This is a genomic window from Streptococcus suis, from assembly GCF_029616525.1.
GTDB lineage: Bacteria > Bacillota > Bacilli > Lactobacillales > Streptococcaceae > Streptococcus > Streptococcus suis_AF.
On sequence record NZ_JANFME010000003.1, the window covers coordinates 57,672 to 154,299 of the forward strand.

Below are 96,628 nucleotides of genomic sequence, written 5' to 3' on the forward strand. Positions count from 1 at the left end.
GAATTTTTAGAGCCAGATATTACCTTTGAACAAATGTTGGCCAAAGGAAAAAATGCAATTTCAAACGGTCAGGGTAATGCCTTTGTTAAATTTCTTATGAAAGCAAGTTATCCCCTGATGTTGAAGAAAACACAACGGTGGAAAAGTAATCGTTGACCTTGGTAATTAGATGAAACTTAGTTATCTCTGAAAGACTCATAGTTTCTCAGAATTTACACCTAATAATCGGGTTGAGAGATTCCGGTTAACGATTTTATGCCCTTGGAAGTGATTGGTTTCAAGGGTATTTTTTGGTTAGTCAAAATAGTTTTCATCATAAATTTTGATGGAATAGTTAAATGTGGGACTGAAAAGTGAGCGAAATAATTTTGGTAATGAATCGCGAGTGAGTTCATTTACCAATTCAGGGCTTTAATAAAGTAACATAAATGTGGTATATACTTTTCGGAGCTTCAAAAAGATTCATTTGCATTAGATTGAAGTTCAATAATGTGATATACTAATCATGCTATGGAAATTACAGTAAAAGATTTTAAAGATAGATTTATTGCGGTTTATGGTGAAAATGTATGGAAAGATTTTTATCAGACACATAGGAAACCATATCAGGTTAAAGTAGGTTTTCAATCCATAGAGGAAATTGAGTGTCATTTGGAAACTTATTTGTCAAATATAACAAATGTAAAAAAATTCTATTCTGATAATAACAAACAATTTCTGCGTTTTATTTTAATTAGCATTGAAAGAGCATATAGACCAGAGAGTAGAAAATATAACTTTTCTGAGCTATATTACGGATTTGGTAATGAAAAAAAGTGGGAAATTGAACATATTTTTTCATTGAGTAAATTTGATGATGAATTTAGCAATAAACGTTTCAGGACTCATGTAAAAAATAGTCTTGGCAATCTTACTTTAATTTCCAGAGATTTAAACGGCGATGCAACATACAAAGAGGCTCTATTTAAAGAGAAAAAAGAAATTATTCGCGGCTTCGAAGAAAAAGATTTCTATATTAATCAGGTTTTTAGAAGCAATGCAATTAGTGAAAAAGATTACGAAAAGTTATTAATTTGTCGTAAAGAACAGCTACAGAATGATTTTATTAATATATTTAAGCAAAATGATATTTGGAATTTTAGCTTATTTTATAATGAAGTTTTGCAACCTTTTTATTAATTAAGAAATGAAAAGTATTTTTCATATTCTAAGTTTTATTATATTTATTTTAAAGGATTCAAACCTATGGCTTACAAACATCTATTATTCGATTTAGATCACACGCTTCTTGACTTTAATCGCGGAGAAGAAGTTGCTCTGACACAATTTTTAGAATCCATGCAAGTAGAGGACATTGCGGCTTTTAAAGAAGTCTATCGACCGCTCAATCAGGGTATGTGGAAGGATTTGGAAAAAGGGAACATTACAAAGAAAGAGCTAATAAACACCCGCTTTTCACGGACCTTTGCCCACTTTGGTCGGCAAGTTGATGGAAGGGAGATGGCCTTGCGCTACCAAGAATTTATTGGGCGGCAGGGACAAATTTTTACAGGTGCAGATAAGCTTTTGCAGGAATTGACACACCGAGGCTACCAGATTTATGCAGCGACCAACGGCGTGACCTATATACAGGAAAATCGCTTGTTTCACTCACCGATTCAATCGTATTTTAAAGAAGTATTTATTTCTGAGCAGATGGGGACGCAAAAGCCTGCGGCTGATTTTTATGAAAAAATAGCAGAGCAGATTTCAGGTTTTCAGTTTGACCAAGCCTTAATGATTGGAGACAGTTTGACAGCAGATATTCAAGGCGGCAATAATGCTGGCATGGATACTGTTTGGTACAATCCGACTCATATGATAAATAATAGTAAGGCAGTTCCAACCTATACAATTAGTAGCTATCAAGAATTATTGGACTTACTATAGAATGTTTTAAAATTCTATAAGATTTTTCGTATATTTGTAATAAAAAATACACTATAAGGAGAAAAAGTGAACAGATTACTGAGACGTATTCGTCCAACCAAGCCCCTAAAAGAACTCACTTGGATAGATTTGATTATTATCACAACGATTTTATGTGGTAATGCTATTTATACCTCAACCATGCAATGGATAGCATCATTTTCCGCAACAGAAACCGTTGAAACAGGAGTTCTATCGTTTAGTCCAGCCGATAATTGGTGGGCTCTAGCCAATCAAGGAAAATTATTCCTGTTTGCCCTGGTGTATTTATTGATTCGGAATTATGATTTCAAGCAGCTAAAAGTAAAATTAGAGTGGAGAGTTTTACTCTGGGGTCCACTGATTTTCATCGGTGCTGGTCTGATTAGCGATTTGGCATTTACAGCTTTTTCATATATTCCAGGTCTGTCTGGTGGGTATAATTTCCTAGGATACTTGCCTTACTATGACTGGAATATCATGACAGTGCTCAACCGTTTCCTAGCCGTTGACTACAGCACAGTTATCTATTCCTTGTTTAATGGCTTCTATGAAGAGTTCTTTTTCTTAGGCTTATTGTTGAGTACAGATAAGAAAAAGCGTTCGCTGGTCTTACTCTTTTCAACAATTGTCCGTATATCTTTCCATACCTATCAAGGAATGGTATCTGCTCTTGTTATTGGTGTAGCCTTCGGCCTTTTCTATTACTACATGTACACAAAGAAAAATGATAATTTATTGCCATATTTCTTAGGACATGCTCTTGCGGATATGGTTGGTACAAGTTTCTTCTCATTGTTTATTGCAGGGTAAACAATGAGAAGAACGGACATCAAGCTAATCGGATAAAATTTCTTTCTCCCTACAGCTGACAAACGGATGATGATACATAGTTTCTATCAACTCGGTATCATCACCCGTTTTATTGTGCTGATATATTTAATCTGTTCAGTCAAATTTCGATTGCTTTATCATATTTTTTATCCCATATTTTTTTGAATTAACGGTTTATTTATGTTGAAATGTATTTTTATACATCAAAAAGGAGTATAGATATGAAACAAATAAAGAATCGTTTTAAAAAAACATATGTTTTGGATTGGACTCATTTCGTTAGTATTGATGCTCGTTGATAATGTCCTATTTTGTTATTTTAATATTGAATGTAATCGTACCTTAAACCAAATCGAGCAGACGATTTGTATCATCCTTAGTATTCTTGTATTTTTAGGAGTGCTAAATAATAAACCGGATGTGAAGGTAGAAGACATCATAAAAAACGGTATGTCATCTAAAAATCAACAATAATGTTTGTTTAGAAACTACTGATGAGGTATCTAGTTGTACTTACAGTTCAGTATCTCTAGCTAAGACGGATTTTTCAAAATATAGTCAGCATCTCCTAAAAAACTATTTTGTATAGAAATCACTTTACTTTTAAATACGACTATTTAACATCATATATGTCCGCCAGTCGAAAGGCTGGTGTTTCTATTTATGGCATGTGTGTTATCGTGAATACCACTACTTGAAGGAAAAGAATCGAGAGAAATTCAATGAACACTAAAAATATCAATAGTAGTTAAAATCATAAGCCGTCATTAGACGGGGTCCTATGATTGTGCTACAATAGACATAATTATAAGAGAACGGGGTGATGATAATGAAACGTACTATTCTGTTATGCTTGCCGACAATACTGTTACTAGCAGCATGTCATCAAAATACAAATCAGGCCAATACTACAAAAAATTCGTCAACAGTTGTTGCGACTACTTCAAGTCAGTCTGCTTCAACAACTTCGGAGCAGTCAACAAGCAGCTCTATATCGGCGGAAACGAATCAAGAAGTAACAAGTACAGAGACTCAGGTAAATTTTAACGGTTCCTATTATAGTGTACAAGGAAAATATGGCGAAGTGATTATCGCAAATAAAAAGCATCCGCTTGCAGCTGATTATGCACCGGGCGAAAATCCTGAAGCCTTAGCAGCTTTTCAACGATTAATAGCAGATATGCAGGCGCTAGGATTTGGTATCTCCAATAACTATAGTGGATTTCGTTCCTATGAAACTCAGGCAAGTCTCTACCAGTCTTATGTAAATCAGGAAGGACAAGCAGCGGCAGATAGGTATTCTGCGAGAGCTGGATATAGTGAACATCAGACAGGATTAGCCTTTGATTTATTGGATACAAGTGGTAATTTATTAGAAGAACCTAATGCTTCTCAGTGGTTGGCTACGAATGCACATCTATATGGCTTTATTGTCCGCTATCTTCCAGGAAAAGAGTCTAACACAGGCTATATGGCAGAATCCTGGCATGTACGATATATTGGTCAAGAAGCGACAGATATTTACAATTCAGGCTTAACCTTGGAAGAATATTTTGGTGTACCAGGTGGAGACTACTAATTTTACATTTAGTCAGAAATAAGTCGAAAAATTTGTCCGTATAACTAACTCGTGATATAATAAACCATCATAATTTTGGAGGTCCATCATGCTTAAAGCAATGGAAGTATACTTAGTTACTAATGGTAATGGTTTGGAAGCCATCGAGTTTTATAAAAATGCTCTTGGGGCAACAGTGGAGCAAGTAAATCTATTTAAAGATTTCTTACCAGACTGCCCTGCTGAACTAGAAAATTACGTGATGAATGCACAGTTTCGTTTGAATGGTCAACGTTTTATGTTGTCAGACAACAACCCAGAAATGCCTTATACAGTAGGTGACAATATTACAGTTGCGCTTATCACAGACGATGCTGAGACAGCGCAGGAACTATACAGCAAGTTATCCGTAGATGCAACTGCTATCAATATGGAACTTCAAGCAGTTCCTTGGTCTCCTGCCTATGGTAATGTAACAGACAAGTTTGGTATCTCTTGGCAAATCAATGCTGAAGTAGAAGGCTACGGTCAGGAATATTACGCAGAAAACTAAAATAGATTGGACAACGTCCAATCTATTTTAGTTTTTGCCAATAAGCTTTGTAGATATAAAGTTGAAGAGCAGCAGATAGAACAAATAGTAAGGTCATCAAGGCTGAGCTTACATAAGCTGCACCAATAGTGCCAGCTAATATGATGCTGACAACTAGAATAATGGCTCCGAGAAACATTGTTCCTATGATTGATCCAGCAATTAACCATTGACCCGCTCCGCGACCAAATAACTGGTTACTATTTTGCCAGTTGAGCATGAGGAGTCGTTGGTCACGCCAGTAATAAATTTGACCAGTTAGCAGGGCTGAAATGATGATGCCGACTGTAAAGAAGACTGCTAGAATGAGTTTGACTTTCATGAAACCTAGAGCCAAAGCAAAGTAAAGTAGAGTTGGTAGCGCGAATTGTACCGCAGCCAATACCCAGAATTTTTGGATGATAAATTTTTTGAAACTTATAGGAAGTGTTCGAATGAAATGATAATTTTCCTTTTCCAATGACATGGCTACTCCGATGAAGGTTGTAGAACCAGCAAATAGACTGCCAAGCAAGAATCCAGCTAATAGAGCAATACCAAAGAAATCCCATTCAACTGAACTTAGACCACCATTTTCCGTGAAACGGCTAAAACTTGGAAAAAGCGCCACTCCCATGATGATTGGTTGTATCATGGTTTGGACCATGAGGTTGCTATCTTTAAGAGTAGATAGGTGGTGTTTCACTAAAGCCTGATTGAGATTGCTAGGAATCTTGGCAGACTTAGCATTATTGGTCCGTTTTGTCGAAGCATTTTCAATCGCCAAAACTTGATTAAAGTAGTTGGGAATGACAGTTTTAAACGCAAACACAATAAGTCCAAACATCAAAATTAGAGGAAATCCAAAATGAAGGAGTGTTTCTAGTGATATAGTATGGCTGACCAGGTAATGGAATCCAGCAAATATAGGTATGATAGGAAAATCAACAAAGCCACCAGATTCGAGTGAAACGGTCTGCTGAGATTGCAGGAACATGAGCGCAGCAAAAGCCAGCAAGGAAGAACCTGTCATCAGGATTGTAGAAATCAATGTTTTACGAGGGCTTTTTGTCAGAACTTCCCCAACAAAGTGCATGATAATCAGATTGACTAAATTAACTAAAATCCAGAGAATCAAAAAGGAAGGAATGGAAGCTAAGGCGAGGAGCGGACCGCCAATTTGCCAGTAAGTGATTAGAAGTAAAGACAGACACGGCATGAGGAAGGGTAGGACCATCCCTTGTGCAGAGAGGCTTTTAGCGAGGAAGACTTCTTGTGGCTTCAGGGGAAGTGCTAAATACAACTTTGTATCCTTACTATCGTAGAAAACGGAGAAGAAACCTGTAAAACCGTAGACAATGGCAATAATGGTAAAGAGAGCTAGTTGCAGAGAAAAGAAACCGATGGACTGACTATAATCTACTCCCATGAAAAAGACAGAATAGAGAAGTCCGAAACTCAAAACCATAAATACTTGTTGCAAGAGGACACTTTTATAGGCTGAAAAGGAGGCGTCTTTGCGCTTACTTTGTTTCTTCTTGACGGAAGCTAGAAGTTGAGGATTGGAATAAAGAATATTAATCTTTACTAGTTCCCAAATGATGGATTTACTCATATTTCCTCACCTGCCTTCACTTGTTGGCGTCCAGCTAATTCCAAATAGATGGTCTCCAAATCTTTATCTGGATACTGTGATTTGAGTTCATCAAGACTTCCTACGAAAATGAGTTGCCCTTTTCGGAGAATAGCAATGCGGTCACAGAGTTGTTCAGCCACTGAAAGGACGTGTGTAGAAAATAGAACGGTGTGACCAGATTGAGCATGTTCTTTCATCATTTGTTTTAGGTCGAAAGAAGCCTGAGGATCCAGTCCAGTTAGGGGTTCATCCAAAATCCAAATATCAGGGTTAGGGATCAATGCACCAATAATAATGGTTTTCTGACGCATACCGTGTGAAAAACTGTCAATAGGCTCATGTTGGCGCGCTGTCATATCAAATAGACTAGATAGTTTAGCGATACGGTCATCAACTGTATCCTTTTCTACACCATAGACCTTGCCCATAAAGTGCCAGTATTCAAAAGCTGTTAAGTGTAGGAAGATGTCTGGCGAATCTGGAACATAGGCTATCCGTTTTTTGACTTCATCGCGGTTCTCCTCTAGGTTTAAACCATCAACAGAGATAGTTCCATAACTGGCTTCGATTATCGAAGTCAATAGACTGATTGTCGTTGTTTTTCCTGCCCCATTGTGACCAATTAAACCGAAAATCTCGCCACTTTCAATTGTCAAATTTAGGTCATCAAGTGCGATTGTTTCGCCGTATGTTTTTGTGATATGGTCAAATTGTATCATAGTAACCTCCTTGTTATTCGTGAACTAAAAGTAGGGCTTGCTAGGTATTCCAAGCCTTATTCAAATGTTCTTCAAATAATATATACAATTAATTACATTTATTATACTGCTGAATTAGTACAAAAGCAATAGTTTCTATCAATATTTTTGTAGTATGGATGCGGATATATTGCAAGAAGTCGAGTGTAAAAAGGAATGCAATAAGCTCGATTATCAGAAAATTTGCTATAATAGACCTATGAACGATTTGATCAAGCATAAATTGGAGTTACTACCAGATAGCCCTGGCTGTTACCTCCATAAAAACAAGTACGGTAAGATTATCTATGTGGGCAAGGCCAAAAACCTGCGCAATCGGGTGCGGTCATATTTTCGTGGTGCTCATGATACCAAGACAGAGGCCTTGGTGTCAGAGATTGCGGACTTTGAATTCATCGTAACGGATTCTAATATTGAGGCACTCTTGTTGGAAATCAATCTGATTCAGGAAAACAAGCCTCGCTATAATATCATGCTCAAGGATGACAAGTCCTATCCCTTTATCAAGATTACCAAGGAACGTCACCCACGGCTACTCATTACACGGCAGATTAAGAAGGATGGCGGTCAGTATTTTGGTCCCTATCCAGATGTGGGTGCAGCCAACCAGACCCTCAAGCTATTGGAGCGTCTGTATCCTTTCCGCAAGTGTAAATTGCCTGAGAACAAGTATTGTCTTTATTATCATTTGGGGCAATGTTTGGCACACGGGGAAAACCTGCCCAGCCTGTCTGACTATGACAAGATGGCCAAGGAAGTTGCCCAGTTCTTGACAGGTCATGACGATAAGATTGTCAAGGAAGTGCAGGAAAAGATGAAGGCAGCTGCTTCTAATCTGGAATTTGAAAAGGCTGCGGAATATCGTGATGTCCTTCAATCCATTTCCACCCTACGGACTAAGCAACGAGTGATGGCACATGATTTGCAAAATCGAGATGTCTTTGGCTACTACGTGGATAAGGGATGGATGTGTGTGCAGGTTTTCTTTGTTCGGCAGGGAAAACTGATTGAGCGGAATGTCAATCTTTTTCCATACTATAATGATGCGGATGAAGATTTTTTGACCTACATCGGTCAGTTTTACAGGGACCAGCAACATTTGATTCCCTCTGAAGTGTTGATACCGCAGGATATTGACCAAGAAGCCGTAGAAGCTCTAGTAGATACCAAGGTCATCAAGCCCCAGCGTGGTGAGAAGAAGCAGCTCATCAATTTGGCGACCAAGAATGCGCGTGTCAGTCTGGAGCAGAAGTTTAATCTTTTGGAAAAAAATCTGGAGAAGACCTACGGTGCTGTGGAGAATATCGGTCAGTTGCTGGGGATTCCGACGCCTGTGCGGATTGAGGCTTTCGATAACTCCAACATCATGGGGACCAGTCCTGTATCGGCCATGGTGGTCTTTGAAAATGGGGTGCCTAATAAAAAGGAATACCGCAAGTACAAGATTAAGACGGTTGAGGGGCCAGATGATTATGCCTCTATGCGTGAAGTGCTGCAACGCCGTTATAGTCGGGTCTTGCGGGACGGTTTGACACCGCCTGATTTGATCATCATTGACGGTGGTCAGGGACAGGTCAATGTCGCAAAACAGGTCATCGAGCAGGAATTGGGTATGTCCATTCCCATTGCAGGTTTGCAGAAGAATGACAAGCACCAGACCCACGAGTTGCTTTTTGGAAATCCGCTGGAAGTGGTGGAATTGCCCCGTAATTCTCAGGAATTTTTCCTCCTGCATCGGATTCAAGATGAGGTTCACCGCTTTGCTATTGAGTTTCATCGTCAGGTTCGGTCAAAAAATTCCTTCTCATCTAAATTGGATGGCATAGAAGGCTTGGGACCAAAACGCAAACAGGCTTTGATGAAGCATTTCAAATCCATTAGCAATATCCAGTCGGCCAGTCTACAAGAAATTGCAGAAGCAGGTGTGCCGTATAAGGTGGCGGAGTTGGTCAAGGAGAAGTTGAAGTAAAACCAAACGGTGTAATAATATCCAAAAATCTAATAAAAATACATCAAAATACTTCATAATCTCAGTGATATATATTTATGATATACACATAAAGCGCTTGATAAGCTTTAATTTATTACCGATACAAATATGCTAGTAAAATAGAGAGTTAGGTAAAGGTTATGCAAAGATATATCACTCATGCAGTTGGAATATTGTTCATATTGTGTATGCTACTGCCGTTTTCATATACTACGGACAGTGAAAGTTATTCTGTTATCCTTGTGTCAGGTTGGCGGTATTTCAGCCAAAACTTGTTTTCCTTGTCCTCTATTCTAATCTTTTTAGCTTTCTTTTTCATTAATTATCAAGCTAATAAAAATATTCAGCTGATTATTTTTATCATGACTTTTATGGTTACATTGTATTTTTATTGCTTACCCATTCTGGCTCTAGGAGAAGAATTCTGGAGTCGTATAATCGAATTGCCTGTTGCTTATTACATTTGTGGTTTAGTTATGATTGTTGGAGTTGGATTAAAAGTAAAACGTTTGGTATCTGGTTAATTGCCTAATATTTCTGAAAAGCACGAGGACTGTCTTTCTAATCAAAAGCTGGAAAGCAGTCCTTTTAAGATAATCTGGTAAATCTTGTCTTATGGCAGGTAGAGATGAGATTTGAAAGCTCTACTAATTTATGGTAAAATGAATTATCAATGACTGATTAAGGAGAAAGCGATGGCGTTCGGCGAAGAAAAACACAAGAAAACAACATTTGAAAAAGTAACTTTAGTAATTGTTGTCGTGATGGTTGTCGTGACATTAGCTGGCTTGATTTTACCAGCCATTAATGCATTGATGAATTAAGAATCTGTATTCACTGTTCAGCACTTCTATACTAAGGCTAGTTTTTAAGCACTCATCGTTAGTTTTTTTCAAAATACAGTCAGTGTTTTGAAAAAACTACCTTGATTGGCTAAAAACGATTTCTTATATATGAGCACTTCGCTTGTGAATACAGGTCTAAAACGCTTTTAAGCGTTTTTTTCTAGGAAAGAATAGGGTAAATTATGAGTATGTTTTTAGATACTGCCAAGATTAAGGTCAAGGCAGGGAAAGGTGGCGACGGGATGGTCGCCTTCCGCCGTGAAAAGTATGTACCTAATGGCGGTCCTTGGGGCGGTGATGGTGGCCGTGGCGGAGACGTTGTTTTTGTTGTAGATGAAGGCCTGCGTACTCTCATGGACTTCCGTTACAACCGTCGTTTTAAAGCTGACGATGGCGAAAAAGGGATGACCAAGGGCATGCATGGTCGTGGTGCGGAAGACCTGATTGTTCGAGTACCACAGGGGACAACTGTTCGTGATGCGGATACTGGCAAGGTCATTACTGACTTGGTTGAAAATGGTCAAGAATTTGTCATTGCCCACGGTGGTCGTGGTGGTCGTGGAAATATTCGTTTTGCGACACCTAAGAATCCAGCGCCTGAGATTTCTGAAAATGGAGAACCAGGTGAGGAGCGCAATCTTGAATTAGAATTGAAAGTGTTGGCTGATGTAGGTCTTGTAGGTTTCCCATCAGTTGGTAAGTCAACGCTTCTCAGTGTTATTACAGCAGCTAAACCTAAAATTGGTGCCTACCATTTTACAACTATTGTGCCAAATTTGGGAATGGTTCGGACCAAATCTGGCGAGTCATTTGCTGTGGCAGACTTACCAGGTTTGATTGAGGGTGCTAGTCAAGGTGTTGGATTGGGAACGCAATTCCTTCGTCACATCGAGCGGACACGTGTTATCTTGCATGTTTTGGACATGTCAGCAAGTGAGGGTCGTGATCCTTATGAAGATTACGTAGCCATCAACAATGAATTGGAAACCTACAATCTTCGCCTCATGGAGCGTCCTCAGATTATCGTTGCCAACAAAATGGATATGCCAGAAGCGGCAGAAAATCTGGAAGAGTTCAAGAAGAAATTGGCAGCCAACTACGACGAGTTTGACGAACTGCCACAGATTTTCCCAATCTCAGGGATTGCTCACCAAGGTTTGGAAAATCTTTTGGAAGCCACAGCTGAGTTGCTAGAGAAAACGCCTGAATTCTTGCTTTATGACGAATCAGATTTCCAAGAAGAAGAGGCTTACTATGGCTTTAACCCAGATGAGCCAGAGTTTGACATCAGCCGTGCAGACGATGCAAGCTGGGTTCTATCTGGTGACAAACTAGAAAAACTCTTCACCATGACTAACTTTGATCGTGACGAATCTGTCATGAAATTTGCTCGCCAGTTGCGTGGCATGGGCGTCGATGAAGCCCTCCGTGCGCGCGGAGCCAAAGACGGCGACACAGTTCGCATCGGCAAGTTCGAATTCGAGTTTGTGGATTAAAACTGTCCGGGGGACAGTTTTAACCCGAGCCTAAAAATTCGAAAGCGAGGTAAGCAGTTTGATTGCAAGTTAACTTGCTAGTCAAACTACGCCAAGTCCTATGGGACCTTGGCTACCAACCTTACTAATTTCATTCAGCTAATGATCGTTTGTAAACAGTCTATAAAATAGTTGGAGGTTTATATGGGCGATAAACCAATATCCTTCAAGGATAAGGATGGAAATTTTGTCTCAGCAGCCGATGTATGGAATGCTGAGAAATTAGAAGAACTTTTTAATACACTTAATCCTAATCGGAAATTTCGTTTAGAAAGAGAACGATTGGCAAAAGAAAAAGAATAGATACCAAAATCTGCTTGTTAGCGTAAAACAGGCAGATTTTTTATATCTACTTTTAAATACGATATCTATTAATATTATGTTTAAAAATGCATTTAGACGCATAAATTGTGCAGATATTCACTGGAATATTAATAAATATACTATTTAAGGAAATTGGACAATATTGTTTTGCGTATTCAATTATTTAGAGTATAATACAATCGATGATTACTGAACTTTTCAAGGTTTTTTTGTAAAATCTGTAAAATTTTTGTAATTAATAAATAAAAAATTGGAGGAGTTTTTTTCAATGCGCAAGGCAAAGAAAAAGTCATTTGATTGGTATGGAACGAGACAACACTTCTCGATTCGTAAATACCATTTTGGAGCAGCCAGCGTCTTGCTCGGTATGTCACTTGCACTTGGTGCTGGAGCTCAAGTAGCACAGGCCGAAGAGACAGTTGCTTCATCAGAAACAACAACAACGACTGTGGCATCGACTACAGATTCGCCAGCAAGTTCTGAAGCTGTTGTCACAGAGGCAACAGTGGAATCAACAACAGAAACAGCTGTTTCAGCTTCAGAAACTGCAACAACTACAGAAACAGTAGCTTCAGCTGAAACTGCTACAAGTACAGAACGGACAGTTGCTATCAACTATATTGTTAATTATGTGCTTGAAGACGGTACATTAGTAAAATCAGATGTGAAGACAACATCTGTAACGACAACTGAAGCAACTGCTACATCAACTGTAGAAGTAACTACAGAATTGCCAACAGGTTACGAATTGGCAGCAGGTCAAGCAGCGACAGTTTCTCAAGTAGTTACTGAAAATGGTGAAAACATTGTCACTGTTAAAGTTGTAAAGAAAGCTGAAGAAAAAGCAGCAACAACGTCTGAGACAACTTCAAGCACAACTACAACAGCGACAGAAGAAACAACTACACCTGCAACTGCAACAGTTACTGAAACAGTGAAAACACCTGCTACTGTTGAAGAAGCAAAAGCAGTTCTTGAGCAAGTAACTTCAGAAGCTGAAGTATTGGCTAACGAAGCGGAACGACTTGTGGCGGCATCCGATAGTGATAATGTTGCCTTGAAAGCAGCTGCTACAGCGACTAAATTAACTGCAACAGAAGCGACTGCCGTATTGAATGATTCAGCAGCAACACTTGAATCTGTTAACGCTCAGATCGATTCTGTACGTGCAAACGTTGAAGCACTTGCCTTGGAATTGCGTAAGTACTTTGTCAATGGTGATATTGTAGCATTGTTGGATACGACAACATCTACTGATGGCACCACAACTATTGATGCTTCAAACGCAAATTCTATCTACTATGCACAAAATGGTGTGTGGTTCATCCCAGATTTGGTGAAAGCTGCAAACTCTGGTCTTCCGGTAGCAGACCAAGAAGCAACAATTACAGAAGGAAATAAAGATATTCCTGATGGTTATATTGCTGATGAAGATGCTAATCGCGATACTTTCTTGATTATTGAGCTTGATTCTTCAGAAGGTACAAGCAACTTTAATGATCGAATTGGTAAAGATTACTATATTACTTTCTCTGTTTCTACAGATGCTACAGAACGTGCCTCTAACGATGTTGTCTATGCAAAACTTGTTGAAAAAACAGATAGTGGAAGTACTGTAGTTAATACTATTGAACTTCAAAACGGCGTTCAGAACAACTTTAGTGAATTAGAAGCTTTCGCTGACACTGTTTACGGTTTCACCTACACTGTTCAAACTGTTAATGGTGGTACGACAAGAAATATTGCTATGGCCAATAGTAATGGTGACAACCGAAATGCGATTATTTACAGTAAATTGGAACCTAGCCGTGTAGGTATTCCATTTAATGCGACAACATTCCTTGTAACAGGATCAACCACTCAAACAACTTCTTACTTCGTTAAAGAGAATGCTGCGACTGGTCGTGTACGTGAATTGTTGGCAAAATACACTCAAGCAGATGGTTTGATTGGTGATGCCTTCCATATCGCTGGTGTGATTGACTTTGACAACTATGAGTTGATCGAATCAGAACTTCCTACAGTAACATCAGGTACCCTGGTTTCTGACTACGTGGTTGGTACACAATACGTTGTCCTTCGTGGTGCTTATAACGAAGCGCGTATGATCACAATCACGGATGTGGATGGCTCTATCCAAATCCAAGTCTACATGTTGGATCCAAACAATCCAGATTGGGAAACCTTCTATAAGAATAACATGAACAACGCAACTATCTCAGACTTCCCTGAGTACTTCAAGTTGATGTTCACGACAGAAGTTATTGCGCCTCAAGACTATAACTCAAAAGAAGGTTCTGCTACCCATAAATTCTATGAAGCGGATAAATTAGTTCTTGAAAGTACTGAAATCCAAGTTTTAGACGCTAATGGTGATGTTCTTGGTACTTTGAGCGATGACAAGACAACAATCACGACAACATCAGGATCAACTATTGCAGTTGCAAGCACAACTGATACAATGGTAACTGGTGCTGATGGTACAATCTACACTGTTAATTACAACAAAATCTACAAGACAGATGCAGATGGCAACTATGTAGATGCAGACGGTAATGTTCTTACGCCAATTCTTTGGGATTATTCTAAGCCTGTAAATGAGTATGTCCCAGGTATTTATCAAGATGGTAAAACAGGTGTTGATGGCATCACTATATCAACAGGTCCACTTTCTGCTACAGAATATCCAGAGGGTGTCTACTACTTTGGTTATAACTATCATACTTCAACAACTGAGACTCGTTTGACAGATAGTGAAACAGATTCTCGTTGGGATGTCGGTGGTCTTGAGATGACCTTGCGTAACAGTAATGCTAAGAATGAACAGCATGCTCGTTACTGGTACACTGAAAAAGGTGGTGTTGAAGTTTATTATGTCACTGATGATGGTACAGTATTGACAGACTTCACTGCTAACGACGGTACAACAGTTGCTGACAAAAATGTTGTTGTAGATCATGGCGATACAGACTCAGCATATGATACTACATCTGTTCGTTACACAAGTATTACAGCAGCAGACGGTACAGTTTACCTCTATAAAGAAATCGATACAACAGCTGCAAATCTTCACCCAGTAGTGAACGACACAACAGATACAGACTATCGTGCAAATGAGAAAATTGATGCTGAAACAGGTACAATTGCTACTGACACAGTTAAACAATTGACTTATGTCTACGAAAAAGCTGGTAATGTTATTGTTCATTATGTAGATGAAAATGGTAATCCAATCTCAGGTGTGACAGATGCAGGTACAACAACTGATAGTACAGTTACTGATACTGATTACTCTGTTGGAGGTACTGCTTACGATACTACTGACCTTAAACCAAACACAATCACAACTGCAGACGGTAAAGTCTATCAACTCGTTCCAGCAGCGACACAAGGTAATGAAACTGGTGAAGTAGTAGCCGGTGAAACACAAGAAATTACTTATGTTTACAAGTTGGTTGAAGGTGATGTTATTGTACATTACGTCGATACAGAGGGTAACACAATTGCATCTGACGTGACTGATACACCAACGTCTGACACAGGTACAGACTACGACACAACAGATAACAAACCAGAGAAAATCGTTAACGATGAAACTGGAGATGTCTACTACTACACAGAAGTTAAAGCTGGTGATAATGAAACTGGTAAAGTTGTAGAAGGTACAACTGAAGTTACTTACATCTACGAAAAAGCTGGTAGCGTTAATGTTAACTATGTAGATACAGATGGTAACCCACTAATTGCCCCAGTTGCGGATGTGACGGATGGTAAACCAGGTTCAGACTATGACACTCTTGTAGATAACAAACCTGAAACAATCGCTACAGCAGATGGCAAATTGTACCGCCTTGTTCCAGCAGGTACTTACAACGTTGGTACAGTTTCAGATGATAACAACTTGACAGCAGCTGGCAACGGTACTGCAACAGGTGTTGATTCAGTAACAGGTACAGTTGAAGCAGGTACAACAAAAGAAATCACTTACGTTTACGAAGAAGTGAAAGGTGACGTTGTAGTTGAGTACTACGATACAGATGGTAATGTCATCGCTACAACTGTAGTTGATACACCAACATCATCAACAGGTACACCATACAACACCTTGGATCAAAAACCAACAACAATCACAGCAGCAGACGGTACAGTTTACTACTACAAAGAAGTGAAATCAACTTCGGCAGCTGAAGATGGTACTGTTGTAGAAGGTACAACAACTGTTCAATATGTTTATGAAAAAGCTGGTTCAGTTAACGTTAACTATGTTGATACAGAAGGTAACCCAATTCAAGCACCAGTAGCTGACGAAACAAACGAGAAAGCTGGTACTGAGTACGCTACAGCTGATAACAAGCCAACAACTATCACAACAGCAGATGGTAAGACTTATCGTCTAGTTGAAGCAGGTACTTACAACGTTGGTACAGTTTCAGATGATAACAACTTGACTTCAGTTGGTAATGGTACTGCAACAGGCGTTGATTCAACAACAGGTACAGTTGAAGCGGGTACAACAAAAGAAATCACTTACGTTTACGAAGAAGTGAAAGGTAACGTTGTTGTTAACTACATCACAACTGACGGTACAGTGATCAAGCAACCAGTTGAAGATACACCATCTACATCAACAGGTACACCGTACGACACAACAGACAACAAACCAACTACTATCACAACAGAAGATGGTAAGACATACCGTATCGTGCCAACTCTTACAAAAGGTAACGAGACTGGTGACGTTGTAGAAGGTACAACATCAATCACTTATGTTTACGAAGAAGTGAAAGGTGACGTTGTAGTTGAGTACTACGATACAGAAGGTAACTTGATTTCAGGTCTATCTGACTCAGGTGAAGCTGTAGATACTAAAGAAGTTGATACCCCATCAACATCAACAGGTACAGCATACAACACTGACGAAGACCACAAACCAAACACCATCACAACAGCAGACGGTACAGTTTACTACTACAAAGAAGTGAAAGACACTTCAGCATCAACAACAGGTGAAGTTGTAGAAGGTACAACAACTGTTCAATACGTTTACGAAAAAGCTGGTTCAGTTAACGTTAACTATGTTGATACAGAAGGTAACGTGATTCAAGCACCAGTAGCTGACGAAACAAACGAAAAAGCTGGTACTGAGTACGCTACAGCTGACAACAAGCCTTCAACTATCACAACAGCTGCTGGTAAAGTCTACAAACTTGTTCCAGCAGGAACTTACAACGTAGGTACAGTTTCAGACGACAATAACTTGACAGCAGCTGGCAACGGTACTGCAACAGGTGTTGATTCAGTAACAGGTACAGTTGAAGCAGGTACAACGAAAGAAATCACTTACGTTTACGAAGAAGTGAAAGGTAATGTTGTTGTTAACTACATCACTGAAGATGGTACAGTGATCAAGACACCAGTTGAAGATACACCAACATCATCAACAGGTACACCATACGACACAACAGACAACAAGCCAACGACTATCACAACAGAAGATGGTAAGACTTATGTCCTCGTTCCATCTAAGACAATTGGTAGCGAAACTGGCGATGTTGTAGAAGGTACTACTGAAGTAACGTATGTTTACAAAGAAGTAACTGGTAACGTTGTCGTTGAGTACTACGATACTGAAGGTAACGTCATCAAGACATCTGTAGAAGATACACCAACGTCATCAACAGGTACTGACTACGATACAACAGATAACAAACCATCAACTATCACAACAGAAGATGGTACTGTATACTACTACAAAGAAGTGAAATCAACTTCAGCAGCTGAATCAGGTGATGTAGTAGAAGGTACAACAACTGTTCAATACGTCTACGAAAAAGCTGGTAATGTTATCGTTCACTATATCACAGAAGATGGTACAGTGATCAAGGCTACTGTAACAGACGAAGAAAACGCTGAGCCAGGCAAGTCATACACAACGACAGATAACAAACCAACAACCATCACAACAGAAGATGGTACAGTTTACGAATTGATCCCAACAGCAACTATCGGCAACGAAGACGGTTCTGTAGAAGCTGGCAAGACAATCGAAATCACTTACGTATACCGTAAAGTTGAAGCGCCTAAGTCAGTTGTGACAAACCACGTTGACGAAGAAGGTAATGTGATCTCACCACAAGAAGATGGAACAACGCCAAACAAAGGTACTTCAATCCCAGGTTATGAGTTCACAGGTAAGACAATTACAGATGAGAATGGTAACACTACCCATATTTACCGTAAGATTCCAACAAATCCTACAACCCCTGTAACTCCAGAGCCAGGTCGTCCAGTACCACCTACACCAGGTACTCCTGTTACTCCGGCTAAACCAGCAACTCCAGTTGCGGGTCAAGCTCAATTACCAAACACTGGTGAAGCTTCATCTTCAGCAACTGTACTTGGTGCAGCAATGCTTGTAGCAGCTCTTGCACTTGTTGGCAAACGTCGTCGTAACGAAGACTAATTATATTTCTTTACACGAATTCTTCCCCCGATAGAATAAGTGAAGAAATTTAGATAAATGCAGAAAGAATTACCTTTCTGAAAAAATGGTCCATTGGGCCATTTTTTTTGTTTGAATTTTGATATACTAGACATAGTATATTCAACGAAAGAATGAGAATTTGATATGAAATTAGTCTATACAGATATTCGGAATCCTCTGACGCAGTATTTAACGGATACCTCGGCAGAATTTGCTAAGGAAGGTAAGCGAGTTTTTTATATTGCTCCAAACTCCCTGTCCTTTGAAATGGAACGCAAGGTCTTGGAATACCTGCCTGAACAGGCAACATTTGAAATTATCGTGACCCGTTTTGGGCAATTGGCCCGCTATTTGATGATTGATAGGAAAGAATCAGCTCAACCGCTGGATGATGTTGGTCTGGCAATGATTTTCTTTCGTGTTCTATCGCAATTTGAAGATGGCGACTTGAAAGTCTATGGTCGTTTGCAGACAGATTTTGGGTTTATTAACCAGCTAGTTGCTTTATATAAAGAATTGCAACGGGCAAATATGTCTATTTTGGACTTGGAAGCCATGGAGTCACCAGATAAGCAGGCTGATTTGGTAAAAATTTTTCTGGCTGTAACAGACATCTTGTCCAACGAAGGCTTTGAGCATCAGTCTAAGTTAGCACAGCTGACTCGCTTGGTGGAAACTGGTCAGTTGGATGAGCAGTTGAAGAACATTGTGCTGGTGGTAGATGGATTTTCTCGTTTTTCGGCAGAAGAAGAAGCTTTAGTAAGGGCTTTAAATGAACGAGTGTCGGAAATCCTAATTGGTGTATATGCCAGCAAGAAAGCTGTGCAAGCCACCTATGCGGAAGGCAACGTCTATCAAGCCAACATTGACTTTTTACGACAGTTATCAGCGCAGTTCCAGACTAAGGCTACTTATATTGGTCAAGAGCCAGTCTTGGACAGTATCGGAAAATTTTCAAAGAATATGGAAGCCTATTATGACTACAGCGGGACCATGATAGACTTGACTCCAGCAGACCAAGAAAAAATCCAGCTATGGGAAGTTGTTAACCAAAAAGAAGAGGTGGAGCAGGTTGCGACTGCAATTCGTCAGCATGTGCATCAAGGAGCTCGCTATAAAGACATTTTGTTGCTCTTGGGTGATGTGGATAGCTACAAGTTGCAGATTGGCAAGATTTTTGACAAATATGACATTCCTTACTATTTTGGTAAGGCAGAGGAGATGAGTCATCATCCTCTGGTCCATTTTGTGGAGTCCTTGGAACGCTTACGTCGCTATCGTTTCCGAGCGGAAGACCTGCTCAATCTCCTCAAATCTGGTTTGTACGCCAGCATTTCCCAAAAGGAACTGGACCTATTTGAGTCTTACATCCTCTTTGCGGATATGAAGGGGCAGGCTGCTTTTTCGAGGGCTTTTTCGGTCAATGGCAGAGCGGACTATGACGCTGAAGTCATTAAGGAGAAAAGGCTTGTCTATGATTTGGCTGTCTTGGAACCTCTACGTGCTAAGATTATGGAACCTTTGAACAAGTTGTTTAAGGCTGGATCACAATCTGGAACTGCCTTGCTTGAGAAATTTATGGCATTTTTGGAGGTAATTGAGCTTCCTAAAAATATGGAAAAAATGTCTCGAAATTTGAGCGAGGTAGAGCAAGAAAAAGAAGAGCAGGTCTGGAAAAGTTTTACCCATATTCTTGAGAATTTTCATCAGATTTTCGGAAAAGAAAAATTGAAAATGGATGATTTTCTGGCTATTTTACAGGCTGGAATGCAGGCCAGCCACTATCGTACCGTTCCTGCAACGGTTGATGTGGTCAATGTAAAATCCTATGATTTGATCGAGCCGCACACTGCAAAGTATGTTTATGCTATCGGAATGGGCCAGTCCAATTTTCCAAAAGTTGCTAAGAATACCAGTCTATTGACAGAAGAAGAGATGGAAAAAGTCAATCTTGTTTCGGCTAGTTCTTCACGTTTTGATTTGGTCAGCCGAGAGAATATTAAGAAGAACCATGCTGCTATGATGTCTCTGCTTAATGCTGCGACGGAACAGTTAGTTATTTCCACACCTCAGATTTATAACGAAGGTGAAGATAGTCTCTCCCCTTATATCAAGATTCTCCAAAAAATGGGGCTGAAATCCGAAGAACGTGGTCGGATTAAAACACTTAGTCCGCAAGACATCGGTCACTACAAGAGTCTCTTATCCCGTTTGATTGAGTCGGAAAGACCATCTCTTGATAATGAAGAATGGGAAGGGCAGAGGGCCTTCTGGACAGTCTTGGTTCGCCATTTGAAGAAGAAATTGGAGTCGCAAGGCATTGAAATTCCGACCATTACTGGTGATATTGCTTCTAAACAGCTTGCAGCTGATACATTGGCTGCTTTATATCCAGAGGATAAGCCGCTCAATCTTTCTGCATCCAGCTTGACCAATTTTTACAACAACCAATATCTTTACTTTGTCCGTAATGTTCTTCGCTTGCGGGAACAGGAATCCATCCATCCGACGGCCTTTCAACACGGGCTCTTCTTGCATCGGATTTTTGAACGAGTGGTCATGGACCAATCTGAACTAGATTTTGATCAAAAAGTGGACAAGGCCATCCTGCGTACACGTGACGAGGCAGAATTTGCTATGTTTTATAACCAAGATGCGGATGCTCGTTATACGGAGGAGGTGCTGGATAAGATTGCTCGTTCCAGTGCGACTATTTTGCGGGATAATGATTTGGTTGAAATTGATGGCCAGGAAAAGAGTTTCCGTCAGGATAAGGCGCTGGTTTTTGACCTTCAAAATAGCAAGAGTGTGCATGTAAATGGTACCATTGACCGCTTGGATACCTTACAAATCAATCAGGCTGTTGGTGTTGTGGATTACAAGTCCAGCGACCAATCTTTTTCAGTTGGTGATTTTTACAATGGTCTTAAACCTCAGTTGGTAACCTACTTGGCAGCCTTACAAGAGCTGGATGAAACAAAGGATAAACCTGTTTTTGGGGCTATGTATTTGCATTTGCAGGATCCGATTATCAAATTAAAAGACACGAAGAATTTAGAACAGCTAGAAGGAGCTGCCAATACGAGCTTGGTTTACAAGGGGCTTTTCTTGAAGGAAGAAAGTCTGGGGCTCAATCATTTTTATCAGACTCGTAACCAACTCTACACGGAAAATGAGTTTGCGGTTTTATTGAACCACAACCAAGAACTCTACAAACAAGCTGCCAAGGACATTCTGGATGGTCGCTTTGCTATTAACCCTTATACAAAAGATGGGCGTTCGGTGGCAGGTGAGCAGCTGAAGGCAATCACTGGTTTTGAGGCGGATCGACATATGGGTATGGCACGGCGGTTGGTCAAAGAGGCCAAGCGTCAAGATTGGATGGAACGAATGAAAGGAGGTCAGGACTAATGGCTTTTGAACAATTTTTAAGCGCGGAAGAAATCAGGGCTGTGCAGCTGGCGGAAGCCAATTCTGATAAGCAACAAAAACGCACACCTGAGCAGATTGAAGCCATCTACACGCACGGTCAGAATGTTCTGGTCTCTGCATCGGCTGGGTCAGGCAAGACCTTCGTTATGGTTCAACGGATTTTGGATAAGTTGAAGCGTGGCGTCGGGATTGACCAACTCTTTATCTCGACCTTTACAGTCAAGGCGGCTGGTGAATTGAAGGAGCGGATTGAGAAAAATCTCAATGAAACCATTGCGGAGACGACCGATATGGAATTGCGTCGGCATTTGTCAGCCCAGTTGGCGGATTTGACCAAGGCAGATATCGGGACCATGGACTCCTTTACGCAGAAATTGGTGACAACCTACGGTTATAGCCTTGGCATTTCTCCACAGTTTCGGATTTTACAGGATGAGACAGAAAAAGCGAGTCTGAAAAAAGAGGTCTTCGATCAGCTCTTTGCAGATTATCTTGAAAAGGATGAAAATGGAGAATTTCGTAGATTGGTTCGCAATTTTTCGGGCAACCGCAAGGATAATAGTGGTTTTCGTCAGGTTGTCTATCAAGTGCATGATTTTAGCCAATCGACGAGCAGTCCAACTAAATGGCTGAAAGAGCAGGCTGTTCAAGCTGATTTGTACAGTCAAGAGCGTATAGAGCAGATCTTAGAGCAAGGCTTTAAGGAAAAAGTATTAGACAAGCTCTATCAAGCTGCAGATTTCTTCCACTACCATGTGGAATGGGGCAGAAATGACTTTGGTTCTGCCAAGTATTTTGCAAATGTGGAAGAAGTCTTGGACTTGCTGACCAGTTTAGATAGCCTGGACCAGAAGGACTTGATGGAGCGGGTTGAAAGAATCCTTCTCATCAATGACCAGTCCAGAGGTAAGGGTCTAACCAATGCCAATCGACCAAAAGATGAGCATTTGATAGCCTTTAAAGAAGAATACAATGCTGGCAAGAGCCAGATTATCTCAGGACTACGAGATTTGGGTCAAGAAGTTTATGAATTAACCCTGCTGAAAGATTATCAGGTTCAAGCTTTGCCACTGCTCGTATTATTACGTGACTTTGTCTTGGATTTTTCGCAGGCTTATCTGGATGTCAAAATCAAGGAAGCAGCTTTTGAATTTGGCGATATTGGGCATTTCGCTATTCGTATTTTAGAAGAAAATGCGGACATTCATCAGTTTTTCCAAGAAAAATACCACGAAGTCATGGTGGACGAGTACCAGGATAACAACCATAGCCAAGAGCGAATGCTGGACCTGCTGTCTAACGGTCACAACCGCTTTATGGTGGGCGATATTAAGCAGTCCATCTATCGATTCCGTCAGGCGGATCCGATGATTTTCCAAGAGAAATTTGAACAGTATCAGGCAAATCCTCAGGCTGGGAAATTGATTTTGCTCAAGGAAAATTTCCGTAGTCAGATTGAGGTCTTGGAGGCGACAAATGCTATTTTCACGCGCCTGATGGACCGTCAAGTAGGGGAAATCAAGTATGACGACACCCACAGTCTAGTGGCTGGTAGTCCTGGTCAAAAAATTGCTCAGCCCAAGCATGAGATGGAATACTTGATTTACGATCAGCAGGATAGCGCAAACTCTTCAACGGATGCTGAGGAAGAAACACCTCTGACTGCTGGTGAAATTGAGGTCGTTGCAAAAGAGATTATTCGTCTTCACAATGAAGAAGGAGCAGACTTCAAGGACATCACTCTCTTGGTACAAAAGCGGACGCACAATGACCTCATTATGTCCATTTTTGAAAAACACGGGATTCCTATTGTGGCAGATGGCGGAGCAGCCTCCTATCTGCAATCTTTAGAAGTCATGATTATGCTGGATACCTTGCGGGTTATCAATAATCCACTCAATGACTATGCCTTGGTTGCCCTTCTCAAATCGCCTATGTTCCGATTCGATGAAGATGAACTGGCACGGATTTCCTTGCAGGCTGGGACAGGTTTCTTTTACCAGAAAATGGAAATAGCCCAGCAAACAAATGGGCAACATCCTGAACTTATTTCAGGAGACTTGAAGAAGAAAATCAAGGATTTCTTGTCTATTTTGGAAAACTGGCGTGCCTATGCCAAGCTGCATTCTATCTATGACTTGATTTGGAAGATTTTCAATGAAAAATTCTACTATGACTATGTCGGTGCTCTTCCAAATGGCAGCAAGCGTCAGGCCAATCTATATGCACTAGGTCTGCGTGCCAACCAGTTTGAAAAAACAGGCTACAAGGGCTTGTCCCGCTTCATCGCCATGATTGACCGTGCCTTAGCAAATGAAAAGGATTTGGCAGATGTACAAGAGTTTCTACCGCAAAATGCTGTACAGCTTATGACCATCCATAAGTCAAAAGGTTTGGAGTTTAAATATGTCTTCCTCATGAACATCGATAAGCGATTCAACTTGGAAGACCATTACCAGTCAGTCATTATCAGCCGGAAAAATGGTCTAGGTATCCAATATTTAGCGGATATGAAAGATAAGGTAAATAGCCCATTGCCTCAGGTGCGAGTCTTAATGAACACCCTCCCTTATCAAAATAATCTCCAAGAGCTAAAAATTGCCAATCTTTCGGAACAAATGCGGTTGCTTTATGTTGCACTAACGCGTGCTGAGAAGAAGCTGTATCTGGTTGGAAAGGGCAATGCTGACAAGTTAGCTGAAAAATACGATGGCAAAAAGGCAGATGGCGTACTAGCCCAATCAACTCGTGAAAGCATGGCGACCTTCCAAGACTGGATTCTAGCCATTGATGAGGCCTTTTCAGGAGAAGACTTGCACTTCAAGAAAGTCTTTGTGACGGATGAGGATTTGACAGAGGAGAAGATTGGTAAACTTACATTGAAGAGTAAGCTAGAAGACGCCAGCCTTAAAGATATTCGTCAATCAGAAGACATCGCCCAGGCCTTGGACCAGTTGTCTTCTGTTCAAGAGTTGAACGAACGCTATAAGGCTGCTATAGAATTACCAAGTTTACGGACTCCAAGTCAAATCAAGAAACTCTATGAGCCTGTCTTGGAACAAGAAGGCATGGAAGTTATGGAAAAATACCAGCCAAAACGCACCTTCAACTTGCCAGATTTTTCCAAGAAACCAAAAATCACTGGAGCCCAAGTCGGTTCAGCAGTGCATGAACTCATGCAACGCTTGGATCTGTCTTGGTTGGTGACAGAAGATACGGTAAGAGAAGCTCTAGAAACTGTTCATGCTGAGCAAGCGGTTAAAGACAAAATCAATATTCAGATGATTTTGGATTTCTTTGATACAGACTTAGGAAGAGAAATTCTAGCCAATACGGACAAACTCCACCGAGAAGCTCCATTTGCGAGTTTGCAGACTGATCCTATGTCACAGGAACAATTTGTCCTTCGTGGGATTATCGATGGCTACCTACTGTATGAGGATCATATTGTCCTCTTTGATTACAAGACAGACAAATATGACCAACCAATCCAACTCAGCCAACGTTACCAAGCTCAAATGCAACTCTATGCCGAGGCATTAAAAAAAGCCTACAAGATAGATCGTGTAGACTGCCATTTAATTTTGCTTGGTGGGGAGAGAATAGAAGTGGTCGAAGTCAAGGTAAACTAAAAGCGAGTACTAAGCTCGCTTTTTCTGTTTGGTTAGATTGAGTCCGAATGGGACAAGGTTCTCTTCTTTTTTCAAAATCCGTTGGATATTTTCTTTGTGGCGGATGATGACAAATAGGCCCAAAAAGACGATAATCACTGTAAAGAGCCAGTCGTAGCTTGGCAGGATGATTCCCATTGCTGGAAATAGCAGAGCTCCTAAGATGGCTAAAGCAGCACCCAATACGCTGGAGAAGGAAACCATCGAAGTGAGGTAAAGAGAAGTCACAAAAATGATGACTAGATAGAGGCAGAAAGCAGGTGCTACACCCAACAACATACCAGCAGATGTTGCAACCGCCTTACCGCCTTTGAACTGGGCAAAGATAGGGAAAGTGTGCCCCAGTACAGCCATTAACCCAAATACAATCGGAGAAATTCCTTGGGCATGAAAGATCAGCGGAAGCAAGGCTGCCAAAGTTCCCTTGAGAAAATCAATTACAAATACAATCGTACCAGCCTTTGGACCTAAAATACGGAATGTGTTGGTTGTTCCAGTATTTCCCGAACCATGTTCACGAATGTTGATATTGAAAAAAGTTTGACCTATCCAAAGTCCTGACGGGATAGATCCCAATAAATATGCAATAAATAGTAAAATAAGATTGACTAACATGTTTTCATTATAGCATATTTTCATCTAATTTAGTCCAAAATCTTATTTTGTGAGCTGTCTCAGCCGATAGGTAACAGAAATATTTTGCAAAAATGCTCAAAAACTTGTAATATAGAAAGGATGATAAGTATGGAGGTCAGTTTTGGCTAAGAAAGAGATTGATATAAATAATTACAATGACGATGCCATTCAGGTACTGGAAGGGTTGGACGCCGTCCGCAAACGCCCCGGAATGTACATCGGCTCAACAGACGGGAATGGTCTTCACCACATGGTCTGGGAGATTGTCGATAACGCTGTCGATGAAGCCCTGTCTGGTTTTGGTGACCGAATTGACGTGACCATTAACAAGGACGGCAGTCTGTCCGTTTCCGACCGTGGACGCGGGATGCCCGTTGGTATGCATGCAACAGGCAAGCCAACCGTCGAAGTCATCTTCACCGTTCTCCACGCAGGAGGTAAGTTCGGTCAAGGTGGCTACAAGACTTCAGGTGGTCTCCACGGGGTTGGTTCTTCTGTGGTCAATGCCCTGTCCAGCTGGTTGGAAGTAGAGATTACTCGTGACGGTGCTGTTTACAAGCAACGTTTTGAGCAGGGCGGAAAGCCAGTCACGACCCTAGAGAAGATTGGTACCGCTCCAAAATCAAAAACAGGTACAAAAGTTACCTTTATGCCTGACGATACCATCTTCTCAACGACGGACTTCAAGTTCAATACCATTGCCGAACGTCTGAAAGAATCAGCCTTCTTGCTCAAACAAGTCACCATGACCTTGACAGATGAGCGGACTGGTGAGCAGGAGGAGTATCACTATGAAAATGGTGTCCAGGACTTTGTATCCTATCTCAACGAAGACAAGGAAACTCTGACACCTGTCCTTTATTTTGAAGGAGAAGATGCAGGATTCCAGGTCCAAGTGGCCATGCAGTACAACGACGGCTATTCAGACAATATCCTGTCTTTTGTCAACAACGTTCGGACCAAGGACGGCGGTACCCACGAAACAGGTCTCAAACTAGCCATTACCAAGGCCATGAACGACTATGCTCGTAAGACCAACTTACTCAAGGAAAAGGACAAGAACTTGGAAGGCTCTGACTACCGTGAGGGTCTGTCGGCAGTTCTTTCAATCCTTGTGCCAGAAGAGCATTTGCAGTTTGAAGGACAGACCAAGGACAAGCTGGGCAGCCCGCTTGCACGACCTGTGGTAGACGGCATTGTATCGGACAAGCTGACCTTCTTTCTTTTGGAAAATGGCGAGCTAGCATCTAATCTGGTTCGCAAGGCCATTAAGGCGCGTGACGCCCGCGAGGCTGCTCGTAAGGCCCGTGACGAATCCCGAAATGGTAAGAAAAACAAGAAGGACAAGGGGCTTCTGTCAGGGAAATTAACCCCAGCCCAGTCTAAAAATCCAGCCAAAAACGAACTCTATCTGGTCGAGGGAGATTCAGCCGGAGGCTCTGCCAAACAGGGGCGTGATCGTAAATTCCAAGCCATTCTACCTTTGCGTGGTAAGGTCATCAATACCGCCAAGGCAAAAATGGCGGACATCCTCAAAAACGAAGAAATCAACACCATGATTTATACCATTGGTGCAGGTGTTGGGTCGGATTTCACTATCGAAGATGTCAACTATGACAAGATTATTATCATGACCGATGCGGATACGGATGGTGCCCACATTCAGACTCTCTTGCTGACTTTCTTCTATCGCTATATGCGACCATTGGTAGAAGCAGGTCGGGTTTACATCGCCCTTCCGCCACTTTATAAGATGTCAAAAGGTAAGGGCAAGACAGAAAAGATTGCCTACGCCTGGTCTGACGGAGAATTAGAAGATCTCCGCAAGGATTTTGGCAAGGGCTTTATCCTTCAACGCTACAAGGGTCTTGGTGAGATGAATGCCGATCAGCTCTGGGAAACGACCATGAACCCTGAGACCCGTACCCTCATCCGTGTCACCGTTGAAGACCTAGCCCGTGCTGAACGCCGCGTATCCGTCCTCATGGGCGACAAGGTCGAGCCACGTCGCAAGTGGATTGAAGACAATGTTAAGTTTACCTTGGAAGAGGCGACAGCTTTTACCAAATAATCTCAGGGAAGTTGAGGTGCCATATGGTTTTAGAAAATAAATTTGGGATTGAAAATTCGGCTGAATTAGCCCGTCTTGAAGAACAAATCAGCAAGAAAAAAGCAGCTCAACTGTTCGAAACTGGTCAGTTATTCCAGATAGAAGTTGGAACCTTTGCAGGTTTGGCACACATTCATCAGGCTTTATTTGAGGATATTTACGACTTTGCAGGTAAGATTCGTGATGTCAACATTGCCAAAGATAATTTTCAATTTGCTCCACGAATCTTTCTGGAGCAGTCTTTGGACTATATTGACAAGCTACCTCATGAAACCTTTGACGAAATCGTTGAAAAATATGCAGATATGAACATTGCACATCCATTCCGAGAAGGAAATGGACGCAGTATGCGTATCTGGTTGGATTGTATGCTACGGGATAGTTTGGGTAAGGTTGTTGACTGGAATAGCATTGATAAAGATGAATATTTCAATGCAATGGTTAGAAGCCATGTGTCAACAGGAGAGCTTAAATATCTGTTATTGCAAGCCTTAACGGAAGATCTTGGTCAGGCTACTTATTTCAAGGGCATCGACCATTCCTATTACTATGAAGGATACAATCTCTATCGCACAGAGGATTTGTAACTCTAGCACAAGTAAACTATGTGAGGTGTTTTATGCCACTAAGAGTAAAATTAACTGACCGTTTTCAAAAACGGTTGTCTGAATGGGCACGAAAGCGCAAGCCATTTAAAAACAAACAGGAGTTGGAAGAGAAATTTGACCAAGCATTGAAGATTTGGCAATCTTCCAAAACTCGGCTCCATGCAGAAAACTTGCTATCTGAGCAAGGAAAATTAGAACATTTTTTACATAGCACGGAACGGAAACTGTCTCGTATGCCTTTTGGTGGAGATAAGTTTGCGGCCATTCCAGGCTTGATTTCCATGGTGCGAAGCTATATCCGTAGAGATTACAGCAAGTTACCCAAAGGGACAATCCTCGCAATTATAGGTGCTTTGATTTATTTTTTCAGTCCTATTGATGCCTTACCAGATTTCATCCTTGGAGCAGGTCTACTTGATGATGCCTTTGTCCTGAATGCCTGTTTGAAATTAATCAAAACAGATGTCGATGACTTTAGAAGCTGGCAAGCAAGCCAGTGGAAAGTGGATGAGTAGCTCTGCTATTTTCAAAAGGAGAAAGAAGATGTTAGAGAAAGTTGAACGCTTAATAAGTGAAATTAACCGTATTCATCTGGAATATTCAAAGGATTATTTTGAAACTGGTAAGGTTGAAAAAGTCAATCTTAAGCATACCTTTGTCAAGGTTCCAACGCAACCGATTTTATCCTATCGACTGAATTTACATGAGGCTATCAATGACTATTTGATGCGTGCTGATGTCAAGGATATTGCTTATTTTTATCGTGTCAAAACATCGGAATCCATTTTGGATAAGATTGAGCGGTTTAAGGAGAGGAGCGAGGGCTATCCTGTTAATTCTATTCTCAATGATATTTTCGGTGCTCGTATGATTCTAACTTCTGAGGAAATTGCGGAGGTCATGGAGCGTCTGGATGACTGGCAGGAACAATATGGTCTGAAAAACTGGTATCTGCGTGATAAAGACGGCTATGTCGGTATTCATATCTATTTCAAAAATAAGAGTAATTTCTACTATCCGTGGGAATTGCAACTGTGGGACGAGAAGGATGTAGAAGGCAATATTGCCAGTCATATCAAGTATAAAAGGAAGTTTGTTTAAGGAGAAATTTGATATGAATGAAAATGAAGTAATCAAGCGATTAGGTTTGGAAAGTAGTAGTGAGTTAGCAGACTTGTTGGGATTTGACATAGTATTTTGTGAAGAAAATACATATTTCAAGTTGGGAGAAAAAAATAACCGAGGAAACGCAAATAAGAATGTTCTCAAAAGAGGTTGGAAAGTAGTACTAAAAGGAAAAAATAAAAGTGAAGCCATTGAAAGAGGGAGATGTAAAACTCCATCAAAATTTCCAGAAGGAAATGTTCCGAAAGGAAAGGGCAAAGATTGGTATTTTCACCGAGGGCATATATTAGGATATACCTTTAATAAATATTTAAATGGCTATACATATGTTCCAATTGGTGGTAAAAATAGACTTTGGACAATAGAAGATATAAATGATCCAGAAAAGAATTTAATAACTCAGTTCAGTTATGCGAATGAAATTCAAGGAATTGTTGAACGAGAAATTGAAAGCTACCTTTCTGAGAACAAAGATTTAACCCTGGAAGTAAAAGTAGTCTATAAAGGTGGCCATGATGCTTATCCTATTGGGACAGAGATTTTTTATGAGATATTAACAGATCGTACTAACCAAAATTATCAATACGGTCACTACTTTATTCCAAATACAGATGTTGGATTTGAAATTCCAGATACAGCAGAAGAAACATACCATGATTTCTATGCTAATGGATACAAAGAACGGTATCGACAGTATTGTGCGGATAGTGAGAGAAATGAAGCCGAGTTGGCTGAAGGAAAAGTAGTCAGAAGGGACGGAGTTTTTTATTTAGTCCCTGGTATAGGGATATTTAATTCTTTGGATAATATAGAGAAATTAAGTGATGTTGATTCTGAAACAGTTTCAGATTTTGATTTGGAAAATATTCCTAATCTAAATAGTAAATGTAAATATTATCCAGTACGAAAAGGAAGAAATCCAGGTATTTATTTTGAATATGGTGGTATAAATGGTGCGTTTAGTCAAGTAGATAGAATATGTAGGCCACCCAAACGAACTAAAATATTAAAAGAAGCTATGTCTAGAATTCCAAACTCGGAGGGGGATGGAATGAATTGGATATAAAAGAACTAAGTTCATTTTAATTTGTATTGTGAAGGATAGGATTCAAATGTCTAACATTCAAAACATGTCCCTTGAGGACATCATGGGAGAGCGTTTTGGTCGCTACTCCAAGTACATTATTCAAGAGCGGGCTTTGCCGGACATTCGAGACGGTCTCAAGCCTGTTCAACGTCGTATTCTTTATTCGATGAATAAGGACGGCAATACCTTTGACAAGGGCTACCGCAAGTCTGCCAAGTCAGTCGGGAATATCATGGGGAATTTCCACCCACACGGTGATTACTCTATTTATGATGCCATGGTTCGTATGTCTCAGGACTGGAAAAATCGTGAGATTTTGGTCGAGATGCACGGAAATAATGGTTCAATGGACGGTGATCCACCGGCTGCCATGCGTTATACCGAGGCTCGTTTGTCTGAGGTGGCTGGCTATCTGCTAGCTGACATCGAGAAAAAGACTGTGCCATTTGCCTGGAACTTTGACGATACGGAAAAAGAACCGACTGTTTTGCCGGCAGCCTTTCCAAATCTCTTGGTCAATGGTGCGACGGGAATTTCTGCAGGTTATGCGACGGACATCCCGCCGCATAATCTGGCGGAGGTCATCGATGCCGTTGTTTACATGATTGATCATCCGACTGCTAAGTTAGAAAAGTTGATGGAGTTCTTGCCTGGACCAGACTTCCCAACAGGTGCCATTATCCAAGGGGCTGACGAAATCAAGAAAGCCTATGAAACCGGTAAAGGTCGTGTGGTAGTTCGTAGCCGTTGTGACATTGAGCAGCTCAAGGCTGGAAAGAAACAGATTATCATTACCGAGATTCCCTACGAGGTCAACAAGGCTGTTCTGGTTAAGAAGATTGACGATGTCCGTGTCAACAACAAGGTGCCTGGTATTGCCGAGGTGCGTGATGAGTCAGATCGGACAGGTCTGCGGATTGCCATCGAGCTGAAAAAAGACAGCGATGAGCAAACCATTCTCAACTACCTCTACAAATACACCGACCTACAAATCAATTACAACTTTAATATGGTGGCGATTGATAACTTCACACCGCGTCAGGTCGGCTTGCAGAAGATTTTGTCTAGCTATATCGCCCACCGTCGTGAGATTATCATTGCTCGGTCTAAGTTTGACAAGGAAAAGGCAGAAAAACGCCTCCACATCGTAGAAGGCTTGATTCGTGTCATTTCCATCTTGGACGAAGTTATTGCCCTTATCCGTGCTTCTGAAAACAAGGCTGACGCCAAGGAAAACTTGAAAATCAGCTATGATTTTAGTGAGGAACAGGCAGAAGCAATCGTGACCTTGCAACTTTACCGCTTGACCAATACCGACATTGTGACCTTGGAAAACGAAGAAGCAGCCCTACGCGAGCAGATTCAGACCTTGGCAGCTATTATCGGCGATGAGCGGACAATGTTCAATCTTATGAAGAAGGAACTGCGTGAGGTCAAGAAGCAGTTTGGCAATCCTCGTTTGAGTGAATTGCAGGATCAGGCAGAAACGATTGAGATTGACACCGCCAGCTTGATTGTCGAAGAAGAAACTTTTGTCAGCGTGACCAAGGCAGGCTATATCAAACGGACCAGTCCGCGTTCTTTCAATGCCTCAACCCTTGAAGAAATGGGCAAACGAGAGGATGACCAGCTGATTTTCTTGCAGAATGCCAAGACAACCCAGCACCTCTTGCTCTTTACCAATCTTGGGAATGTCATCTACCGACCTGTCCATGAGTTGACAGATATTCGTTGGAAGGATATTGGTGAACACATGAGCCAGACTCTCATGAACTTTGACACCAATGAAGAGATTATCTTCGCTGAATTGGTAGAGAATTTTGAAGAGGGAACTTATTTCGCGGTGACCAAATACGGTCAAATCAAGCGTGTGGAGCGGAAGGAGTTCACGCCATGGCGGACTTACAAGTCCAAGTCAACCAAGTATGCCAAACTTAAAGATGCAGAGGATGTGGTTATTACCATATCGCCTGTAGTCTTGGATGACATCATGCTCATGACAGAAAAGGGCTACGCTCTGCGATTTAACATCGAAGAAGTGCCAATCATCGGTGCCAAGGCGGCCGGTGTCAAGGCGGTCAACCTCAAGGATGGGGATGTGGTGGCTGCGGCCTTTATCAGCAATACGAGCTCTGTCTATCTTCTGACCCAGCGTGGTAGCCTTAAGCGGATGGCGACGGAGGAAATCCCTGTGACCAGCCGTGCCAAGCGTGGTTTGCAGGTGCTTCGCGAACTCAAGGCTAAGCCTCACCGTGTCTTTGCGGCGGGTCCAGTCTTGACGGACCAGGGGGATTTTGACCTCTTTAGCACAGCAAATGAAGATGAAACGACAAGTCAAATCCTTCACGTGCAGTCTAAAACAGGTAAACTCTATGAGGTTGATGTGACCAAGCTTAGCCTGTCTGAACGCACTAGCAACGGCAGCTTCATTTCGGATACCATTTCCGATGAAGAAGTCTTCAGAGCCTGGATTGATTAGGTATTTAGAATGAAAAAGAAATTCCTTATTTTGTTCACTATCTTAGTACTGATAGTCCTTGCCATGAAAGTCTTTCCTACCTTTGAGGACTGGCTTCACCAGCTGACTGGTTGGTACTAATCGAGGCCTGTAAAGCAGTCTTTTTGCTATACTGTAGAGGAGGTAAATGCTATGAAAATTATCAAATTATTTTTCAGTATAAAAGTCTATCTATGGCTTGTTCTGTCCTTCCTTCTGTTATTGTGTGGTGTATGGGGATACGGTTACATCTCTGGTGAAAAGAGTAATCAGCAAGAAGTGAGTGTCCATACGGCTATTGAATCAGTCGAGCAAGTCAATGAATTGGTATTTCTAAATACAGCTGTCCAGAAAATTGTGACTGCTAAGAACTACACGGTCTTATTTGGTCAAGAAATGCCCTTCTCAGAAAAATCAGCCCTCTTAATCATCAAGTACAAGGCAAAATTTGGTATCAAAAGTCCTGTATCCATTGAACATCTTTCTGAAAATCGGTACAAAATTACCCTTCCAGCCTTTGAAGTCATTGGATTGGAATTAGATGCAGAAGAACCTTATACCTTATATGATAAGAGTGGTGAGATACTGAGTTTTGCGACAGAAGAAATCGATACTGCCCAACTCATCACAGATGAATTTCAGTCAGCAGAACAAGAAACGTTTCTAGCAGATTATCAGGAAGACATAAAAGAGTCAGCCAAAACCTACTATCAAAATTTATTTAGTGCTATCTCACCTGAAATTCAACTAGAATTTGTTTTTAAAGAGTAAGAGTCTGGTTTACCAGGCTTTTTCTTATATTCACAAAATTTTCTGAATTTTTAATTGAAAATCACTTTCAAAAGTAGTAAAATAATAAAAAATGAATTTGGAGAAACTATATGACAGTGAACATTGACTGGGAAAACCTTGGTTTTTCTTATATGAAACTACCTTATCGCTTCATCGCTCATTTCAAAAACGGCCAGTGGTCTGAGGGGCAATTGACCGAAGATGCGGAACTGCACATTTCAGAAAGCTCACCAGCCCTTCACTATGGTCAGCAGGCCTTTGAGGGCCTTAAAGCCTATCGTACCAAGGATGGAAAACTCCAGCTCTTTCGTCCAGACCAAAACGCTGAGCGCCTGCAACGGACGGCTGACCGCTTGCTCATGGAGCCTGTACCGACTGACCTTTTCATCAAGGCTTGCAAAGAGGTGGTCAAAGCCAATGCAGACTACGTTCCTCCCTATGGAACTGGTGGTACCCTTTATCTCCGTCCGCTCCTGATTGGTGTCGGCGACATCATCGGCGTAAAACCAGCAGAAGAGTACATTTTCACAGTTTTTGCCATGCCGGTCGGCAACTACTTCAAGGGTGGTTTGGCTCCGACCAACTTCCTCATTCAGGACAAGTACGACCGTGCGGCACCAAATGGAACAGGTGCAGCTAAGGTTGGTGGTAACTACGCGGCGTCGCTCTTACCGGGCCAATATGCCAAAAAGCAGGGCTTCTCAGATGTCATCTACCTAGACCCAGCTACCCACACCAAGATTGAAGAAGTAGGGTCTGCTAATTTCTTTGGTATCACAGCTGATAACGAGTTTGTCACACCGATTTCACCATCAATCTTGCCGTCTATTACCAAGTATTCTCTCTTGTATTTGGCAGAGCATCGTCTGGGTATGAAGGCTGTGGAGCGTGAAGTCCTTGTCGAAGAATTAGACCAGTTTGTCGAAGCAGGAGCTTGCGGAACAGCTGCAGTCATTTCACCAATTGGTGGTATCCAGATTGCAGACAAACTCCATGTTTTCCATAGTGAAACAGAAGTAGGACATGTCACTCGTAAATTGTATGAAGAATTAACAGGTATCCAGTTTGGTGATATTGAAGCTCCTGAAGGCTGGATTGTCGAAGTAGATTAATTTCAGAAGGCTTGCACTTGCAAGCTCTTCTCTTTTTTTGTAGAATAGTAAAAGTGAGGTTTGAAAATGAGTAAAAAAGATAAAAAAATTGAAATTCAGATTGAAGATAGCAAAGTTCTTGTCAATAGAGAAGAGTTCCCTGGCTACCGCCTTGTTATAGGTAAAAAAGTAATTGGAGAAATTGCAGAATTGGCTGAAAATAACTTTGCAGTTATTAAAAATGGAAATACCGAAAGCTTTTACAAAAAATTAGAAAAAGCAGTCGGAAATATTATTGAAAATTATAATTTAAGTCACTAAAAGGCTTGTAATAGTCGCTATTTTATGTTAGAATAGTGACTGTTAGTGCACGGAGAGATAGCGAAGAGGCTAAACGCGGCGGACTGTAAATCCGCTCCTTCGGGTTCGGGGGTTCGAATCCCTCTCTCTCCATTGAACAGGATACAAAGGACGTTAAGAAATCCGTATGAAAATAGAAAACTGACGCAGTGTGCTAAACACACAAGGAAGTTTATCTTTTTCACTAGGATTTTAGTCCGTGTTCAACTAAGATACGAAGCCGTTAAAACGCCCAGTGAAATCGATCTATTTCATCCAGCGTTTAGGCTGAGTTCATTTAAGATACGAGAGATGTTCTGGTTTACCAGAAATTTCTGTAGAAAATTAGGAGACTGACGCTGAGTGTTAACACTCAAGGAAGGCTATCTATTTTTCTAAGAAATTAATCTCGAGTTCAATTTCTTATGATTAATAAATAAATGAATTGTATCTATTTTTTGGGGTATCGCCAAGCGGTAAGGCAAGGGACTTTGACTCCCTCATGCGTTGGTTCGAATCCAGCTACCCCAGTAAAGGTACTAGATATAGTCTAGTTCGTCAAAGATGTCTAATTGTTGTTGTCCTTGCGTGTGCCTTAAATAAAATATATTTTATGTTGGGTCGAAAGACCTGATTGTCGGAGGTTTTTTTATAATGAACGAATTTGAAGATTTGTTGAACAGTGTAAGCGAAGTTACACCTGGTGATGTGGTAACTGCAGAAGTATTGACAGTTGATGCTGGTCAAGCAAATGTAGCTATCTCAGGTACTGGTGTTGAAGGCGTATTGACTCTTCGTGAGTTGACTAACGACCGTGATGCTGATATCAACGACCTTGTAAAAGTTGGTGAAACACTTGAATTGTTAGTACTTCGCCAAGTTGTTGGTAAAGATACAGACACTGTTACTTATCTTGTATCTAAAAAACGTTTGGAAGCGCGTAAAGCATGGGACAAGCTTGTTGGTCGTGAAGAAGAAGTTGTTACAGTTAAAGTAACTCGTGCTGTTAAAGGTGGTCTTGCAGTTGAATTTGAAGGTCTTCGTGGTTTCATCCCAGCTTCAATGATCGACAGCCGTTTCACTCGTAACACTGAGCGTTTTGTAGGTCAAGAATTTGATGCTAAAATCAAAGAAGTTGATCCTGCTGAGAACCGTTTCATCTTGTCACGTCGTGACGTTGTTGAAGCAGAAGCTGCAGCTGCACGTGCTGAAGTATTCGGTAAATTGGCAGTTGGTGAAGTTGTGACTGGTAAAGTTGCACGTATCACAAGCTTCGGTGCATTCATCGACCTTGGTGGTGTAGATGGTTTGGTACACTTGACTGAATTGTCTCACGAGCGTAACGTATCTCCTAAATCAGCTGTAACAGTTGGTGAAGAAGTTGAAGTTAAAGTTCTTGCAATCGATGAAGTTGAAGGTCGCGTATCATTGTCATTGAAAGCTACACAGCCTGGTCCATGGGATGGCGTTGAGCAAAAATTGGCAGCTGGTGATGTCATCGAAGGTAAAGTAAAACGCTTGACTGACTTCGGTGCTTTCGTTGAAGTATTGCCAGGTATCGATGGTTTGGTACATATCTCACAAATTTCACACAAACGTGTTGAAAATCCAAAAGACGCTTTGTCAGTAGGTCAAGAAGTAGCTGTTAAAGTTCTTGAAGTGAACGCAGCTGATGAACGTGTATCACTTTCTATCAAAGCTTTGGAAGAGCGTCCAGCAGCAGTTGAAGGTGAAGAAAAAGCTGAAAAACGTGCTCCACGTCCACGTCGTCAAAAACGTGAAGAAAAACGTGATTACGAATTGCCAGAAACTCAATCTGGTTTCTCAATGGCTGATCTTTTCGGCGACATTGAATTGTAATTCATATAAAAACTTGCCTTGTGCAAGTTTTTCCTTTCCACCCTTAGTGTAATGGATATCACGTAAGATTCCGGTTCTTGAGATGGGGGTTCGATTCCCTCAGGGTGGACTAAATTGAAAAGCCTGTATTAACAGGCTTTTTTCTTATATTATATCAAGGAGGTTATGATATGTTACATTTTGAAAATGACTATAACAAAGGTGCCCATCCAGCCTTGCTCGAAGCCTTAGTTGCAAGCAACCAAGAAGGTTTATCTGGATATGGCACTGATAAATATACTGAATCTGCTATCGAAAAAATCAGACTTGCTACGGACTGTCCTCATGCACAAGTTACGTTTTTAGCAGGTGGCACGCAGACCAATCAAATTGTCATTTCGTCTATGTTAGCTTCCTATGAAGGAGTCATTGCAGCGGATACTGGTCATATTGCAGTTCATGAAGCGGGTGCAATTGAATTCACAGGCCATAAGGTGTTGGCCTTACCGCATACGGATGGCAAACTTGTCGCAAGTGAAGTTGAGAACTATATTTCCGATTTCTACGCAGATGCTAATCATGCTCACATGGTTCATCCAGGAATGGTTTATATTTCCAACCCGACTGAATATGGTACACTTTATAGCAAAACAGAGCTAGAAGATTTGTCCAAAGTTTGCCAACAGCATAATATTCCGCTCTTTTTAGACGGTGCTCGTTTGGGTTATGGTCTTGCTGCTCGTGAAACGGATCTTGATTTGAAGACAATTGCAGAGCTGACAGATGTTTTCTATATTGGTGGTGCAAAACTCGGTGCCTTGATGGGGGAAGCTTTGGTATTTACAAAGAACAACCAGCCTAAGAATTTCGTATCGATTGTCAAACACCATGGTGCCTTGTTGGCGAAAGGAAGAGTGACAGGTGTCCAGTTTGATTGCTTATTTACTGATGACTTGTATCTTAAATTGGGGCGTCATGCTATCGCAATGGCAGAGCAACTGACCCAGATTTTGGAAGAGAAAGGCTTTCAATTCTATCTCAAATCACCGACCAATCAGCAATTTGTTATTGTTAAGAATGAAGAATTGACTAGATTGACAGAAGTTGGAATTGCCTATGGCTTCTGGGAGAAATACGACGATAGCCACAGTATCATCCGCTTTGCGACCAGCTGGTCAACTAGTCAAGCGGATATTGATGCGTTAAGGAATAGATTATAATTAATAAAAAAGAAAGGGTTAGCCTTTCTTTTTAGTTTGTAAATAATGATAGCGATAAACTGCATAACGTTCAATAAGGCGATAGCCTATTCCTCCTGCGATTGCATGTACAATCAGGGCAATGTGCAATTCTAGTGGAGCGTTTATAGTGATACCAAATAGAATACCGATTACAGTCCATCCTAGTATCACCCACCATAAGTACTTAAATGGAGCATACTGACCATCCTGGTCTTTAACTTCACTGGAAACCCTGATTGAACAACCGGTCAATACTCCCATGGGGAGCAATGAACGAGTATCAAATGGTTCTGGTAAAAATGACGATAAGGCGAAGATTTGTATAAGCGCAAAAATCAGTAGCCAAACGAAAATCGGCGATTTTAGAATGACGTATTTCATATTGCACACCTCCTGAAATTAGTATATCAAATCCAAGAAAGTAAAACAAATATTTTTGTGCTATTGATTAGAAGTCGTTTCGGATGCCCCACTAGTTACCTCTGTATCAGTACTGGTTTCTGTCCTTGTCTCCGAAGCTTGGGTAGCAGACGTTTCTGTAGACGAGGAAGAGGCAGTAGACTCTACTGAAAAGCTGGTCTCGGTTTGGGTTGAGGATGTTGTTTCGGAGCTTGAACTTGTTGAATCTTGTACTTCTGTTAACGGATTGTCGCTTGATGATTGGCTGAGGCTAGTGGCGCTGGATGATGAAATGGTAGTACTTGGAGATGTTGAGGATGTTGCAGGTTTGGCTGTAAAGGTGTAGATAGTGATGCAGGCAGTGATAATCCCTAAAATAGATCCGATAAAGGTTAAATATTTTTGAAAATTAGTTAAACCAGCTGGTTTTTTATTTGTATTCTTACGTGTATTCATGATGTACCTCCACCTTTAGTTTAAGATAGGAAGTTTAAAACTATCTTAAAGATTGCCGAAAGGCATGAAAACATGATAAAATAGGACTATTGCAATAAAAGGAATATAAAAAATGATCTATTTTGATAATGCGGCAACGACACAGCTCTATCCAGAAGTTCTCAAGACCTATACGGAAGTGGCGACAAAAATCTGGGGAAACCCCTCTAGCCTCCATAGTCTAGGCAGTCAGGCAACCCGTATTTTGGAAGCATCTCGCAAGCAAATCGCAGAATTGCTTGGCCAGGATAGCAAAGAAATCTTTTTCACCTCAGGTGGTACGGAAGGTGACAACTGGGTCATCAAGGGAGTGGCATTTGAAAAGGCACATCTGGGCAAGCACATCATCGTGTCAGCTATTGAGCATCCAGCGGTAAAAGAGTCAGCACTTTGGCTCAAAACGCAAGGTTTTGAGGTGGATTTGGCTCCGGTCAATGCCCAAGGTTTTGTTGATGTTTCAGCCTTAGAAAGCTTGATTCGTCCAGATACCACACTGGTTTCTATCATGGCCGTCAACAATGAAATTGGTGCTATTCAGCCCATTCAGGAAATATCTCAACTGTTAGCTGATAAGCCAACCATCTCCTTCCATGTGGATGCGGTGCAGGCTATCGGCAAGGTGCCAACGGAACGATATTTGACAGACCGAGTTGATTTTGCCAGTTTTTCAGGTCACAAATTCCACTCTGTCAGAGGAGTAGGTTTCGTCTATGTCAAAGCTGGCAAGAAAATCGCTCCGCTATTGACAGGGGGAGGACAGGAAAGCGATAAACGCTCAACAACTGAAAATGTGGCAGGTATCGCAGCAACGGCTAAGGCGCTCCGCTTGACCTTGGACAAGGCGACAGACAGCCAGAAGCGACTTGTAGCCATGAAGCAGATTCTGGTAGATGAATTGGGCAAATACGACGATGTGACAGTTTTTTCTGGGCTAGAGGACTTTGTGCCCAGTATTGTAACTTTCGGGATTAAAAATATCCGTGGCGAGGTCATTGTCCATGCCTTTGAAGACCACCAGATTTACATTTCGACAACCTCAGCCTGCTCGTCCAAGGCTGGAAAACCGGCTGGAACCCTGATTGCTATGGGTGTTCCTCAGAAACTGGCTCAAACTGCCGTCCGTATCAGTTTAGACGATGATAACGACATGGGGCAAATCGAACAATTCCTCACCATTTTCAAACAAATTTATCAAAACACACAGAAAGTAAGGTAGCATGAACTATTCAGAAATTATGATTCGCTATGGCGAATTGTCAACTAAAGGGAAAAACAAGATGCGGTTTGTCAACAAACTCCGCAATAATATCAAGCATGTCCTTTCTGTTTACCCAGAAGTGACCGTTTATTTTGACCGTGACCGTGGTCATGTCTATTTGAATGGGGCGGATTATCAGGAAGTTTCAGCTTCTTTGAAGAAGATTTTTGGGATCCAAAATTTCGCACCATCTTATAAGGTTGAAAAGTCTGTTCCAGCTTTGAAAGAAGCGGTTCAAGACATCATGAAAAACATTTATAAGGACGGTATGACCTTCAAGATTGCTGCTCGTCGTAGCGACCACAATTTTGAATTGGACAGCCGTGACCTTAACCAAGTCCTTGGAGATGCGGTTTTTACAGCTATTCCAAATGTACAGGTACAGATGAAGTCACCAGATATTACCTTGCGAGTGGAAATCCGTCCTGATGCTGCTTATATTTCCCATGAAGAAATCAAGGGGGCAGGCGGTCTTCCAGTTGGTACATCTGGCAAGGGTACGCTGATGCTATCAGGTGGTATTGATTCACCTGTTGCGGGCTATTTAGCACTGAAACGTGGGGTTGAAATTGAAGCCCTTCACTTTGCAAGTCCGCCTTATACTAGCCCAGGTGCACTTAAAAAAGCCCATGATTTGACTCGTAAATTGACTGCCTTTGGTGGTAATATCACCTTTATCGAAGTGCCGTTTACAGAAATTCAGGAAGAAATCAAGGAAAAAGCACCTGAAGCTTATTTGATGACCTTGACACGCCGCTTCATGATGCGGATTACAGACCGAGTACGGGAAGAGCGTGGTGCCATGGTTATTATCAATGGTGAAAGTCTAGGACAGGTGGCAAGTCAGACTTTGGAGTCTATGCAGGCCATCAATGCGGTGACAAATACACCTGTTATCCGTCCAGTCGTTACCATGGACAAGTTGGAAATCATTGATATTGCTCAAGAAATTGATACCTTTGATATTTCCATCCAGCCATTTGAGGATTGTTGTACCATCTTTGCCCCAGACCGTCCAAAAACAAACCCTAAAATCAAAAATGTCGAGCAGTACGAAGCCCGTATGGATGTTGAAAGCTTGGTGGAACGAGCTGTGGCTGGGATTATCGTAACTGAAATCACACCGAAAGAGGAAGTGAAAGACGAAGTGGATAGTTTGATTGAAGACTTACTGTAGTATACAATTATTTTGGCATACATGTAAATCCAGCTATTGCTGGATTTTTTAGTTCGAATCGTTCGGAAAAATCGAATTTGTATGATATAATAAGACTTCAGAAAAATACAAAGGAGTTATTATGAAAAAAGGAGCGCTAACAGGTTTACTCCTGTTTGGTATGTTTTTTGGTGCAGGAAACTTGATTTTCCCACCTGCACTTGGTGTCTTATCTGGTGAGAATTTCTGGCCAGCTATTTTAGGATTTGTTGTATCGGGTGTAGGTATTGCTGTCGTTGCCCTGATCGTCGGTACCTTAAACCCAAAAGGTTATGTACATGAGATTTCTCGTAAGATTTCTCCAGCCTTTGCAACGATCTATCTTGTTGCCTTGTATTTGGCGATTGGTCCTTTCTTTGCCATTCCGCGTACGGCTACAACGTCCTTCGAAATTGGTATTGCGCCATTATTGGGCGATGCGAATCTAGGTCTCTGGTTGTTCGGCTTTACAGCTCTTTACTTTGTGGCAGCTTATCTGATTGCCCTCAATCCATCTCAAATCTTAAACAGTATCGGACGTATTTTAACCCCTGTTTTTGCGATTTTGATTGTGATTTTGGTTGTGCTTGGTATTGTTAAGTACGGATCAACAAGTCCGTTACCAGCTTCGGCAGCTTACTCAGCAGGACAGGCATTTGGTACAGGATTTATCGAGGGATACAATACACTCGACGCACTTGCTTCTATTGCCTTTAGTGTTGTAGCGGTGAATACCTTAAAACAACTTGGTTTCTCAAGCAAAAAGGAATATATCTCAACCATCTGGTCAGTTGGTCTTGTTGTAGCCTTAGCTTTCTCGGCGCTCTATGTTGGTTTGGCCTTCCTTGGAAATCATTTCCCTGTGCCTGCTGATGTTTTGGCTTCTGATACCAATAAGGGTGTTTATATTCTTTCGCAAGCAACACAGGCTATTTTTGGTCCAAGTGCACAAATTTTCTTGGCAGCTATGGTTATCGTTACTTGCTTTACGACAACGGCTGGCTTGATTGTTTCTTCAGGTGAATTTTTCGCTGAGCGTTTCCCACGTTTTAGCTACAAAGTATATGCGACTATCTTTACTTTGATTGGTTTTGGGATTGCCAACCTCGGTTTGAACAATATCATCACCTTCTCAGTTCCAGTTCTTTTGGTTCTCTATCCAATTACTATCTGTATTGTCTTGATTACCATTGTTAACAAATTTGTACCGCTTTCCACTTATGGTATGCAATTAACTGTGGGAGTAGTGACAGCTTTGTCATTGGTAGAAGTGTTAGCAGGACAATTCAACTGGACTGCTGTTTCAAAAATCCTCTCAGCTCTGCCATTGGCTGGACAATCATTAGCATGGTTATTACCAGCTCTTGCCGGAATCGTTCTTTCACTTTTCTTACCAAACAAGCAAGAGAGCGAAGTTTTCGAAATGTAAGAAAAATGATACAAAACACTTGCATTTGCAGGTGTTTTTGTTATAATAGGAGTGTTGACTATGCACATCCTGTGCAACCGCACGAATACCGTTTAAGTGGTTCGTCCCACGGTACTAGGCGAGTCTTCACATAAAATTCGGGCAAGACCCAAAAATCATAGGAGGTGCATAATGAGCACATACGCAATCATTAAAACTGGCGGCAAACAAGTTAAAGTTGAAGTCGGTCAAGCTATCTACGTTGAAAAATTGAACGTTGAAGCAGGTCAAGAAGTTACTTTCGAAGAAGTAGTTCTTGTTGGTGGTGAGAAAACTGTTGTGGGTACTCCACTTGTAGCAGGCGCTACTGTTGTTGGTACTGTTGAAAAACAAGGTAAACAGAAAAAAGTTGTTACCTTCAAGTACAAACCTAAAAAAGGTAGCCACCGCAAACAAGGTCACCGTCAACCTTACACAAAAGTTGTTATCAACGCTATCAACGCTTAAGGCGTAGCTTGAAGCAATCATTACAGAAATTCGGAGGAATAACATATGTTAAACTTGAATCTTGCTAACTTGCAATTTATGGCCCACAAAAAAGGTGGAGGTTCAACGTCAAACGGTCGTGACTCACAAGCGAAACGTCTTGGTGCGAAAGCTGCTGACGGCCAAACTGTATCAGGTGGTTCAATCCTTTACCGCCAACGTGGTACAAAAATCTACCCAGGAGCTAACGTAGGTCGTGGTGGAGATGACACTCTTTACGCTAAAGTAGAAGGCGTTGTACGCTTCGAACGTAAAGGTCGCGATAAGAAACAAGTATCTGTTTACCCAATCGCTAAATAAGTCTGAAAATGGCTTTACAATAGGCTTTCCGAGTTGTTTTCGGAGAGTCTTTTTTGTAATTTGATTTTGCTATTTTTAAAAGTGTACGATAGAAGTAATTTAAGACGGCAATATCTTCTCTATAGGATAAAAATATTTTGCCTTCTGCACTGTTGCGCTTCCTATAAGTTCTACATTCAGTAATAGATGAAATGTTCAGAGGAAGTGGTTTGGGTTCCAACTTAGTAAAATTAGTCATCGATGATTTGCCGAACAGAAATTCCAAAGCCTTTCAAATTGCAGTTGAAGAAGAGAAATTGGGAACCTGGAAGTTATATAAGAGAAGAATAGTCTATTTGCGAAAACGCAAGAGTTCAGCAAATTCTTGCGTTTTTTGATATAATGGTAGAAGCAGTTTTAAGAGGTATCAGGTATGAATATTCAACAATTACGCTACGTTGTAGCCATTGCCAACAGTGGTACTTTTCGGGAAGCAGCAGAGAAAATGTACGTTTCCCAGCCTAGTTTGTCCATTTCCATTCGTGATTTGGAAAAAGAGTTAGGTTTTCAAATTTTTAGCCGAACTAGTTCAGGAACTTTTTTGACACAAAAAGGGATGGAATTCTATGAGAAAGCTCAGGCTTTAGTTAAGGGATTTGATCAGTTTGAACATCTCTATTTGCAACCTGAGGAAGGTGAGAAGACTTTTTCAATTTCAAGTCAGCATTATGATTTTCTTCCCCCACTGATTACGGAGTTCTCTCGTAGCCACCCGCAGTACCCTCATTTTCGCATTTTTGAATCGACTACAGTACAGATTTTAGATGAGGTTGCTCAGGGTTATAGCGAGCTTGGTATTATTTATTTGAACGAGAGAAATACAAAAGGAATCATGCAGAAATTGGATAAACTTCACTTGCAAGCTGTAGATTTGTCTGCATTTCAGACTCATATCTACCTTCGTGAAGATCATCCTTTGACAAAGAAAGCTGAGATTGATCCAGTAGATTTGGTAGGTCTACCTACCGTACGGTTCACTCAAGAAAAAGAGGCTTATCTTTATTATTCCGAGAACTTGATTGATACGTCGGATTCCTCAGTTGTGTTTGATGTGACAGACCGTGCTACTCTGAATGGAATTTTGGAGCGTACGGATGCCTATGCAACTGGTTCGGGCTATCTTGATGACGAGAGTGTCAATGGCATTACCGTAATTCCTCTCAAAGGAAAGGTAGACAATCGCATGGTCTACGTTAAACGAGCTAATGATGAACTTAGTTCTTGTGCCAAAGACTTTATTGAAACCATGCAGGCATATTTTGATAAGAAGAAGGATGAAAATGCGTAAAATTGGATTTCCATTTTTGATGGTAGTATTAATTGGTTTGGACCAGTTTGTAAAAGCTTGGACTGTTGCCAATATTGAATTAGACACGGTTGAGCCATTTATTAAAGGATTTATGAGTTTGGCCTATTTGCGAAATTATGGAGCGGCTTGGTCCATCTTGCAAAATCAGCAATGGTTTTTCACGATTGTAACTATTGCAGCTGTGACCGGTTTGATTTGGTATTATGTGAAGCAAATCAAGGGTAACCTGTGGACCTTGTTTAGCCTGGCTTTGATGATTGCTGGAGCCCTGGGGAATTTTATTGATCGAATTCGTCTTGGTTATGTAGTGGATATGTTCCATTTGGATTTTATCAGTTTCCCAGTTTTTAATGTGGCGGATATGTGTTTGTCTGTCGGTGTAGGAATTTTGTTTATTTGTATCATGAAAGAAGAGAGTAATGGAAGTAAGAGTTGAGATTGGTGGCATTCGTTTAGACAAGGCCTTGGCGGATTTGACAGATTTGTCCCGTTCAGTTGCCAATGAACAGATTAAAAATGGTCAGGTTTTGGTCAATGGCCAGCCTAAAAAAGCCAAATACAGTGTACAAGTTGGCGACATCCTAACCTATCAGGTGCCAGAAGTAGAAGAAATTGACTATGTAGCAGAAGACATTCCTTTAGAAATTGTCTATCAGGATGCGGATGTAGCAGTGGTTAATAAACCTCAAGGGATGGTTGTTCACCCGTCTGCGGGCCACACATCTGGTACACTGGTCAACGCCCTTTTGTATCATGTGAAAGACTTGTCTGGTATCAATGGCGTTCTTCGACCTGGTATTGTCCATCGGATTGACAAGGATACATCTGGCTTGCTCATGATTGCCAAAAATGATGATGCCCATACCAAGCTAGCTGCTGAATTGAAAGACAAAAAGTCGCTTCGTAAATATTGGGCGATTGTTCATGGCAATCTGCCAAATGACCGTGGCATGATTGAGGCACCGATTGGGCGTTCTGAGAAAGACCGCAAGAAACAGGCTGTTACAGCCAAAGGGAAAGAGGCTGTGACACGTTTTCAAGTTTTGGAGCGTTTTGGGGATTATACCTTGTTAGAATTGACCTTGGAAACCGGTCGGACACATCAAATACGTGTTCACATGGCTTATATCGGTCATCCTGTGGCTGGTGATGAGGCCTACGGCCCAAGGAAAACACTTAAAGGGCATGGCCAGTTTCTTCATGCCAGAACGCTTGGATTTACCCATCCGAGAACTGGGGAAGTCGTGGAGTTTACGGCAGAAGCGCCAGCTATTTTTCAGGCGGCACTTGAAAAACTGCGCAAGTCAAATGGCTGATGAAAACCTGTTCATCTTGCCCATTTTCCCAACAAATGCTATACTAGTAGACGATAAAAATGTAAGGAGTATGAAAAAATATGGAAAATTTACCAAATTGTCCAAAATGTAATTCTGAATATGTTTATGAAGACGGTGCCCTCTTGGTTTGCCCTGAGTGTGCTTACGAATGGAACCCAGCAGATGTAGCTGAGGAAGAAAGTGGACCTGTTGCAATTGATGCTAACGGTAATCGTTTGGCGGACGGCGATACTGTGACGCTTATCAAAGATTTGAAAGTGAAAGGTGCGCCTAAGGACCTTAAACAAGGTACACGTGTTAAAGGCATCCGTATCGTTGAAGGTGATCACAATATTGATTGTAAAATCGATGGTTTCGGTGCCATGAAGTTGAAATCTGAATTTGTTAAGAAAATCTAAGAGAGAGGACTGGTTAACCAGTCTTTTCCTGTTTTTGAAAGGATATTATGAAACATCAAAGTATTTTGTTTTACAGTAGATGCCTGTTAGCCATTTTAGCCATCACAGGTACCGCCTTAGAAATCATTAAATATGGTATCGGAATGCTCATGTATTATACGGTACAATCTAATTTATTGGTATCTCTGTTCGCTGTCTATATGGTCTATGCCATGAGTAAGGGTGTGGATTTACAGACGTCACGTTTTCTTCGGATAAAGGCTGCTGTAACCATGTCTATCATGATTACCTGTGTAGTCTATCACTTTATGTTGGCACCTTTGGCAGACGATTTCTGGCGACTTGAAAATCTACTCTGCCATTATATTGTTCCCTTATATTTTTTGTTAGATACCCTAATAGTAGATCGTCAACAACAGTACAAGTGGTTTGACCCGATTTGGTGGACGCTTTTGCCTGTTCTCTACATGATTTTTGGTCTAGTGAATGGTCTTTTCATAAAAATTCCAATCCCAGATGCTAAGGACAGTCCTTTTGCTTATTTCTTTCTCAATGTCCCTAAGTATGGTTGGACCTATGTTTTGACTTATGCTGGAGTCATCTTTATCGCCTATCTAGTCTGCGGTTTTCTATTGGCGGGACTAAAATCCATAAACCTTAAGACTTCATTGTCTTTTGGAAAAAATTCTCAGTAAAATCCGATAATTTCTATATTTTTTCAGAAAAAAATTGTCAAGGCTGAGATTTTATGCTATACTCTGCTTAATAAATCCTTTAAAACCTGTCCAGAGAGGCAGACAAGGAGTCGGATGTTAAGCAGGTTGGTTCTAACTAGCCTATATTTTCATAGTCTCCTTGTATAAGGAGACTTTTTCTATACTTTTGGAGGTCTTATGAAGACAAAAGAAATCGTTGACGATATGACTATGAAACGGGCAATCACCCGCATCACTTATGAAATTATCGAACGGAATAAGAATTTGGATAATATTGTCCTTGCAGGGATTAAAACACGGGGTGTTTTCATTGCAAAGAGGATTCAGGAGAGACTTAAGCAATTAGAGGGTATCGACGTTCCGTTGGGCGAGTTGGATACCAAGCCGTTTCGAGATGACATGAAGGTAGAAGATGATACGACAAATATGACTGCCAATGTCAACGATCGTGATGTTATATTAGTAGATGATGTGCTTTATACAGGACGAACTATTCGTGCGGCTATTGACAACATAGTGTCCTTGGGCCGTCCAGCTCGTGTTAGTTTAGCGGTACTTGTGGATCGTGGACACAGGGAGTTGCCTATTCGAGCAGATTATGTTGGGAAGAATATCCCAACTAGCCGTTCTGAAGAAATCATTGTGCACATGGCTGAAATCGATGGTCAAGACGCTGTCCTTCTGGTTGAAGGTGCATAGTCGCTTCGTTTACAAATTCTCATTCTACATCTAGATCATAAAGGTAGGTATCATCATGACAATTACAAATGGTAAAGTTTCACTCAAACACTTGGTTACAATGGAGACCCTCTCAAATGAAGAAGTATTGGGACTCATTCAACGTGGTATTGCTTTTAAACGCGGTGAAAAGGTAGAGTTGGATCGGAAGTACTATGCTTCTAACCTTTTCTTTGAGGATTCAACTCGGACGCATAAGTCTTTTGAAATGGCAGAGCTTCGTTTGGATATGGGAATGATTGACTTTGATGCTCGTACCAGCTCAGTCAATAAGGGTGAAACCTTGTATGATACCATTTTGACCATGTCGGCACTTGGGGTAGACATCTGCGTGATTCGTCACTCGGAAGTGGATTATTACAAGCAATTGATTGATAGTCCTACCATTCAGACTTCAATTGTCAATGGTGGTGATGGTTCAGGCCAACACCCAAGCCAATCCCTACTTGATTTGATGACTATTTATGAAGAATTTGGAACTTTTGAAGGCTTGAAGATTGCCATTGCAGGTGATATTACACACTCACGGGTTGCTAAGTCCAATATGCAAATTTTGAAACGGCTGGGAGCTGAGATTTTCTTTGCTGGACCGGAGGAATGGTACGCAGAGGAATTTGATGTCTATGGTCAGCATTTGAATATTGATGATATTGTGGAAACGGTAGATGTACTGATGTTGCTCCGTGTACAACACGAGCGCCATGATGGTGATGGTGGTTTTTCTAAAGAAACTTATAACCGTTTGCATGGTTTAACAGAGGAGCGTTACAAACGCTTGAAAGATAGTGCTATTGTCATGCATCCGGCTCCTGTTAACCGTGATGTAGAAATTGATGATCAATTGGTAGAGGCACCCAAATCACGTATTGTCCGTCAAATGCAGAATGGTGTATTTGTCCGGATGGCGATTTTGGAAGCAATTGTCAATGGCAAGGCTTAAAAGTAAGCAGTTCAGGTACCTTAGAACTGAGCAGTTAGAAATTTGTTAGACTTATCTTATTTAATGTCGCTCAGAGAGGCGACGAATAGAAAGGAGAAGGTACAGGTTCGAGTAAGATTTAATTTTTATATTCGGACACGCCCTAAGGACTGTGTGAAAAAGATAAATATCGACTTGACGCCTATAGCGTCGGCGCCGAATTTCCTATTTTCACTTTGTCCTTTTAACAGGCTTTGTATCATAGATTATGTCAAAAAGACGTTTAATTTTGGAAGATGGCACTATTTTTGAAGGGGAGGCCTTCGGTGCTGATATTGATGTGACTGGTGAGTTGGTTTTCTCAACTGGTATGACAGGTTATCAGGAATCCATCACGGACCAGTCTTATAATGGTCAGATTTTAACCTTTACCTATCCCTTGGTAGGAAATTACGGGATTAACCGTGATGATTACGAGTCGATCAAACCGACTTGTAAGGGAGTGGTTGTTAGCGAGTGGGCTCGTCGAGCAAGTAACTGGCGTAACCAGATGACTTTGGATGAATTTTTAAAGGCTAAGAAAATTCCAGCTATTTCTGGAATTGACACACGCGCCCTAACTAAAATTATTCGTCAGCACGGGACCATGAAGGCGACTCTTGCAAATGTTGGTGATTCCGTTGAACATTTGACGGATCAGTTGAGAGCGACTGTTTTGCCAACCAACAACATCCAGCAAGTATCTACCAAAACGGCCTATCCTGCGCCTGGAATTGGACGTAGTGTTGTTTTGGTTGATTTTGGATTGAAACATTCTATTCTTAGAGAGTTAGCCAAGCGTGATTGCAATGTGACAGTTGTCCCTTATGATACTACTGCTGAAGAAATTCTTGCTCTCCATCCTGATGGTGTTATGCTATCAAACGGCCCAGGAAATCCAGATGATGTTCCAGAAGCTTTGGACATGATTCGGGGCATTCTTGGAAAAATTCCAATATTTGGTATCTGTATGGGCCACCAACTCTTCGCCAAGGCCAATGGTGCTACAACTTACAAGATGAAGTTCGGACATCGTGGTTTTAACCATGCTGTTCGTGAAATTGCGACAGGTCGAGTGGACTTTACCAGTCAGAACCACGGTTACGCAGTGGCTCGAGAAGATTTACCTGAATGTTTAATGATTACTCATGAAGAAATCAATGACAAATCAGTAGAAGGGGTACGCCACAAGTACTATCCAGGTTTCTCTGTTCAATTCCACCCAGATGCTGCACCTGGTCCACATGATGCCAGCTATTTGTTTGACGAATTTATGGAATTGATGGATTCGTTTAAAAAAGGGCAGTAAGGTTTAACTACTATCGAGCTAAACTTTACTGCGTCGGTCAGAGCAAGTCGGACTTCATGCTAACGCATGTGTCCTCCTACGCAAAGTCCAATGGGACCTTTGCTAAATCTGACACTAGTTTAGAATTTCAATTATTAACGAATTGAGATTCTAAACGTCGGACTTATCTTATTTAATGTCGCTCAGAGAGGCGACGAATAGAAAGGCAAGGGACAGATCAATGGTTGCGAGCAACTCATTGCCCTACGCCTGGGAGTGGGAAAGAACTCGAAAAGTAAAAAAGAGTTCGTCAACAAGTCCTTGTTTCCAGTTGTTGAGCTGAAACAATCTATCCCCAGATTGTTTCACTCCCACCCCCGCACAGCTCAAACTGTCTGGGAGACAGTTTGAGGTTGGAAATAGAGCGAACTTTGTTCGCAACAGTCGTAATGGTCAGATTTGGAGTATAGAATACGAACAAATTTACCAATCAACCACTGCGCTGAGATGTTGACACCTGTTCTTAGAAATGGTGATATACTTTAAGGCTATCCCTTGCACTAGCTCGAAAATGGATTAATGTCGAATCCATTTTCTCACGTCGGACAATTATTTAATTCTATCCGGAGAGATAGAAAATAGAAAGGAGAAGGTACAGGTTCGAATAAGATTTGATTTTCCTATTCGAACACGCCCTAAGGACTGTGCGAAAAAGATAAATGTCGTCTTGATGCTTGAAGCATCAGTGTCGTGTTTCCTATTTTCGCTTTGTCCTCTTAACGGGCTTTGTATCATACATTATGCCAAAACGTACGGATATTAAGAAAATTATGGTGATTGGGTCTGGTCCGATTATTATCGGTCAGGCTGCGGAGTTTGATTATGCTGGGACTCAGGCTTGTTTGGCTTTGAAGGAAGAAGGCTATAGTGTTGTCTTGGTCAATTCAAACCCTGCGACCATTATGACAGACAAGGAAATTGCGGACAAGGTTTATATTGAGCCGATTACGCTTGAATTTGTCACACGGATTTTACGGAAGGAGCGTCCAGATGCTCTCTTACCAACCCTTGGTGGTCAGACTGGTCTCAACATGGCCATGGAATTGTCTAAGGCTGGTATTTTAGATGAGCTTGGAGTTGAGTTGTTGGGAACTAAACTGTCTGCAATTGATCAGGCAGAGGACCGCGACCTCTTCAAACAACTCATGGAAGACCTCAATCAGCCTATTCCTGAGTCAACGATTGTGACAACAGTTGAAGAAGCTTTGGAATTTGCTGCTGAAATTGGCTATCCTGTCATTGTTCGTCCAGCCTTCACGTTGGGTGGTACTGGCGGTGGTATGTGTGCCAATGAAGAAGAACTGCGTGAAATAGCAGAAAATGGTCTAAAATTGTCACCAGTGACTCAGTGTTTGATTGAGCGTTCCATTGCTGGATTCAAAGAAATTGAATACGAAGTGATGCGCGATGCGGCTGACAATGCCTTGGTCGTATGTAACATGGAAAACTTTGACCCTGTGGGAATTCATACAGGAGATTCTATCGTATTTGCCCCAACGCAGACGCTTTCGGATATTGAAAACCAGATGTTGCGTGATGCCAGTCTCAGCATTATTCGCGCCCTCAAAATCGAAGGTGGCTGTAATGTGCAGTTGGCACTAGATCCACATAGTTTCAAATATTATGTCATTGAAGTAAACCCACGTGTGTCCCGTTCGTCTGCCTTGGCATCCAAAGCGACAGGTTATCCTATTGCCAAATTGGCAGCAAAAATTGCGGTTGGCTTGACCTTGGATGAAATGGTGAACCCTGTTACAGGAACAACCTATGCCATGTTCGAGCCTGCTCTTGACTACGTTGTGGCTAAGATTCCACGTTTCCCATTTGACAAGTTTGAAAAAGGGGAGCGCCGCCTTGGAACGCAGATGAAGGCAACTGGTGAGGTCATGGCTATTGGTCGCAATATCGAAGAAAGTCTGCTCAAGGCCTGCCGTTCTTTGGAAATCGGAGTCTATCACAATGAAATGCCAGAACTCTGCCAAGCGACAGATGACAAATTGGTTGAAAAGATTGTCAAGGCACAGGATGATCGTTTATTCTATCTTTCAGAAGCCCTTCGACGTGGCTATACAGTAGAAGAACTGGCTCAATTGACCAAGATTGATCTTTTCTTCCTTGATAAGCTGCTTCATATCTTAGAAATCGAGCAGGAATTGGCAATTAATCACGATAATATTGATTTATTGAAAAAAGCCAAGAAATACGGTTTTGCAGACCGCAAGATTGCAGAACTCTGGGGCAGAACTGAATCCTATATTCGTCAACTGCGGACAGAGAACAAAGTTGTCCCTGTTTACAAGATGGTGGACACTTGTGCAGCCGAATTTGAAAGTACTACACCTTATTTCTATTCAACTTATGAGTGGGAAAATGAGTCTATCCGTTCGGAGAAAGAATCTGTTTTGGTGCTAGGTTCTGGACCAATTCGTATCGGTCAGGGTGTGGAGTTTGACTATGCGACGGTGCATTCTGTCAAGGCCATTCAGGCGGCTGGCTACGAAGCTATCATTATGAACTCAAACCCTGAAACTGTGTCAACTGACTTTTCGGTTTCGGACAAGCTTTACTTCGAGCCGTTAACCTTGGAAGATGTCTTGAATGTGATTGACCTTGAGAAACCAAAAGGGGTTATCGTTCAGTTCGGTGGCCAGACGGCTATCAATTTGGCAGAGCCATTGGCCAAAGCAGGGATTCCAATCTTGGGGACACAGGTGGCGGATTTGGATAGAGCAGAAGACAGGGATTTATTTGAAAAAGCCCTGAAAGACCTAGGGATTCCACAGCCACCAGGCCAAACCGCAACCAACGAAGAGGAAGCTCTAGAAGCGGCCCGCAAAATTGGTTTCCCGGTACTTGTTCGTCCCTCTTATGTCTTGGGCGGTCGTGCTATGGAGATTGTCGAAAATGAAGAGGACTTACGTTCTTATATGAGAACGGCGGTCAAGGCTTCGCCAGAGCACCCAGTTTTGGTGGATTCTTACATCGTCGGTCGTGAGTGTGAAGTGGATGCCATTTCAGATGGTAAGGATGTCTTGATTCCAGGTATTATGGAGCATATCGAGCGCGCAGGGGTTCACTCAGGTGACTCTATGGCAGTTTATCCCCCACAAACCTTGTCTAAAGAGGTACAGGCGACTATTGCAGACTACACTAAACGCTTGGCAATCGGTCTTAACTGCATCGGTATGATGAATATCCAGTTTGTTATTAAGGATGAAACGGTCTATGTCATTGAGGTCAATCCTCGTGCTAGTCGTACGGTGCCATTCTTGTCCAAAGTCACAGACATTCCAATGGCTCAGGTTGCAACCAAATTGATTTTGGGACAAAGCCTTGCGGAACTTGGTTACCAAGACGGTCTTTATCCTGAGAGCAAGCAAGTGCACGTTAAAGCACCAGTATTCTCCTTTACTAAACTTGCCAAAGTAGATAGTTTGCTTGGACCAGAGATGAAGTCAACTGGTGAAATTATGGGGTCAGACTTGACGTTGGAGAAAGCACTTTATAAGGCCTTTGAAGCTAGCTACCAGCACCTGTCTGAGTTTGGTAATGTAGTCTTTACCATTGCGGATGAAGACAAGGAAGAAGCTCTTGGACTTGCCCAACGCTTCCATGAACTAGGCTATGGTCTGCTGGCTACGGCTGGGACAGCTGCTTATCTGACTGATAAGGGACTATCCGTGACAACTGTTGGTAAATTGGGCGATGCAGCTTATCAAGATATTCCAAGTCTTGTTCGAGCAGGTAAGGTCCAGGCTATTATCAATACGGTTGGGAAAAAACGGGTGGCAGATGGTGACGGTCAAGTCATTCGAAGCTCTGCTATTGAAGGAGGAATTCCGCTCTTTACAGCCCTTGATACAGCAGAAGCCATGGTCAAAGTGCTGGAGAGTCGTAGCTTCATGACACAGGCTATATAGAAGATACTATCAGGATGAGCTTTGAGTTCGTCCTGATTTTTTGATATACTGAAGAGTATGAAAATGATTGTAACAACTAGTCTTGGGATGGATGAGGGGCTGGTCTATAGGGCTAGACGGATTGCCAGTGAACTGGGAATTGAATACAAGGAAAGAAAGAAGCAGTCGGTTGGAAAAATGTTAGGTACCCACGAGGCTGTCTTGGTTCTTTATAAGGATAAATTGATACTAGAGCAGAGGGGGGGGCAGGTTTTATTTTTCCACCCAGATACTGCCATGTTGCGGATTAAGTCTGGAAGAGATCCGCTTTTAGAATTGCTTGGAAAAGAAAAACAATCAATAATAGACTGTACTATGGGCTTGGGATCTGATAGCATTGTGTTAGCAAGTGCCGGTCATCGGGTGACAGCCTTGGAAAGTTCTAAGCTAGTGCACTTTATTGTGAGTCGAGGTTTACAGGATTTTGATAGTGGGCTGCAAGAGGTCAATCGAGCCATGAAATCTATCCAGACAATTTGGACAGATAGTTTGACTTATTTGAAAGGGCAAAAAGATAAGTCTGTTGATGTCATTTACTTTGATCCCATGTTTTCAGAAGAAATCAAGGAATCACAAAATCTTTCTGGCTTGTCTATTTTGGCTGACAGAAGTCGTTTAACGGAGGAAATTGTATCTGAGGCTAAACGAGTAGCTAGGAAGAAATTGATAATAAAGGCTCATTTTCGAGATCAGGTCTTTGAAGAATTTGGCTTTAAACGTCATGTCAGACCCAATCAAAAATTTCACTACGGAGAAATTATTTTGGAGGAGGAAGTATGAAAATCATCGTTACAGGCTTTGATCCCTTTGGCGGCGAGCCTATTAACCCAGCCTTGGAAACAATCAAATCTCTACCTAAGACCATAGCAGGTGCAGAGATTATTCTTGTAGAGATTCCGACTGTTTTTGACAAGGCTGCGGATGTTTTAGAGGAGAAAATGGCAGAACATTTACCTGATGCGGTACTATGTATTGGTCAGGCTGGTGGGCGAGTTGATTTAACTCCTGAGCGTATAGCCATTAACCAAGATGATGCACGCATTCCAGACAATGAAGGGCAACAGCCGATTGATAGAACGATTCGAGAAGATGGTCAGCCTGCTTATTTCTCCACCTTACCCATCAAAGCAATGGTTGAAGCTATTCATAGGATTGGGCTTCCAGCTTCTGTTTCTAATACTGCTGGGACCTTTGTCTGCAATCATCTCATGTATCAAGCTCTTTACTTGGCGGAGAAACAATTTCCAAAGACTAAGGCAGGCTTTCTCCATATTCCCTTCTTGCCAGAGCAAGTTGTCGACAAGCCAGGACTGGCTTCCATGTCTTTGAACGATATTGTAAGAGGAGTTGAAGTAGCTATAGGAGCGATTGTTGAATATAGGGATAAAGAGGATATTAAAAAGGGTGGTGGAAGTACACACTGATGAACAATATTATGGAAGCAAGAAAACGTGTAGAGGAAATGGAAAAAATATTTAACAGACAGCTAGAGCTGAACCAGATGCTTTCCGATAGTCTGTCACAACTTAGCCAGGAACAATCGACTTATTTACAGTTATTAGATTATTACCAGAGCCAGACCTATATGGAAGATCTTGATTTATCTAATAAGGGTTATTTCAATGGTATTCCTTGCGGAGTATTGAGTGAAGATGGAGTCTATAATTTACTGTTTGACCGTACAAATCTAGCAAGTCAACTGAGAGAACTAGCAGATATGCTCGAACAATAAAATTTTTTTAAAACCTGTCAAGTTTTTTTCTTGACACCCTGTTAAAGTGTGGTATAATAGAACATGTGCTAAATAGCTCTGCTATTTCACCGAATAAAAATACAAAGAAAAGAGAACATTTAAAAATGGCAGTAAAAATCCGTTTGACTCGTATGGGTTCTAAAAAGAAACCTTTCTACCGTATCAACGTTGCAGACTCACGTGCACCACGTGATGGTCGTTTCATCGAAACTGTTGGTACTTACAACCCACTTTTGGCTGAAAACTCAGTAACTCTTAAAGAAGAGCGTGTACTTGAGTGGTTGGCAAAAGGTGCACAACCATCTGATACAGTTCGTAGCCTTCTTTCAAATGCTGGCGTATTGAAGAAATTCCACGAACAAAAATTCTCTAAGTAAGAACAGTAAGCGAGAACACTTATGGACATGATTGAAAATCTCATTATTGCGATTGTGAAACCTTTGATTTCACAGCCTGATAGCTTGACAATAAAAATTGTTGATACACCTGAATTCTTGGAATATCATTTGGATTTGGATCAATCTGATATTGGACGTATCATTGGTAGAAAAGGACGCACAATTTCTGCAATCAGAACGATTGTCTATTCTGTTCCAACAAGTGATAAAAAAGTTCGTTTAGTGATCGACGAGAAAGAATAGAAAGTCACCGTTTGGTGGCTTTTAACGTTAAAAAGGGGCCTAGCCCCTTTTTAACATATAGAAAGGAAGAAATGATGAATCTGATTTGGACCTATTTGAAAAAATATCCTAAGTGGATTGCCTTAGACTTGTTGGGGGCCTTCTTATTTGTAGTGGTAAACTTAGGCTTGCCGACTTTTTTGGCTAGGATGATTGACCAAGGAATTACAAAGAACGATGTTAGTCGGCTCTATTTCTGGGCGGGGATGATGGGATTGATTGTCCTGCTCGGTATTGTTGGTCGAGTGACACTTGCCTATGCAGCTGGAAAGTTGACTACCAACATCGTCAAAGATATTCGAAATGATCTGTATGAGAAAATTCAGGACTATTCTCATCATGAATATGAGCAGATTGGTGTTTCTTCTCTAGTTGCTCGTATGACAAATGATGCTTTTGTTCTTATGCAATTCTCTGAAATGGTGTTGAAACTAGGTATTATTACCCCCTTGATGATGATTGCTTCTGTCATCATGACCTTGGTAACCAGTCCGAGCTTGGCCTGGACAGTAGCAGTAGCCATGCCGTTTCTAGTTTTTGTTATTTTCTATGTGGCAACAAAAACTCGTCCTCTCTCTGAAAAACAACAGAAACGATTGGATACTATCAACCAGTATGTTCGTGAAAATCTCATGGGTTTGCGGGTCATTCGTGCCTTTACACGTGAAGAGTTCCAAGAAACTCGTTTTGCAGAGGTCAATGAGGAATATACCGATATTTCCAAAAAACTCTTTAATCTGACTGGATTGACAGAGCCGCTCTTTGTCCAGATTATCATTGCTATGATTGTGGCCATTGTCTGGTTCGCACTGGCTCCTTTGCAAACAGGTAGTCTGCAAATAGGTGATTTGGTAGCCTTTATCGAATATAGTTTCCACGCGCTTTTCTCTTTCTTGCTCTTTGCTAACTTGTTTAACATGTATCCACGTATGTCGGTATCGAGCCAACGAATTCAGGAAGTCTTGGACATGCCCATTTCCATTTCTAAGAATGAAGAAGGTATTACTGAAACAGATACTCGTGGTTATCTAGAATTTGAAAATGTAACTTTTGCCTACCCTGGTGAAACGGAGTCGCCTGTTCTGCACAATATTTCCTTCAAAGCTAAGCCTGGTGAAACCATTGCCTTTATTGGTTCAACAGGTTCTGGTAAGTCTTCCTTGGTCAACTTGATTCCACGTTTCTATGATGTGACACTTGGTCGTATCTTGGTGGACGGTGTGGATGTCAGACGCTACAATCTAAAGGCACTCCGCAGCAAGATTGGCTTTATTCCGCAGAAAGCTCTGCTATTTACCGGAACTATCGCGGAAAACTTAAAGTACGGTAAGATGGATGCTAGTCTTGCAGAACTTCATGATGCGACGGATGTGGCTCAGGCTAAGGAGTTTATCGAGAGTAAGGAAGAAAAATTCGACACGCATCTAGCTGAGGGCGGAAGCAACCTGTCAGGCGGGCAAAAGCAACGTTTGTCCATTGCACGTGCTATTGTCAAACAGCCCGATATTTATATTTTTGATGATTCTTTCTCAGCCTTGGATTATAAGACGGATGCAATTTTGCGGAGTCGTTTGAAGGAAGTGACGGAAAATGCGACGGTGCTGATTGTTGCCCAACGTGTCGGAACCATTATGGATGCCGACCAGATTATCGTGCTGAACGAAGGTGAAATCGTTGGCCGCGGCACCCACAATGAATTGATGGAAAGCAATGAGATTTATCGAGAAATTGCCAATTCTCAGCTTAACCGTCAATCTCTGACAGAAGAATAGGAGGAATTATGAAGAATAGATCAGTATTTACCCGTGTTTGGGACTATTTACGTCGTTACAAATCTTCTGTATTTTTAGCCGTTTTTCTAAAGACCATCAGTGCAGTTATGAATGCCTTAGAACCCTTTGTACTGGGGCTTATCATTACAGAATTGACCAAGAATCTGTTGGATATTGTTAATGGAGTAGAAGGAGCGCAGATTAACTATTCCTACATTGCCATCATGCTTGCCATCTATGCCCTTCGTGCCCTTCTATATGAAATCGGTGCCTACGGTTCCAACTATTTTATGACCAAGGCTGTCCAAGGTGCGACAAAGGAATTGCGTCAGGATTTGAGCCACAAGATTAACAAAATTCCTGTTTCTTATTTTGACAAGCACCAGTATGGTGATTTACTCGGCCGTTTTACAAGCGATGTGGAGACTGTGTCGAACGCCCTGCAACAAAGTTTTCTCCAGCTAGTCAATGCCGTTCTGACCCTCTCTCTAGCCATTTTCATGTGTTTCTGGTTGGATGTGTCATTAGCTCTCGTAGTCGTGACCTTGGTTCCAGTGACGTATTTTGGTTCCAAGTTTGTCATGGGCAAATCTCAGCCCTACTTCAAACAACAGGCTGATGCCCTCGGTCGTTTGAACGGCTTTGTCCAAGAAAATCTGACTGGTTTTAACGTTCTCAAACTTTACGGTCGTGAAGAAATTTCTACAGAAGAGTTTCGCCAGATTACCGCAGATTTGCAGGAAGTTGGTTTCAAGGCTAGTTTCATGTCTGGTTTGCTCATGCCTCTAGTTCACGGCTTCTCAAACATCGCCTACGTTGTCGTGGCCTTACTATCTGGATTGAAAGTTCTTGCAGGCACATTGACGGTGGGTAATATGCAGGCCTTCGTCCAATACGTCTGGCAGATTTCTCAGCCAGTCCAGACCTTGACCCAATTGGCACCACAGTTGCAGTCTGCAAAATCCTCCCTTGAACGCATCTTTTCAGTCCTAAATGAGCTTGATGAAGAAGACGCCGATGCGCTGGAGTTGACAGAAAGTCTGACAGGACAAGTCAGCTTTGAGCAGGTCGAATTTGGCTATTCAGAAGATAAGCCACTTATCCGTAACTTTAATCTGGATGTTCAACCCGGTGAGATGGTGGCCATCGTTGGTCCAACAGGGGCAGGTAAGACTACTCTTATCAACTTGCTCATGCGTTTCTATGATGTCACATCCGGTTCTATCAAAGTGGATGGTCAGGACATTCGAAATATTTCCCGTCAATCCTACCGTAGTCAATTTGGTATGGTCTTGCAGGATGCTTGGCTCTATGAAGGGACCATCAAGGAAAATCTGCGTTTTGGACGTCTGGATGCGACAGATGAGGAAATTGTGGAGGCTGCTAAAGCTGCCAACGTTGACCATTTTATCCGTACCCTGCCTGGCGGTTATAATATGGAAATGAACCAGGAATCCAGCAATATTTCCCAAGGTCAGAAACAGCTTTTGACCATTGCGCGTGCCTTGTTGGCAGACCCTGCTATTCTGATTCTTGACGAAGCGACTTCTTCAGTTGATACCCGTTTGGAACTCTTGATTCAAAAGGCCATGAAACGATTGATGAAAGGGCGGACAAGTTTCGTTATTGCCCACCGCTTATCAACCATTCAGGAAGCTGATAAGATTTTGGTCTTGAAAGATGGACAGATTATCGAACAAGGTAACCATGAAAGTCTTTTGGCAGACAAAGGTTTCTATTATAATCTGTATCAAAGTCAGTTTAGTGAATCCAAATAAAAAACGAACTCCCTTGTCAGTGACAGGGAGTTTTCTCATATACATGTTTGTAAAAATTAATAGGAAATTTCGGATAATAGTCCCTCAGCGGTAGTGGTTGGGAGGATGCGGACACGATTGAGAGTCAGTAATCCGTCACTAGCAGAAGCCAAGCCGTTGTTAGTAGTCACACCAAGTTTGTAGCCAGCTTGTTCAGTTAAGGCTACTGTATCTGCTGAGTATCGTCCACCAGGGTAGGCGATAGCGATGGTTTCCTGATTCAATTGGCTGTCAAGATAGGCTTTAGAGGAAGTAAGTTCATTTGTTTGATCCTCGATAGAACTATACTCTAAATCAGGGTGGTTGACGGTATGCCCTTGGAAGGAGAGCCCTGCGGTCTGCATTTCCTTGATTTGATCAAGAGTAAGGTGCCCTGCTTGTCCATATTCAGTAAACCCTGTAATGACATTGTTGGTTGCCTTCATTTGATATTGCTTAAGCAATGGGTAGGCATAACTATAAAAATCCCAGAGGCTATCGTCAAAGGTTAGCCAGACAACCTTTTTGCCAGCAGGAAGGACATTTTCTGTCAATACCTTATAAGCCTCTTCAGGTGATAAAGTATAGTAACCTGCATCTTGCAATGCTTTTAGATGACTTTCGAAAGTCGTTGGATCTACGATAAGATTCGCATTAGCTTCTTCATCAGGAGCCATTACATGAATGGCATGATACATGAGGATTGGAAGTTTGATAGGTTCAGTTTGCTGTTCCCAAATGATTTCTGTTTGTACTTCACTACTTTCTGAAGTCATAACACTTGAAGTGGCTGTTGTCTCTACCGTTGAAGCTTTGGAATCACTTTGTTGCTTAGATGGCTGTTTTAGAAAGATTAGAAAAATAGATAGTAGAGTCACTACTAATAATGCAATACCAAGTAGCAGTGGCACAAGTTGTTTCTTTTGTGTGCGACTTCGACGGGCTCTTCTTGAATGTTTCATTATCTTATCTCCATAATCATATATTAAAACAATTATATCAAATTTTTTGCCAAATAGTCAGCCATTTTGATATAATAGGAGAAATACTTTTTAAAGGAGAACACATGGTAGTTAAGATTGGATTATTAGGTTTTGGTACAGTTGCAAGTGGCGTGCCGTTTTTATTAGCTGAGAATACAGAAAAGATTGAAAAGGCTGCACAAGACAGCATTGAAGTAGCAAAGGTTCTAGTAAAAGATGATGCAGAGAAAGAACGCTTGTTGGCTGCAGGTCATGACTACAATTTTGTTACGAATATTGATGAGATTTTAGAGGATGAGGACATTGCCATTGTCGTTGAATTGATGGGACGTATCGAACCAGCTAAAACCTTTATTACACGCGCTCTTGAAGCTGGTAAACATATCGTAACTGCTAACAAAGATTTGTTGGCTGTTCATGGTAGCGAATTACGTGCCTTGGCTGAAGAGAAAGGTCTTGCACTTTATTATGAAGCTGCAGTTGCAGGTGGTATTCCAATCTTGCGCACCTTGGTCAACTCATTGGCTGCTGACAAGGTCACTCGTATCCTCGGTGTCTTGAATGGCACTTCAAACTTCATGTTGACTAAGATGGTTGATGAAGGCTGGACTTACGAAAAAGCTCTTCAAACAGCGCAGGAGCTTGGCTATGCAGAATCTGACCCAACAAATGACGTTGAGGGCATTGATGCGGCTTACAAGGCAGTTATCCTCAGTCAATTTGCTTTCGGCATGACTGTTGATTTTGACCATGTGGCACACAAGGGAATTTCAAACATCACGCCAGAAGATGTAGCAGTAGCTCAAGAATTGGGCTATGTCATCAAACTTGTGGGCGATATTCAAGAAACCACCTCTGGTATTGCTGCCGAAGTATCTCCAACCTTCCTACCGAAAAATCATCCACTTGCTAGTGTCAATGGTGTGATGAATGCTGTATTTGTCGAATCTATCGGTATCGGTCAGTCTATGTACTATGGACCAGGTGCAGGTCAGAAGCCAACAGCAACAAGTGTAATGGCTGATATTATCCGTATCGTTCGTCGCTTGAAAGACAATACTATCGGCAAAGCTTTTAACGAATATAGCCGCCCACTTCAACTGGCTGCTCCAAGTGATGTTAAGAGCGAGTACTATTTCTCAATTGATGCGCCTGATAAGAATGGCAAAATGCTTCGTTTAGCAGAAATCTTCAATTCTGAAGAAATTTCCTTCAAACAGATTTTGCAACAAGCTGCAGATGGCGAAACTGCTCGCTTAGTCATTGTAACCCATGAAATGAGCAAGACTCAATTGGAAAATGTAACAGCTAAATTGGCTCAGGAAACAGACTTTACAGTCTTGAATACCTTCAAGGTATTGGGAGAATAAGACATGAAAATCATTATTCCAGCAACATCAGCCAATATTGGTCCAGGTTTTGACTCTGTTGGTGTTGCCCTTTCAAAATATTTGACTATTGAAGTTTTGGAACAAACAGAGGATTGGGTAATTGAACACAATCTTGAACATGTTCCTTCAGACAAAAACAATCTTTTGATTAAGACTGCACTAAAAGTGGCTAAGAATTTGCAACCACATCGGATCAAGATGACCAGTGACATTCCCTTGGCGCGTGGATTGGGTTCATCTAGCTCTGTCATTGTAGCAGGTATTGAGTTGGCTAATCAATTAGCGGGTTTGAATATGACTGCAGATGAAAAATTGCTTAAGGCTACAGAAATTGAAGGACATCCTGATAATGTAGCGCCAGCGATTTTTGGAAATTTAGTTATCTCCAGCTATGTTAATAAGAAAGTACAGGCAGTTGTAACAGAATTCCCAGATGCAAGTTTTGTTGCCTTCATTCCAAACTACCCACTGCGCACAGTAGAAAGTCGTGGAGTGTTGCCTTCACAAATGGGCTACAAAAAAGCTGTTGCGGCCAGTGCTATTGCCAATGTGGCTATTGCTAGTTTAATGGCTGGTGATTTGGAAAAGGCTGGTAAAGCCATTCAGTCAGATATGTTCCACGAACCCTTCCGTCAATTGTTGGTAAAGGAGTTCTGCCCTATTAAGCAAACTGGACAAGAGTTGGGAGCCTATGCAACCTATCTTTCAGGTGCTGGACCAACAGTGATGGTATTAGCGCCCAAAGATAGGGAGGATGCTATTGTTCTAGCATTAGAGGAACTAAATCTAGACGGAACTGTCCACCGCCTTCAAGTAGATACAAAAGGGATTCAAGTTATTTAAAGATCAGCTCCATTTGAGCTGATTTTTCTTATGTTGCGAGAGAGTGTGAAAATAATCAATTTATATTCGTTTTTTATATTGATTTTTGGTATAATATGACCTGTATATTTTAAATTGAAATGAGAAGTTTATGAAAGATAAAATTAGGTTGGAATTAGAAGGAATTGATATTCGCTTCGATGAGCCCTTAAAAGAATATACTTATACAAAAGTTGGAGGTGCTGTTGATTACCTAGCATTTCCTCGTAACCGTTATGAAATTGTCCGTATTGTTGAGTTTGCTAAGCGTGAAAATATTCCCTGGCAGGTACTGGGCAATTCCAGTAATATTATCGTTCGGGACGGTGGTATTCGTGGATTTGTTATCCGGATGGACAAGCTCAATTCTGTTACAGTTTCTGGCTATACGATTGAAGCAGAAGCAGGGGCTAATTTGATTGAAACGACTAAGGTTGCGCTTTTTCATTCCTTGACAGGATTTGAATTTGCTTGTGGTATCCCTGGTAGTATCGGTGGAGCAGTTTATATGAACGCTGGTGCCTATGGTGGAGAGATAGCACATATTCTTGTTTCTGCTCAGATTTTGACTCCTGCAGGTTATGTAGAAACCCTTGATAATCGTGAGTTACGCTTCGGTTACCGCTCGTCAATTTTACAAGAAAATGGAGCGATTGTTCTCTCTGCTAAATTTGCCCTAAAACCTGGTAATCACCCAGTTATCCAAAATGAAATGGCTCGTTTAACCCATTTGCGTGAATTGAAACAACCTCTGGAATATCCATCATGTGGCTCAGTCTTTAAGCGTCCTCCTGGTCATTTTGCAGGTCAGTTGATCATGGAAGCTGGTTTGAAAGGCTACCGTATTGGTGGTGTTGAAGTATCTGAAAAACACGCAGGTTTTATGGTCAATGTCGACAATGGTACAGCAAAGGATTATGAAAATCTGATTGCCCATGTGATCGAAGTTGTTGAAAAATCTTCAGGAATTACTCTGGAGAGAGAAGTGCGTATTATCGGCGATCCTGCTGATACACTCTAGCCATCAGGCTCTTACAAAAAAGAAGGAATTTATGAGAATTGAAAAAGCCAATTATTGAATTTAAGAACGTTTCAAAAGTATTTGAAGACAGTGGAACAACTGTATTAAAGGATATTAGTTTTGAATTGGAAGAGGGGAAATTTTATACCCTTTTAGGAGCTTCTGGTTCAGGTAAATCAACGATTTTGAACATTATTGCTGGTTTGTTGGATGCAAGTTCAGGTGATATTTATCTGGACGGTCAACGGATTAATGATGTCCCGACCAACAAGCGGGATGTCCATACAGTTTTCCAATCCTATGCCCTATTCCCACACATGACTGTCTTTGAGAATGTGGCTTTTCCTCTTAAATTGCGTAAGGTTGACAAGGCGGAAATTGAACGCCGTGTGACAGAGGCTCTTCAAATGGTCCGTCTTTCTGGTTACGAGAAACGTTCCATTCAGAAATTGTCTGGTGGTCAACGCCAGCGTGTCGCTATTGCTCGCGCCATCATCAATCAGCCTCGCGTTGTCTTGTTGGACGAACCATTGTCTGCCTTGGACTTGAAACTGCGGACAGAAATGCAGTACGAATTGCGTGAATTGCAACAACGCCTAGGAATTACCTTTGTCTTTGTTACCCACGACCAGGAAGAAGCTTTGGCTATGAGTGACTGGATTTTTGTCATGAATGAAGGTGAGATTGTCCAGTCAGGAACCCCAGTGGATATTTATGATGAACCAATTAACCATTTTGTTGCTACCTTCATCGGTGAATCCAATATCCTTCCAGGTCGCATGATAGAAGACTATCTGGTTGAGTTTAACGGCAAACGCTTTGAAGCTGTCGATGGCGGTATGCGTCCTAATGAAGAAGTTGAAGTCGTCATCCGTCCAGAAGACTTGCAGATTACACTTCCAGAAGAAGGGAAATTGCAGGTAAAAGTAGATACCCAACTCTTCCGTGGCGTTCACTATGAAATCATTGCCTATGACGACCTTGGAAATGAGTGGATGATTCACTCAACTCGTAAGGCTATCGTGGGAGAAGTGATTGGACTAAGTTTTGAGCCAGAAGATATCCATATCATGCGTCTCAATGAAACGGAAGAAGAATTTGATGCACGTATCGAAGAGTATGTGGAAGTGGAAGAAGTGGAAGATGGCTTGATTAACGCTATCGAGGAGGAACGCAATGAAGAAAACCTCTAGGCTTTTTGCAATTCCCTATGCCCTATGGGTCTTTCTCTTTGTACTCGCGCCCGTTGCCTTGATTATCTTCAAGTCTTTCTTTGATATTCATGGTAATTTCACTTTAGCCAATTATCAAACTTATTTTAACTCGCCAAATATGACCTATCTGCGTATGAGTTTTAACTCCATTTTTTACGCAGGTATTATTACACTAGTCACCCTACTGGTATCCTATCCAACTGCCTACTTCTTGACCAAGCTCAAGCATAGACAACTCTGGCTCATGTTGATTATCTTGCCGACCTGGGTCAATCTCTTGTTGAAAGCCTATGCCTTTATCGGTATTTTTGGTCAACATGGTTCTGTCAACCAATTCTTAGAGTTTATTGGCTTGGGTGCCCAGCAAATTCTTTTTACGGATTTCTCTTTTATTGCTGTCGCAGCCTATATTGAAATTCCATTTATGATTTTGCCAATCTTTAACGCGCTGGATGATTTGGATAAGAACTTAATCAATGCCAGTCGTGATTTGGGGGCAACTCCTTGGCAGACCTTTACAAAAGTTATTTTCCCTCTTTCCATGAATGGCGTTCGCTCTGGTGTACAGGCGGTGTTCATTCCAAGTTTGAGCCTCTTTATGTTGACCCGCTTGATTGGTGGTAACCGAGTGATTACCTTGGGAACTGCCATCGAGCAACATTTCCTTACTACGCAAAACTGGGGAATGGGTTCAACCATAGGTGTGGTCTTGATTTTAGCCATGCTCTTGATTATGTGGATGACGAAAGAGAGGAAGAAATAATGAAAAAATTTGCAAACATTTACTTAACAGTTGCCTTTCTTCTTCTTTATTTGCCGATTTTCTATCTGATTTTCTACGCTTTCAATGAAGGTGGAGATATGAACGGCTTTACAGGCTTTACCTTGGAGCATTTTTCATCTATGCTTGGCGATAGCCGACTAATGCTGATTCTGGCTCAAACCTTCTTGTTGGCCTTCTTGAGTTCTTTGATTGCGACCATTATCGGAACTTTCGGTGCTATCTATATCTATCAGGCAACACCTCGTTTTCAAAATGCGCTCTTGTCTGTCAATAATATCTTGATGGTGGCACCAGATGTCATGATTGGGGCGAGCTTCCTGATTCTCTTTACCATGATTGGTTTCCAGCTTGGATTTGTTTCAGTATTGCTCAGTCACATTGCCTTTTCCATTCCTATCGTGGTCTTGATGGTGTTGCCACGCTTGAAGGAAATGAATGCCGACATGATTTCAGCAGCCTATGACTTGGGTGCAACTCAGCCACAAATGCTGAAAGAAATCATGTTGCCATACTTGACACCAGCCATTATTGCAGGTTATTTCATGGCTTTTACCTATTCCTTGGATGACTTTGCCGTGACATTCTTTGTTACGGGAAATGGTTACTCAAACCTATCTGTAGAGATTTACTCACGGGCTCGTCAAGGGATTTCTTTGGAAATCAATGCCCTATCAACCCTTGTCTTCCTTTTCTCTATCTTATTGGTAGTGGGTTATTATTTCATCTCACGTGAAAAGGAGGCCAACTAATGAAACGTTTATATTCATTTTTCCTAGGAATTATTGCCATTATTCTCATTCTTTGGGGAATTTCTAGTAAATTAGAAGCTGATTCAACTCAAGGAACGACGGATAAGTTGGTTATCTATAACTGGGGAGATTATATTGACCCAGAATTACTGGAAGAGTTTACTGCTGAAACAGGTATTCAGGTGGATTACCAAACTTTTGATTCCAATGAATCCATGTATACCAAGATAAAGCAGGGTGGTACAACCTATGATTTGACCATTCCATCTGAGTATATGATTTCCAAGATGACAGAAGAAGATATGCTCATCAAATTGGACAAGTCGAAAATTGAAGGTTTGGAAAATATCGATCCACAATTTATGGGCTTGAGTTTTGATAAGAACAATGATTATTCCATCCCTTATTTTTGGGGTACCTTGGGAATTGTTTATAATGAAACCATGGTCGAAAATCCTCCTCAAGAATGGGAAGATTTGTGGTCTGAAGAATACCGTGACAATATCATGTTGATTGATGGTGTGCGTGAAGTCATGGGCTTTGGTCTACAATCACTGGGCTATAGTCTCAATTCCAACAACCCTACCGAGATTGAAAAGGCAGCCGAACATCTTTATAATTTAACTCCAAATGTCAAAGCAATTGTTGCTGATGAGATAAAAGGTTATATGATACAAGATGCGGCAGCAATTGCTGTTTCGTTCTCAGGTGAGGCGAGTGAAATGTTAGATGGAAATGAAAATCTGCGCTATGTTGTACCATCAAAAGGTTCTAACCTTTGGTTCGATAACATGGTCATTCCAAAAACAGCAAAAAATATTGATGGAGCTTACGCCTTTATGAGTTTTATGCTTCGTCCTGAAAATGCGCTTCGCAATGCAGAATATGTTGGCTACTCAACACCAATTCCTGCAGCCAAGGCTATGCTGGATGAGGAGACTCAGAACGACGAAGCCTTCTATCCTTCAGAAGAAACGATGAAGAAGATGGAAGTTTATGATAATCTTGGACCAGAGATGCTTGGAATGTATAATGACCTCTATCTCCAATTCAAGATGTATCGGAAATAGTCTGAATATCCATATCTAGTTTTCGAGCCAGAATAGTATGAGCAACCGCAAATAGTGGTTGCTTTTTACTGTTCATTTAATACACTCAGTATCACAGAGTCCAGTTATAAATATTAACTATACCTAGTTATAGTTTGAATAAATAACTGAATTTTCAGAATATACTTGCAATACTGATAGTTTTATGTTTTAATATACTTATTGGTTTTGCCAATAATGAAGGAGAAAAACTAGGAGGAAAAGTTATGAAAAAGAAAGAAACTTTCTCACTTCGGAAGTATAAAATTGGAACTGTGTCTGTTCTTTTGGGTGCAGTTTTTTTGTTTGCAGGTGCACCATCGGTAGCTGCAGATGAATTGACAAGCCTTGTAGAGACTAAGGTGGAAGCAACTGTTCCTGACGTAATCGTCAGCGAATCAGCCTCAGAAAGTCCCGTTGTCGAGGAGTTAGTTGACACTTCTGTGGAGGCTACTCCAACTGATGTAACCACTACAGATAATGTAGAGGAAACACTTGGCTCAGAAGCTCTTGAAAACATCACAAATACAGAAGTAGAAGCGACTCAACCAGCTGTAGAAACTCCAGCTATTTCAGAGAAAAAAGTAGAAGAAGAGGAGAAGCTTGCCGTAGCAGATGAGACTACTGCTATTACTAATCAGGAAGAAGCGAAACCACAAAACATTGATAGTAATACGATCATTACAGTACCTAAAGTTTGGGATAGTGGTTACAAGGGCGAAGGAACAGTAGTTGCAATCATAGATTCAGGTCTTGACGTTGACCACGATGTATTGCATATTTCAGATCTCTCAACTGCAAAATATAAATCAGAAAAAGAGATAAAAGCAGCTAAAGAAGCAGCAGGAATTACCTACGGTGAATGGTTTAACGATAAGGTTGTATTTGGTTATAACTATGTTGATGTGAATACTGTCTTGAAAGAAGAAGACAAACGCTCACACGGTATGCACGTAACGAGTATTGCCACAGGAAATCCGACACAACCAGTCGCTGGACAATTAATGTATGGTGTAGCTCCTGAAGCGCAAGTCATGTTCATGCGTGTATTCTCAGACCTCAAAGCTACAACAGGCGCAGCATTGTATGTAAAGGCGATTGAAGATGCTGTAAAATTAGGTGCAGATAGCATCAACCTCAGCCTGGGAGGAGCTAATGGCTCTGTTGTTAACATGAATGAAAATGTGACTGCAGCAATCGAGGCTGCTCGTCGTGCAGGGGTTTCTGTTGTTATTGCAGCTGGTAATGATGGAACATTTGGTTCAGGTCATTCTAATCCGTCAGCCGATTATCCAGATTATGGCTTGGTCGGTGCACCTTCAACAGCTCGCGATGCAATTTCTGTCGCTTCTTACAATAACACAACGGTTGGTAGTAAAGTAATCAATATCATTGGCTTAGAAAACAATGCTGACTTGAATTACGGTAAGAGTTCGTTTGATAATCCAGAGAAAAGTCCCGTACCATTTGAAATCGGGAAAGAATATGAATATGTCTATGTGGGAATCGGTCAAGCTTCGGATTTTGATGGTCTAGATTTGACTGGAAAACTTGCACTCATCAAACGTGGAACGATTACCTTCTCAGAAAAAATAGCCAATGCAACAGCTGCAGGTGCAGTAGGGGTGGTCATTTTCAATAGCCGTCCAGGTGAAGCCAATGTAAGCATGCAACTTGATGATACAGCTATTGCAATTCCATCTGTCTTCATTCCATTGGAATTTGGTGAAGCTTTGGCAGCTAACTCATATAAGATTGCGTTCAATAACGACACAGATATTCGCCCTAACCCAGAAGTAGGTCTTCTTTCAGATTTTTCAAGTTGGGGTCTATCAGCGGATGGCGAGCTAAAACCAGACTTAGCTGCTCCAGGTGGTGCTATTTATGCAGCCATCAATGATAATGACTATGCCAACATGCAGGGAACAAGTATGGCTTCACCACACGTAGCAGGAGCAGCCGTACTAGTAAAACAATATTTACAGGCAACTTACCCTACTAAGTCCCCTCAAGAAATCGAAGCCTTAGTAAAACACTTGCTTATGTCTACTGCTAAAGCACATGTGAACAAAGAAACAACAGCCTACACTTCCCCTCGCCAACAAGGTGCAGGTATCATCGATACTGCGGCAGCTATTTCTACAGGTTTATATTTGACTGGCGAAGACGGTTATGGCAGCATTACCTTGGGAAATGTTGAGGATACATTCAGCTTTACGGTCACACTTCATAACATTACAAACGAAGATAAGACTTTAAACTACTCAACGCAATTAACAACGGATACTGTCCAGAACGGATTGATCACCTTGGCTCCGCGTATATTAGCAGAGATTCCTGGCGGTAAGGTGACTGTGAAAGCCAATTCAAGTACAACTGTTACAATTAATGTCGATGCATCAAGCTTTGTAGAAGAATTGACAGGTTTAATGAAAAACGGTTACTATCTTGAAGGTTTTGTTCGATTTACAGACATAGCCGATGGCGGTGATATTGTCAGCATTCCATACGTTGGTTTCCGTGGGGAATTCCAAAATCTAACCGTTCTAGAAGAGCCGATTTACAATCTTATTGCCGATGGTAAGGGGGGCTTCTACTTTGAACCTGTTACAGCACAACCAGATACTGTTGACATCAGCCATCACTACACAGGTCTTGTTACAGGAAGTACGGAGTTAATCTATTCTACAGACAAACGATCTGACTTTGCGATCAAGACTCTAGGTACATTTAAAAATGAAGCAGGATACTTTGTTTTAGAGCTTGATGAGTCTGGTAAGCCTCATTTAGCTATCTCGCCAAATGGGGATGACAACCAAGATTCGCTCGCTTTCAAAGGTGTCTTCTTGAGAAATTATACGGATTTAGTCGCAAGCGTCTATGCTGCAGATGATACCGAACGAACAAATCCACTTTGGGAAAGTCAACCACAGTCAGGCAATAAGAACTTCTATAGTGGTGATCCTAAAAATCCAAAATCAAGCACTATTTACCCTACTGAATGGAATGGGACAGACAGCGAGGGAAATGCTTTAGCAGATGGTAAGTATCAATACGTTTTGACCTACTCATCTGAAGTTCCAGGTGCAGCAGTACAAACTATGATTTTCGATGTTATCATCGATAGAGAATCACCAGTTATCACCACAGCTACCTATGATGAAACAAACTTTACATTTAACCCTCGTCCAGCCATTGAAAAAGGAGAATCCGGTCTATATCGCGAGCAAGTATTCTACCTTGTAGCAGATGCAAGCGGTGTGACAACTATTCCTTCCTTATTAGAAAATGGTGATGTAACCGTTTCTGATAACAAGGTATTTGTGGCACAAAACGACGATGGTTCCTTCACATTGCCTCTTGACCTTGCAGATATTTCAAAATTCTACTACACAGTAGAGGATTATGCTGGTAACATCAGCTATGAAAAAGTAGAGAATCTGATCAGTATCGGCAATGAAAAAGGGTTGGTAACAGTCAATATTCTTGATAAAGATACAAATAGTCCTGTACCAATACTTTTCTCTTACTCAGTCACCGATGAAACAGGCAAGATTGTTGCAGAATTACCACGATATGCCGGCGATACTAGCGTTCTTAAGCTACCATTTGGTACTTACACCTTTGATTTATTCTTATATGATACAGAATGGTCAAGCCTAGCAGGTGAAACCAAAGCAGTCGTGACGATTTCGGAAGAAAATAGCACTGCCGAGGTGAATTTCTATGTGACTTTGAAAGATAAGGCCAACTTGCTGGTAGATATTGATGCATTACTACCTTCTGGTTCAACCATCCAACTGGTAACTGCTGATGGCCAGACTGTTCAGCTACCAAATGCTAAATATTCTAAGACCGATTATGGTAAATTTGTACCAGTTGGTACCTACACTATCCTTCCAATCCTCCCAGAAGGCTATGAATTTTTGGAAGAATTAGACGTAGCAGTACTTGCAAACCAGTCAAATGTTAAGAAATTAACCTTGATTAATAAAGTTGCTTTGAAAGAACTGATTGCTGAACTTGCGGGACTTGAAGAAACAGCGCGTTATTACAATGCTAGTCCAGAACTTCAAACTGCCTATGCTAAAGCATTAGAAGATGCCAATGCAGTATATGCCAACAAACACAATCAGGCACAAGTAGATTCAGCGGTTGCCAGTCTTGTGGCGGCGAGAGAGCAGCTAAACGGTCAGGCTACCGATAAGGAAAAACTAATTGCTGAAGTATCAAACTACACACCGACTCAGGCAAACTTTATTTATTACAATGCTGAAAATACCAAACAAATTGCCTATGATACAGCTGTTCGTTCAGCACAACTTGTATTGAACCAAGAGAATGTAACACAGGCAGTTGTCAACCAAGCGTTGGCGGACTTGTTAGCGGCGAAAGCCAACTTAGATGGTCAAAAGACTGATATTTCAGCCCTTCGTAGCGCAGTATCCGTTTCTTCCGTATTAAAAGCGACAGATGCTAAGTATCTCAATGCATCTGAAAACGTGAAACAAGCTTATGACCAGGCAGTTGAAGCAGCGAAAGCGATTCTAGCTGATGAATCTGCAAGCCAAGCAAGTGTCGATCAAGCTCTAGCTATTCTGACAAGTGCTCAGGCAGAACTGGATGGCATTGCTACTTCAACAAATGATGCCAAAGAGCCAGCAAATACTGCCACTGACAAAAAAGATGAAGGCACTGTAACGCCTCCACCTATAGACTCAGAAAAAGTTGATGTACAGGCACCTCCTGTAAAAGATACTGGGAATTCAGGGCATGTACCGATAGTTCAGAAGCCAAACCCTCAACCAACTTTACCTCGTCCAGTCACTTTGCAAGCTAGTCTATCTAGCCCTAATCAAGAAATACAAGTGACTCAACTACCAAATACTGGAGACAATGATACGAGATACTATCTTGTTCTTGGTGTCATTATTGGGCTAGGGACTCTGTTGGTAAGCAAACGACGTCATAAAGAAGAAGTCTAAGAAAATCTAGTCATACTCTTCGAAAATCAAAATTATCCGTTGTCAACTTGCCTTGATGAACTCCAGTTCTATCTTCGGCTTCGTTTTCTAGGCAACTTTTGATTTGCATTGAGTAGCATTTTCTACCATTTGTCAGGCTTTAATCACGAGTTTGTTATATAAAAGACCGCTTAATCATTGATTAGGCGGTTGTTTGTGTTTGAAATTGAAGCATTGTCTTTTGGATGTTTCTTGAGACATCAGTTGGCTTTACAAGATAATAATCTTGAGCCAGTTGGTCAGCGATATAGGAGTGGAGGTAGGTTGCTACAAGGATTCTTTCATATAGTTGAACATGGGGAAATTGTACAGCAAATCCTGCAATCATACCTGCAAGAGTATCTCCCATACCTCCTGTTGCTTGGTAGGGACCACCAGCTACTATTGGGGTGACTTGGTTTGGCTGGTTTTTTAGGATTTGAGTAGCAGAACTTTTAGCTACAAGGATTGTATTTTCTTGAAAAGATTGCAAGGCTTCAAGATTTCTTTGGCTTGTTTGGTCAGCAACCGGAATGGCTGATAACCGTTCCCATTCTTTCTGGTGGGGTGTCAGGATGACTTGTTTACACGGGAAGTTCTTTCTGTTTTGCTTTGCGACTAAGGTAAGTGCTGAGCCGTCAAGAACTAAAATCTGCTGGTCAGATAAATGTTCAAAAACAAAGTCCAATAACTGTTCAGCTCTGCTATTTTCCCCCAAACCTGGACCAATCAATACCAAGTCAGCATTTTCTAAGCTGCTTATCAGCAAGGCTTGATCGTCAAATGAAAATGCCATGGCTTCAGGCAGATGACTATGTAAGGCTGGTATGTTATCTTTTTCAGTAGCAACAGTTACCAAGCCTGCTCCACTGTTGACGCTTGCTAGTGCGGCCATGATAATCGCTCCACCATAGGGATACAGTCCACCAATCAGCAAGACTCGACCATAGCTCCCCTTATGGCTATTGCGTGGCCTTGCTTGAATGACCTTTCTACAGAGTTCTTGTAAGTCCATACTTATTCCCCCTTTTCTTTTTATTATACCACGTGGAATGAGGTTTATGACAATCCAGATTTTAGATAAATCCAAGTTTTCATGCTATAATGAATTCATGGTATTATCAAAAAAACGTGCAAGAAAAGTTATTGAAGAAATCATCGCTCTATATCCTGATGCTAAGCCTAGCTTGGACTTTCGAAATCACTTTGAGTTGGTATGTGCAGTGCTCTTATCTGCTCAAACTACAGATGCTGCGGTGAATAAGGCAACACCTGGTTTGTTCGCAGCTTTCCCTACGCCCCAAGCCATGGCGGCAGCAGAAGTGAAGGATATTGAGCCTTATATTTCTCGTTTGGGTTTGTACCGAAACAAGGCAAAGTTTTTAAAAGACTGTGCCCAGCAGTTGATGGAACGGCATAATGGTATTGTTCCTCAAACTCGTGAGGAATTAGAAGCCTTGGCAGGAGTGGGAAGAAAAACGGCCAATGTTGTTTTAAGTGTCGGTTTCGGAATTCCCGCCTTTGCAGTTGATACCCACGTGGGACGGATTTGTAAACACCACGATATTGTCAAAAAATCGGCTACACCCCTGGAAACAGAAAAACGAGTCATGGAAGTCTTACCTCCTGAACTCTGGCTCCCTGCTCATCAAGCTATGATTTATTTTGGTCGTGAGGTTTGCCATCCTAAGAACCCTGAATGCGAAAAATTCCCACAATTATATGAATTTGACTAAAAAATCTTCTGTTTTTGAAGATTTTTTTAGTTTTTATGTAAAATGGTTTGAGTAAATTCTGAACATTTTTTTAAATTTTATAAGAATAGTAACTCAGAAAAGAATTATACGAATGTTATATTTTATAAACAAGCCTAAAAAGTGATATATCCGAATATTCTCTAGATAGGTTTCTTTTTTATTGACAAAACACAAACAATAAGCTATACTATATCTTGTAATAAGGAAAAAATACGAAAAACAAACCGTTTTTCTGTTCCAATGTTAAGAAAAAGAGGTAGAAGCATGTTCAACGAAACTCCAGTTTTTGACTACGAAGATATTCAGCTCATTCCAAATAAATGTATCATCAATAGCCGTTCCGAGGCAGATACAACAGTGACTCTTGGGAAATATAGCTTTAAATTACCAGTTGTTCCAGCTAATATGCAGACTATTATTGATGAAGATGTAGCAGAAATGCTTGCCAAAGAAGGGTATTTCTACATCATGCATCGTTTCGATGAAGCTGGTCGTATTCCATTTATCAAACGCATGCACGAGCAAGGTTTGATTGCTTCTATCTCTGTTGGCGTAAAAGAATATGAATATGAGTTTGTGACTAGCTTGAAAGCTGATGCTCCTGAGTTTATCACCATTGATATTGCTCATGGCCATGCAGAAAGTGTTATCAAGATGATCCAACATATCAAGAAAGAACTGCCTGAGACATTCGTCATTGCAGGTAATGTCGGTACTCCAGAAGCAGTTCGTGAACTAGAAAATGCTGGTGCGGATGCGACAAAAGTTGGTATTGGTCCAGGTAAAGTATGTATTACAAAGGTTAAGACTGGTTTTGGTACAGGTGGTTGGCAGTTGGCAGCCCTTCGTTGGTGTGCAAAAGCTGCCCGTAAACCAATTATTGCGGACGGAGGTATCCGTACCCACGGAGATATTGCCAAATCCATCCGCTTCGGTGCAAGCATGGTCATGATTGGTTCGCTCTTTGCCGGGCACATTGAAAGCCCAGGTAAAACAATTGAAGTTGATGGCGAGAAATTCAAAGAGTACTACGGTTCTGCATCTGAATATCAAAAAGGTGCCTATAAAAACGTAGAAGGCAAGAAAATCTTACTCCCTGCCAAAGGACATTTGAAAGATACTCTGGTTGAAATGGAGCAAGATTTGCAGTCATCTATTTCTTATGCAGGAGGACGTGACATTACCAGCTTGAAGCATGTGGACTATGTTATCGTGAAAAACTCTATCTGGAATGGTGACTCTATCTAGTCAAAGAGGACTTGCAATGCAGGTCCTTTTCTTGTTACAATATTTATATAAAATTGAAAGAGAATAAGTATGTACCAAACAAGAAATAACAAAGAGAAGCTCTGGCTCTTTATCAAAATATTTTTGCCCATTTTAATTTACCAATTTGCTAATTACTCCGCATCCTTTATCGATACCATGATGACTGGTCAGTATAGTACTATGGATTTGGCAGGTGTTTCCATGGCAACAAGTCTTTGGAATCCGCTTTTTTCATTTCTAACAGGGATTGTATCTGCATTGGTCCCAATCATCGCTCAATATTTAGGAAAAGGTGAAAGAGATAAGATTCGTGAGGAGTTTCATCAGTTTGTCTATCTAGCTATCGGATTAACCATTTTACTCTTGTGCTCGGTCCTATTTATCGCTGTTCCCGCCTTGGCTCAGTTTGGACTTGATGAATCTGTTTTTCAAGTTGGCAGACAGTACCTCTATTTTATTTCCATTGGCATCCTGCCTCTCTTGCTCTTTAGTGTCTGTCGCTCTTTTTTCGACGCTCTCGGCTTGACTCAGCTATCCATGTACCTTATGTTGCTCTTGGTTCCCTTTAACAGCCTCTTTAACTATCTCTTAATTTATGGAAAAATGGGCCTACCGGCCCTGGGCGGAGCTGGAGCTGGATTGGGTACTGCTTTAGCTTACTGGGCGGTATTGCTAGTAATCGTCATTGTCATGTGCAAAAATAAGACCATTGCATCTTATCAGATTTGGCAGTGGAGTCCGATTGATGGGGCTTTACTGAAAGAAGGATTGAAAATCGGTCTTCCCATCGGTTTACAAGTCTTTGCAGAAGTAGCAATTTTTGCAGTAGTAGGGCTCTACATGGCAAAATTTTCAGCCCAGATTATAGCAGCCCACCAGTCAGCTATGAACTTTGCAACCTTATTATATGCCTTTCCTGCCTCAGTTTCTTCAGCCCTAGCTATTGTCATTGCTTATGAAGTAGGGGCTAAACGACCACAAGATGTGAAAGCCTACAGCCGTCTGGGACGCTTGGTTGCACTTGGTTTTGCAGGCCTAACACTCACTTTCCTTTATTTTTTCCGCTCCAAAGTTGCCTACCTTTATGGTAATGACGCAGAATTTATCCGTCTGACCTCGCATTTCCTGAGCTTTGCCCTCATGTTCCAATTGGCAGATGCCTTTACAGCACCTATTCAGGGGATTTTACGTGGTTACAAGGATACGACTGTTCCATTTATACTTGGTTTGGTTGCCTATTGGTCCATGACCTTCCCAGTCGCATTCTTGCTTGAAAGATTTTTCCAAATGGGTCCAGAAGCCTATTGGATCGGTCTTATTTCAGGGATTTTTGTCTGCGGAATAGCTCTTAATTTGCGCTTGATCAAAATAGCTCATTCTCATTTGTCCGTGAAATAAATTAACTATGAAAGTCGGAGGCAACCGGCTTTTTCTCTCTTGTGAAAATATCTTGCTCATGTTAAAATAAAAGGATAGAAAATCAAATGGAGAAATTATGAATTATTTTAACGTAGGAAAGATTGTTAACACGCAAGGCCTACAAGGGGAAATGCGTGTTTTGTCTGTGACCGATTTTGCAGAAGAACGTTTTAAAAAAGGGGCAAAGCTTGCACTTTTTGATGACAAGGATCAGTTTGTCATGGAAGTGGAAATTGCTAGTCACCGTAAGGCTAAGAACTTTGATATTATCAAGTTTAAGGGCATGTACCATATCAACGATATTGAAAAGTACAAGGGCTTTAGTTTAAAAATTGCCGAGGAAAACTTGACTGACCTTGAAGATGGTGAGTTTTATTACCATGAAATTATCGGCTTGGATGTCTATGAGAATGATATTCTGATCGGACAAATCAAGGAAATCTTGCAGCCAGGTGCCAATGATGTCTGGGTGGTGAAACGAAAAGGTAAGAAAGACCTGCTCTTGCCATATATTCCACCTGTTGTCTTGAACATTGATATTCCAAATAACCGTGTCGATGTGGAATTGCTCGAGGGCCTAGACGATGAGAATTGATATTTTGACCCTCTTCCCTGAGATGTTTGCACCTCTAGAACACTCTATTGTGGGTAAGGCGCGTGACAAGGGTTTGCTAGAAATCAACTACCACAATTTCCGAGAGAATGCTGAAAAGGCTCGCCATGTGGACGATGAACCCTATGGTGGAGGACAAGGCATGTTGCTCCGTGCCCAGCCAATTTTTGATACCATGGATAGCATTGAACAAACCACTCCACGTGTTATCCTATTGGATCCCGCTGGGCGTACTTTCAATCAGGCCTATGCCGAAGAATTAGCACAGGAAGAGCAGCTGATTTTCATTTGCGGTCACTATGAAGGATATGATGAGCGGATTAAGACCTTAGTAACAGATGAAATTTCTCTCGGAGATTATGTCCTGACAGGTGGAGAGTTGGCGGCTATGACCATGATTGATGCTACCGTTCGCCTGATTCCAGAGGTTATTGGCAAGGAAGTCAGTCATACGGATGATAGTTTTTCATCAGGGCTATTGGAATATCCTCAATACACCCGACCATACGAGTATCGTGGAATGGTAGTTCCAGATGTATTAATGAGCGGTCACCATGAAAATATTCGTAAATGGCGTTTGGAAGAGAGTCTACGCAAAACCTATCAACGTCGTCCAGACTTGTTAGAAAACTACAACTTTACAGCTGAAGAGTTAACTATTTTTGAAAAAATCAAAGCAGAAGACACAGTTGATTAGACTGTGTTTTTCTTGCTAGAAGGAGAAATGATGAAACGCAAGGTATTTGAACATTACCAACCTTATAAAATCAAACAAAAGGCAAGATTTGATTTAGGAAATAACGAAAATCGTATCATTGATTGGGCTTTTTTGCCACAAGAGACCTTGGAAAATTTGGATGTCAATCAATTAAGTTTTTATGGTGATAACACTTACTCCGAACTGATTGAGAAATATGCTACCTATCTTGGAGTGAATCCCAAACAAGTAACAGTAGGTGTGGGCTCTGATCACCTTATTCACATGATTGTTTCCACCTTTATGGAAAAGGATGATACTTTTTTGACTGTCAATCCAGACTTCTTCATGTATGAAACCTATAATCACATGCATGGTAGCCGTTTTGAAACCATTGATTTAGAAGAAAAAAACGATACACTCGTCCTGCCAGTAGAGAAATTGTTGGCGCGTGCGGAGGAGGTGAAGGCAAAGATAATCATGCTTTCCAATCCTAACAACCCTTCTTCAGTAGCTTATTCGCTAGAAGATTTGGAGAAATTGGCTATTTCTTTTAAAGGGCTACTCGTTGTAGATGAGGCTTACATTGAATTTGCAAATGTCGAAAGCTTCATCAGTCTTCTACAACAATTTGACAATGTTTTAGTTTTACGGACCTTATCAAAGGCTTTTGGACTTGCAGGTTTACGAGTTGGCTTTGCGGTAGGAAGCGAAGAGTTAATTTATGAATTGGACAAGGTCATTCCCCCATTCAGCTTGTCAAACTTGACTGCAAAAATGGCAGCCGTTGCATTGAATCATACAGACAAAGTTTTAGAAACAGTGGGAGTAATTCAGAATTTGCGAGAAGAAATGATTTTATTCTTGCAAGGGTTAGATAACTGTCAAGTTCTTCCTAGTCAGGCTAGTTTTGTAACGTTTAAAGCACCGTGGGCAGAAGAATTTTATCAGCAAGCCTTGGCACAGGATTGGAATTTCAAATATTATCCAACAGGTAAATTAGAGGGGCATATTCGCCTATCTATTGGTCGTCCAGAAGAAATGGATATGATGAAAAAAATGATTGAGAAACTAGTGGAAGCGTAGATTTCTGCTAGTTTTTTTGTATTTTTGAAAGAAAATGATAGAAAATGATTGACAATGGCAGAAAATCGTGTATAATGATTTTTGTAAACGATTGCAGGAGGTGTTGAACATACTCAAATCAGAACGAAAACAGATTATATTGGAGCGAATACACTCTCAACAGTTTGTTCGGCTAGAGGAATTAATCGAAGTTCTTAATACATCTGAATCTACTGTACGTAGGGATTTGGACGAGTTGGAAAACGAAGGTAAGCTTCGTCGTGTACACGGCGGTGCTGAAGCGCCAGGGAATTTGCAACTCGAAGAGTCTATTCTAGAAAAATCTGTCAAAAACGTTCAAGAAAAACGAGAGATTGCGGAAAGAGCTGCTCGACAGATTGTTAACGGAGACGTAATTTTTTTAGATGCAGGTACAACAACCGGTGTACTGATTGATTATCTTCAGCAGGAAAATCTGACAGTCGTTACCAATTCTATTCACCACGCAGTGAGGCTGGTTGAACGCAAGATAAAAACGATCATTATAGGTGGTTTTGTTAAGCAATCAACAGATGCTTCCGTTGGAGCAGTAGCTTTGGAACAAATTCGACAGCTCAATTTTGATAAGGCCTTTCTGGGAATGAATGGTATTGATAAAAACTACTTTACAACGCCAGATATTGAAGAAGCGACCATCAAACGCACTATCATAGACAATGCTAAAGAAAGCTATGTTTTGGCAGATGCTTCTAAAATTGGTCAATTCTCCTTTGTTAAAGTTGCGGCAATCGAAAAATCCAACATTATCTGCCAATCTTCAGAAAGCAGTTTGTTGGATATCATAAAAGAGAAAACGAGGGTAATCGAGGTATGATTTATACAGTTACGCTCAATCCAGCGATTGACTACATTGTTCGACTTGATAGAGTTGAAACAGGCAGTGTCAATCGGATGGAGAGCGACGATAAGTATGCCGGCGGTAAGGGAATTAACGTTAGTCGTGTTTTGAAGCGTTTAGGCTATCCAAACACAGCAACAGGATTTCTAGGCGGTTTTACCGGTCAGTTCATCAAAGATGGATTGGTTGCTGAAGGCATTGATACTGATTTTGTTCAAGTTGACCAAGATACACGGATTAACGTGAAAATCAAGGCTGACCAAGAAACAGAAATCAACGGTTTGGGTCCGATTGTGACAGATACACAGTTGGCCGAATTAGAAATGGTCTTAGCAGGATTGACCAAAGAAGACACCGTTGTCTTTGCTGGTTCAGCACCTGCTAGTCTCGGAAATGAAGTCTACAATAGACTGATTCCTGTGGCGAAAAAAGCAGGAGCGCAAGTGGTCTGTGACTTTGAAGGTCAGACACTTCTGGACTCATTAGCTCACCAACCACTCTTGGTCAAGCCAAACAACCATGAATTGGAAGCTATTTTCAATGTTGAATTGAATGGTATGGCAGACATCGAGACCTATGCTAAGAAAATCTTAGAAATGGGCGCTCAGAATGTTATCATTTCCATGGCAGGGGATGGGGCTTTGTTGGTCACTCCAGCAGCTACTTACTTTGCCAAACCAATCAAGGGAACAGTGAAAAACTCTGTCGGAGCCGGAGACTCCATGGTGGCAGGATTCACTGGCGAATACGTTCGCTCACAAGACCCAATTGAAGCCCTAAAATGGGGAGTTGCTTGCGGTACGGCAACAGCCTTTTCAGATGATTTGGCAAGTATCGAATTTATTAAGGAAACTTATGAAAAAGTTGAGGTAGAAACACTATGAAAATTCAAGACGTTTTGAGAAAAGATGTCATGTTGCTTGATTTGCAAGCGACAAGCAAGGAAGCAGTTATTGATGAAATGATTGCTAGTTTGGTTGATAAAGGTTATGTTACAGATTTTGACGTATTCAAAACAGGTATCATGAACCGTGAAGCACAAACGACAACAGGACTTGGTGACGGTATCGCAATGCCACACGCTAAGAATGCGGCTGTAAAAGAAGCGACTGTTCTCTTTGCAAAATCAAACAATGGTGTTGACTATGCAAGTCTTGATGGTCAACCAACTGACTTGTTCTTCATGATTGCAGCTCCAGAAGGTGCTAACGATACACACTTGGCTGCCCTTGCGGAATTGTCTAAATACTTGATGAAAGCTGGATTTGCTGATAGACTTCGTGCGGCAACAAATCCTGAAGAAGTGATTGCAGTCTTCGATACAGCTGAAGCAGCAGATAAAGCGGCTGAAGAAGTGGTTGCCGCTCCAAGTGGCGACCGTCCATTTATCGTTGCAGTTACAGCATGTACAACTGGTATTGCTCACACTTATATGGCAGAAGAAGCCCTTAAGAAGCAGGCTGCTGAGATGGGTGTTGACATCAAGGTTGAAACAAACGGTGCGTCTGGGGTTGGTAACAAACTGACTGCTGAAGACATCAAGAATGCAGCAGGTGTAATCATCGCAGCAGACAAGGCTGTTGACATGCCTCGTTTCAATGGTAAACCATTGGTATCTCGTCCAGTTGCTGCTGGTATCAAACAACCAGAAGAATTGATTAACATCATCTTGGATGGTAAAGCATCAGCCTACACAGCGACAGAAGGAGCAGCTACTGTGGAATCTTCAGAAAAACTTAGCCTTGGTAAAGCATTCTATAAACACTTGATGAGCGGTGTTTCTCAAATGTTGCCATTCGTTATTGGTGGCGGTATCTTGATTGCCCTTGCCTTCTTATTTGATAATTTACTAGGTGTTCCAAGTGATCAACTCGGCAACCTTGGTTCTTACAATGAAATCGCCTCAATGTTCATGAAGATTGGTCAAGCGGCCTTTGGCTTCATGTTGCCACTTCTAGCAGGTTACATTGCTTACTCAATCGCTGAAAAACCAGGTTTGGTTGCAGGTTTCGTAGCTGGTGCAATCGCTAGCAGCGGTCTTGCGTTCGGTAAAATTCCATACGAAGCTGCTACTTCAGAAATTCCGGAAGCTGTATCATCTGGTTTCTTGGGTGCCCTTGTTGGTGGTTTCCTTGCCGGTGGTGTAGTTCTTGTTCTTCGCAATGCTTTGCGTAACATGCCAAAATCACTCCAAGGTTTGAATGCAATCTTGCTCTTGCCACTTTTGGGAACAGCTATCACTGGTTTCTTGATGTTCTTCGTTAACATCCCAATGGCAGCTATCAACACAGGCATGAACAACTTCCTTGCAGGTCTTGAAGGTAGCTCTGCTATTCTCCTCGGCCTTGTCCTCGGTGGTATGATGGCAGTCGATATGGGTGGTCCAGTCAACAAGGCAGCTTATGTCTTCGGTACAGGTACACTTGCAGCAACTGTTGCAGATGGTGGTTCTGTTGCCATGGCAGCGGTAATGGCAGGTGGTATGGTTCCTCCGTTGGCAGTATTCGTTGCAACCCTTCTTTTCAAAGACAAATTCACACAGGAAGAGCGTAACTCAGGTTTGACAAACATTGTTATGGGTCTTTCATTCATCACTGAAGGTGCGATTCCGTTTGGTGCTGCTGACCCAGCTCGTGCAATCCCAAGCTTTATCGCTGGTTCTGCCCTTGCAGGTGCCTTGGTTGGTTTGTCAGGCATCCAATTGATGGCTCCTCACGGTGGTATCTTCGTTATCGCTTTGACATCTAATCCATTGCTTTACATCGCCTATGTTTTGATCGGTGCGATTGTATCAGGTGTCCTTTACGGAGCACTTCGTAAAGCTAAATAATTTTGATTGAAACCTTGCTTCTGGCAAGGTTTTTTAGCTATTTCACGAGGATTATGGTATAATGTGAGTATTATTGTTATTAGAGGAGTCTTGAAATGGAAATCATTCGCGATAAAGAATTTGTCAATCAGTATCATTTTGATGCCCGCAATCACGCGTGGGAAAAAGAGAACGGAATTCCGGAAACAAAATTGAAAGTTGACTTTCAATTGATTGAGCAAAATCGTGCGGAAAATCGAACATCGATGATTACCATTTTGCGCTTTATGATTGTACTAGATCATTTTGTGATTTCAGGTGCCATGAGTCAGGCCGTTCACTTGCCAAATCGATTGGTAGAAGAGCCAACTGAATTTACTGATGAGGAAAAACGTGTTTTGGTAGAGCCTCTTTTGGACATTTTAAAACGAATGACTTATGAGGTTACTGAAATCGCCTTTGATGCACCAGGAGTGAATTTGGAGTTTTAATATGAAATTAGCAGTTATAACTGACTCATCGGCTGTTTTGAATGTTCAAAGTATTGAGCGGGATGACCTGTTTGTCCTAAGTATTCCAGTCAGCATCGATGGGGAAAATTATATCGAAGGGCAAAATTTGACGGTTGAAGAGTTTTATCAAAAAATGGCTTCATCGAAAGAATTACCTAAAACAAGTCAACCGAGTTTGATGGAACTAGAAGAAATTCTGGCTAAATTAACAGAGAAAGGCTATACACACGCACTTGGCTTATTCTTGTCATCAGGTATTTCAGGTTTTTATCAAAATATTCAATATTTGGCTGATGAATTTGAAGGATTAACCGTTGCCTTTCCAGATACCAAAATCACATCGGCTCCTTTAGGCATGATGGTCGAAAATGTTCTCAAATGGGCTGATGCAGGACTTAGTTTTGAAGAAATTACTGGGAAATTGGACAAAGAAATTGGGAAGACTACAGCCTTCATCATGGTTGATGACCTCAATCATTTGGTAAAAGGTGGTCGCTTGTCCAATGGGGCAGCCTTGCTTGGCAATCTTTTGAGCATCAAACCGATTCTGTATTTTACAGGTGAGGGTAAGATAGAAGTGTATGAAAAAGTTCGGACGGAGAAAAAGGCCATTAAACGCCTCTTGGAAATCCTCCAAGAACAAACGACCGAAGGACAGTATCAGATTGCTATCATACACGCCAACGCACCTCAGAAGGCTGAAAACTTTAAACAGCAGTTGGAAGAAGCAGGTGTTGGTAGCGATTTACCAATCGTGTCATTTGGTTCGGTCATCGGTACGCACTTGGGAGAAGGGGCAGTGGCCTTTGGTATTTCTCCCATTATTGAATAGGAGTTTGCATGACAATTAAGGTAATTATCGCAGGATTCAAAGGAAAAATGGGCTCAACGGCTGTTGAGATGGTCAAAGGCGACGCAGAACTTAGTTTGGCTGCCTTGGTGGATCCCTTTGCGACAGAAACAGAAGTAGATGGTGTTCCTGTTTTCAAGACCAAAGAAGAAGTTGCCAGCCTAGAAGCTGATGTCTGGGTGGATTTTACAACGCCAAAATTTGCCTATGAAAACACCCGTTTTGCCTTGGAAAATGGTTTCGCACCTGTGGTTGGAACGACAGGATTTACCCCTGAAGAAATCGAGGAATTGACTGCCTTATCTGCTGAGAAGGGTTTGGGCGGCTTGATTGCTCCTAACTTTGCTATTGGCGCTATCTTGCTTATGCAATTTGCAGCACAGGCAGCCAAGTATTTCCCAAATCTTGAAATCATTGAATTACACCACGATAAGAAGAAGGATGCACCGAGTGGTACGGCTGTCAAAACTGCCGAACTCATTTCACAAGTCCGTCAGTCACAGACACAAGGTGCAGCGGATGAAGAAGAACTGATTGCTGGCGCTCGCGGTGCAGAATTTGACGGCTTCCGTATCCACTCAGTACGCTTGCCAGGCCTTGTTGCCCATCAGGAAGTGATTTTTGGGGCACAGGGCGAAGGCTTGACCATTCGTCATGACTCTTACGATCGTATTTCCTTTATGGGCGGTGTCAATCTCGGCATTAAAGAGGCAGTCAAACGCTCACAACTCGTTTATGGTTTGGAACACTTATTATGAAATTAAACAATCTGCCTTCTGAGTTTCAGGAGGCTTTGCCGATTTTAGAGAAAATTAAAGCAGCTGGTTACGAGGCTTATTTCGTTGGCGGTTCCGTTCGTGATGCCATTCTCGGTAGGCCTATTCATGATGTCGATATTGCGACATCCAGCTACCCTCAGGAAACGAAACAAATCTTTTCACGGACTATTGATGTCGGAATTGAACACGGTACGGTGCTAGTATTAGAGGGTAAAAAGGAGTATGAAATTACCACCTTTCGGACAGAGGAAGAGTATGTCGACTTCCGTAGGCCGAGTCAGGTTTCTTTTGTGCGTTCCTTAGAAGAGGATCTCAAGCGTCGCGATTTCACTGTCAATGCCTTTGCACTAGATGAAGAAGCACAGATTGTTGACCTCTTTGATGGGATGACTGACTTAGAAAACCGTACCCTACGGGCTGTAGGCATCCCGGCTGAGCGTTTTAACGAAGATGCTCTCCGTATCATGCGTGGATTTCGCTTTGCGGCGACCTTGGACTTTGAGATTGAGCCGACTACCTTCACAGCTATGGTTGAAACCGCACCGCTTTTGGAAAAAATCTCGGTGGAACGTAGCTTTATCGAGTTTGATAAACTCTTGATGGCGGATTTTTGGCGAAAAGGCTTGCGCGCTATGATTGATTCTAAGGCTTACAATTTCTTGCCTGATTTAGCTGGAAAAAGTGATGAATTAGAGGCCATGCTAACAGGTCTGACAGAGGACTTCCGATTTTCAACTTCTGAACAGGCTTGGGCCATGCTCTTTGTCTGCCTAGGTATCGAGAACATCAAGTCCTTCCTGAAAAAATGGAAAACCAGCAATGATTTCCAACGCAGCGTGGTCAAGTTGGTAGAGATTTATCAGCTTCGCCAAGCAGGGCCTGTCACCAAACAAATCTGTTTCAAGTATGGTAAAGAATTCTTGTACTTGGTAGAGGAACTCCGTCAGGCACAAGGTCTTGTCACAGATTTTGTAGCAATTGAGCGGATCGATCAAGCATTGACCATTCATGACAAGCATGAAATTGTTGTCAATGGAGGACATCTGATGAAGGCATTTGACCTCAAACCAGGTCCAGTATTGGGTAATTTGCTCAATGAGGTAGAATTCCAAATCGTGGAAGGACAGCTAGAAAACGAAGAGCAAGCGATTATGACATTTGTGAAAGGAATCTTAGAGAATGAGTGATTTTATCGTTGAACACCTGACTAAATCTGTCGGAGATAAAACGGTCTTTGCTGATCTGTCTTTCATCATCCATCAAGGCGACAGAATCGGTATTATCGGGGTCAATGGTACAGGAAAGACGACTTTGTTGGATGTTTTGTCAGGTCGTATCGGTTTTGACGGAGATGTATCACCTTTTCGTACAAAAAATGCTTATAAAATCGCCTATTTGACCCAAGAACCTGATTTTGATGAAAGTAAGACAGTTTTAGACACCGTTCTTTCTTCTGACCTCCGTGAAACCCAGCTGATTCGTGAATACGAGCTGCTCTTATCTCATTACGATGAAGCCAGTCAAGCAAGACTGGAGAAAATCATGGCAGAGATGGATTCTCTCAATGCTTGGGAGATTGAAAGCCAGGTCAAGACTGTCTTGTCGAAACTTGGGCTAACAGACCTCAACAAAACCGTTGCTGAGTTATCGGGTGGTCTACGTAGACGAGTGCAATTGGCCCAGGTTCTCCTTGGCAATGCTGACTTGCTCTTACTGGATGAACCGACTAACCACCTGGACATTGATACCATTGAGTGGTTGACGACTTTTTTGAAAAATACTAAAAAATCTGTTCTCTTTATTACCCACGATCGCTATTTCTTGGACAATGTGGCGACACGGATTTTTGAATTGGACCGCGCCAGCTTAACCGAATATCAGGGAAATTACCAGGACTATGTTCGCTTAAAGGCAGAACAGGACGAGCGAGATGCCGCTCTTCGCCATAAGAAGGAACAACTCTACAAGCAGGAGTTGGCTTGGATGCGCAGACAACCTCAAGCTCGTGCAACCAAGCAGCAGGCTCGTATCAATCGTTTCCATGACCTCAAAGGCGATTTAGCCAACAAGATAGACGATAGCGAACTGGAAATCAATTTTGAAACCTCTCGTATCGGCAAAAAAGTCATTAACTTTGAAAATGTCAGCTTTTCCTATCCTGACAATCCCATTTTAAAAGACTTTAACCTGCTCATTCAAAACAAGGACCGCATCGGTATTGTTGGTGATAATGGTAAAGGAAAATCTACCTTACTCAATCTAATTGCAGGTGATTTGCATGCAGACAGTGGTAAGGTAGATATTGGTGAAACCATCCGTATCGGTTATTTTTCTCAGACCATCAAGGGCTTGGACGAAATCAAGCGGGTCATCAATTTCTTGCAGGAAGTGGCAGAAGAAGCTAAGACGACATCTGGTATGGTTTCTATCGCAGAACTCTTGGAGCAATTCCTCTTCCCACGTAATACCCATGGTACTTTGATTGAGAAATTGTCAGGTGGGGAGAAGAAGCGACTTTATTTGCTGAAAATTCTCTTGCAACGACCCAATGTTCTCTTACTAGATGAGCCAACCAACGACTTGGACATAGCGACTCTGACAGTCTTGGAACATTTCTTGCAGGGCTTTACTGGTCCAGTCATTACCGTTAGTCACGACCGTTATTTCCTAGACAAGGTAGCTAATAAAATCTTGGCTTTTGAGGACGACGGCATTCAGACCTTTTTTGGTAACTACACAGACTATCTGGATGAGAAGGCCTTTCTGGCTTCCAGCTCTGCCATTTCCTTGGAAAAACCAAAGGAGAAATCCGAGAAGGTAAAAGAAACCAAGAAGCGGATGTCCTACTTTGAGAAGCAGGAATGGGCAACCATCGAAGAGGATATTGCTGGCTTGGAGGAGCGGATTGCGGCAATCGAGGCGGAAATGCTGACCTGTGGTAGTGATTTTACAAAATTGTCCGATTTGCAGAAGGAATTGGATGAGAAAAACGACCTGCTCTTGGAAAAATATGAGCGGTATGAGTATCTGAGCGAACTGGAGGGCTAGATGAAAGTTCTTGTCATGTCATATATGGTCATCTATCTCTTGGTGACCTTGGGGGCGGCTTTGTTTAGCTATCTAAAGACCAAAAAAATGAATACATTGCGCTTGATTTTAACTATCCTATCCATGATATTGCTGACAAGCACCTTGTATTTTTATAGTCAGTCTTATCACGACTTGCAGATGGTGGGGTTTGCTCTGGGATTTACCTTTATTTCTACTCTTTTTCTCTATAATGGAACGAAAGAAGGTAGTAATTTTACGACAGTTATGCTCTTTTCCATTGGAAGGTTTATCTTACATATTCAATTTTTAATTTTGCTCTATCTCTTTCGATAGAGCAATTTATTTTATCCGTACAAATTTATGAAAAGGCTTTACGCAAACCTTTGCGTTATGGTATAATAAAGAAAATATACACGTAAGGAGAAAATTATGGCAAAAAAAATTATTGGTATTGACTTAGGTGGTACATCAGTTAAGTTGGCGATTCTCACAACGGAAGGTGAGATACAAGAAAAATGGTCTATCAAGACCAATATTTTGGATGAGGGAAGTCACATTGTACCTGATATTATTGACAGTATCAAGCAGCGATTTGAAACCCATGGTTTGACAAAAGATGACTTTTTGGGTGTTGGTATGGGGTCTCCTGGTGTCGTTGATAGTGAAGCTGGCACTGTTATCGGAGCTTATAACCTCAACTGGAAGACCTTGCAATTGGTTAAAGATCAGTTTGAATCTGCGCTCGGTTTACCATTCTTTATCGACAATGATGCAAACGTAGCAGCTCTAGGTGAGCAGTGGGTTGGTGCTGGAAACAACAATCCAAACGTTGTCTTTATGACGCTTGGTACAGGTGTTGGTGGCGGAGTCATCGCTGCTGGAAACTTGATTCGTGGTGTCAAAGGCGCTGGTGGCGAATTGGGCCATATCACAGTTGACTTTGATGAGCCATTTGCATGTACTTGTGGTAAGAAAGGTTGCTTGGAAACCGTGGCTTCAGCGACAGGTATTGTCAACCTTAGCCGTCGTTATGCGGACCAATACGCAGGCGATGCAAAACTGAAACAAATGATTGATGATGGCCAAGATGTAACGGCTAAAGATGTCTTTGATTTGGCAAAAGAAGGCGATGATTTGGCTTTGATTGTCTACCGTCATTTCTCAGAATACCTAGGTGTTGCTTGTGCAAACATTGCTGCAGTCCTCAATCCAGCCTACATCGTTCTTGGTGGCGGTGTATCAGCTGCAGGTGAGTTCCTGTTGGATGGCGTTCGCAAGGTCTTTGCTGAAAATAGCTTCCCACAAATCAAGGAAAGCACGCAAATTGTTTTAGCAACTCGTGGCAATGATGCTGGTGTCCTAGGTGCCGCATCACTAGTTTTGAAATAATAACTGAAGCAGGGGCAACTCTGCTTTTTTTCAATTCCGCTGTCACACTTTCTTTATATACATATATTGAATATTGGTTAATAAAAGGGTACAATCATAGTGAAAAGAGAAAGGAGTGTTGGTGTATGAAACAAGTAAGTATGCCTAAACTAATTGACTATCTAACTATAGTCGGGCTTTTGATTTTACTGTCTGCCTTTTTCCTTGATTACTGGATTCGTGACTGGTTTTTCCCGTCTAGTTGGGGCTCTGTAGCGACTATGCTGATTTTGCCAATATTCGGGGCACTCATTCTCATCTTGTCAATCTATTACAAAAAACTTTGGACAGGTATCATCAGTATTCTATTGATCATTTCTTTCCCCTTGTTCTTTGGCTTGGGCTATGTTCTCTTCGGTCCCTAGAAGGAGTTATTTATGAATATGACCCTATTAAGACGGCTAAATATTGTCCTCTATAGCATTGCTGCTTTTCTCATTGCTATGCTATTTTTACCAATAGGGCAATGGTTTGATATTGTAAATGTGAATTTTAAACTAACATTTTTCATCATTCCATTTTTCGGACTAGCCAGCTTACCAACGGCTATTTACACTAAAAATGTTCGTCAGATATTGTTGAGTGTTATCTTGGTTGCTTTGTATTTTATACTGTTCAGCCTAATAACTGCCCTATCCGGTTTGTTCCAACTTAATTTTTATTCATTCTTTTTCAAATGAGAACTCCGGTGCAAAACTGGAGTTTTTTGCTAGAATTTGCTATACTAAAACCATGACTAAAGCAGATATTATTTTTAAAGAAAACATTCGTAAGATTATGGAAGAGGGCGTTTTTTCAGAAAATGCTCGCCCACGTTACAAGGATGGAAATGTAGCTAATTCCAAGTACGTTACAGGCGCCTTTGCTGAGTATGACTTGTCTAAGGGGGAGTTTCCTATTACAACACTTAGACCTATTCCAATTAAGTCGGCCATTAAGGAAATTCTCTGGATTTACCAAGACCAGACCAATGATTTGTCGGTTTTGCAGGAAAAATACGGTGTCCAGTATTGGAATGACTGGGAAGTAAATGGAACAGGCACAATCGGTGAACGCTATGGGGCTATCGTGAAAAAGCATGACATCATTTCAAAAATCCTCAAGCAATTAGAGGAAAATCCATGGAACCGCCGTAATGTGATTTCTTTGTGGGATTATGAAGCATTTGACCAATCCGCGGGTCTTTTGCCATGTGCCTTTCAGACCATGTTTGACGTTCGGCGAGTGGATGGGGAGATTTATCTGGATGCAACTCTAACTCAACGATCAAATGATATGTTGGTAGCCCATCATATCAACGCTATGCAGTATGTAGCCCTTCAGATGATGATTGCTAAACATTTTGGCTGGAAGGTTGGAAAGTTTTTCTATTTCATCAACAATCTTCACATCTATGACAATCAGTTTGAACAGGCTGAAGAATTACTCCGTCGTACACCATCTGAAGTTGAGCCACGTTTGGTCTTAAATGTTCCTGACGGTACCAATTTCTTTGATATTCGGGCAGAAGATTTTGAATTGGTGGACTACAATCCAGTTAAACCGCAGTTAAAATTCGATTTAGCAATTTAACTGGATTAGCAGTGAAGAACTTCGTTCTTTTACCTCGCTTCTTTATTTTTAGGCTCGGGCTGAAACAGTTCCCCGAACTGTTTCACTTCCAACCTTCAACAGTCTATACTCAGACTTTCGAAGCCAGTTAAAACGCAACTCAAATTTGACTTAGCGATTTAAGATGAGGGGGGCTTTCCAGTACCAGCGAGATTCACATTCTACGAATCTCGGTATCTTCCCTATCTCTGAGGAAGGAGTCGGTGATAGTTTCAACATGATAAAAATTTGCGCTTGGCCTACTTGGTAAGTGCATTTTTCATGTTTTTTTGATAGAATGATAGGACGGAAAGTGAGAGAAAATGACTAAAAAGATTGTTGCCATTTGGGCTCAAGATGAAAATGGATTGATTGGAAAAGGTGATAGACTTCCTTGGTCATTGCCAGCTGACTTTGCTCATTTCAAAGAAACGACAACAGGTCACACGATGGTGATGGGACGTATAACCTTCGACGGCATGGGTAAACGTGCTCTTCCCAATCGTCACACCATCGTTTTGACTACAGATAAAACCTATCAACTAGAGAATGAACATGTTACCATTTTACACAGTGTGGAAGATGTCCTAGATTGGTATAACAAACAGGAGCATACTCTATTTGTGCTTGGTGGGGGACAAATTTTTACTGCTTTTGCACCTTACATTGAAGCTTTAATAGTGACAGATATTCACGGTCAATTTAATGGCGATGTGTATTTTCCGAAAGCATTTCCTATGGAGAAATTTCAGCTACAAAGCGCCAATTTACGTCCAAAAGACGAGAAAAACCCGTATGATTTTACAATAAAAACCTATGAAAGAAGAGATGGTTAGGCATGGAGAGAAGTTTATTCGGTTTATTTACAGCATTTCTCTGTGGGATTTGTGTTCTTTGTGCGATTCAAGCCTTTCGGAAGAAACGTTTTGGTTTAGCAATTTTATTTTTACTGAATGCTTTTACCAATCTGGTCAATAGTATTCACGCCATTTATGGATTTTTATTTAGATAAGAGATATGAAAGAGGAAACACATGGCTGTTAAGCATACACATGAGCTAATCTATTGCTCATTTTGCGGAAAAAATCAAGAAGAAGTTAAAAAAATTATCGCAGGGAACAATGTCTTCATTTGTAATGAGTGCGTGGAACTAGCACAGGAAATCATTCGTGAGGAACTGGCAGAAGAAGTTTTGACAGACTTGGCCGATACGCCAAAGCCACAAGAATTACTCAATATCCTGAACAACTACGTCATCGGACAGGATCGTGCAAAACGTGCTTTAGCAGTAGCCGTTTACAACCACTACAAACGTATCAATTTCCAAGATAGCCGTGATGAGAACGATGTTGATTTGCAAAAATCAAATATCCTCATGATTGGCCCGACTGGTTCAGGAAAAACCTTCCTAGCTCAGACCTTGGCTAAAAGTTTGAATGTCCCGTTTGCTATTGCCGATGCGACCGCTCTTACTGAGGCGGGTTATGTTGGTGAAGACGTAGAAAATATCCTCCTCAAACTTTTGCAGGCTGCAGACTTTAACATCGACCGTGCAGAAAGAGGAATTATCTATGTGGATGAAATTGATAAAATTGCCAAAAAAGGTGAAAATGTGTCCATTACCCGCGATGTATCTGGTGAAGGTGTCCAGCAAGCTCTCCTAAAAATTATCGAGGGAACTGTGGCCAGCGTACCACCACAAGGCGGACGCAAACATCCAAACCAAGAAATGATTCACGTGGACACCAAAAATATCCTGTTTATCGTTGGCGGTGCATTTGATGGTATCGAAGAAATCGTCAAGCAGCGTCTCGGTGAAAAAATCATCGGTTTTGGTCATAATAATCGTGCTATTGATGAAAAAGAATCATACATGCAACATATCATTGCAGACGATATTCAAAAATTCGGTATCATTCCAGAGTTGATTGGTCGCTTGCCTGTATTCGCAGCTTTGGACCAATTGACAACAGAGGATTTGGTACGCATTTTGACGGAACCGAAGAATGCTCTTGTAAAACAATACCAGACACTCTTGTCTTATGATGACGTGGAGCTTGACTTTGATGAGGACGCCTTGTTAGCAATTGCAGAAAAAGCAATTGAACGTAAAACTGGTGCTCGTGGACTTCGCTCCATCATTGAAGAAACGATGTTGGATGTCATGTTTGAGGTGCCAGGTCAAGATAACGTTAAACGCGTTCGTGTAACAAAAGCAGCAGTAGACGGTAAAGAAAAGCCTTTACTAGAAACTGCATAAAAAATAAAGGGTGGAAACTGATTGTTTTCTACCCTTATTTATGAAAGGTATAAAATGGAAATCAACACACATAATGCTGAGATTTTGCTCAGTGCTGTTTCAAAAGCCCAGTATCCGGGCGATGACATTCCAGAAATTGCCCTTGCCGGGCGATCTAACGTTGGAAAGTCCTCATTTATCAATACTCTTCTAGGAAGAAAAAATCTTGCACGTACGTCAGGAAAACCAGGAAAGACTCAACAACTTAATTTTTATAATATAGATGATAAAATTCGATTTGTAGATGTTCCAGGTTATGGCTATGCTAAAGTATCCAAAACGGAGCGCGCTAAGTGGGGCAAAATGATTGAAGAGTATTTGACGACACGAGAAAATCTACGTGTTGTGGTGAGTTTAGTAGACATGCGTCATGAGCCATCAGCAGATGATGTTCAAATGTATGATTTCTTGAAATATTATGAAATTCCTGTTATTATTGTGGCAACGAAGGCTGATAAAATCCCACGAGGAAAGTGGAATAAGCACGAATCGATGATTAAAAAGAAATTGGATTTTGATAAAAATGATCAATTCGTTATCTTTTCTTCTGAGACTCGTCACGGATACGATCAGGCATGGGATGCTATCTTAAGTAACATCTAATAAACAGTTCAGGAGAAAAATCATGGAACGTACTTTCTTCATCATCAAACCAGATGCTCTTAAGCGTGGACTTGCAGGACAAATTCTTTCACGTATCGAACGCAGGGGATTTCAAATCCGAGATTTAAAAATGGTTACAGCGACAGAAGAGCTAATCAGTCAACATTATGATCATTTGACAGATAAACCTTTCTTCCCGCAATTAGTACAATATATGACGAGCGGGCCGATGATAGCTGGCATTATAGAAGGGCCAGAAATTATCAAATCTTGGCGAGATATGATGGGAGCTACCAATCCAGTAAATGCCCTACCTGGGACTATTCGTGGAGATTTTGCGACAGCGCCCGTTGAGGGAATTGTGGCAAATGTCGTTCATGGCTCAGATAGTGCAGAAGCAGCCGAACGAGAAATCGGTCTTTGGCTGGGAAAATAGCGGCTCTTTGTCAACTGTAGTGGGTAGATGAAAAGCTAACACCTAGAGATGACGAACTTCGTTCTCTCTTTCTTTATGTTCAAAGCAATCAAAATCCGTTTTTTA

General features: G+C 41.4%; 86 protein-coding genes, 3 tRNA genes and 1 other annotated feature (1 of these 90 running past the window's edge). Of the genes, 82 read left to right on the top strand and 7 right to left on the bottom strand.

The window, feature by feature from the left end; translation table 11 throughout:
- The 7 genes from NOL38_RS02005 to NOL38_RS02035 form a co-directional block, all read left to right on the top strand.
- A protein-coding gene (locus tag NOL38_RS02005) for a zinc ribbon domain-containing protein (RefSeq protein WP_341829388.1) crosses the window boundary here: on the top strand, positions 1-156 show its 3' portion. It extends 129 nt beyond the left edge of the window; 156 of the gene's 285 nt are visible here — the last part of the coding sequence; its start codon lies off the left edge, out of view; its stop codon occupies positions 154-156.
- Positions 157-510: 354 nt separating this feature from the next.
- Positions 511-1,179 carry a GmrSD restriction endonuclease domain-containing protein gene (locus NOL38_RS02010; protein ID WP_208582779.1) on the top strand — a complete coding sequence of 223 codons (669 nt, stop codon included), beginning with the start codon at positions 511-513 and terminating at the stop codon, positions 1,177-1,179.
- A gap of 66 nt (positions 1,180-1,245) precedes the next feature.
- Positions 1,246-1,929 (top strand): pyrimidine 5'-nucleotidase PynA, encoded by a 684-nt coding sequence (gene pynA, locus NOL38_RS02015; protein WP_277941221.1) that lies wholly within the window; start codon positions 1,246-1,248, stop codon positions 1,927-1,929.
- Between the two features lie 66 nt (positions 1,930-1,995).
- Positions 1,996-2,760, top strand: a complete 765-nt coding sequence (locus NOL38_RS02020) for a CPBP family intramembrane glutamic endopeptidase (protein WP_063077035.1) — start codon at positions 1,996-1,998, stop codon at positions 2,758-2,760.
- A gap of 309 nt (positions 2,761-3,069) precedes the next feature.
- Positions 3,070-3,255, top strand: coding sequence for a holin (locus tag NOL38_RS02025; protein ID WP_244229377.1), 186 nt, complete (start codon positions 3,070-3,072; stop codon positions 3,253-3,255).
- 349 nt (positions 3,256-3,604) lie between these two features.
- On the top strand, positions 3,605-4,360 hold the full coding sequence (gene ldcB, locus NOL38_RS02030) for an LD-carboxypeptidase LdcB/DacB (RefSeq protein ID WP_277941222.1): 756 nt from the start codon (positions 3,605-3,607) through the stop codon (positions 4,358-4,360).
- Between the two features lie 88 nt (positions 4,361-4,448).
- Positions 4,449-4,892, top strand: a complete 444-nt coding sequence (locus NOL38_RS02035; protein WP_002935466.1) for a VOC family protein — start codon at positions 4,449-4,451, stop codon at positions 4,890-4,892.
- A gap of 22 nt (positions 4,893-4,914) precedes the next feature.
- Here NOL38_RS02035 and NOL38_RS02040 read toward each other — a convergent pair whose 3' ends face one another.
- A complete protein-coding gene (locus NOL38_RS02040; protein WP_277941223.1) occupies positions 4,915-6,525 on the bottom strand; it encodes a permease-like membrane multi-spanning protein in 1,611 nt (536 codons plus the stop codon).
- Positions 6,522-7,265: an ABC transporter ATP-binding protein gene (locus tag NOL38_RS02045; RefSeq protein WP_172047598.1), complete on the bottom strand. Its 744-nt coding sequence runs from the start codon at positions 7,263-7,265 to the stop codon at positions 6,522-6,524. Before NOL38_RS02045 ends, NOL38_RS02040 begins: the two co-directional genes overlap by 4 nt.
- Positions 7,266-7,503: 238 nt before the next feature.
- Between NOL38_RS02045 and uvrC the strand changes: the two genes are divergently transcribed.
- The 8 genes from uvrC to addA all read left to right on the top strand — a co-directional run bounded on the left by uvrC (position 7,504) and on the right by addA (position 25,546).
- On the top strand, positions 7,504-9,273 hold the full coding sequence (uvrC, locus tag NOL38_RS02050; protein ID WP_277941224.1) for an excinuclease ABC subunit UvrC: 1,770 nt from the start codon (positions 7,504-7,506) through the stop codon (positions 9,271-9,273).
- 392 nt (positions 9,274-9,665) lie between these two features.
- Positions 9,666-9,818: a hypothetical protein gene (locus NOL38_RS02055; RefSeq protein ID WP_238710797.1), complete on the top strand. Its 153-nt coding sequence runs from the start codon at positions 9,666-9,668 to the stop codon at positions 9,816-9,818.
- 171 nt (positions 9,819-9,989) lie between these two features.
- Positions 9,990-10,118, top strand: a complete 129-nt coding sequence (locus NOL38_RS02060; protein WP_002943675.1) for a DUF4044 domain-containing protein — start codon at positions 9,990-9,992, stop codon at positions 10,116-10,118.
- Between the two features lie 203 nt (positions 10,119-10,321).
- A complete protein-coding gene (gene obgE, locus NOL38_RS02065) occupies positions 10,322-11,635 on the top strand; it encodes a GTPase ObgE (RefSeq protein WP_032501615.1) in 1,314 nt (437 codons plus the stop codon).
- Positions 11,636-11,818: 183 nt separating this feature from the next.
- Entirely contained in the window at positions 11,819-11,977 is a 159-nt protein-coding gene (locus tag NOL38_RS02070; RefSeq protein ID WP_024400458.1) for a hypothetical protein, read from the top strand.
- Positions 11,978-12,266: 289 nt separating this feature from the next.
- The gene (locus tag NOL38_RS02075; protein WP_277941225.1) at positions 12,267-18,461 is read left to right on the top strand and encodes a MucBP domain-containing protein; all 6,195 of its coding nucleotides are present in this window, start codon (positions 12,267-12,269) and stop codon (positions 18,459-18,461) included.
- 165 nt (positions 18,462-18,626) lie between these two features.
- Positions 18,627-21,893 (top strand): ATP-dependent nuclease subunit B, encoded by a 3,267-nt coding sequence (gene rexB / locus NOL38_RS02080; RefSeq protein ID WP_277941226.1) that lies wholly within the window; start codon positions 18,627-18,629, stop codon positions 21,891-21,893.
- On the top strand, positions 21,893-25,546 hold the full coding sequence (addA, locus tag NOL38_RS02085; RefSeq protein ID WP_277941227.1) for a helicase-exonuclease AddAB subunit AddA: 3,654 nt from the start codon (positions 21,893-21,895) through the stop codon (positions 25,544-25,546). The genes rexB and addA overlap by 1 nt, the downstream gene beginning before the upstream one ends.
- A gap of 9 nt (positions 25,547-25,555) precedes the next feature.
- On the opposite strand, the gene plsY is transcribed toward addA, so the two are convergent.
- Entirely contained in the window at positions 25,556-26,200 is a 645-nt protein-coding gene (plsY, locus tag NOL38_RS02090; protein WP_277941228.1) for a glycerol-3-phosphate 1-O-acyltransferase PlsY, read from the bottom strand.
- A gap of 142 nt (positions 26,201-26,342) precedes the next feature.
- Between plsY and parE the strand changes: the two genes are divergently transcribed.
- The 14 genes from parE to NOL38_RS02160 all read left to right on the top strand — a co-directional run bounded on the left by parE (position 26,343) and on the right by NOL38_RS02160 (position 38,929).
- Positions 26,343-28,292, top strand: a complete 1,950-nt coding sequence (gene parE, locus NOL38_RS02095; RefSeq protein ID WP_277941229.1) for a DNA topoisomerase IV subunit B — start codon at positions 26,343-26,345, stop codon at positions 28,290-28,292.
- Positions 28,293-28,315: 23 nt separating this feature from the next.
- Entirely contained in the window at positions 28,316-28,918 is a 603-nt protein-coding gene (gene fic, locus NOL38_RS02100; RefSeq protein ID WP_277941230.1) for a protein adenylyltransferase Fic, read from the top strand.
- Positions 28,919-28,950: 32 nt separating this feature from the next.
- Positions 28,951-29,454, top strand: a complete 504-nt coding sequence (locus NOL38_RS02105) for a YkvA family protein (RefSeq protein WP_277941231.1) — start codon at positions 28,951-28,953, stop codon at positions 29,452-29,454.
- A 28-nt stretch (positions 29,455-29,482) separates the two neighbouring features.
- Positions 29,483-30,040 (top strand): RelA/SpoT-related domain-containing protein, encoded by a 558-nt coding sequence (locus tag NOL38_RS02110; protein ID WP_277941232.1) that lies wholly within the window; start codon positions 29,483-29,485, stop codon positions 30,038-30,040.
- A gap of 13 nt (positions 30,041-30,053) precedes the next feature.
- Positions 30,054-31,130, top strand: coding sequence for a hypothetical protein (locus tag NOL38_RS02115; protein WP_277941233.1), 1,077 nt, complete (start codon positions 30,054-30,056; stop codon positions 31,128-31,130).
- 46 nt (positions 31,131-31,176) lie between these two features.
- The gene (parC, locus tag NOL38_RS02120) at positions 31,177-33,630 is read left to right on the top strand and encodes a DNA topoisomerase IV subunit A (RefSeq protein ID WP_277941234.1); all 2,454 of its coding nucleotides are present in this window, start codon (positions 31,177-31,179) and stop codon (positions 33,628-33,630) included.
- Between the two features lie 171 nt (positions 33,631-33,801).
- The gene (locus NOL38_RS02125) at positions 33,802-34,419 is read left to right on the top strand and encodes a DUF4230 domain-containing protein (RefSeq protein WP_029178560.1); all 618 of its coding nucleotides are present in this window, start codon (positions 33,802-33,804) and stop codon (positions 34,417-34,419) included.
- Positions 34,420-34,529: 110 nt separating this feature from the next.
- Positions 34,530-35,552, top strand: coding sequence for a branched-chain amino acid aminotransferase (locus NOL38_RS02130; RefSeq protein WP_277941235.1), 1,023 nt, complete (start codon positions 34,530-34,532; stop codon positions 35,550-35,552).
- A gap of 66 nt (positions 35,553-35,618) precedes the next feature.
- On the top strand, positions 35,619-35,852 hold the full coding sequence (locus NOL38_RS02135; RefSeq protein WP_012775068.1) for a DUF2969 domain-containing protein: 234 nt from the start codon (positions 35,619-35,621) through the stop codon (positions 35,850-35,852).
- Positions 35,853-35,903: 51 nt separating this feature from the next.
- Positions 35,904-35,984 (top strand) — tRNA-Tyr (locus tag NOL38_RS02140).
- Between the two features lie 345 nt (positions 35,985-36,329).
- Positions 36,330-36,401, top strand: a tRNA-Gln gene (locus NOL38_RS02145).
- Positions 36,402-36,524: 123 nt separating this feature from the next.
- Positions 36,525-37,730: a 30S ribosomal protein S1 gene (gene rpsA, locus NOL38_RS02150; protein WP_277941236.1), complete on the top strand. Its 1,206-nt coding sequence runs from the start codon at positions 36,525-36,527 to the stop codon at positions 37,728-37,730.
- A 37-nt stretch (positions 37,731-37,767) separates the two neighbouring features.
- Positions 37,768-37,839, top strand: a tRNA-Arg gene (locus NOL38_RS02155).
- Positions 37,840-37,900: 61 nt separating this feature from the next.
- Complete coding sequence (locus tag NOL38_RS02160) at positions 37,901-38,929, top strand: threonine aldolase family protein (RefSeq protein WP_277941237.1); 1,029 nt, start codon at positions 37,901-37,903, stop codon at positions 38,927-38,929.
- A gap of 18 nt (positions 38,930-38,947) precedes the next feature.
- On the opposite strand, the gene NOL38_RS02165 is transcribed toward NOL38_RS02160, so the two are convergent.
- Together NOL38_RS02165 and NOL38_RS02170 are read right to left on the bottom strand one after the other, a co-directional pair.
- Positions 38,948-39,331 (bottom strand): hypothetical protein, encoded by a 384-nt coding sequence (locus NOL38_RS02165; RefSeq protein WP_277941238.1) that lies wholly within the window; start codon positions 39,329-39,331, stop codon positions 38,948-38,950.
- 60 nt (positions 39,332-39,391) lie between these two features.
- Positions 39,392-39,805: a DUF6556 family protein gene (locus tag NOL38_RS02170; protein ID WP_277941239.1), complete on the bottom strand. Its 414-nt coding sequence runs from the start codon at positions 39,803-39,805 to the stop codon at positions 39,392-39,394.
- Positions 39,806-39,917: 112 nt separating this feature from the next.
- Between NOL38_RS02170 and NOL38_RS02175 the strand changes: the two genes are divergently transcribed.
- The 22 genes from NOL38_RS02175 to NOL38_RS02280 all read left to right on the top strand — a co-directional run bounded on the left by NOL38_RS02175 (position 39,918) and on the right by NOL38_RS02280 (position 61,336).
- Complete coding sequence (locus tag NOL38_RS02175; RefSeq protein WP_277941240.1) at positions 39,918-41,060, top strand: cysteine desulfurase family protein; 1,143 nt, start codon at positions 39,918-39,920, stop codon at positions 41,058-41,060.
- Between the two features lies 1 nt (position 41,061).
- On the top strand, positions 41,062-42,279 hold the full coding sequence (gene thiI, locus NOL38_RS02180) for a tRNA uracil 4-sulfurtransferase ThiI (RefSeq protein ID WP_277941241.1): 1,218 nt from the start codon (positions 41,062-41,064) through the stop codon (positions 42,277-42,279).
- A gap of 118 nt (positions 42,280-42,397) precedes the next feature.
- Positions 42,398-43,726, top strand: a complete 1,329-nt coding sequence (gene brnQ / locus NOL38_RS02185) for a branched-chain amino acid transport system II carrier protein (protein WP_425244227.1) — start codon at positions 42,398-42,400, stop codon at positions 43,724-43,726.
- A 65-nt stretch (positions 43,727-43,791) separates the two neighbouring features.
- Positions 43,792-43,862, top strand: a sequence feature (ribosomal protein L21 leader region).
- A gap of 35 nt (positions 43,863-43,897) precedes the next feature.
- Entirely contained in the window at positions 43,898-44,212 is a 315-nt protein-coding gene (gene rplU, locus NOL38_RS02190; RefSeq protein ID WP_002941330.1) for a 50S ribosomal protein L21, read from the top strand.
- A gap of 45 nt (positions 44,213-44,257) precedes the next feature.
- Complete coding sequence (gene rpmA / locus NOL38_RS02195; RefSeq protein WP_009909754.1) at positions 44,258-44,551, top strand: 50S ribosomal protein L27; 294 nt, start codon at positions 44,258-44,260, stop codon at positions 44,549-44,551.
- Positions 44,552-44,742: 191 nt separating this feature from the next.
- The gene (locus tag NOL38_RS02200; protein ID WP_277941243.1) at positions 44,743-44,928 is read left to right on the top strand and encodes a GNAT family N-acetyltransferase; all 186 of its coding nucleotides are present in this window, start codon (positions 44,743-44,745) and stop codon (positions 44,926-44,928) included.
- Positions 44,929-44,963: 35 nt separating this feature from the next.
- Complete coding sequence (locus NOL38_RS02205; protein WP_011922313.1) at positions 44,964-45,878, top strand: LysR family transcriptional regulator; 915 nt, start codon at positions 44,964-44,966, stop codon at positions 45,876-45,878.
- Positions 45,871-46,335 (top strand): signal peptidase II, encoded by a 465-nt coding sequence (gene lspA, locus NOL38_RS02210; RefSeq protein WP_277941244.1) that lies wholly within the window; start codon positions 45,871-45,873, stop codon positions 46,333-46,335. The genes NOL38_RS02205 and lspA overlap by 8 nt, the downstream gene beginning before the upstream one ends.
- Complete coding sequence (locus NOL38_RS02215; protein WP_277941245.1) at positions 46,319-47,215, top strand: RluA family pseudouridine synthase; 897 nt, start codon at positions 46,319-46,321, stop codon at positions 47,213-47,215. Before lspA ends, NOL38_RS02215 begins: the two co-directional genes overlap by 17 nt.
- 80 nt (positions 47,216-47,295) lie before the next feature.
- Positions 47,296-47,634 carry a zinc ribbon domain-containing protein YjdM gene (locus tag NOL38_RS02220; RefSeq protein WP_277941246.1) on the top strand — a complete coding sequence of 113 codons (339 nt, stop codon included), beginning with the start codon at positions 47,296-47,298 and terminating at the stop codon, positions 47,632-47,634.
- 47 nt (positions 47,635-47,681) lie between these two features.
- Entirely contained in the window at positions 47,682-48,329 is a 648-nt protein-coding gene (locus NOL38_RS02225) for a Pr6Pr family membrane protein (RefSeq protein ID WP_024403111.1), read from the top strand.
- Positions 48,330-48,527: 198 nt separating this feature from the next.
- The gene (pyrR, locus tag NOL38_RS02230) at positions 48,528-49,049 is read left to right on the top strand and encodes a bifunctional pyr operon transcriptional regulator/uracil phosphoribosyltransferase PyrR (protein ID WP_011922318.1); all 522 of its coding nucleotides are present in this window, start codon (positions 48,528-48,530) and stop codon (positions 49,047-49,049) included.
- 55 nt (positions 49,050-49,104) lie between these two features.
- Entirely contained in the window at positions 49,105-50,028 is a 924-nt protein-coding gene (locus NOL38_RS02235) for an aspartate carbamoyltransferase catalytic subunit (protein ID WP_024393972.1), read from the top strand.
- Positions 50,029-50,275: 247 nt separating this feature from the next.
- The gene (locus NOL38_RS02240) at positions 50,276-51,355 is read left to right on the top strand and encodes a carbamoyl phosphate synthase small subunit (RefSeq protein WP_029173392.1); all 1,080 of its coding nucleotides are present in this window, start codon (positions 50,276-50,278) and stop codon (positions 51,353-51,355) included.
- Positions 51,356-52,134: 779 nt separating this feature from the next.
- A complete protein-coding gene (gene carB, locus NOL38_RS02245; RefSeq protein ID WP_277941247.1) occupies positions 52,135-55,314 on the top strand; it encodes a carbamoyl-phosphate synthase large subunit in 3,180 nt (1,059 codons plus the stop codon).
- Between the two features lie 63 nt (positions 55,315-55,377).
- Positions 55,378-56,133 carry a class I SAM-dependent methyltransferase gene (locus NOL38_RS02250; protein WP_277941262.1) on the top strand — a complete coding sequence of 252 codons (756 nt, stop codon included), beginning with the start codon at positions 55,378-55,380 and terminating at the stop codon, positions 56,131-56,133.
- Positions 56,130-56,777: a pyroglutamyl-peptidase I gene (gene pcp, locus NOL38_RS02255; protein WP_002940685.1), complete on the top strand. Its 648-nt coding sequence runs from the start codon at positions 56,130-56,132 to the stop codon at positions 56,775-56,777. The genes NOL38_RS02250 and pcp overlap by 4 nt, the downstream gene beginning before the upstream one ends.
- On the top strand, positions 56,777-57,085 hold the full coding sequence (locus tag NOL38_RS02260) for a DUF4298 domain-containing protein (RefSeq protein WP_277941248.1): 309 nt from the start codon (positions 56,777-56,779) through the stop codon (positions 57,083-57,085). Before pcp ends, NOL38_RS02260 begins: the two co-directional genes overlap by 1 nt.
- 125 nt (positions 57,086-57,210) lie before the next feature.
- Positions 57,211-57,483 carry a 30S ribosomal protein S16 gene (gene rpsP, locus NOL38_RS02265; protein ID WP_002940682.1) on the top strand — a complete coding sequence of 91 codons (273 nt, stop codon included), beginning with the start codon at positions 57,211-57,213 and terminating at the stop codon, positions 57,481-57,483.
- A gap of 21 nt (positions 57,484-57,504) precedes the next feature.
- Positions 57,505-57,747: a KH domain-containing protein gene (locus tag NOL38_RS02270; protein WP_012028079.1), complete on the top strand. Its 243-nt coding sequence runs from the start codon at positions 57,505-57,507 to the stop codon at positions 57,745-57,747.
- A 74-nt stretch (positions 57,748-57,821) separates the two neighbouring features.
- Positions 57,822-59,558 (top strand): ABC transporter ATP-binding protein, encoded by a 1,737-nt coding sequence (locus tag NOL38_RS02275; RefSeq protein WP_277941249.1) that lies wholly within the window; start codon positions 57,822-57,824, stop codon positions 59,556-59,558.
- Between the two features lie 8 nt (positions 59,559-59,566).
- On the top strand, positions 59,567-61,336 hold the full coding sequence (locus tag NOL38_RS02280; protein ID WP_277941250.1) for an ABC transporter ATP-binding protein: 1,770 nt from the start codon (positions 59,567-59,569) through the stop codon (positions 61,334-61,336).
- A gap of 56 nt (positions 61,337-61,392) precedes the next feature.
- On the opposite strand, the gene NOL38_RS02285 is transcribed toward NOL38_RS02280, so the two are convergent.
- The gene (locus tag NOL38_RS02285) at positions 61,393-62,316 is read right to left on the bottom strand and encodes a polysaccharide deacetylase family protein (RefSeq protein ID WP_024395569.1); all 924 of its coding nucleotides are present in this window, start codon (positions 62,314-62,316) and stop codon (positions 61,393-61,395) included.
- Positions 62,317-62,420: 104 nt separating this feature from the next.
- Between NOL38_RS02285 and NOL38_RS02290 the strand changes: the two genes are divergently transcribed.
- From NOL38_RS02290 to NOL38_RS02325, 8 genes are all read left to right on the top strand, one after another.
- Positions 62,421-63,707, top strand: a complete 1,287-nt coding sequence (locus NOL38_RS02290; protein ID WP_105107120.1) for a homoserine dehydrogenase — start codon at positions 62,421-62,423, stop codon at positions 63,705-63,707.
- 3 nt (positions 63,708-63,710) lie between these two features.
- Positions 63,711-64,571 (top strand): homoserine kinase, encoded by an 861-nt coding sequence (thrB, locus tag NOL38_RS02295; RefSeq protein ID WP_277941251.1) that lies wholly within the window; start codon positions 63,711-63,713, stop codon positions 64,569-64,571.
- 130 nt (positions 64,572-64,701) lie between these two features.
- On the top strand, positions 64,702-65,610 hold the full coding sequence (murB, locus tag NOL38_RS02300; protein ID WP_277941252.1) for a UDP-N-acetylmuramate dehydrogenase: 909 nt from the start codon (positions 64,702-64,704) through the stop codon (positions 65,608-65,610).
- 38 nt (positions 65,611-65,648) lie between these two features.
- Positions 65,649-66,803, top strand: coding sequence for an ABC transporter ATP-binding protein (locus NOL38_RS02305; RefSeq protein ID WP_024387709.1), 1,155 nt, complete (start codon positions 65,649-65,651; stop codon positions 66,801-66,803).
- The gene (locus NOL38_RS02310) at positions 66,787-67,587 is read left to right on the top strand and encodes an ABC transporter permease (RefSeq protein ID WP_044760643.1); all 801 of its coding nucleotides are present in this window, start codon (positions 66,787-66,789) and stop codon (positions 67,585-67,587) included. The genes NOL38_RS02305 and NOL38_RS02310 overlap by 17 nt, the downstream gene beginning before the upstream one ends.
- On the top strand, positions 67,587-68,357 hold the full coding sequence (locus tag NOL38_RS02315; RefSeq protein WP_277941253.1) for an ABC transporter permease: 771 nt from the start codon (positions 67,587-67,589) through the stop codon (positions 68,355-68,357). The genes NOL38_RS02310 and NOL38_RS02315 overlap by 1 nt, the downstream gene beginning before the upstream one ends.
- Positions 68,357-69,427 (top strand): ABC transporter substrate-binding protein, encoded by a 1,071-nt coding sequence (locus NOL38_RS02320; RefSeq protein WP_277941254.1) that lies wholly within the window; start codon positions 68,357-68,359, stop codon positions 69,425-69,427. Before NOL38_RS02315 ends, NOL38_RS02320 begins: the two co-directional genes overlap by 1 nt.
- A gap of 245 nt (positions 69,428-69,672) precedes the next feature.
- A complete protein-coding gene (locus NOL38_RS02325; RefSeq protein ID WP_277941255.1) occupies positions 69,673-74,430 on the top strand; it encodes a S8 family serine peptidase in 4,758 nt (1,585 codons plus the stop codon).
- A gap of 181 nt (positions 74,431-74,611) precedes the next feature.
- On the opposite strand, the gene NOL38_RS02330 is transcribed toward NOL38_RS02325, so the two are convergent.
- A complete protein-coding gene (locus NOL38_RS02330) occupies positions 74,612-75,463 on the bottom strand; it encodes an NAD(P)H-hydrate dehydratase (protein ID WP_277941256.1) in 852 nt (283 codons plus the stop codon).
- A gap of 97 nt (positions 75,464-75,560) precedes the next feature.
- Here NOL38_RS02330 and nth point away from each other — a divergent pair, with 97 nt between their 5' ends.
- The 23 genes from nth to ndk all read left to right on the top strand — a co-directional run bounded on the left by nth (position 75,561) and on the right by ndk (position 96,523).
- Positions 75,561-76,184 carry an endonuclease III gene (nth, locus tag NOL38_RS02335; RefSeq protein ID WP_012775083.1) on the top strand — a complete coding sequence of 208 codons (624 nt, stop codon included), beginning with the start codon at positions 75,561-75,563 and terminating at the stop codon, positions 76,182-76,184.
- A 285-nt stretch (positions 76,185-76,469) separates the two neighbouring features.
- On the top strand, positions 76,470-77,453 hold the full coding sequence (gene guaC, locus NOL38_RS02340; protein ID WP_014637970.1) for a GMP reductase: 984 nt from the start codon (positions 76,470-76,472) through the stop codon (positions 77,451-77,453).
- 69 nt (positions 77,454-77,522) lie between these two features.
- Positions 77,523-78,872: an MATE family efflux transporter gene (locus NOL38_RS02345; protein WP_222760149.1), complete on the top strand. Its 1,350-nt coding sequence runs from the start codon at positions 77,523-77,525 to the stop codon at positions 78,870-78,872.
- A 97-nt stretch (positions 78,873-78,969) separates the two neighbouring features.
- A complete protein-coding gene (gene rimM, locus NOL38_RS02350) occupies positions 78,970-79,488 on the top strand; it encodes a ribosome maturation factor RimM (protein ID WP_015646874.1) in 519 nt (172 codons plus the stop codon).
- The gene (trmD, locus tag NOL38_RS02355; protein ID WP_024381813.1) at positions 79,478-80,203 is read left to right on the top strand and encodes a tRNA (guanosine(37)-N1)-methyltransferase TrmD; all 726 of its coding nucleotides are present in this window, start codon (positions 79,478-79,480) and stop codon (positions 80,201-80,203) included. The genes rimM and trmD overlap by 11 nt, the downstream gene beginning before the upstream one ends.
- A 30-nt stretch (positions 80,204-80,233) precedes the next feature.
- Positions 80,234-81,289: a pyridoxal phosphate-dependent aminotransferase gene (locus tag NOL38_RS02360; RefSeq protein ID WP_277941257.1), complete on the top strand. Its 1,056-nt coding sequence runs from the start codon at positions 80,234-80,236 to the stop codon at positions 81,287-81,289.
- 103 nt (positions 81,290-81,392) lie between these two features.
- Positions 81,393-82,142, top strand: coding sequence for a DeoR/GlpR family DNA-binding transcription regulator (locus NOL38_RS02365; protein ID WP_044674981.1), 750 nt, complete (start codon positions 81,393-81,395; stop codon positions 82,140-82,142).
- Positions 82,139-83,050 (top strand): 1-phosphofructokinase, encoded by a 912-nt coding sequence (pfkB, locus tag NOL38_RS02370; protein WP_044678871.1) that lies wholly within the window; start codon positions 82,139-82,141, stop codon positions 83,048-83,050. The genes NOL38_RS02365 and pfkB overlap by 4 nt, the downstream gene beginning before the upstream one ends.
- Entirely contained in the window at positions 83,047-84,996 is a 1,950-nt protein-coding gene (locus tag NOL38_RS02375) for a PTS fructose transporter subunit IIABC (RefSeq protein WP_105105838.1), read from the top strand. Before pfkB ends, NOL38_RS02375 begins: the two co-directional genes overlap by 4 nt.
- A gap of 95 nt (positions 84,997-85,091) precedes the next feature.
- A complete protein-coding gene (locus NOL38_RS02380; RefSeq protein WP_002934959.1) occupies positions 85,092-85,466 on the top strand; it encodes a DUF1149 family protein in 375 nt (124 codons plus the stop codon).
- Position 85,467: 1 nt separating this feature from the next.
- Positions 85,468-86,319, top strand: coding sequence for a fatty acid kinase binding subunit FakB (fakB, locus tag NOL38_RS02385; RefSeq protein ID WP_044666805.1), 852 nt, complete (start codon positions 85,468-85,470; stop codon positions 86,317-86,319).
- A gap of 8 nt (positions 86,320-86,327) precedes the next feature.
- The gene (gene dapB / locus NOL38_RS02390) at positions 86,328-87,095 is read left to right on the top strand and encodes a 4-hydroxy-tetrahydrodipicolinate reductase (RefSeq protein ID WP_277941258.1); all 768 of its coding nucleotides are present in this window, start codon (positions 86,328-86,330) and stop codon (positions 87,093-87,095) included.
- Positions 87,092-88,303: a CCA tRNA nucleotidyltransferase gene (locus NOL38_RS02395; protein WP_172015314.1), complete on the top strand. Its 1,212-nt coding sequence runs from the start codon at positions 87,092-87,094 to the stop codon at positions 88,301-88,303. Before dapB ends, NOL38_RS02395 begins: the two co-directional genes overlap by 4 nt.
- Positions 88,296-90,164, top strand: coding sequence for an ABC-F family ATP-binding cassette domain-containing protein (locus NOL38_RS02400; RefSeq protein ID WP_277941259.1), 1,869 nt, complete (start codon positions 88,296-88,298; stop codon positions 90,162-90,164). The genes NOL38_RS02395 and NOL38_RS02400 overlap by 8 nt, the downstream gene beginning before the upstream one ends.
- Positions 90,165-90,500 (top strand): hypothetical protein, encoded by a 336-nt coding sequence (locus NOL38_RS02405; protein WP_002934966.1) that lies wholly within the window; start codon positions 90,165-90,167, stop codon positions 90,498-90,500.
- A 96-nt stretch (positions 90,501-90,596) separates the two neighbouring features.
- Entirely contained in the window at positions 90,597-91,556 is a 960-nt protein-coding gene (locus NOL38_RS02410; protein WP_024416194.1) for an ROK family glucokinase, read from the top strand.
- Positions 91,557-91,681: 125 nt separating this feature from the next.
- Entirely contained in the window at positions 91,682-91,960 is a 279-nt protein-coding gene (locus tag NOL38_RS02415; RefSeq protein ID WP_248054121.1) for a hypothetical protein, read from the top strand.
- Positions 91,961-91,972: 12 nt separating this feature from the next.
- The gene (locus NOL38_RS02420) at positions 91,973-92,275 is read left to right on the top strand and encodes a hypothetical protein (RefSeq protein WP_277941260.1); all 303 of its coding nucleotides are present in this window, start codon (positions 91,973-91,975) and stop codon (positions 92,273-92,275) included.
- A gap of 52 nt (positions 92,276-92,327) precedes the next feature.
- The gene (locus NOL38_RS02425; protein WP_014637954.1) at positions 92,328-93,167 is read left to right on the top strand and encodes a thymidylate synthase; all 840 of its coding nucleotides are present in this window, start codon (positions 92,328-92,330) and stop codon (positions 93,165-93,167) included.
- 341 nt (positions 93,168-93,508) lie between these two features.
- The gene (locus tag NOL38_RS02430; protein WP_024378658.1) at positions 93,509-94,021 is read left to right on the top strand and encodes a dihydrofolate reductase; all 513 of its coding nucleotides are present in this window, start codon (positions 93,509-93,511) and stop codon (positions 94,019-94,021) included.
- A 197-nt stretch (positions 94,022-94,218) separates the two neighbouring features.
- Positions 94,219-95,445: an ATP-dependent Clp protease ATP-binding subunit ClpX gene (clpX, locus tag NOL38_RS02435; protein WP_002934974.1), complete on the top strand. Its 1,227-nt coding sequence runs from the start codon at positions 94,219-94,221 to the stop codon at positions 95,443-95,445.
- Between the two features lie 54 nt (positions 95,446-95,499).
- Positions 95,500-96,087 carry a ribosome biogenesis GTP-binding protein YihA/YsxC gene (gene yihA / locus NOL38_RS02440; protein ID WP_014638915.1) on the top strand — a complete coding sequence of 196 codons (588 nt, stop codon included), beginning with the start codon at positions 95,500-95,502 and terminating at the stop codon, positions 96,085-96,087.
- 22 nt (positions 96,088-96,109) lie between these two features.
- Positions 96,110-96,523 carry a nucleoside-diphosphate kinase gene (ndk, locus tag NOL38_RS02445; protein WP_024406327.1) on the top strand — a complete coding sequence of 138 codons (414 nt, stop codon included), beginning with the start codon at positions 96,110-96,112 and terminating at the stop codon, positions 96,521-96,523.
- Positions 96,524-96,628: the final 105 nt, after the last annotated feature.

Excerpts from the sequence above, each read along its gene's own strand:
- NOL38_RS02010 (WP_208582779.1), top strand. The coding sequence starts at position 511 with ATGGAAATTACAGTAAAAGATTTTAAAGATAGATTTATTGCGGTTTAT.
- pynA (WP_277941221.1), top strand. The coding sequence starts at position 1,246 with ATGGCTTACAAACATCTATTATTCGATTTAGATCACACGCTTCTTGAC.
- NOL38_RS02025 (WP_244229377.1), top strand. The coding sequence starts at position 3,070 with ATGCTCGTTGATAATGTCCTATTTTGTTATTTTAATATTGAATGTAAT.
- ldcB (WP_277941222.1), top strand. The coding sequence starts at position 3,605 with ATGATAATGAAACGTACTATTCTGTTATGCTTGCCGACAATACTGTTA.
- NOL38_RS02035 (WP_002935466.1), top strand. The coding sequence starts at position 4,449 with ATGCTTAAAGCAATGGAAGTATACTTAGTTACTAATGGTAATGGTTTG.
- NOL38_RS02040 (WP_277941223.1), bottom strand. The coding sequence starts at position 6,525 with ATGAGTAAATCCATCATTTGGGAACTAGTAAAGATTAATATTCTTTAT.
- NOL38_RS02045 (WP_172047598.1), bottom strand. The coding sequence starts at position 7,265 with ATGATACAATTTGACCATATCACAAAAACATACGGCGAAACAATCGCA.
- uvrC (WP_277941224.1), top strand. The coding sequence starts at position 7,504 with ATGAACGATTTGATCAAGCATAAATTGGAGTTACTACCAGATAGCCCT.
- NOL38_RS02055 (WP_238710797.1), top strand. The coding sequence starts at position 9,666 with ATGGTTACATTGTATTTTTATTGCTTACCCATTCTGGCTCTAGGAGAA.
- NOL38_RS02060 (WP_002943675.1), top strand. The coding sequence starts at position 9,990 with ATGGCGTTCGGCGAAGAAAAACACAAGAAAACAACATTTGAAAAAGTA.
- obgE (WP_032501615.1), top strand. The coding sequence starts at position 10,322 with ATGAGTATGTTTTTAGATACTGCCAAGATTAAGGTCAAGGCAGGGAAA.
- NOL38_RS02070 (WP_024400458.1), top strand. The coding sequence starts at position 11,819 with ATGGGCGATAAACCAATATCCTTCAAGGATAAGGATGGAAATTTTGTC.
- NOL38_RS02075 (WP_277941225.1), top strand. The coding sequence starts at position 12,267 with ATGCGCAAGGCAAAGAAAAAGTCATTTGATTGGTATGGAACGAGACAA.
- rexB (WP_277941226.1), top strand. The coding sequence starts at position 18,627 with ATGAAATTAGTCTATACAGATATTCGGAATCCTCTGACGCAGTATTTA.
- addA (WP_277941227.1), top strand. The coding sequence starts at position 21,893 with ATGGCTTTTGAACAATTTTTAAGCGCGGAAGAAATCAGGGCTGTGCAG.
- plsY (WP_277941228.1), bottom strand. The coding sequence starts at position 26,200 with ATGTTAGTCAATCTTATTTTACTATTTATTGCATATTTATTGGGATCT.
- fic (WP_277941230.1), top strand. The coding sequence starts at position 28,316 with ATGGTTTTAGAAAATAAATTTGGGATTGAAAATTCGGCTGAATTAGCC.
- NOL38_RS02105 (WP_277941231.1), top strand. The coding sequence starts at position 28,951 with ATGCCACTAAGAGTAAAATTAACTGACCGTTTTCAAAAACGGTTGTCT.
- NOL38_RS02110 (WP_277941232.1), top strand. The coding sequence starts at position 29,483 with ATGTTAGAGAAAGTTGAACGCTTAATAAGTGAAATTAACCGTATTCAT.
- NOL38_RS02115 (WP_277941233.1), top strand. The coding sequence starts at position 30,054 with ATGAATGAAAATGAAGTAATCAAGCGATTAGGTTTGGAAAGTAGTAGT.
- parC (WP_277941234.1), top strand. The coding sequence starts at position 31,177 with ATGTCTAACATTCAAAACATGTCCCTTGAGGACATCATGGGAGAGCGT.
- NOL38_RS02125 (WP_029178560.1), top strand. The coding sequence starts at position 33,802 with ATGAAAATTATCAAATTATTTTTCAGTATAAAAGTCTATCTATGGCTT.
- NOL38_RS02130 (WP_277941235.1), top strand. The coding sequence starts at position 34,530 with ATGACAGTGAACATTGACTGGGAAAACCTTGGTTTTTCTTATATGAAA.
- NOL38_RS02135 (WP_012775068.1), top strand. The coding sequence starts at position 35,619 with ATGAGTAAAAAAGATAAAAAAATTGAAATTCAGATTGAAGATAGCAAA.
- rpsA (WP_277941236.1), top strand. The coding sequence starts at position 36,525 with ATGAACGAATTTGAAGATTTGTTGAACAGTGTAAGCGAAGTTACACCT.
- NOL38_RS02160 (WP_277941237.1), top strand. The coding sequence starts at position 37,901 with ATGTTACATTTTGAAAATGACTATAACAAAGGTGCCCATCCAGCCTTG.
- NOL38_RS02165 (WP_277941238.1), bottom strand. The coding sequence starts at position 39,331 with ATGAAATACGTCATTCTAAAATCGCCGATTTTCGTTTGGCTACTGATT.
- NOL38_RS02170 (WP_277941239.1), bottom strand. The coding sequence starts at position 39,805 with ATGAATACACGTAAGAATACAAATAAAAAACCAGCTGGTTTAACTAAT.
- NOL38_RS02175 (WP_277941240.1), top strand. The coding sequence starts at position 39,918 with ATGATCTATTTTGATAATGCGGCAACGACACAGCTCTATCCAGAAGTT.
- thiI (WP_277941241.1), top strand. The coding sequence starts at position 41,062 with ATGAACTATTCAGAAATTATGATTCGCTATGGCGAATTGTCAACTAAA.
- rplU (WP_002941330.1), top strand. The coding sequence starts at position 43,898 with ATGAGCACATACGCAATCATTAAAACTGGCGGCAAACAAGTTAAAGTT.
- rpmA (WP_009909754.1), top strand. The coding sequence starts at position 44,258 with ATGTTAAACTTGAATCTTGCTAACTTGCAATTTATGGCCCACAAAAAA.
- NOL38_RS02200 (WP_277941243.1), top strand. The coding sequence starts at position 44,743 with ATGTTCAGAGGAAGTGGTTTGGGTTCCAACTTAGTAAAATTAGTCATC.
- NOL38_RS02205 (WP_011922313.1), top strand. The coding sequence starts at position 44,964 with ATGAATATTCAACAATTACGCTACGTTGTAGCCATTGCCAACAGTGGT.
- lspA (WP_277941244.1), top strand. The coding sequence starts at position 45,871 with ATGCGTAAAATTGGATTTCCATTTTTGATGGTAGTATTAATTGGTTTG.
- NOL38_RS02215 (WP_277941245.1), top strand. The coding sequence starts at position 46,319 with ATGGAAGTAAGAGTTGAGATTGGTGGCATTCGTTTAGACAAGGCCTTG.
- NOL38_RS02220 (WP_277941246.1), top strand. The coding sequence starts at position 47,296 with ATGGAAAATTTACCAAATTGTCCAAAATGTAATTCTGAATATGTTTAT.
- NOL38_RS02225 (WP_024403111.1), top strand. The coding sequence starts at position 47,682 with ATGAAACATCAAAGTATTTTGTTTTACAGTAGATGCCTGTTAGCCATT.
- pyrR (WP_011922318.1), top strand. The coding sequence starts at position 48,528 with ATGAAGACAAAAGAAATCGTTGACGATATGACTATGAAACGGGCAATC.
- NOL38_RS02235 (WP_024393972.1), top strand. The coding sequence starts at position 49,105 with ATGACAATTACAAATGGTAAAGTTTCACTCAAACACTTGGTTACAATG.
- NOL38_RS02240 (WP_029173392.1), top strand. The coding sequence starts at position 50,276 with ATGTCAAAAAGACGTTTAATTTTGGAAGATGGCACTATTTTTGAAGGG.
- carB (WP_277941247.1), top strand. The coding sequence starts at position 52,135 with ATGCCAAAACGTACGGATATTAAGAAAATTATGGTGATTGGGTCTGGT.
- NOL38_RS02250 (WP_277941262.1), top strand. The coding sequence starts at position 55,378 with ATGATTGTAACAACTAGTCTTGGGATGGATGAGGGGCTGGTCTATAGG.
- pcp (WP_002940685.1), top strand. The coding sequence starts at position 56,130 with ATGAAAATCATCGTTACAGGCTTTGATCCCTTTGGCGGCGAGCCTATT.
- NOL38_RS02260 (WP_277941248.1), top strand. The coding sequence starts at position 56,777 with ATGAACAATATTATGGAAGCAAGAAAACGTGTAGAGGAAATGGAAAAA.
- rpsP (WP_002940682.1), top strand. The coding sequence starts at position 57,211 with ATGGCAGTAAAAATCCGTTTGACTCGTATGGGTTCTAAAAAGAAACCT.
- NOL38_RS02270 (WP_012028079.1), top strand. The coding sequence starts at position 57,505 with ATGGACATGATTGAAAATCTCATTATTGCGATTGTGAAACCTTTGATT.
- NOL38_RS02275 (WP_277941249.1), top strand. The coding sequence starts at position 57,822 with ATGAATCTGATTTGGACCTATTTGAAAAAATATCCTAAGTGGATTGCC.
- NOL38_RS02280 (WP_277941250.1), top strand. The coding sequence starts at position 59,567 with ATGAAGAATAGATCAGTATTTACCCGTGTTTGGGACTATTTACGTCGT.
- NOL38_RS02285 (WP_024395569.1), bottom strand. The coding sequence starts at position 62,316 with ATGAAACATTCAAGAAGAGCCCGTCGAAGTCGCACACAAAAGAAACAA.
- NOL38_RS02290 (WP_105107120.1), top strand. The coding sequence starts at position 62,421 with ATGGTAGTTAAGATTGGATTATTAGGTTTTGGTACAGTTGCAAGTGGC.
- thrB (WP_277941251.1), top strand. The coding sequence starts at position 63,711 with ATGAAAATCATTATTCCAGCAACATCAGCCAATATTGGTCCAGGTTTT.
- murB (WP_277941252.1), top strand. The coding sequence starts at position 64,702 with ATGAAAGATAAAATTAGGTTGGAATTAGAAGGAATTGATATTCGCTTC.
- NOL38_RS02310 (WP_044760643.1), top strand. The coding sequence starts at position 66,787 with ATGAAGAAAACCTCTAGGCTTTTTGCAATTCCCTATGCCCTATGGGTC.
- NOL38_RS02315 (WP_277941253.1), top strand. The coding sequence starts at position 67,587 with ATGAAAAAATTTGCAAACATTTACTTAACAGTTGCCTTTCTTCTTCTT.
- NOL38_RS02320 (WP_277941254.1), top strand. The coding sequence starts at position 68,357 with ATGAAACGTTTATATTCATTTTTCCTAGGAATTATTGCCATTATTCTC.
- NOL38_RS02325 (WP_277941255.1), top strand. The coding sequence starts at position 69,673 with ATGAAAAAGAAAGAAACTTTCTCACTTCGGAAGTATAAAATTGGAACT.
- NOL38_RS02330 (WP_277941256.1), bottom strand. The coding sequence starts at position 75,463 with ATGGACTTACAAGAACTCTGTAGAAAGGTCATTCAAGCAAGGCCACGC.
- nth (WP_012775083.1), top strand. The coding sequence starts at position 75,561 with ATGGTATTATCAAAAAAACGTGCAAGAAAAGTTATTGAAGAAATCATC.
- guaC (WP_014637970.1), top strand. The coding sequence starts at position 76,470 with ATGTTCAACGAAACTCCAGTTTTTGACTACGAAGATATTCAGCTCATT.
- NOL38_RS02345 (WP_222760149.1), top strand. The coding sequence starts at position 77,523 with ATGTACCAAACAAGAAATAACAAAGAGAAGCTCTGGCTCTTTATCAAA.
- rimM (WP_015646874.1), top strand. The coding sequence starts at position 78,970 with ATGAATTATTTTAACGTAGGAAAGATTGTTAACACGCAAGGCCTACAA.
- trmD (WP_024381813.1), top strand. The coding sequence starts at position 79,478 with ATGAGAATTGATATTTTGACCCTCTTCCCTGAGATGTTTGCACCTCTA.
- NOL38_RS02360 (WP_277941257.1), top strand. The coding sequence starts at position 80,234 with ATGAAACGCAAGGTATTTGAACATTACCAACCTTATAAAATCAAACAA.
- pfkB (WP_044678871.1), top strand. The coding sequence starts at position 82,139 with ATGATTTATACAGTTACGCTCAATCCAGCGATTGACTACATTGTTCGA.
- NOL38_RS02375 (WP_105105838.1), top strand. The coding sequence starts at position 83,047 with ATGAAAATTCAAGACGTTTTGAGAAAAGATGTCATGTTGCTTGATTTG.
- NOL38_RS02380 (WP_002934959.1), top strand. The coding sequence starts at position 85,092 with ATGGAAATCATTCGCGATAAAGAATTTGTCAATCAGTATCATTTTGAT.
- fakB (WP_044666805.1), top strand. The coding sequence starts at position 85,468 with ATGAAATTAGCAGTTATAACTGACTCATCGGCTGTTTTGAATGTTCAA.
- dapB (WP_277941258.1), top strand. The coding sequence starts at position 86,328 with ATGACAATTAAGGTAATTATCGCAGGATTCAAAGGAAAAATGGGCTCA.
- NOL38_RS02395 (WP_172015314.1), top strand. The coding sequence starts at position 87,092 with ATGAAATTAAACAATCTGCCTTCTGAGTTTCAGGAGGCTTTGCCGATT.
- NOL38_RS02400 (WP_277941259.1), top strand. The coding sequence starts at position 88,296 with ATGAGTGATTTTATCGTTGAACACCTGACTAAATCTGTCGGAGATAAA.
- NOL38_RS02405 (WP_002934966.1), top strand. The coding sequence starts at position 90,165 with ATGAAAGTTCTTGTCATGTCATATATGGTCATCTATCTCTTGGTGACC.
- NOL38_RS02410 (WP_024416194.1), top strand. The coding sequence starts at position 90,597 with ATGGCAAAAAAAATTATTGGTATTGACTTAGGTGGTACATCAGTTAAG.
- NOL38_RS02415 (WP_248054121.1), top strand. The coding sequence starts at position 91,682 with ATGAAACAAGTAAGTATGCCTAAACTAATTGACTATCTAACTATAGTC.
- NOL38_RS02420 (WP_277941260.1), top strand. The coding sequence starts at position 91,973 with ATGAATATGACCCTATTAAGACGGCTAAATATTGTCCTCTATAGCATT.
- NOL38_RS02425 (WP_014637954.1), top strand. The coding sequence starts at position 92,328 with ATGACTAAAGCAGATATTATTTTTAAAGAAAACATTCGTAAGATTATG.
- NOL38_RS02430 (WP_024378658.1), top strand. The coding sequence starts at position 93,509 with ATGACTAAAAAGATTGTTGCCATTTGGGCTCAAGATGAAAATGGATTG.
- clpX (WP_002934974.1), top strand. The coding sequence starts at position 94,219 with ATGGCTGTTAAGCATACACATGAGCTAATCTATTGCTCATTTTGCGGA.
- yihA (WP_014638915.1), top strand. The coding sequence starts at position 95,500 with ATGGAAATCAACACACATAATGCTGAGATTTTGCTCAGTGCTGTTTCA.
- ndk (WP_024406327.1), top strand. The coding sequence starts at position 96,110 with ATGGAACGTACTTTCTTCATCATCAAACCAGATGCTCTTAAGCGTGGA.